This window comes from Enterobacter sp. IF2SW-B1 (genome assembly GCF_001743375.1).
Taxonomy (GTDB): domain Bacteria; phylum Pseudomonadota; class Gammaproteobacteria; order Enterobacterales; family Enterobacteriaceae; genus Enterobacter; species Enterobacter bugandensis.
In genome coordinates, this window is sequence record NZ_MJAA01000011.1 from 1 (window position 1) to 113,588 (window position 113,588).

At 57.4% G+C, this 113,588-nt stretch carries 110 protein-coding genes (1 of these 110 running past the window's edge); 53 read left to right on the forward strand and 57 right to left on the reverse strand.

Annotated features, from left to right (window positions below; all coding sequences use genetic code 11):
• The 9 genes from A6013_RS19680 to fkpA form a co-directional block, all read right to left on the reverse strand.
• Window positions 1–356, reverse strand: a 356-nt coding sequence (locus A6013_RS19680) for a GTP-binding protein (protein ID WP_040246689.1), incomplete at its 3' end; no start/stop codon positions are given.
• A 69-nt stretch (window positions 357–425) separates the two neighbouring features.
• Window positions 426–2,540, reverse strand: a complete 2,115-nt coding sequence (gene fusA / locus A6013_RS19685) for an elongation factor G (RefSeq protein WP_028014637.1) — start codon at window positions 2,538–2,540, stop codon at window positions 426–428.
• A gap of 96 nt (window positions 2,541–2,636) precedes the next feature.
• Entirely contained in the window at window positions 2,637–3,107 is a 471-nt protein-coding gene (rpsG, locus tag A6013_RS19690; protein WP_003861706.1) for a 30S ribosomal protein S7, read from the reverse strand.
• A gap of 96 nt (window positions 3,108–3,203) precedes the next feature.
• Window positions 3,204–3,578 (reverse strand): 30S ribosomal protein S12, encoded by a 375-nt coding sequence (rpsL, locus tag A6013_RS19695; protein WP_000246815.1) that lies wholly within the window; start codon window positions 3,576–3,578, stop codon window positions 3,204–3,206.
• A gap of 124 nt (window positions 3,579–3,702) precedes the next feature.
• Entirely contained in the window at window positions 3,703–3,990 is a 288-nt protein-coding gene (gene tusB / locus A6013_RS19700) for a sulfurtransferase complex subunit TusB (RefSeq protein WP_041911943.1), read from the reverse strand.
• Window positions 3,991–3,997: 7 nt separating this feature from the next.
• On the reverse strand, window positions 3,998–4,357 hold the full coding sequence (gene tusC, locus A6013_RS19705; protein WP_045630323.1) for a sulfurtransferase complex subunit TusC: 360 nt from the start codon (window positions 4,355–4,357) through the stop codon (window positions 3,998–4,000).
• Window positions 4,357–4,743: a sulfurtransferase complex subunit TusD gene (tusD, locus tag A6013_RS19710; RefSeq protein ID WP_028014640.1), complete on the reverse strand. Its 387-nt coding sequence runs from the start codon at window positions 4,741–4,743 to the stop codon at window positions 4,357–4,359. Before tusD ends, tusC begins: the two co-directional genes overlap by 1 nt.
• Complete coding sequence (locus A6013_RS19715) at window positions 4,743–5,465, reverse strand: transcriptional regulator (RefSeq protein WP_014885489.1); 723 nt, start codon at window positions 5,463–5,465, stop codon at window positions 4,743–4,745. The genes tusD and A6013_RS19715 overlap by 1 nt, the downstream gene beginning before the upstream one ends.
• A gap of 165 nt (window positions 5,466–5,630) precedes the next feature.
• A complete protein-coding gene (gene fkpA / locus A6013_RS19720) occupies window positions 5,631–6,452 on the reverse strand; it encodes an FKBP-type peptidyl-prolyl cis-trans isomerase (protein ID WP_023331457.1) in 822 nt (273 codons plus the stop codon).
• A gap of 238 nt (window positions 6,453–6,690) precedes the next feature.
• On the opposite strand from fkpA, the gene A6013_RS19725 reads away from it, so the two are divergent.
• Window positions 6,691–6,909 carry a protein SlyX gene (locus tag A6013_RS19725; RefSeq protein WP_028014642.1) on the forward strand — a complete coding sequence of 73 codons (219 nt, stop codon included), beginning with the start codon at window positions 6,691–6,693 and terminating at the stop codon, window positions 6,907–6,909.
• 51 nt (window positions 6,910–6,960) lie between these two features.
• On the opposite strand, the gene slyD is transcribed toward A6013_RS19725, so the two are convergent.
• From slyD to kefG, 4 genes are all read right to left on the reverse strand, one after another.
• Complete coding sequence (gene slyD / locus A6013_RS19730) at window positions 6,961–7,551, reverse strand: peptidylprolyl isomerase (protein ID WP_003861691.1); 591 nt, start codon at window positions 7,549–7,551, stop codon at window positions 6,961–6,963.
• Between the two features lie 94 nt (window positions 7,552–7,645).
• Window positions 7,646–7,846, reverse strand: a complete 201-nt coding sequence (locus A6013_RS19735; protein WP_003861689.1) for a YheV family putative zinc ribbon protein — start codon at window positions 7,844–7,846, stop codon at window positions 7,646–7,648.
• A 13-nt stretch (window positions 7,847–7,859) separates the two neighbouring features.
• On the reverse strand, window positions 7,860–9,665 hold the full coding sequence (kefB, locus tag A6013_RS19740; protein ID WP_028014643.1) for a glutathione-regulated potassium-efflux system protein KefB: 1,806 nt from the start codon (window positions 9,663–9,665) through the stop codon (window positions 7,860–7,862).
• Window positions 9,665–10,216, reverse strand: a complete 552-nt coding sequence (gene kefG, locus A6013_RS19745) for a glutathione-regulated potassium-efflux system ancillary protein KefG (protein WP_006812200.1) — start codon at window positions 10,214–10,216, stop codon at window positions 9,665–9,667. The genes kefB and kefG overlap by 1 nt, the downstream gene beginning before the upstream one ends.
• A gap of 132 nt (window positions 10,217–10,348) precedes the next feature.
• Here kefG and A6013_RS19750 point away from each other — a divergent pair, with 132 nt between their 5' ends.
• From A6013_RS19750 to A6013_RS19765, 4 genes are all read left to right on the forward strand, one after another.
• On the forward strand, window positions 10,349–12,253 hold the full coding sequence (locus tag A6013_RS19750) for an ABC transporter ATP-binding protein (RefSeq protein ID WP_069733626.1): 1,905 nt from the start codon (window positions 10,349–10,351) through the stop codon (window positions 12,251–12,253).
• A gap of 111 nt (window positions 12,254–12,364) precedes the next feature.
• On the forward strand, window positions 12,365–13,387 hold the full coding sequence (locus A6013_RS19755) for a hydrolase (RefSeq protein ID WP_063155645.1): 1,023 nt from the start codon (window positions 12,365–12,367) through the stop codon (window positions 13,385–13,387).
• A complete protein-coding gene (locus A6013_RS19760) occupies window positions 13,384–13,602 on the forward strand; it encodes a YheU family protein (RefSeq protein WP_013099053.1) in 219 nt (72 codons plus the stop codon). The genes A6013_RS19755 and A6013_RS19760 overlap by 4 nt, the downstream gene beginning before the upstream one ends.
• A 30-nt stretch (window positions 13,603–13,632) precedes the next feature.
• Entirely contained in the window at window positions 13,633–14,502 is an 870-nt protein-coding gene (locus A6013_RS19765; RefSeq protein WP_028014646.1) for a phosphoribulokinase, read from the forward strand.
• A gap of 66 nt (window positions 14,503–14,568) precedes the next feature.
• Here A6013_RS19765 and A6013_RS19770 read toward each other — a convergent pair whose 3' ends face one another.
• Entirely contained in the window at window positions 14,569–14,973 is a 405-nt protein-coding gene (locus tag A6013_RS19770; RefSeq protein ID WP_008503018.1) for an OsmC family protein, read from the reverse strand.
• A 311-nt stretch (window positions 14,974–15,284) separates the two neighbouring features.
• On the opposite strand from A6013_RS19770, the gene crp reads away from it, so the two are divergent.
• Window positions 15,285–15,917 carry a cAMP-activated global transcriptional regulator CRP gene (gene crp / locus A6013_RS19775; protein WP_000242758.1) on the forward strand — a complete coding sequence of 211 codons (633 nt, stop codon included), beginning with the start codon at window positions 15,285–15,287 and terminating at the stop codon, window positions 15,915–15,917.
• A 57-nt stretch (window positions 15,918–15,974) separates the two neighbouring features.
• Window positions 15,975–18,062, forward strand: coding sequence for a YccS/YhfK family putative transporter (locus A6013_RS19780; protein ID WP_069733627.1), 2,088 nt, complete (start codon window positions 15,975–15,977; stop codon window positions 18,060–18,062).
• Here the strand turns inward: A6013_RS19780 and A6013_RS19785 are convergent.
• From A6013_RS19785 to ppiA, 4 genes are all read right to left on the reverse strand, one after another.
• The gene (locus tag A6013_RS19785; RefSeq protein ID WP_175437393.1) at window positions 18,059–19,279 is read right to left on the reverse strand and encodes an aspartate aminotransferase family protein; all 1,221 of its coding nucleotides are present in this window, start codon (window positions 19,277–19,279) and stop codon (window positions 18,059–18,061) included. The two genes, A6013_RS19780 and A6013_RS19785, sit on opposite strands and share 4 nt — an antisense overlap.
• An 86-nt stretch (window positions 19,280–19,365) precedes the next feature.
• Window positions 19,366–19,929 (reverse strand): aminodeoxychorismate synthase component 2, encoded by a 564-nt coding sequence (gene pabA, locus A6013_RS19790; RefSeq protein ID WP_028014649.1) that lies wholly within the window; start codon window positions 19,927–19,929, stop codon window positions 19,366–19,368.
• 30 nt (window positions 19,930–19,959) lie between these two features.
• Window positions 19,960–20,544, reverse strand: coding sequence for a putative adenosine monophosphate-protein transferase Fic (locus A6013_RS19795; protein WP_028014650.1), 585 nt, complete (start codon window positions 20,542–20,544; stop codon window positions 19,960–19,962).
• 107 nt (window positions 20,545–20,651) lie between these two features.
• On the reverse strand, window positions 20,652–21,224 hold the full coding sequence (ppiA, locus tag A6013_RS19800; RefSeq protein WP_032644556.1) for a peptidylprolyl isomerase A: 573 nt from the start codon (window positions 21,222–21,224) through the stop codon (window positions 20,652–20,654).
• A gap of 278 nt (window positions 21,225–21,502) precedes the next feature.
• Here ppiA and tsgA point away from each other — a divergent pair, with 278 nt between their 5' ends.
• The 5 genes from tsgA to A6013_RS19825 all read left to right on the forward strand — a co-directional run bounded on the left by tsgA (window position 21,503) and on the right by A6013_RS19825 (window position 27,637).
• Window positions 21,503–22,687 (forward strand): MFS transporter TsgA, encoded by a 1,185-nt coding sequence (tsgA, locus tag A6013_RS19805; RefSeq protein WP_045259345.1) that lies wholly within the window; start codon window positions 21,503–21,505, stop codon window positions 22,685–22,687.
• A gap of 259 nt (window positions 22,688–22,946) precedes the next feature.
• Window positions 22,947–25,490, forward strand: coding sequence for a nitrite reductase large subunit NirB (gene nirB, locus A6013_RS19810; RefSeq protein ID WP_069733629.1), 2,544 nt, complete (start codon window positions 22,947–22,949; stop codon window positions 25,488–25,490).
• On the forward strand, window positions 25,487–25,813 hold the full coding sequence (nirD, locus tag A6013_RS19815; RefSeq protein ID WP_028014654.1) for a nitrite reductase small subunit NirD: 327 nt from the start codon (window positions 25,487–25,489) through the stop codon (window positions 25,811–25,813). The genes nirB and nirD overlap by 4 nt, the downstream gene beginning before the upstream one ends.
• Window positions 25,814–25,948: 135 nt before the next feature.
• Window positions 25,949–27,322, forward strand: a complete 1,374-nt coding sequence (gene cysG / locus A6013_RS19820) for a siroheme synthase CysG (protein WP_069733630.1) — start codon at window positions 25,949–25,951, stop codon at window positions 27,320–27,322.
• Window positions 27,323–27,466: 144 nt separating this feature from the next.
• A complete protein-coding gene (locus A6013_RS19825) occupies window positions 27,467–27,637 on the forward strand; it encodes a YhfL family protein (protein WP_008503029.1) in 171 nt (56 codons plus the stop codon).
• A gap of 72 nt (window positions 27,638–27,709) precedes the next feature.
• Here the strand turns inward: A6013_RS19825 and trpS are convergent, their stop codons facing one another.
• The 12 genes from trpS to A6013_RS19885 all read right to left on the reverse strand — a co-directional run bounded on the left by trpS (window position 27,710) and on the right by A6013_RS19885 (window position 37,679).
• Window positions 27,710–28,714: a tryptophan--tRNA ligase gene (trpS, locus tag A6013_RS19830; RefSeq protein ID WP_028014657.1), complete on the reverse strand. Its 1,005-nt coding sequence runs from the start codon at window positions 28,712–28,714 to the stop codon at window positions 27,710–27,712.
• The gene (gph, locus tag A6013_RS19835) at window positions 28,707–29,468 is read right to left on the reverse strand and encodes a phosphoglycolate phosphatase (protein WP_028014658.1); all 762 of its coding nucleotides are present in this window, start codon (window positions 29,466–29,468) and stop codon (window positions 28,707–28,709) included. The genes trpS and gph overlap by 8 nt, the downstream gene beginning before the upstream one ends.
• Window positions 29,461–30,138: a ribulose-phosphate 3-epimerase gene (rpe, locus tag A6013_RS19840; protein ID WP_023333698.1), complete on the reverse strand. Its 678-nt coding sequence runs from the start codon at window positions 30,136–30,138 to the stop codon at window positions 29,461–29,463. Before rpe ends, gph begins: the two co-directional genes overlap by 8 nt.
• Before the next feature lie 41 nt (window positions 30,139–30,179).
• On the reverse strand, window positions 30,180–30,992 hold the full coding sequence (gene dam / locus A6013_RS19845; RefSeq protein ID WP_028014659.1) for an adenine-specific DNA-methyltransferase: 813 nt from the start codon (window positions 30,990–30,992) through the stop codon (window positions 30,180–30,182).
• Between the two features lie 67 nt (window positions 30,993–31,059).
• Window positions 31,060–32,361, reverse strand: a complete 1,302-nt coding sequence (damX, locus tag A6013_RS19850) for a cell division protein DamX (RefSeq protein WP_041911922.1) — start codon at window positions 32,359–32,361, stop codon at window positions 31,060–31,062.
• 92 nt (window positions 32,362–32,453) lie between these two features.
• Window positions 32,454–33,542, reverse strand: coding sequence for a 3-dehydroquinate synthase (aroB, locus tag A6013_RS19855; protein ID WP_041911921.1), 1,089 nt, complete (start codon window positions 33,540–33,542; stop codon window positions 32,454–32,456).
• 57 nt (window positions 33,543–33,599) lie between these two features.
• Window positions 33,600–34,121 (reverse strand): shikimate kinase AroK, encoded by a 522-nt coding sequence (gene aroK / locus A6013_RS19860; RefSeq protein ID WP_003861630.1) that lies wholly within the window; start codon window positions 34,119–34,121, stop codon window positions 33,600–33,602.
• A gap of 287 nt (window positions 34,122–34,408) precedes the next feature.
• The gene (hofQ, locus tag A6013_RS19865) at window positions 34,409–35,647 is read right to left on the reverse strand and encodes a DNA uptake porin HofQ (RefSeq protein WP_069733631.1); all 1,239 of its coding nucleotides are present in this window, start codon (window positions 35,645–35,647) and stop codon (window positions 34,409–34,411) included.
• Complete coding sequence (locus A6013_RS19870) at window positions 35,559–35,963, reverse strand: HofP DNA utilization family protein (RefSeq protein WP_069733632.1); 405 nt, start codon at window positions 35,961–35,963, stop codon at window positions 35,559–35,561. Before A6013_RS19870 ends, hofQ begins: the two co-directional genes overlap by 89 nt.
• A complete protein-coding gene (locus A6013_RS27325; RefSeq protein ID WP_069733633.1) occupies window positions 35,953–36,408 on the reverse strand; it encodes a HofO in 456 nt (151 codons plus the stop codon). Before A6013_RS27325 ends, A6013_RS19870 begins: the two co-directional genes overlap by 11 nt.
• A 3-nt stretch (window positions 36,409–36,411) precedes the next feature.
• Window positions 36,412–36,906, reverse strand: a complete 495-nt coding sequence (locus A6013_RS19880; protein ID WP_063944159.1) for a PilN domain-containing protein — start codon at window positions 36,904–36,906, stop codon at window positions 36,412–36,414.
• Window positions 36,903–37,679 carry a DNA utilization protein HofM gene (locus tag A6013_RS19885; protein WP_069733634.1) on the reverse strand — a complete coding sequence of 259 codons (777 nt, stop codon included), beginning with the start codon at window positions 37,677–37,679 and terminating at the stop codon, window positions 36,903–36,905. Before A6013_RS19885 ends, A6013_RS19880 begins: the two co-directional genes overlap by 4 nt.
• Window positions 37,680–37,799: 120 nt before the next feature.
• Between A6013_RS19885 and mrcA the strand changes: the two genes are divergently transcribed.
• The gene (gene mrcA, locus A6013_RS19890; protein WP_028014665.1) at window positions 37,800–40,352 is read left to right on the forward strand and encodes a peptidoglycan glycosyltransferase/peptidoglycan DD-transpeptidase MrcA; all 2,553 of its coding nucleotides are present in this window, start codon (window positions 37,800–37,802) and stop codon (window positions 40,350–40,352) included.
• 79 nt (window positions 40,353–40,431) lie between these two features.
• Here mrcA and nudE read toward each other — a convergent pair whose 3' ends face one another.
• Window positions 40,432–40,992, reverse strand: a complete 561-nt coding sequence (gene nudE, locus A6013_RS19895; protein WP_028014666.1) for an ADP compounds hydrolase NudE — start codon at window positions 40,990–40,992, stop codon at window positions 40,432–40,434.
• A 322-nt stretch (window positions 40,993–41,314) separates the two neighbouring features.
• Between nudE and A6013_RS19900 the strand changes: the two genes are divergently transcribed.
• From A6013_RS19900 to pckA, 5 genes are all read left to right on the forward strand, one after another.
• Window positions 41,315–43,450, forward strand: coding sequence for an intracellular growth attenuator family protein (locus A6013_RS19900; RefSeq protein WP_028014667.1), 2,136 nt, complete (start codon window positions 41,315–41,317; stop codon window positions 43,448–43,450).
• 67 nt (window positions 43,451–43,517) lie between these two features.
• Window positions 43,518–44,201: a GMP/IMP nucleotidase gene (gene yrfG / locus A6013_RS19905; RefSeq protein WP_069733635.1), complete on the forward strand. Its 684-nt coding sequence runs from the start codon at window positions 43,518–43,520 to the stop codon at window positions 44,199–44,201.
• Entirely contained in the window at window positions 44,198–44,599 is a 402-nt protein-coding gene (gene hslR, locus A6013_RS19910) for a ribosome-associated heat shock protein Hsp15 (protein WP_028014669.1), read from the forward strand. The genes yrfG and hslR overlap by 4 nt, the downstream gene beginning before the upstream one ends.
• 18 nt (window positions 44,600–44,617) lie before the next feature.
• On the forward strand, window positions 44,618–45,502 hold the full coding sequence (hslO, locus tag A6013_RS19915) for an Hsp33 family molecular chaperone HslO (RefSeq protein WP_161495995.1): 885 nt from the start codon (window positions 44,618–44,620) through the stop codon (window positions 45,500–45,502).
• A gap of 356 nt (window positions 45,503–45,858) precedes the next feature.
• A complete protein-coding gene (pckA, locus tag A6013_RS19920; protein ID WP_041911911.1) occupies window positions 45,859–47,478 on the forward strand; it encodes a phosphoenolpyruvate carboxykinase (ATP) in 1,620 nt (539 codons plus the stop codon).
• A gap of 90 nt (window positions 47,479–47,568) precedes the next feature.
• On the opposite strand, the gene envZ is transcribed toward pckA, so the two are convergent.
• Together envZ and ompR are read right to left on the reverse strand one after the other, a co-directional pair.
• Window positions 47,569–48,915: a two-component system sensor histidine kinase EnvZ gene (gene envZ, locus A6013_RS19925; protein WP_028014672.1), complete on the reverse strand. Its 1,347-nt coding sequence runs from the start codon at window positions 48,913–48,915 to the stop codon at window positions 47,569–47,571.
• Entirely contained in the window at window positions 48,912–49,631 is a 720-nt protein-coding gene (ompR, locus tag A6013_RS19930; protein WP_001157751.1) for a two-component system response regulator OmpR, read from the reverse strand. Before ompR ends, envZ begins: the two co-directional genes overlap by 4 nt.
• A gap of 228 nt (window positions 49,632–49,859) precedes the next feature.
• On the opposite strand from ompR, the gene greB reads away from it, so the two are divergent.
• From greB to feoC, 5 genes are all read left to right on the forward strand, one after another.
• The gene (gene greB / locus A6013_RS19935) at window positions 49,860–50,333 is read left to right on the forward strand and encodes a transcription elongation factor GreB (RefSeq protein ID WP_014885539.1); all 474 of its coding nucleotides are present in this window, start codon (window positions 49,860–49,862) and stop codon (window positions 50,331–50,333) included.
• Window positions 50,334–50,419: 86 nt separating this feature from the next.
• The gene (locus A6013_RS19940) at window positions 50,420–52,750 is read left to right on the forward strand and encodes a Tex family protein (RefSeq protein WP_059357240.1); all 2,331 of its coding nucleotides are present in this window, start codon (window positions 50,420–50,422) and stop codon (window positions 52,748–52,750) included.
• Window positions 52,751–53,051: 301 nt separating this feature from the next.
• Window positions 53,052–53,279 (forward strand): ferrous iron transporter A, encoded by a 228-nt coding sequence (gene feoA / locus A6013_RS19945; RefSeq protein WP_006177893.1) that lies wholly within the window; start codon window positions 53,052–53,054, stop codon window positions 53,277–53,279.
• A 30-nt stretch (window positions 53,280–53,309) separates the two neighbouring features.
• Window positions 53,310–55,628: a Fe(2+) transporter permease subunit FeoB gene (gene feoB / locus A6013_RS19950; RefSeq protein WP_069733636.1), complete on the forward strand. Its 2,319-nt coding sequence runs from the start codon at window positions 53,310–53,312 to the stop codon at window positions 55,626–55,628.
• Between the two features lie 12 nt (window positions 55,629–55,640).
• Complete coding sequence (gene feoC / locus A6013_RS19955; RefSeq protein WP_048960506.1) at window positions 55,641–55,877, forward strand: [Fe-S]-dependent transcriptional repressor FeoC; 237 nt, start codon at window positions 55,641–55,643, stop codon at window positions 55,875–55,877.
• A gap of 33 nt (window positions 55,878–55,910) precedes the next feature.
• On the opposite strand, the gene A6013_RS19960 is transcribed toward feoC, so the two are convergent.
• Window positions 55,911–56,180, reverse strand: coding sequence for a YdgH/BhsA/McbA-like domain containing protein (locus A6013_RS19960; protein WP_028014676.1), 270 nt, complete (start codon window positions 56,178–56,180; stop codon window positions 55,911–55,913).
• A gap of 111 nt (window positions 56,181–56,291) precedes the next feature.
• Window positions 56,292–57,065: a pimeloyl-ACP methyl ester esterase BioH gene (gene bioH, locus A6013_RS19965; protein WP_028014677.1), complete on the reverse strand. Its 774-nt coding sequence runs from the start codon at window positions 57,063–57,065 to the stop codon at window positions 56,292–56,294.
• Between the two features lie 36 nt (window positions 57,066–57,101).
• Between bioH and gntX the strand changes: the two genes are divergently transcribed.
• From gntX to gntT, 3 genes are all read left to right on the forward strand, one after another.
• The gene (gene gntX / locus A6013_RS19970; RefSeq protein WP_069733637.1) at window positions 57,102–57,785 is read left to right on the forward strand and encodes a DNA utilization protein GntX; all 684 of its coding nucleotides are present in this window, start codon (window positions 57,102–57,104) and stop codon (window positions 57,783–57,785) included.
• A gap of 61 nt (window positions 57,786–57,846) precedes the next feature.
• Window positions 57,847–58,422: a Fe-S biogenesis protein NfuA gene (gene nfuA, locus A6013_RS19975; protein ID WP_003861601.1), complete on the forward strand. Its 576-nt coding sequence runs from the start codon at window positions 57,847–57,849 to the stop codon at window positions 58,420–58,422.
• Window positions 58,423–58,728: 306 nt separating this feature from the next.
• Complete coding sequence (gene gntT / locus A6013_RS19980; RefSeq protein ID WP_028014680.1) at window positions 58,729–60,045, forward strand: gluconate transporter; 1,317 nt, start codon at window positions 58,729–58,731, stop codon at window positions 60,043–60,045.
• Between the two features lie 59 nt (window positions 60,046–60,104).
• On the opposite strand, the gene malQ is transcribed toward gntT, so the two are convergent.
• Together malQ and malP are read right to left on the reverse strand one after the other, a co-directional pair.
• Window positions 60,105–62,186: a 4-alpha-glucanotransferase gene (gene malQ / locus A6013_RS19985; protein ID WP_069733638.1), complete on the reverse strand. Its 2,082-nt coding sequence runs from the start codon at window positions 62,184–62,186 to the stop codon at window positions 60,105–60,107.
• 9 nt (window positions 62,187–62,195) lie between these two features.
• Window positions 62,196–64,589 carry a maltodextrin phosphorylase gene (gene malP / locus A6013_RS19990; RefSeq protein ID WP_069733639.1) on the reverse strand — a complete coding sequence of 798 codons (2,394 nt, stop codon included), beginning with the start codon at window positions 64,587–64,589 and terminating at the stop codon, window positions 62,196–62,198.
• A gap of 585 nt (window positions 64,590–65,174) precedes the next feature.
• On the opposite strand from malP, the gene malT reads away from it, so the two are divergent.
• The gene (gene malT, locus A6013_RS19995; protein ID WP_047367202.1) at window positions 65,175–67,880 is read left to right on the forward strand and encodes an HTH-type transcriptional regulator MalT; all 2,706 of its coding nucleotides are present in this window, start codon (window positions 65,175–65,177) and stop codon (window positions 67,878–67,880) included.
• Window positions 67,881–67,941: 61 nt separating this feature from the next.
• Here malT and A6013_RS20000 read toward each other — a convergent pair whose 3' ends face one another.
• From A6013_RS20000 to glpE, 3 genes are read right to left on the reverse strand one after another with little or no spacing between them, the layout of a single operon-like run.
• Complete coding sequence (locus A6013_RS20000; RefSeq protein ID WP_028014684.1) at window positions 67,942–68,700, reverse strand: DeoR/GlpR family transcriptional regulator; 759 nt, start codon at window positions 68,698–68,700, stop codon at window positions 67,942–67,944.
• Window positions 68,701–68,716: 16 nt separating this feature from the next.
• A complete protein-coding gene (glpG, locus tag A6013_RS20005) occupies window positions 68,717–69,547 on the reverse strand; it encodes a rhomboid family intramembrane serine protease GlpG (RefSeq protein WP_069733640.1) in 831 nt (276 codons plus the stop codon).
• Between the two features lie 47 nt (window positions 69,548–69,594).
• On the reverse strand, window positions 69,595–69,927 hold the full coding sequence (gene glpE / locus A6013_RS20010; RefSeq protein ID WP_028014686.1) for a thiosulfate sulfurtransferase GlpE: 333 nt from the start codon (window positions 69,925–69,927) through the stop codon (window positions 69,595–69,597).
• Window positions 69,928–70,115: 188 nt separating this feature from the next.
• On the opposite strand from glpE, the gene glpD reads away from it, so the two are divergent.
• Window positions 70,116–71,624, forward strand: coding sequence for a glycerol-3-phosphate dehydrogenase (gene glpD / locus A6013_RS20020; protein WP_069733641.1), 1,509 nt, complete (start codon window positions 70,116–70,118; stop codon window positions 71,622–71,624).
• A 42-nt stretch (window positions 71,625–71,666) separates the two neighbouring features.
• Here glpD and glgP read toward each other — a convergent pair whose 3' ends face one another.
• The 6 genes from glgP to asd all read right to left on the reverse strand — a co-directional run bounded on the left by glgP (window position 71,667) and on the right by asd (window position 82,378).
• Complete coding sequence (glgP, locus tag A6013_RS20025; protein ID WP_069733642.1) at window positions 71,667–74,114, reverse strand: glycogen phosphorylase; 2,448 nt, start codon at window positions 74,112–74,114, stop codon at window positions 71,667–71,669.
• A gap of 18 nt (window positions 74,115–74,132) precedes the next feature.
• Complete coding sequence (gene glgA / locus A6013_RS20030) at window positions 74,133–75,566, reverse strand: glycogen synthase GlgA (protein WP_041911898.1); 1,434 nt, start codon at window positions 75,564–75,566, stop codon at window positions 74,133–74,135.
• Window positions 75,566–76,861, reverse strand: a complete 1,296-nt coding sequence (gene glgC, locus A6013_RS20035) for a glucose-1-phosphate adenylyltransferase (RefSeq protein WP_028014690.1) — start codon at window positions 76,859–76,861, stop codon at window positions 75,566–75,568. The genes glgA and glgC overlap by 1 nt, the downstream gene beginning before the upstream one ends.
• A gap of 17 nt (window positions 76,862–76,878) precedes the next feature.
• A complete protein-coding gene (gene glgX / locus A6013_RS20040) occupies window positions 76,879–78,852 on the reverse strand; it encodes a glycogen debranching protein GlgX (protein WP_069733643.1) in 1,974 nt (657 codons plus the stop codon).
• Window positions 78,849–81,035 carry a 1,4-alpha-glucan branching enzyme gene (glgB, locus tag A6013_RS20045; RefSeq protein WP_045259374.1) on the reverse strand — a complete coding sequence of 729 codons (2,187 nt, stop codon included), beginning with the start codon at window positions 81,033–81,035 and terminating at the stop codon, window positions 78,849–78,851. The genes glgX and glgB overlap by 4 nt, the downstream gene beginning before the upstream one ends.
• 239 nt (window positions 81,036–81,274) lie before the next feature.
• A complete protein-coding gene (asd, locus tag A6013_RS20050) occupies window positions 81,275–82,378 on the reverse strand; it encodes an aspartate-semialdehyde dehydrogenase (RefSeq protein WP_022649649.1) in 1,104 nt (367 codons plus the stop codon).
• A gap of 177 nt (window positions 82,379–82,555) precedes the next feature.
• Between asd and yhgN the strand changes: the two genes are divergently transcribed.
• Window positions 82,556–83,149 carry an NAAT family transporter YhgN gene (gene yhgN, locus A6013_RS20060; RefSeq protein WP_003861574.1) on the forward strand — a complete coding sequence of 198 codons (594 nt, stop codon included), beginning with the start codon at window positions 82,556–82,558 and terminating at the stop codon, window positions 83,147–83,149.
• A 64-nt stretch (window positions 83,150–83,213) separates the two neighbouring features.
• Here yhgN and tusA read toward each other — a convergent pair whose 3' ends face one another.
• Window positions 83,214–83,456, reverse strand: coding sequence for a sulfurtransferase TusA (gene tusA / locus A6013_RS20065; RefSeq protein ID WP_032653764.1), 243 nt, complete (start codon window positions 83,454–83,456; stop codon window positions 83,214–83,216).
• 167 nt (window positions 83,457–83,623) lie between these two features.
• Here tusA and A6013_RS20070 point away from each other — a divergent pair, with 167 nt between their 5' ends.
• Complete coding sequence (locus A6013_RS20070) at window positions 83,624–84,289, forward strand: 7-cyano-7-deazaguanine/7-aminomethyl-7-deazaguanine transporter (RefSeq protein ID WP_028014693.1); 666 nt, start codon at window positions 83,624–83,626, stop codon at window positions 84,287–84,289.
• A 72-nt stretch (window positions 84,290–84,361) separates the two neighbouring features.
• Entirely contained in the window at window positions 84,362–84,919 is a 558-nt protein-coding gene (locus tag A6013_RS20075) for a DcrB family lipoprotein (RefSeq protein WP_028014694.1), read from the forward strand.
• Window positions 84,920–84,923: 4 nt separating this feature from the next.
• Here A6013_RS20075 and A6013_RS20080 read toward each other — a convergent pair whose 3' ends face one another.
• Window positions 84,924–86,141, reverse strand: coding sequence for an MFS transporter (locus A6013_RS20080; RefSeq protein WP_069733644.1), 1,218 nt, complete (start codon window positions 86,139–86,141; stop codon window positions 84,924–84,926).
• A gap of 145 nt (window positions 86,142–86,286) precedes the next feature.
• Between A6013_RS20080 and A6013_RS20085 the strand changes: the two genes are divergently transcribed.
• The 20 genes from A6013_RS20085 (at window position 86,287) to acpT (ending at window position 103,334) form a co-directional block, all read left to right on the forward strand.
• Entirely contained in the window at window positions 86,287–87,336 is a 1,050-nt protein-coding gene (locus tag A6013_RS20085; protein WP_041911893.1) for an AI-2E family transporter, read from the forward strand.
• A 321-nt stretch (window positions 87,337–87,657) separates the two neighbouring features.
• Complete coding sequence (locus A6013_RS20090) at window positions 87,658–88,047, forward strand: hypothetical protein (RefSeq protein WP_028014697.1); 390 nt, start codon at window positions 87,658–87,660, stop codon at window positions 88,045–88,047.
• 68 nt (window positions 88,048–88,115) lie between these two features.
• On the forward strand, window positions 88,116–89,180 hold the full coding sequence (locus A6013_RS20095; RefSeq protein ID WP_041911892.1) for a class I SAM-dependent methyltransferase: 1,065 nt from the start codon (window positions 88,116–88,118) through the stop codon (window positions 89,178–89,180).
• 47 nt (window positions 89,181–89,227) lie between these two features.
• Complete coding sequence (locus A6013_RS20100) at window positions 89,228–89,950, forward strand: beta-ketoacyl synthase chain length factor (protein WP_048960817.1); 723 nt, start codon at window positions 89,228–89,230, stop codon at window positions 89,948–89,950.
• Window positions 89,947–90,762, forward strand: a complete 816-nt coding sequence (locus A6013_RS20105) for a 1-acyl-sn-glycerol-3-phosphate acyltransferase (RefSeq protein ID WP_048960820.1) — start codon at window positions 89,947–89,949, stop codon at window positions 90,760–90,762. The genes A6013_RS20100 and A6013_RS20105 overlap by 4 nt, the downstream gene beginning before the upstream one ends.
• The gene (locus A6013_RS20110) at window positions 90,743–91,000 is read left to right on the forward strand and encodes a phosphopantetheine-binding protein (RefSeq protein ID WP_028014701.1); all 258 of its coding nucleotides are present in this window, start codon (window positions 90,743–90,745) and stop codon (window positions 90,998–91,000) included. Before A6013_RS20105 ends, A6013_RS20110 begins: the two co-directional genes overlap by 20 nt.
• 10 nt (window positions 91,001–91,010) lie before the next feature.
• Window positions 91,011–91,262, forward strand: coding sequence for an acyl carrier protein (locus A6013_RS20115; protein WP_024908875.1), 252 nt, complete (start codon window positions 91,011–91,013; stop codon window positions 91,260–91,262).
• Between the two features lie 6 nt (window positions 91,263–91,268).
• Window positions 91,269–91,856 carry a hypothetical protein gene (locus tag A6013_RS20120; protein WP_045259379.1) on the forward strand — a complete coding sequence of 196 codons (588 nt, stop codon included), beginning with the start codon at window positions 91,269–91,271 and terminating at the stop codon, window positions 91,854–91,856.
• Window positions 91,849–93,210 (forward strand): acyl-CoA synthetase, encoded by a 1,362-nt coding sequence (locus A6013_RS20125; protein WP_069733645.1) that lies wholly within the window; start codon window positions 91,849–91,851, stop codon window positions 93,208–93,210. Before A6013_RS20120 ends, A6013_RS20125 begins: the two co-directional genes overlap by 8 nt.
• Window positions 93,197–93,550 carry a hydroxymyristoyl-ACP dehydratase gene (locus A6013_RS20130; protein ID WP_028014704.1) on the forward strand — a complete coding sequence of 118 codons (354 nt, stop codon included), beginning with the start codon at window positions 93,197–93,199 and terminating at the stop codon, window positions 93,548–93,550. The genes A6013_RS20125 and A6013_RS20130 overlap by 14 nt, the downstream gene beginning before the upstream one ends.
• A complete protein-coding gene (locus A6013_RS20135) occupies window positions 93,541–95,232 on the forward strand; it encodes a glycosyltransferase (protein ID WP_069733646.1) in 1,692 nt (563 codons plus the stop codon). The genes A6013_RS20130 and A6013_RS20135 overlap by 10 nt, the downstream gene beginning before the upstream one ends.
• Window positions 95,233–95,235: 3 nt before the next feature.
• The gene (locus A6013_RS20140; RefSeq protein ID WP_045259382.1) at window positions 95,236–95,658 is read left to right on the forward strand and encodes a thioesterase family protein; all 423 of its coding nucleotides are present in this window, start codon (window positions 95,236–95,238) and stop codon (window positions 95,656–95,658) included.
• Window positions 95,655–96,260 carry an outer membrane lipoprotein carrier protein LolA gene (locus A6013_RS20145; protein ID WP_069733647.1) on the forward strand — a complete coding sequence of 202 codons (606 nt, stop codon included), beginning with the start codon at window positions 95,655–95,657 and terminating at the stop codon, window positions 96,258–96,260. The genes A6013_RS20140 and A6013_RS20145 overlap by 4 nt, the downstream gene beginning before the upstream one ends.
• Window positions 96,229–98,553 carry an MMPL family transporter gene (locus A6013_RS20150; protein WP_069733648.1) on the forward strand — a complete coding sequence of 775 codons (2,325 nt, stop codon included), beginning with the start codon at window positions 96,229–96,231 and terminating at the stop codon, window positions 98,551–98,553. Before A6013_RS20145 ends, A6013_RS20150 begins: the two co-directional genes overlap by 32 nt.
• Window positions 98,550–99,128 (forward strand): DUF3261 domain-containing protein, encoded by a 579-nt coding sequence (locus A6013_RS20155; RefSeq protein WP_028014709.1) that lies wholly within the window; start codon window positions 98,550–98,552, stop codon window positions 99,126–99,128. The genes A6013_RS20150 and A6013_RS20155 overlap by 4 nt, the downstream gene beginning before the upstream one ends.
• 1 nt (window position 99,129) lies before the next feature.
• Window positions 99,130–100,299: a beta-ketoacyl-[acyl-carrier-protein] synthase family protein gene (locus tag A6013_RS20160; RefSeq protein WP_048960811.1), complete on the forward strand. Its 1,170-nt coding sequence runs from the start codon at window positions 99,130–99,132 to the stop codon at window positions 100,297–100,299.
• Entirely contained in the window at window positions 100,296–100,769 is a 474-nt protein-coding gene (locus A6013_RS20165; RefSeq protein WP_045259387.1) for a 3-hydroxy-fatty acyl-ACP dehydratase, read from the forward strand. The genes A6013_RS20160 and A6013_RS20165 overlap by 4 nt, the downstream gene beginning before the upstream one ends.
• Window positions 100,766–101,497, forward strand: a complete 732-nt coding sequence (locus A6013_RS20170; RefSeq protein WP_028014712.1) for a 3-ketoacyl-ACP reductase FabG2 — start codon at window positions 100,766–100,768, stop codon at window positions 101,495–101,497. The genes A6013_RS20165 and A6013_RS20170 overlap by 4 nt, the downstream gene beginning before the upstream one ends.
• Entirely contained in the window at window positions 101,494–102,723 is a 1,230-nt protein-coding gene (locus A6013_RS20175; protein WP_028014713.1) for a beta-ketoacyl-ACP synthase, read from the forward strand. Before A6013_RS20170 ends, A6013_RS20175 begins: the two co-directional genes overlap by 4 nt.
• Window positions 102,724–102,725: 2 nt before the next feature.
• Window positions 102,726–103,334 carry a 4'-phosphopantetheinyl transferase AcpT gene (gene acpT / locus A6013_RS20180; RefSeq protein WP_028014714.1) on the forward strand — a complete coding sequence of 203 codons (609 nt, stop codon included), beginning with the start codon at window positions 102,726–102,728 and terminating at the stop codon, window positions 103,332–103,334.
• On the opposite strand, the gene arnF is transcribed toward acpT, so the two are convergent.
• The 8 genes from arnF to A6013_RS20220 all read right to left on the reverse strand — a co-directional run bounded on the left by arnF (window position 103,291) and on the right by A6013_RS20220 (window position 111,487).
• Window positions 103,291–103,671, reverse strand: a complete 381-nt coding sequence (gene arnF / locus A6013_RS20185; RefSeq protein WP_028014715.1) for a 4-amino-4-deoxy-L-arabinose-phosphoundecaprenol flippase subunit ArnF — start codon at window positions 103,669–103,671, stop codon at window positions 103,291–103,293. The genes acpT and arnF overlap by 44 nt on opposite strands.
• Window positions 103,668–104,003 carry a 4-amino-4-deoxy-L-arabinose-phosphoundecaprenol flippase subunit ArnE gene (gene arnE, locus A6013_RS20190; protein ID WP_069733649.1) on the reverse strand — a complete coding sequence of 112 codons (336 nt, stop codon included), beginning with the start codon at window positions 104,001–104,003 and terminating at the stop codon, window positions 103,668–103,670. Before arnE ends, arnF begins: the two co-directional genes overlap by 4 nt.
• The gene (gene arnT, locus A6013_RS20195) at window positions 104,003–105,658 is read right to left on the reverse strand and encodes a lipid IV(A) 4-amino-4-deoxy-L-arabinosyltransferase (protein WP_069733650.1); all 1,656 of its coding nucleotides are present in this window, start codon (window positions 105,656–105,658) and stop codon (window positions 104,003–104,005) included. Before arnT ends, arnE begins: the two co-directional genes overlap by 1 nt.
• Window positions 105,655–106,557, reverse strand: coding sequence for a 4-deoxy-4-formamido-L-arabinose-phosphoundecaprenol deformylase (arnD, locus tag A6013_RS20200; RefSeq protein WP_069733651.1), 903 nt, complete (start codon window positions 106,555–106,557; stop codon window positions 105,655–105,657). The genes arnT and arnD overlap by 4 nt, the downstream gene beginning before the upstream one ends.
• A complete protein-coding gene (arnA, locus tag A6013_RS20205) occupies window positions 106,554–108,536 on the reverse strand; it encodes a bifunctional UDP-4-amino-4-deoxy-L-arabinose formyltransferase/UDP-glucuronic acid oxidase ArnA (RefSeq protein ID WP_069733652.1) in 1,983 nt (660 codons plus the stop codon). The genes arnD and arnA overlap by 4 nt, the downstream gene beginning before the upstream one ends.
• On the reverse strand, window positions 108,533–109,516 hold the full coding sequence (gene arnC / locus A6013_RS20210) for an undecaprenyl-phosphate 4-deoxy-4-formamido-L-arabinose transferase (RefSeq protein WP_041911876.1): 984 nt from the start codon (window positions 109,514–109,516) through the stop codon (window positions 108,533–108,535). Before arnC ends, arnA begins: the two co-directional genes overlap by 4 nt.
• Window position 109,517: 1 nt before the next feature.
• Window positions 109,518–110,657: a UDP-4-amino-4-deoxy-L-arabinose aminotransferase gene (arnB, locus tag A6013_RS20215; protein WP_069733653.1), complete on the reverse strand. Its 1,140-nt coding sequence runs from the start codon at window positions 110,655–110,657 to the stop codon at window positions 109,518–109,520.
• A 323-nt stretch (window positions 110,658–110,980) separates the two neighbouring features.
• Window positions 110,981–111,487 (reverse strand): phenolic acid decarboxylase, encoded by a 507-nt coding sequence (locus tag A6013_RS20220; RefSeq protein ID WP_059357264.1) that lies wholly within the window; start codon window positions 111,485–111,487, stop codon window positions 110,981–110,983.
• A gap of 99 nt (window positions 111,488–111,586) precedes the next feature.
• Between A6013_RS20220 and A6013_RS20225 the strand changes: the two genes are divergently transcribed.
• Together A6013_RS20225 and A6013_RS20230 are read left to right on the forward strand one after the other, a co-directional pair.
• Window positions 111,587–112,468, forward strand: a complete 882-nt coding sequence (locus tag A6013_RS20225) for a LysR family transcriptional regulator (RefSeq protein ID WP_069733654.1) — start codon at window positions 111,587–111,589, stop codon at window positions 112,466–112,468.
• Window positions 112,469–112,500: 32 nt separating this feature from the next.
• Window positions 112,501–113,295, forward strand: coding sequence for an SDR family NAD(P)-dependent oxidoreductase (locus A6013_RS20230; protein ID WP_028014724.1), 795 nt, complete (start codon window positions 112,501–112,503; stop codon window positions 113,293–113,295).
• A 5-nt stretch (window positions 113,296–113,300) separates the two neighbouring features.
• On the opposite strand, the gene A6013_RS20235 is transcribed toward A6013_RS20230, so the two are convergent.
• A protein-coding gene (locus A6013_RS20235) for an NlpC/P60 family protein (protein ID WP_028014725.1) crosses the window boundary here: on the reverse strand, window positions 113,301–113,588 show its 3' portion. The gene runs 240 nt beyond the window's last position; 288 of the gene's 528 nt are visible here — the last part of the coding sequence; its start codon lies beyond the right edge, outside the window; its stop codon occupies window positions 113,301–113,303.

The window sequence follows — 113,588 nt, forward strand, 5'->3', positions numbered from 1 at the left end:
TGCTCACGAGTCTGAGGCATTGGGCCGTCAGTCGCAGCAACAACCAGGATCGCGCCGTCCATCTGCGCAGCACCGGTGATCATGTTTTTAACATAGTCGGCGTGGCCTGGGCAGTCTACGTGTGCGTAGTGGCGAGTCGGGGTGTCGTATTCAACGTGAGAGGTGTTGATGGTGATACCACGAGCTTTTTCTTCTGGCGCGTTATCGATCTGGTCGAATGCACGAGCAGAACCACCGTAGGTTTTAGCCAGAACGGTAGTGATTGCAGCGGTCAGGGTAGTTTTACCATGGTCAACGTGGCCGATAGTACCAACGTTGACGTGCGGTTTTGTACGTTCAAATTTTTCTTTAGACACGGCTATATTCCTTACTATAGTGCTCTCCCCTCTGGAGAGAGCACGGGACTTAGGTTTTAATCCTGTGGATTACTTACCACGGGCTTCAATAACGGCCTGAGCAACGTTGTTAGGCGCATCATCATACTTCAGGAATTCCATGGTGTATGATGCACGACCTTTGGTCAGAGAACGCAGCTGAGTTGCATATCCGAACATTTCAGACAGCGGAACTTCAGCGTGGATCTTAACGCCAGTTACTTCGGATTCCTGACCACGCAGCATACCGCGACGACGGCTCAAGTCACCGATAACGTCACCGGTGTTCTCTTCAGGAGTTTCTACTTCAACCTTCATGATTGGCTCAAGCAGAACTGGTTTTGCTTTCTTAAAGCCTTCTTTAAAGGCAATAGACGCAGCCAGTTTAAACGCCAGTTCAGAGGAGTCAACGTCGTGGTAAGAACCGAAGTGCAGACGGATACCCATGTCAACAACCGGATAGCCAGCCAGAGGGCCCGCTTTCAGCTGTTCCTGGATGCCTTTATCAACGGCTGGGATGTATTCGCCAGGAATTACACCACCTTTGATGTCGTTGATGAACTCGTAACCTTTCGGGTTAGAGCCCGGCTCCAGTGGGTACATGTCGATCACAACGTGACCGTACTGACCGCGACCACCAGACTGCTTAGCGTGTTTACCTTCAACATCGGTAACTTTCGCGCGAATCGCTTCGCGGTAAGCAACCTGAGGTTTACCCACGTTCGCTTCAACGTTGAATTCACGCTTCATACGGTCAACGATGATGTCCAGGTGCAGTTCACCCATACCAGCGATGATGGTCTGGTTAGATTCTTCATCAGTCCATACGCGGAATGATGGGTCTTCTTTCGCCAGACGGCCCAGAGCCAGACCCATTTTTTCCTGGTCAGCTTTGGTTTTTGGTTCAACCGCGATGGAGATTACCGGCTCAGGGAATTCCATACGCTCCAGAATGATCGGGTGATCCGGGTCACACAGGGTGTCACCAGTGGTCACGTCTTTCAGACCGATAGCTGCAGCGATGTCGCCCGCACGAACTTCTTTGATCTCTTCACGTTTGTTAGCATGCATCTGTACGATACGGCCAAAACGTTCACGCGCCGCTTTCACGGAGTTCAGGATGGTGTCACCAGAGTTAACCACACCAGAGTAAACGCGGAAGAAGGTCAGGTTACCCACGAATGGGTCGGTAGCAATTTTGAACGCCAGTGCAGAGAACGGCTCGTCATCACTTGCGTGACGCTCAGCCGGAGTATCTTTACCGTCGTCCAGGATGCCGTTGATCGCAGGAACGTCAACCGGGGATGGCAGGTAGTCAACTACCGCATCCAGCATCGCCTGAACACCTTTGTTCTTGAACGCAGAACCACAGGTTACCAGGATGATTTCGTTGTTCAGAACGCGCTGACGCAGAGCTTTTTTGATCTCTTCTTCAGACAGTTCTTCACCACCCAGGTATTTCTCCATCAGCTCTTCAGAAGCTTCAGCAGCGGATTCGATCAGGTTCTGGTGCCATTCGTCAGCCAGGTCCTGCATCTCAGCCGGGATATCTTCGTATTCGAAGGTAACGCCCTGGTCTGCATCGTTCCAGTTGATGGCTTTCATTTTCACCAGGTCGATAACGCCGGTGAAGCCTTCTTCAGCACCAATTGCCAGCTGCAGCGGAACAGGGTTCGCGCCCAGACGGGTTTTGATCTGGCCAACAACTTTCAGGAAGTTAGCACCCATACGGTCCATTTTGTTAACGAACGCGATGCGTGGAACTTTATATTTGTTCGCCTGACGCCATACGGTTTCAGACTGTGGCTGAACACCACCAACTGCGCAATAAACCATTACCGCGCCGTCAAGAACACGCATGGAACGTTCTACTTCGATGGTGAAGTCAACGTGGCCCGGGGTGTCGATGATGTTTACGCGATGCGGTTCGTACTGCTTAGCCATACCTGACCAGAATGCAGTAGTCGCTGCGGAGGTGATGGTAATACCACGCTCCTGCTCCTGTTCCATCCAGTCCATGGTGGCTGCGCCGTCATGAACTTCACCGATTTTATGGTTTACACCGGTGTAGAACAGAATACGTTCGGTAGTAGTGGTCTTACCGGCGTCGATGTGCGCACTGATACCGATGTTACGGTAGCGTGCGATGGGTGTTGTACGAGCCATTTGATTCCTCGTTTGTTTCTTTAGGCGTTCAGTTAAGTTACCCAGAGCGGGCAGCTTCTCTGAAGCGCCCGCCTGGTGACTAATACTCCGAAGGGATTACCAACGGTAGTGTGCGAACGCCTTGTTGGCTTCTGCCATACGGTGAACGTCTTCACGTTTCTTAACTGCAGTACCTTTGTTTTCTGCAGCATCAGAAAGTTCGTTCGCCAGACGCAGAGCCATGGATTTATCACCGCGTTTACGAGCAGCTTCAACGATCCAACGCATTGCCAGGGCATTACGACGAACCGGACGAACTTCAACTGGAACCTGATAAGTAGAACCACCAACACGGCGGGACTTAACTTCTACAGTTGGGCGAACGTTGTCGAGAGCGACTTCGAAAGCTTCCAGTTCATTTTTACCAGAACGCTGAGCCAGGGTCTCCAGCGCGCTGTATACGATTGCTTCTGCAGTAGATTTTTTACCATCTACCATCAGGATATTTACAAATTTTGCCAGCAGTTCTGATCCGAACTTCGGATCTGGAAGAATTTTACGCTGACCAATGACGCGACGACGTGGCATGGGAATACTCCGTTGTTAATTCAGGATTGTCCAAAACTCTACGAGTTTAGTTTGACATTAAGATAAATCAGTTTGGCCTTACTTAACGGAGAACCATTAAGCCTTAGGACGCTTCACGCCGTACTTGGAGCGAGCCTGCTTACGGTCTTTAACACCTGAGCAGTCCAGCGCACCACGAACGGTGTGGTAACGAACACCCGGAAGGTCTTTAACACGACCGCCACGGATCAGGATCACGGAGTGCTCCTGCAGGTTGTGACCTTCACCACCGATGTAGGAAGTCACTTCGAAACCGTTAGTCAAACGCACACGGCATACTTTACGCAGTGCGGAGTTTGGTTTTTTAGGAGTGGTGGTATATACACGAGTACATACACCACGTTTCTGCGGGCAGGCTTCCAGCGCAGGCACGTTGCTTTTTGCAACTTTGCGTGCACGTGGTTTGCGTACCAGCTGGTTAACTGTTGCCATTAAATAGCTCCTGGTTTTAGCTTTTGCTTCGTAAACACGTAATAAAACGACCTCATACAATATGAGGACGCGAAATTTTAGGGCTACGTCGAAAAGGTGTCAAGAAATATACAGCGATCTCAAATCACCAGTTCATTTGACTGGCGTGCGTCACAGTAAGATTGACGAAATCAGTATAGCCAACCACGTCAATTTTGGCTGAAATTTGACCAGAAAGACCCCGCGCATCCAGATCGTCCTTCAGCGCAGAGACCGTTATGGGGGCGTTCGTGAGAATTTCAACGAAACGTCCACCTTCAAGTGCAGCGAGCACGCCATCCTGAATCAGCAGCAGATCGTCACCTTCGCGCAGCATGCTCAACAGCGTGTCGATATCACATTGCCATGGTGAATGGCTGAGAATATGTAGCATGGAAGCCTCAGAAAGTCAGAATGGTGTCGTAGTGGGATAGTTGTTCACGCAGTGCTGCGGCAGGTAAGGTCGTCACATCCAGCACAAAAGGCGTCTTATCGCTTAAACCGCGCGCCGTTAAAGAGTCGGCACAGACATAGCAGGTTTCGATATCGTAAAGCGGCAGCACTTTGAAGGTGGCGATGTAGTCGCGCGCCAGAATGGCCTGCGGCTGTTGGCCCGCCAGAAGCTGAAGCACGCCGTCCCCCAGAAAGAAGACACCGATATCTTCTGTTAACGCCGATGTCGCAAGCAGCGCATCCAGGCCTTCGCGGCCAGAGGTGCTGCCGTGCGGCGCAGAAGAAAAAACAAATGCCACACGCTTCATCAGAATTGCACCACTCTGTCGCAGGTTAACGCCGCCTGAGCCAATGCGCCCAGACCACTCAACGAAAAACCAGGCTGCAGGTTAGCGCCTGATAATCCCAGGCGCTCGGCTTCGGCTGCATCCGTCACGCCGCGACGCAGCGCCGCCGCCACGCAGATATGCAGCTCAACGCCCTGCTTTTCATTTAACGCCTGCCAGGCGCGGACCAGATCAAACTCGTCGCTCGCCGGCGACGTAAACTGGTTCGCGTTATACACCCCTTCCCGATAGAAGAAGACGCTCGCCAGTTCGTGTCCGGCCGCCAGCAGCGCATGCGCAAACTGCAGCGCGCTGCTGGCCTGTTGAGTTCCATACGCCGGGCCCGTCACCATTAATGCAAAACGCATTACTTATCCTGCCCCACGAAATCGCCGCTTTTGAACTGACGGATGTAGAGGTAAACCGTATGCTTGGAGATGTTCAGACGATCGGCCACCTGGTTGATGGCATCTTTAATGTCGAAAATCCCTTTCTCGTAGAGATTGAGTACGATCTGGCGATTCTTGGCGTTGTTCGATACGTTGCGGTCAGCATTGACCTCTTCAATGGTGAACTCAAGCGTCTGCGTGACGAGATCTTCAACGGAGGAGGCAAAGTTAACAGAAGAGCCAACGTCTGGCGTTTCTGGCGGAATAAAGGTGCTCATGATCTGCGAGAATGGCACATCAAGGTTCATGTTGATGCACAGCAGCCCAATCACACGATGCTCGCGATTTCGAATCGCGATGGTTTCTGATTTCATCAGCACGCCGCTTTTGGCGCGGGTGAAATAACATTTTGAGACGCTGCTGTCCGCGCCGGTCATGTCATGCAACATACGCAATGCAAGGTCGGTAATTGGCGAACCAATTTTACGGCCGGTATGCTCACCATTAGCAATGCGGATGGCGGAACACTTCAGATCTTGCAGGGAGTGCAATACGATTTCGCAGTGGGAACCAATGAGCATCGCTAACCCGTCCACTACCGCTTCATAGGATTTCAGAATATCGAAGTCGGTCTGGTCAAAAGGACGTTGATCCAGCAAATCAAGTTCACTGGTTTCGTTGGTTAAAAGCGACCTGGACATGAAAAAAACACTCCTTTTCAGGAGCCTGTCGTTAGGTTTTCAGGGCAGGCTCATTATCTACACGGACAACTAAATTAATACAGCGTGCCTAACGCTTTCCAGTGTTAATTATATCTGCCCCACAATAAAAAACCGCCGCCTTAAAAGGCGGCGGTTTGCATCACATTACTTCTTAGCGTCTGTCGCAGCTTTCTGATCTGCCTGCGCTTCCGGTTTCGCATCCGCTTTCGGCGCTGGTTTGATGTCCAGCAGCTCTACGTCGAAGACCAGCGTGGAGTTAGCCGGGATACCCGGGACGCCAGTTTTGCCATAGGCCAGATCCGGTGGGATAACCAGCTTGATTTTGCCGCCTTTTTTGATGTTTTTCAGGCCTTCAGTCCAGCCTGGGATCACACCGTCAAGACGGAAGGAAAGAGGTTCACCACGGGTGTAAGAGTTGTCGAACTCTTTACCGTCGATCAGCGTACCTTTGTAGTTCACCACAACGGTGTCGCTGTCTTTAGGCGCATCACCAGTACCTTCTTTCTCAACTTTGTACACCAGACCAGTAGAAGAGGTTTTCACACCCTTCTCTTTAGCAAAGGTGTCGCGGTAGGCTTTGCCTTTCGCTTCGTTGTCTTTAGCGTCCGCTTCCATCTTGGTCTGAGCGGCACCCTTAACGCGCGCTTCGAACGCCTGCAGAGTCTGTTCGATTTCCTGGTCAGACAGTTTGCTCTTATCAGCAAAAGCGTCCTGAACACCCGCGATCAGCTGGGCTTTGTCCAGTTTGATGCCCAGTTTCTCTTGTTCTTTCAGAGAGTTTTCCATGTAGCGGCCCAGAGATGCGCCCAGTGCGTAGGCGGATTTCTGGTCGTCATTTTTGAACGCCGCTTTGCTGTCTGCAGTGGCAGCAGGCTTCGCAGCAGTATCAGCAGCGAATGACAGCGGCGCGTTCAGTGCAACAGCCATCGTCGTCGCCAGCAGCGTTACTTTAAACAGTGATTTCATCCATATCTCCAGGGCCTGGGGACTCTCACCCCAGCGTTAAACGTAAATGAGTGACGTACTATAAAACGTTGCGGAAGAAATCTACAGACAGACACTTCCAATTCTCGCCACTTTTCAGACTATTTTTGTTTAAATAAGTTTCTTGCCAACGGGATAGAGACTGCACTTAAGGATAAACTCAGTTAAACTGCGCCGCCGCTGGGCCAATATGGCGTATCAGATATAAACGAGGTGAATGATGAAGGACACAATGATAGAAGCGAGAATGGCTGAGCTGGAAAGCCGCCTGGCTTTTCAGGACATCACCATCGAAGAGCTTAACCAGACCGTGACCGCGCACGAACTCGAAATGGCGAAACTGCGGGATCATATGCGCCTGCTAACGGAAAAGCTGAAGGCGACGCAGCCGTCAAATATTGCCTCTCAGTCGGAAGAGACGCCACCACCTCATTATTGAGGCGTAAAAAAAGCGGGATTATCCCGCTTTTTTATTTTCCGCATGACGGAATTAGTGGCAACCGCAGCCGCCGTTGCCGCAACCACCTTTACCGTGGCCGTGGTCATGACCATGGTCGTGGCCGTGACCACCGCAGCAGCCGTCGTGGCCGTGATCGTGATCATGGTCGTGACCATGAGCACCGTGAACGTGGCCATGGGCCAGCTCTTCTTCGGTCGCTTCACGGATCGCAACAACTTCTACGTTGAACTTCAGGTTCTGGCCAGCCAGCATGTGGTTGCCGTCAACCACAACGTGGTCGTCTTCAACTTCAGTGATTTCAACAGGAACCGGACCCTGGTCAGTTTCAGCCAGGAAGCGCATACCAACCTGCAGCTCGTCAACGCCCATGAACACGTCTTTAGGAACGCGCTGAACCAGGTTGTCGTCATACTGACCGTAAGCGTCGTTCGCGCCTACAGCAACGTCGAATTTATCGCCAACTTCATGACCTTCCAGCGCAGTTTCCAGGCCGGAAATCAGGGAACCGTGACCATGCAGGTAGTCCAGCGGCGCACTCACCGGAGACTCATCAACCAACACACCGTCTTCTGTACGTACCTGATAGGCCAGGCTGACCACCAGGTCTTTTGCTACTTTCATGATATCTCCTGAGCGTGGGAAAATTGCTGGCGCAGATTGTAGCGGAAATCTGCACCCGTGTACCCTTAAGCTTAAAAAAACTCAGAGCATATCGCTAGTCTGGATGAAAAATGCCGATCACTTGCTCTTCTTTGCGAACGTGATCGCGTGCTTCTTTGTCAGCCTCACGCATCTGGTGACCGCACTTAACGCACTCAACTATATCAATATTATTTTCGCGCCACATGGCCAGCGTATCTTGAGCCTGGCAAGACGGGCACTTTGCACCCGCGATAAAGCGTTTACGTACAGCCATCTTTCGTTACCTTTTATTCAAATTCATCCCAGCCGTCGAGCTGGCGTCGTTCCTGTTGCATCTCTCGCTGGAAGATCTCCTCCAGCTCGCGCCGCGCTTCCCGCACGCGGGAGATCTGCGCCGTATCGCTATGCACAGGCATTAATTCGCGCAGCATGCGCATATCCAGCCGGCGGAAGTGCATCTGGGCGCGCTGCGCCTGGTGAGGATGCATCCCCAGGGAGATTAACGCCTTGCGCCCCAGTTCCAGCGCACTGGAGAACGTCTCACGGGAGAAGTGTTTCACACCTGCCTGCAACAATTCGTGAGCTTCAACACGTCCCCGGGCACGCGCCAGAATATTCAGGTGCGGGAAATGCTGCTGACATAGCTCCACCAGCTTCATTGTATCTTCCGGATCGTTGCAGGTGATGACGATAGACTCCGCGGCTTCCGCCCCGGCCGAGCGCAGAAGCTCAAGCTGGGTGGCATCGCCGTAATAGACCTTGTAGCCATATTTGCGCATCAGGTTGACCGCGCTGATATCGCGCTCCAGCACCGTAATGCGCATTTTGTTCGCCATCAACAGGCGGCCAATCACCTGCCCGAAGCGGCCGAAGCCCACGACGATCACCTGCGGCTTATCGTCTTCTACCCACGGCGCTTCATCTTCATCGTCTGCCGGATTCAGGCGGCGCGACAGGAGTTTATCCACCATCTTCATCAGCAGAGGCGTGGTCATCATCGACAGCGTTACCGTCACCAGCAGCAGCGCCATCTGGTCATCTTTAAACAGCTTCTGGGAGGAGGCGGTGGAGAACAGCACAAACGCAAACTCGCCACCCTGGCTCAACACGCTGGCAAACTGCATGCGTTCCGAACTGCGCAACCCGTAGATACGCGCCATGACGTACAGCACCAGCATTTTCACCGCCACCAGGATCGCAACACTCACCGCAACCCAGAGCAAATGGGTATAAAGCACGCCAAGATTGAGCGCCATTCCCACCGAAATAAAGAACAGGCCTAACAGCAGCCCTTTGAAGGGATCGATGGCAATTTCCAGTTCGTGCCGATATTCACTCTCCGCCAGCAGCACGCCGGCAATAAAGGTGCCCAGCGCCATCGACAGCCCCAGCGCGTCCATAAACAGCGCCGAGCCGAGCACCAGCAGCAACGTCGCGGCGGTAAACACCTCGCGCACGCCCGAGGCGGCAATAAAGCGGAACACCGGACGTAACAGGAAACGTCCGCCAATCAGCATGCCCGCGAAGGCCAGCACCTTCATAGAAATTTTTGCCCAGTCGAAGTGATCGTCGCCCGAGCCCGCCAGCAGCGGCACCAGTGCCAGCGCCGGGATCACCGCTAAATCCTGGAACAGCAGCACCGAAAAGCCCAGCTGTCCGGCCTCATTGCGGTTCATCCCCTTGTCGCGCATCAGCTGCAGCGCCATCGCCGTCGACGACATTGCGAGACCAATCCCGCCAATCACCGCCGCCTGCCAGGAAAAGTTGGTCAGCATTAACAGGCCAGCCAGAATCGCGGCGCTAAACAGCACCTGCGCGGCGCCCACGCCAAAGATAGAGCGTCGAAGCTGCCACAGCTTCGAGGGGTTCAGTTCGAGGCCGATGATGAACATCAGGAACACCACGCCGAGCTCCGAGAAGTGGAGAATTTCATCCACGTCGCTGATGAAACCCAGTCCCCATGGGCCAATGGCGATCCCCGCGAGCAAATACCCCAGCACCGCCCCGATGCCGATACGGGCGGCAAGCGGCACCGCGACGACGGCGGCAAATAAAAACAGCACCCCGGCGAGGAGTAAATTCGATCCTTCCATTAACGACCTCCTGCCGGAATCGGTGATGCCAGCCATTCGCCGTAGGCTCTGGCGTGGCTTGCGAGCGCTTTCGGGTCCTGACGCCGCGCCCAGTAAACAATAATCGGGCTCATCCAGTGCATGCGGCACATGGCCGCCGTCAGCTCGAACGGCCTCAGGATGTCGCTCATGGGATAGCGGTTCAGCCCGTCGTGACGGTAAGCGCTTTCGGGTTCACCGGTGGTGATCACACTGCGCCAGTACTTTCCCGCCAGCTGGTTGCCCCCCACCCCACTGGAAAAGCCCCGGCTCAGCACGCGGTCCAGCCACTCTTTCAGCAGTGCCGGACAGCTGTAGGTATAGAGCGGATGCTGAAATACAATCACGTCATGCTGACGCAGCAGTTCCTGCTCGTAAGGAATATCGATAAAGAAATCAGGATAGTGCGCGTAGAGATCGTGCACCGTGACGTTACTGAGCTGTGTGGCCGGCTTAAGCAGCACCCGGTTCGCCACCGAGTCCTGAGATTCCGGATGGGCATACAGCAGCAGCACTTTCGCTGTCTGAGACATCACTCCCCTCCCGGTTCTGTTTTTGTGTATTGTTGTCGTTTTGGGCTACCATGGCGGCCCGGTGGGGAAAATGGCCCACACCTTACATTATCATAATGACAAATTAACATAGTCGGAACATACGGCGCTTCTATGATTGTTTTCTCCTCGTTACAAATTCGTCGCGGCGTGCGCGTCCTGCTGGATAACGCCACTGCTACCATCAACCCGGGCCAGAAAGTGGGTCTGGTCGGCAAAAACGGCTGCGGTAAATCCACCCTGCTGGCGCTGCTGAAAAACGAGATTAGCGCGGATGGTGGTAACTTTACCTTCCCGGGGAACTGGCAGCTCGCGTGGGTAAACCAGGAGACGCCAGCCCTGAGCGAACCGGCGCTCGACTATGTTATCGACGGAGATCGCGAGTACCGTAAGCTCGAAGCGGAACTCAACGCGGCCAACGAGCGCAACGACGGTCACGCCATCGCTACCGTTCACGGCAAGCTGGACGCCATCGACGCGTGGACCATTCGCTCCCGCGCCTCCAGCCTGCTGCACGGCCTGGGCTTTAGCAATGAACAGCTTGAACGCCCGGTAAGCGACTTCTCCGGCGGCTGGCGCATGCGCCTCAACCTGGCGCAGGCGCTGATCTGCCGCTCAGACCTGCTCCTGCTCGATGAACCGACCAACCACCTCGATCTCGATGCGGTTATTTGGCTCGAGAAGTGGCTCAAGAGCTATCAGGGCACTCTGATTCTCATCTCCCACGACCGCGACTTCCTCGACCCGGTGGTGGATAAAATCATTCATATCGAACAGCAAACCATGTTCGAGTACACCGGCAACTACAGCTCCTTTGAGCGCCAGCGCGCGACGCGCCTTGCTCAGCAGCAGTCGATGTATGAAAGCCAACAGCAGCGCGTGGCGCATCTGCAGAGCTTCGTGGATCGCTTCAAAGCTAAAGCGTCAAAAGCCAAGCAGGCCCAGAGCCGCATCAAGATGCTGGAACGCATGGAGATGATTGCCCCGGCACACGTGGATAACCCGTTCCACTTCAGCTTCCGCGCGCCGGAAAGCCTGCCGAACCCGCTGCTGAAGATGGAAAAAGTGAGCGCAGGCTATGGCGATCGCATCATCCTCGACTCTATCAAGCTTAACCTGGTGCCGGGTTCGCGCATTGGCCTGCTGGGGCGCAACGGCGCCGGTAAATCGACATTAATTAAGCTGCTCGCGGGCGAGCTTAACCCAACCAGCGGTGAAATCGGCCTGGCGAAGGGCATTAAGCTTGGCTATTTCGCCCAACATCAGCTGGAATTTTTACGCGCAGATGAATCGCCGATTCAGCATCTGGCGCGTCTTGCGCCGCAGGAAATGGAGCAGAAACTGCGCGACTACCTCGGCGGCTTCGGCTTCCAGGGCGATAAGGTGACCGAAAACACCGAGCGTTTCTCCGGCGGCGAAAAAGCCCGTCTGGTGCTGGCGCTGATCGTCTGGCAGAGACCCAACCTGCTGCTGCTCGATGAACCGACCAACCACCTGGATCTCGACATGCGTCAGGCGCTGACCGAAGCGCTGATTGAGTTCGAAGGCGCACTGGTTGTCGTGTCGCACGATCGCCACCTGATCCGATCCACCACCGACGATCTCTACCTGGTACACGGCGGCAAAGTCGAACCGTTCGACGGCGATCTGGAAGACTACCAGCAGTGGCTGACGGACGTACAAAAGCAGGAAAACCAGCCGGAAGAGTCAGCGAAAGACAACGTCAACAGCGCACAGTCGCGTAAAGACCAGAAGCGCCGCGAAGCGGAACTGCGCACCCAGACCCAGCCGCTGCGTAAAGAGATTGCCCGTCTTGAAAAAGAGATGGAAAAGCTCAACGCCACGCTTGCTGCCGTCGAAGAGAAGCTGGGCGACAGCGACCTGTACGATCAGAGCCGTAAAGTGGAGCTAACGGATTGTCTGCAAACGCAGGCGAAAGCAAAATCCAGCCTCGAAGAGTGCGAAATGGCATGGCTGGATGCCCAGGAACAGCTGGAAGCGATGCTGCAGGCAGACTGAATTTTTACCCCGTTGTGCGAACGGAATCTATCTCTGGTTCGGAAATCCAGGCTAAACGGGGTACAATTCGGAAAGTATAGTGAATTTCTGACAAGAATCAGCATCGTCCTTATGACCCAAATCATTCCATCAGACTTCGACATTACAGCCGAAGACAGCACCGAGTTCGTGCCCATGCGCGGCGTGGCCAACTGCCATTTGCAGACCATGCTGCCGCGGCTGATCCGCCGCAAGGTCCAGTTCACTCCGCACTGGCAACGGCTCGATCTGCCGGACGGTGATTTTCTGGATCTCGCCTGGAGCGAAGCGCCGGAACAGGCTCTTCATAAGCCGCGTCTGGTGGTTTTTCACGGTTTAGAAGGCAGCCTGCACAGTCCGTATGCGCATGGGTTAATTGAGGCCGCCAAAGCGCGCGGCTGGCTCGGCGTGGTGATGCATTTTCGCGGCTGTAGCGGCGAGCCGAATCGTCAGAAACGCATTTATCACTCGGGTGAAACCGAAGATGGCACGTGGTTTCTACACTGGCTGCGGGAAAATTATGGCGCCGCGCCAACGGCCGCCGTGGGCTACTCGCTGGGCGGTAATATGCTCGCCTGTCTGCTGGCCAAAGAGGGCGACAGCGTACCGCTGAATGCAGCAGTGATTGTCTCCGCACCGTTTATGCTGGAGCAGTGCAGCTACCACATGGAAAAAGGCTTTTCTCGCGTCTATCAGCGCTATCTGCTCAACCTGCTGAAAGCCAACGCGGCGCGAAAGCTGAAGGCCTATCCGGATACCCTGCCGGTAAGCCTGCGTCAGCTGAAAAAAGTACGCTGCATCCGCGAATTCGACGATCTGATCACCGCCAAAATTCACGGCTTCGCCGATGCTATCGACTATTACCGACAGTGCAGCGCCATGCCGCTGCTCAGCAAAATCACGCAGCCGACGCTGATTATTCACGCCAAAGATGACCCATTCATGGATCATCACTCTATTCCCGCGCAGGAATTCCTGCCTGACAACGTTCACTACCAGCTGACCGAACATGGTGGCCACGTGGGGTTCATCGGCGGCACGCTGCGCAGGCCGAAAATGTGGCTGGAAGCGCGCATTCCTGACTGGCTGACTCCTTATCTGGATGGTGCAAAATGATCATTCCCTGGCAGGATCTGGCTCCCGAAACGCTCGATAATCTGATTGAAAGCTTTGTATTACGCGAAGGCACCGATTATGGTGAACATGAGCGTTCGCTTGAGCAAAAGGTCAACGATGTAAAACGCCAGCTGAAAAGCGGCGACGTGGTGCTGGTGTGGTCAGAACTGCATGAGACGGTCAATATCATGCCCCGCAACGCGTTTCACGGCTGATCTTCCAACCTTTTCCGTCAGGGAGTTGCTATGTCTGCCAGACATCCCATTATTGCCGTTACGGGGTCGAGTGGTGCGGGAACCACCACCACCAGCCTCGCTTTTCGCAAGATTTTCGCCCAGCTGAATCTCCGTTCGGCGGAGGTCGAAGGCGACAGCTTTCACCGCTATACGCGGCCTGAGATGGACATGGCGATCCGCAAGGCACGCGATTTGGGTAAACACATCAGCTACTTTGGCCCGGAAGCCAATGATTTCGGCCTGCTGGAGCAAACCTTCCGCGAATACGGTCAGAGCGGTACCGGGCAGTCCCGTAAGTATCTGCACACCTACGACGAAGCCGTACCCTGGAACCAGGTGCCGGGCACCTTTACCCCCTGGCAACCGCTGCCGGAACCCACCGACGTGCTGTTTTATGAAGGATTGCACGGCGGCGTTGTCACACCTCAGCACGACGTGGCGCGCCATGTGGATCTGCTGGTCGGGGTGGTGCCGATCGTTAACCTGGAGTGGATCCAGAAGCTGACGCGCGACATGAGCGAGCGCGGCCATTCGCGCGAGGCGGTAATGGACTCGGTGGTGCGCTCCATGGAAGATTACATCAACTATCTCACGCCGCAGTTCTCCCGCACGCACATTAACTTCCAGCGCGTGCCGACGGTGGACACTTCCAATCCGTTCGCGGCGAAAAGCATCCCGTCGTTGGATGAGAGCTTTGTGGTGATCCACTTCCGCAATCTTGAAGGCATTGATTACCCCTGGCTGCTGGCGATGCTGCAGGGCTCGTTTATTTCCCACATGAATACGTTAGTGGTTCCCGGTGGAAAAATGGGGCTGGCAATGGAGCTGATCATGACGCCGCTGGTGGAGCGACTGATGGAAGGGAAGCAGATCGCGTGAACATGTTCCCTCTCCCCGTGGGAGAGGGTTAGGGTGAGGGCATCAACACGCACGATGCCCCAATAATTAAGCCTCGATCACTTCATACGAATGGGTGATTTTTACCGCTTTCTCCAGCATTAACGCCACAGAGCAGTATTTCTCCGCAGAGAGATCAACCGCGCGTGAGACCGCCGCGTCTTTCAGTTCTTTCCCGGTGACAACAAAGTGCAGATTAATGTGGGTGAACAGGCGTGGCGCCTCTTCGCGACGCTCTGAGGTGAGTTTAACCTCGCAATCCGTCACGTCATGACGGCCTTTTTGCAGAATCGACACCACGTCGATCGCGCTGCATCCGCCTGCCGCCATCAGCACCATTTCCATTGGGCTTGGAGCTTTATCGCCGGAGTTACCATCCATCAAAATCTGGTGTCCTGATGCGGACTCGCCCAGGAACGTTAAACCTTCAACCCACTTCACGCGCGCTTGCATATTCATTAACTCCAACGTTGCATTTTTGGTGACAGATTACGCGTGCGTTACATTTCTCGCAATGGAAGGCGACCTGCATCATGCTGAAGCGAGACACCAGGAGACACGCGGCAAAAGCTATGCTAAAACACTCAGGATGCTACAGTAATACATTGACGTTACACATGTATGCAGAGGACATCAAACTTTACTGGCTGCGAAACGTTACGACAGCCGACTTCCCAGGGTATGGGTAAGAATTCGATTGCAACCCCAGAGTCCGGATGCATCTGAAGACTCTGGTGACAGCTTATAACAGAGGATAACAGCGCATGGTGCTTGGCAAACCGCAAACAGACCCGACTCTCGAATGGTTCTTGTCTCATTGCCACATTCATAAGTACCCATCAAAGAGCACGCTGATTCACCAGGGTGAAAAAGCGGAAACGTTGTATTACATCGTCAAAGGCTCGGTGGCAGTGCTGATCAAAGATGAGGAAGGCAAAGAGATGATCCTTTCCTATCTGAACCAGGGCGATTTTATCGGTGAACTGGGCCTGTTTGAAGAAGGCCAGGAACGTAGCGCCTGGGTTCGTGCAAAGACAGCATGTGAAGTGGCTGAAATTTCTTATAAGAAATTCCGTCAGCTGATTCAGGTTAACCCTGACATCCTGATGCGTCTTTCTTCCCAGATGGCGCGCCGTCTGCAGGTGACGTCAGAGAAAGTGGGTAACCTCGCCTTCCTGGACGTGACTGGCCGTATTGCGCAGACTCTGCTGAACCTGGCGAAACAGCCAGACGCGATGACCCACCCGGACGGCATGCAAATTAAAATTACCCGTCAGGAAATCGGTCAGATCGTCGGTTGCTCCCGCGAAACGGTGGGCCGTATTCTGAAAATGCTGGAAGATCAAAACCTGATCTCCGCCCACGGTAAAACCATCGTGGTTTACGGAACCCGTTAATCCTGCCTAAACGGCGTGCCATCGCGAGGTGTCACGCCGTTTTTGTCTCTTTTCCCCATGTGGCGCAGGCTGATCTATCACCCGGAAGTTAACTACGCACTACGACAAACGCTGGTGCTGTGTCTTCCCGTGGCCGTGGGCCTGATCCTGGGACATCTTCAGCAGGGCCTGCTGTTTTCTCTCGTCCCCGCCTGCTGCAACATTGCCGGTCTGGACACGCCCCATAAACGCTTTTTCAAACGTCTGATAATTGGCGGCTCGCTGTTTGCTGGCTGTAGCCTCGCGGTGCAGCTTCTGCTGGCTCGCGATATTCCCCTGCCGCTGATCCTGACCGTGCTGGCGATGACCCTCGGCGTCACCGCCGAAATCAGCTCGCTCCATGCCCGGCTGCTTCCTGCGTCACTCATTGCGGCCATCTTCACCTTGAGCCTCGCCGGTAATATGCCCGTGTGGGAGCCGCTGCTGATCTACGCCCTCGGCACGCTGTGGTACGGGCTGTTTAACTGGTTCTGGTTCTGGCTGTGGCGGGAGCAGCCGCTGCGCGAATCTCTGAGCCTGCTCTACGTGCAGCTTGCGGATTACTGTGAAGCCAAATACACCCTGCTCACCCAGCATACGGATCCGGAAAAATCCTTACCGCCGCTGCTGACGCGCCAGCAAAAGGTGGTAGACCTGATAAGCCAATGCTATCAGCAGCTGCATATGCTCGCCGCCAACAAGAACCACGAGTACAAACGGCTGTTGCGCACCTTCCAGGTGGGGCTGGATCTTCAGGAGCATATCTCCGTTAGCCTTCACCACCCGCAGGAGGTGCAAAAGCTGGTTGAGCGCAGCCATGCCGAAGCGGTGATCCGCTGGAACGCGCAGACCGTCTCCGCGCGCCTGCGGGTGCTGGCCGATGATATTCTCTACCACCGCTACCCCACGCGCTTTAACATGGACAAACAGCTCGGCGCGCTGGAGAAAATCGCCCGTCAGCACCCGGATAACCCGGTCGGCCAGTTTGCCGCCTGGCACTTCAGCCGCATCGCCCGCGTGCTGCGCACCCAGCGCCCGCTTTATTCCCGTGACCTGATGGCGGATAAACAGAAACGTCTGCCGCTGCTGCCGGCGCTGAGAAGCTACCTGTCTCTGAAATCTTCCGCTCTGCGCAACGCTGCAAGGATTAGCGTCATGCTCAGTATCGCCAGCCTGATGGGCATGGCGCTGCATCTGCCGAAGCCCTACTGGATCTTAATGACCGTGCTGTTTGTTACCCAGAACGGCTATGGCGCCACGCGGGTGCGCATTCTGCACCGGGCAGGCGGCACGATGGCGGGGCTGATTATTGCGGGCATGACGCTGCATTTTCACGTGCCCGAAGGCTATACCCTGGCGGGCATGCTGGCGATCACCCTGGTAAGCTATCTAATCATTCGCAAAAACTACGGCTGGGCGATGGTGGGCTTTACGGTGACGGCGGTATATACCCTTCAGCTGCTGACGCTTAACGGCGAACAGTTCATCGTTGCCCGCCTGATCGACACGCTGATTGGCTGCCTGATCGCCTTTGGCGGCATGGTCTGGCTGTGGCCGCAGTGGCAGAGCGGGCTGCTGAGGCAGAACGCCCACGACGCGCTGGAGGCCGATCAGCAGGCCATTCGTCTGATCCTGAGCGACGACCCGCAGCCCTCCCCGCTGGCGTATCAGCGGATGAAGGTCAACCAGGCGCACAACGCCCTGTTTAACTCGCTCAACCAGGCGATGCAGGAGCCGGGCTTTAACTCACACTATCTGGCGGACATGAAGCTGTGGGTCACGCACAGCCAGTTTATCGTTGAGCACATCAATGCCATGACCACGCTGGCGCGCGAGCACACGATGCTGACTCCGGATCTGGCGCAGCGCTATTTGCAGTCCTGTGAAATTGCCCTGCAGCGCTGTCAGCAGCGTCTGGAGTATGACGCGCCGGGTGAGTCGGGGGATTCGAACATTCTGGAGGCACCGGAGACGCTGACCCACGGCCCGATGAGCACCCTGGAGCAGCATTTGCAGCGTATTCTCGGGCATCTGAACACCATGCATACCATTTCGTCGGTGGCATGGCGTCAGCGCCCGCATCACGGCATTTGGTTAACGCGGCGGTTAAAGCGAACCGAGTATTAGCCTTTTACGATCTTCTCGACCGCCGCGGCAAAGCGGGTTAACCCGTCTTCAATATCTTTCTCTTCCACCACCAGCGACGGCGCAAAGCGCATCACGTCAGGCCCGGCATTTAGCACCATCACCCCTTCGTGGGCGGCTGCGTGCAGGAAATCGCGCGCGCGGCCTTTGTACTGCGGCTTAAGCTCCGCACCAATCAGCAGCCCCATGCCGCGGATCTCGCTGAAGACGTCGTACTTATTGTTAATCTGCTGGAGATGCTGCACAAACAGCTCGCGCTTCGCGCTAACGCCGTTCAGCACCTCTGGCGTGTTGATGATGTCGAACGCGGCACCTGCCACGGCGCTCGCCAGCGGGTTACCGCCGTAGGTCGAGCCGTGAGACCCGACGTGGAACGCAGAGGCAATCTCCTGCGTCGTCAGTACCGCACTCACCGGAAAACCGCCGCCGAGCGCTTTCGCGCTGGTCAGAATATCCGGCGTCACGCCGTAGTGCATGTAGGCAAACAGCTCTCCGGTACGCCCCATCCCGCACTGCACTTCATCAAACACCAGTAGCGCCTGATGTTCGTCGCACAGTTCGCGCAGCCCTTTCAGGAATTCCGGGGTTGCCGCGGTCACGCCGCCTTCGCCCTGAATCGGCTCCACCACCACCGCGCAGGTGTGGTCGTCCATCACCGCTTTCACCGCGTGCAGATCGTTAAACGGCACGTGGATAATGTCGGCTGGTTTCGGACCGAAGCCGTCGGAATACTTCGGCTGGCCGCCAACGGAGACGGTAAAGAAAGAGCGTCCGTGGAAGGCGTTATGGAAGGCGATGATTTTAGTTTTGTACGGGCTATGGCGCGTGGTGGCGTAGTAGCGCGCCAGCTTAAAGGCGGTTTCGTTGGCTTCGGTGCCGGAGTTCATAAACAGCACGCGCTCGGCAAACGTGGCATCAATGATCTTGCGACCCAGGCGCAGCGCAGGTTCGTTGGTGAACACGTTGCTGGTGTGCCACAGGGTTTCGCCCTGGGTTTTCAGCGCGTCCACCAGCGCAGGATGGCAGTGGCCCAGCGCCGTGACCGCAATACCGCCCGCGAAATCCACATACTCCTTGCCCTGCTGATCCCAGACGCGGCTGCCTTTCCCCTTCACCGGGATAAACTCAGCCGGTGCATAAATCGGCAGAATCACTTCATCGAATGTCGCGCGGGTAATTGCTGGTTGTTCAGTTGCCATGTCATGCCCATCCATTTTATGTCACATTCATTGTGAAAATATAATCACAAAATATGCATAAAAACTCACAACAAGGCAACAAATATTCAGCGATTGAGGAAATTTGCCAGCAGTGCGTGCCCCTGCTCGCTGAGGATACTTTCAGGGTGGAACTGGACGCCTTCGAGATCCCACTCGCGGTGGCGAATCCCCATGATCTCCTGCGTATCGCTCCAGGCGGTCACGTCAAAGCAGTCGGGCAGCGTCGGTGGGTCAATCACCAGCGAATGGTAGCGCGTCACGGTTAACGGGTTATTGAGCCCTGTGAATACGCCCGTGCCGGTGTGGGTGACCGGCGAGGTTTTGCCGTGCATCACTTTCGCGGCACGCACGATGGTAGCCCCAAATGCCTGGGCAATCGCCTGATGACCGAGACAGACGCCCAGGATCGGCAGCCTGCCGGCATAGTGGTGAATAACCTCCAGAGAAATGCCCGATTCCGACGGCGTACACGGTCCCGGCGAAATGACGATTTTCTGCGGAGCCAGCGTCTCAATATCAGACAGGCTGAGTTCGTCGTTGCGGCGGACAACCACCTCTGCACCCAGTTCACAAAAATACTGGTAAAGGTTCCAGGTGAAGGAATCGTAGTTATCAATCAGCAGAATCATGGCGGCTCCCAAAAAAAATGCCGCCCTATTCTACTCAGATTCCCGCGCTTCGCTCACTACTTTGGCAAAGATAGCGCTCAGCGCGGTCAAATCTCCCGTGGCACCGCTTCGGTTCGCCGCCACCCACTGCTCGGGATCAATATCCCGCCAGTCCAGCGCGTAATTCGCGTGGATGGCCAGCTGCTCAAAGAAGACGCGCTGAGCTATGCCATTACCGCGCATAAAGGGATGCAGCATATTGATTTCACAGTAGTAATGGCTCACTTTTTCAACAAACGCCGCTTTTTCAAGACCCACAAGATACTTATCACTTTCCAGCGCTGCCATCAGTTCGTTACCCATCGTCTCGATGTACTCAAAATGGCAGAAGGGAATGTCACCCTTAAAAATATCGTCGGTACGGAATTCGCCTGCCTGCTTCATCTCTCTGTGATACAGATGGCGATGAATGAGGCACAGATGCGGTAGCCCGGGCGCTGAAGGCCCAAGCTCCAGCGTCTCAATGCCGGGCTCTGAAGGACCATTACCTTTTTCAAGGAGACAACTGGCCTGAAAATTGACGTTACGCTGTTGCTCCCAGAGACGGGATTTTTGCTTATCGGTGAGTTTTTTCACTTAACGCCTCCCTGAATAGTCCGTTTGCCACAAGTATAAGCAGCAAAACGCGCTTTCGCAGGGAGGGCTGAAAGACACGGGCAGGATATGCCCGTGTGGGAGAACGATTACGGCAGCACTTTCGCGGAGAGAATCACCACTGGCTTAGACGGCACATTCTGGTATGGACCGACATCGTGGGTCTGAACCTGAGAGATTTTGTCCGCCACGTCCATCCCTTTCACAATTTTACCGAAGACCGCATAGCCGAAGTCGCGCTGGCCGTGGTCGAGGAAAGCGTTATCCGCCACGTTGAGGAAGAACTGGCTGGTGGCGCTGTCTTTATCCGCCGTGCGCGCCATGGAGATGGTGCCGCGCTTGTTCAGCAGGCCGTTGTCCGCTTCGTTTTTGATGGGTGGGTTAGGCTGTTTCTGCTGCATCTGCTCGTTGAAGCCGCCGCCCTGAATCATGAAGCCAGGGATCACGCGGTGGAAGGTGGTGTTGTTATAGAAACCACTGTTCACATAGTCGAGGAAGTTTTTCACAGAAACCGGAGCTTTCTGGCTATTTAGTTCCAGCTCAATGTTCCCGGCAGAGGTGGTCAGCAGAACGTGAGGGTCCCCTTTGGCTGCCAGCGCAGCAGGGGAAACGGCAGAAAGAGCAAACACAGCTGCGACAGCCGCCAGTGTTGATTTGAGCATGAGAATTCCTTAACAAAGCGCAGTATAAAAAGCGAATGGCTTGATTCTAAAGAGCAGTATGAACCGAGACCAGCCTTTTACCTAATTTTACGAAATTGAAACAATTATTACTGCGCAAACGATTGGTTATACCGCCATTTAGTGTGACCTGGATCACACTAAAACCTGCAATGGCATATTCATTTCCCTTAAAAGATAGGAATAGATCACTTTAGCGACTAAAATCTGCCCGCTCTCAGCGCCCTTCCGGCGCTTTTCTTTTTCTGAACAGGCCAGACATGACTAACAGCAATCGCATCAAGCTCACATGGATAAGCTTCTTCTCCTACGCCCTGACCGGCGCGTTGGTGATCGTCACCGGGATGGTGATGGGAAATATCGCAGACTACTTCCAGCTGCCCGTTTCCAGCATGAGTAACACCTTCACCTTCCTCAACGCGGGGATCCTGATCTCAATTTTCCTGAATGCCTGGCTGATGGAAATCGTCCCGCTGAAAACCCAGCTGCGCTTCGGCTTCGTGCTGATGGTTGCCGCCGTGGCGGGCCTGATGTTGAGCCACAGCATCGCCCTGTTCTCCGCCGCCATGTTCGTGCTGGGCCTGGTCAGCGGGATCACGATGTCGATCGGTACGTTCCTTATTACGCACATGTATGAAGGCCGCCAGCGCGGCGCGCGCCTGCTGTTTACCGACTCCTTCTTCAGCATGGCCGGGATGATTTTCCCGATGGTCGCCGCGTATCTGCTCGCGCGCAGCATTGAATGGTACTGGGTATACGCCTGTATCGGTCTGGTCTATGTCGCGATCTTCATTCTGACCTTCGGCTGTGACTTCCCGGTGCTGGGCAAAAAAGCGCAGACCACCTCAGAGCCGGTGGCGAAGGAAAAATGGGGTATCGGCGTGCTGTTCCTCTCCATTGCCGCCCTGTGCTACATCCTCGGTCAGTTGGGCTTTATCTCGTGGGTACCTGAATACGCCAAAGGTCTGGGCATGAGCCTGAACGACGCGGGCAAACTGGTGAGCGATTTCTGGATGTCTTACATGTTCGGTATGTGGGCCTTTAGCTTCATCCTGCGCTTCTTCGACCTGCAACGTATTCTGACCGTCCTGGCGGGTCTGGCGACCGTGCTGATGTATCTGTTCATCAACGGTGCCCCGGAGCATATGCCATGGTTCATCCTGACCCTGGGCTTCTTCTCCAGCGCGATTTACACCTCAATCATCACCCTGGGCTCCCTGCAGACCAAAGTGGCTTCGCCAAAGCTGGTGAACTTCGTGCTGACCTGCGGCACCATCGGCACCATGCTGACCTTCGTGGTCACGGGCCCGATTGTGGCGCACAGCGGCCCGCTGGCCGCGCTGCACACCGCTAACGGTCTGTATGCCGTGGTGTTTATCATGTGTTTCATTCTGGGCTTCGTGACCCGTCACCGTCAGCACAATACGGCAACGGCTACCCACTAATCGTCAAAACCCCTTTGCGTTCTGCAAAGGGGTTTTACCCTGCTTACCCGCTCTGACTGCCGATTCGTAAAAACCCCGTCAAATTTGTGCGAAAAACAAGCAAGCACAAAAATCAAACAATATCCGTTACTTATAAAAAACCTGACAAATCATAGATATACCCACTAAGGGGTAGGTGAAGGCGTATTTGATTTGCATCAATAAGTGCCCCTGCTGAATCGTTAAGGTAGGCAGTAATAGAAAAGAAATCGAGGCAAAAATGAGCAAAGTCAGACTCGCTATCATCGGTAACGGCATGGTCGGCCACCGCTTTATTGAGGATCTTCTCGATAAAGCCGATGCTGACCAGTTCGATATTACCGTGTTCTGTGAAGAACCCCGCAAGGCGTACGACCGTGTGCACTTGTCTTCCTACTTCTCTCACCATACCGCCGAAGAGCTCTCTCTGGTGCGAGAAGGTTTCTACGAGAAGCATGGCGTAAAAGTGCTGGTGGGCGAACGCGCTATCACCATCAACCGTCAGGAGAAAGTGATCCACTCCAGCGCCGGGCGTACGGTTTTTTACGATAAGCTGATCATGGCGACTGGCTCGTATCCGTGGATCCCGCCGATTAAAGGGTCGGAAACCCAGGATTGCTTCGTTTACCGTACTATTGAAGACCTCAACGCCATTGAATCCTGCGCACGTCGAAGCAAACGCGGTGCGGTTGTTGGCGGTGGCCTGCTGGGCCTGGAAGCGGCAGGCGCGCTGAAAAACCTCGGCGTTGAAACCCACGTTATCGAATTTGCCCCGATGCTGATGGCGGAACAGCTGGACCACATGGGTGGCGACCAGCTGCGTCGTAAAATCGAAAGCATGGGTGTGAAGGTTCACACCAGCAAGAACACCAAAGAGATCGTGCAGGAAGGCACAGAGGCGCGTAAAACCATGCGCTTTGCCGACGGCAGCGAGCTGGAAGTGGACTTCATCGTCTTCTCCACCGGTATTCGTCCGCGCGACAAGCTCGCCACGCAGTGCGGCCTGGCGGTAGCGCAGCGCGGCGGGATCATGATTAACGATACCTGCCAGACCTCCGATCCGGATATCTACGCCATCGGCGAGTGCGCCAGCTGGAATAACCGGGTATACGGTCTGGTGGCGCCAGGATACAAAATGGCGCAGGTCGCCGTGGACCATATCCTCGGCAGCGAAAACGCCTTCACCGGCGCAGACATGAGCGCGAAGCTGAAGCTGCTGGGCGTGGATGTAGGCGGTATCGGCGATGCGCATGGCCGCACCCCGAACTCCCGCAGCTACGTCTATCTGGACGAAAGCAAAGAGGTCTACAAACGCCTTATCGTCAGCCAGGACAACAAAACCCTGCTCGGTGCGGTGCTGGTGGGCGATACCAGCGACTTCGGTAACCTGCTCCAGCTGGTGCTGAACGCCATTGAGCTGCCGGAAAACCCGGACGCGCTGATCCTGCCGGCGCACGCCTCCAGCGGTAAACCATCTATCGGCGTAGATAAACTGCCGGACAGCGCGCAGATTTGCTCCTGCTTCGACGTCACCAAAGGCATGCTGATCTCCGCCATCAACAAAGGCTGCCACACCGTTGCGGCGCTGAAGGCCGAAACCAAAGCCGGTACCGGCTGCGGCGGCTGTATTCCACTGGTGACTCAGGTGCTGAACGCTGAACTGGCGAAACAGGGCATCGAAGTGAACAACAACCTGTGCGAGCACTTCGCCTACTCTCGCCAGGAGCTGTACCATCTGATCCGCGTGGAAGGCATCAAGTCCTTCGACGAACTGCTGGAGAAACACGGCCAGGGTTACGGCTGTGAAGTGTGTAAGCCGACCGTCGGTTCTCTGCTCGCGTCCTGCTGGAATGAGTACGTGCTCAAACCAGAACACACGCCGCTGCAGGACACCAACGATAACTTCCTGGCGAACATCCAGAAAGACGGTACTTACTCCGTCATTCCGCGTTCCGCCGGTGGCGAAATCACCCCGGAAGGGCTGGTCGCCGTGGGCCGTATCGCCCGTGAGTTTAATCTGTACACCAAAATCACCGGTTCCCAGCGTATCGGCCTGTTTGGTGCGCAGAAAGACGATCTCCCGGAAATATGGCGTCAGCTGATTGAGGCGGGCTTCGAAACCGGTCACGCGTATGCCAAAGCGCTGCGCATGGCGAAAACCTGCGTGGGCAGCACCTGGTGCCGCTACGGCGTAGGCGACAGCGTGGGCTTCGGCGTCGAGCTGGAAAACCGCTACAAAGGCATCCGTACTCCGCACAAAATGAAGTTCGGCGTCTCCGGCTGTACCCGTGAATGTGCGGAAGCGCAGGGTAAAGACGTAGGGATCATCGCCACCGAGAAAGGCTGGAACCTGTACGTGTGCGGCAATGGCGGGATGAAACCACGCCACGCGGACCTGCTGGCGGCGGATCTCGATCGCGACACGCTGATCCAGTATCTCGACCGCTTCATGATGTTCTACATCCGTACCGCCGATAAGCTGACCCGTACCGCTTCCTGGCTGGATAATCTCGAAGGCGGTATCGACTACCTGAAGTCGGTCATCATTGATGACAAGCTGGGTCTGAACGAACAGCTGGAATCCGAGATGGCTCGCCTGCGCGAGGCGGTGATCTGCGAGTGGACCGAAACCGTCAACACCCCGGCGGCGCAGACGCGCTTCAAACACTTTATCAACAGCACCCAGCGCGACCCGAACGTGCAGGTAGTGCCGGAGCGCGAACAGCATCGTCCTGCAACCCCGTATGAACGCATTCCGGTGATGCAGGTGGAGGAAAACGCATGAGCCAGTGGGTAAACATCTGCAACATTAACGACATTCTGCCATCAACCGGCGTCTGTGCTTTGCTGGGTAACGAGCAGGTAGCTATTTTCCGCCCTCGCCACGATGAACAGGTCTTTGCCATCAGCAATATCGATCCGTTCTTTGAGGCCAGCGTGCTCTCCCGCGGTCTGATTGCTGAACACCAGGGTGAGCTGTGGGTCGCCAGCCCGCTGAAAAAGCAGCGTTTCCGCTTAACCGACGGGCACTGCATGGAAGATGAAAGCTTCTCCGTGAAGCACTACGACGCCCGCGTGAAGGACGGCAAGGTGCAGCTCAAAGCGTAACCCTCCGCTTTTCCAATAGGAAAGGCTTATGACCCCTTATGGGTAACGGCAGGAAAAACCGTATGTTCTGTACGATTCCTGCTGTTATCCTGACGTCAATTCTTACCCCCTCCTTGAATGCTGTGAGGTAACGTCGTGGACCACCTGCCGATTTTCTGTCAATTACGCCATCGCGACTGCCTGCTTGTGGGCGGCGGCGATGTGGCTGAACGCAAAGCGCGCCTGTTGCTGGAAGCCGGAGCCCGACTGACCGTCAATGCCCTCACCTTCGCTCCGCAGTTTGACGTCTGGGCTCAGGAAGGGATGCTCACGCTGGTGCAGGGGGAGTTTGATGAGTCCCTGCTGGATACCTGCTGGCTGACGATTGCCGCGACGGATGACGATGAAGTGAACCAGCGCGTCAGCGACGCCTGCGAAGCGCGCCGGATCTTCTGCAACGTGGTGGATGCGCCGAAAGAGGCCAGCTTTATCATGCCGTCGATTATCGATCGTTCACCGCTGATGATCGCGGTGTCTTCCGGCGGCCGCTCGCCCGTACTTGCCCGCCTGCTGCGGGAAAAACTGGAAGCTATTTTGCCGCAGCATCTCGGCCAGATAGCCCACTACGCCGGGCAGCTTCGCTCCCGCGTGAAGCAAACCTTCTCAACCGTGGGTGAGCGTCGTCGCTTCTGGGAGAAATTTTTCGTTAACGACAGGCTGGCGCAGTCGCTGGCGAATCAGGACGCGAAAGCTGTTGAAGAGACGACCGAGCAGCTGCTGAGCGAGCCGCTGGATCACCGAGGTGAAGTGGTGCTGGTCGGTGCTGGTCCGGGAGATGCGGGTTTACTGACCCTGAAAGGGCTCCAGCAGATCCAGCAGGCGGATATCGTGGTGTATGACCGCCTGGTCTCCGATGACATCATGAACCTGGTGCGCCGCGACGCCGACCGCGTCTTCGTCGGTAAACGGGCAGGCTACCACTGCGTGCCGCAGGAGGAGATTAATCAGATCCTGCTGAGTGAAGCGCAAAAGGGAAAACGCGTGGTGCGCCTTAAGGGCGGCGATCCGTTTATCTTTGGCCGCGGCGGCGAGGAGCTGGAAACCCTGTGCAATGCAGGCATTCCGTTCTCCGTGGTGCCGGGCATAACGGCGGCATCCGGCTGTTCAGCCTACTCTGGCATTCCGTTGACCCATCGCGACTACGCTCAAAGCGTGCGTCTGGTCACGGGCCACCTGAAAACCGGCAGCGAGCTGGACTGGCATAACCTGGCCGCTGAAAAGCAGACGCTGGTGTTCTACATGGGGCTGAACCAGGCCGCCACCATCCAGGCGAAACTGCTGGAACACGGTATGGAGGCTGATATGCCCGTTGCGCTGGTGGAAAACGGGACGTCAATCAAGCAGCGCGTGGTGAATGGCGCGCTGACGCAGCTCGGTGAGCTGGCGCAGCAGGTCGAAAGCCCGGCGCTGATTGTGGTGGGTCGCGTGGTTGAACTGCGCGATAAGCTGAACTGGTTCTCGAATCACTAACGCATATTCTCCCCCCTTCGAGTAGTCCTTAAGCGGACTACTCCCTTCATACCTCAGTCGATAACATACCGCTCGCATAGTGGAACTTTTCCATTTATTCCCTCGTGTTACATCCAATTTAAGATTTTTAGACAAGGAATGCGTATGTTCAAGCTGGCAAAGGCCGCCGTTCTGGTTGGCCTGTTATCGACTCTGACCGCCTGTACCGGTCACGTTCAAAATACTAAAAATAACTGCAGCTACGATTACCTGCTGCACCCGGCGATCTCCATTTCGAAGATCATCGGCGGTTGCGGCCCGGCGGCACAGCAGTAAGCGTTTTTCAGGCGTAAAAAAACCGGGGATTTCCCGGTTTTTTTATTGAGTCCGTATTTGTCGGGTGGCGGCTTAAGGTTTCGCCACAAACCCAATCGCCTCGTACACCGCTTTCAGGGTTTCGGACGCGCGCGCGCTGGCTTTTTCCGCGCCGTCTTTCATCACCTTCTGCAGGAAAGCTTCGTCGTTACGGTAGCGATTGTAGCGCTCCTGCAGCTCGGTCAGCATGCCGGAAACGGCCTCTGCCACTTCACCCTTCAGGTGGCCGTACATCTTGCCTTCGAAGTGTTTTTCCAGCTCGGGAATGCTCTGGCCGGTCACGCCGGAGAGAATGTCCAGCAGGTTGGAGACGCCCGCTTTGTTCTGCACGTCGTAGCGCACCACAGGCGGCTCGTCGGAGTCGGTGACCGCGCGCTTGAGCTTTTTCACCACCGATTTCGGATCCTCCAGCAGGCCGATAACGTTGTTGCGGTTATCGTCAGACTTGGACATCTTCTTGGTTGGCTCCAGCAGCGACATCACGCGCGCGCCGGATTTCGGAATAAACGGCTCTGGCACTTTGAATACGTCGCCGTAAAGCGCGTTAAAGCGCTGGGCGATATCGCGGCTCAGCTCCAGGTGCTGCTTCTGGTCTTCACCCACCGGCACCTGGTTGGTCTGGTACAGCAGGATGTCGGCCGCCATCAGCACCGGATAGTCGAACAGGCCAGCGTTGATGTTTTCAGAGTAGCGGGCAGACTTATCCTTGAACTGGGTCATGCGGCTCAGCTCGCCGAAATAGGTATAGCAGTTCAGCGCCCAGCCCAGCTGCGCATGCTCCGGCACGTGAGACTGAACGAAAATGGTGCTCTTTTCAGGATCGATACCGCAGGCCAGATAGAGGGCCAGGGTGTCCAGGGTGGCTTTGCGCAGCTTCTCAGGATCCTGACGCGCGGTGATAGCATGCAAATCTACGATGCAGTAAATGCAATGGTAGTCATCCTGCATGCTGACCCACTGACGCAACGCACCCATGTAGTTACCAATGGTCAATTCACCTGAAGGCTGTGCGCCACTAAAAACGATGGGCTTAGTCATTATTCAATTCCTGATGTTCACTGTGCGAAAGCCCGAGTGCGGGCAACAAATCTTTGAAGTGGTCGAACACAACATCCGGCTCACTCAGCGTAATGGCCTCACCGTAGTTGTAGCCATAGGTTAAACCGACGGAAGGACACCCAGCCGCTCGGGCAGCCAGAATATCATTACGCGAATCCCCGACAAAGAGCAGCTCCGCAGGCGTTAAGGATAATTTTCCTGCCACCAGCAATAGCGGCTCCGGATGCGGCTTTTTGTTCTGCACGTCATCCCCGCCTACAATCACGGAGAAATATTTCGCGATATTGAGCGCTTCCAGCAGCGGCGCAACAAACGGCGTCGGCTTGTTGGTCACCAGTCCCAGCGGGATGCCTTTCGCGTGCAGCGCGCTCAGGGTTTCCTGGACGTCCGGGAAAAGGAAGCTCCCCTCCTCGACGGTCTCTTCGTAGAAGCGATCGAACAGCTTGCGCAGAATACGCAGCTGCTCATCCTGCGGGATATCGGCGTGATCGACGCTTGGTTTCCCCTGCGCGGAACGCTGCGATGCGCGTTCCTGACGAGCCCACGTCAACGCGCGCTCCATCAGGACATCGGCACCGTTGCCAATCCATGTAATCACACGATCTTCGCCCGCAACGGGCAGTTCCAGTGCATACAGCGCCTGATCGACGGCGCTCGTTAAGCCCGGCGCGCTGTCCACCAGCGTGCCGTCGAGGTCGAATGCCACACCCCGAATTGCCTGCAATTTATCCATGACTTACCTTCGCCAGCTCGCGGCGCATTTCATCAATGACTTTTTTGTAATCCGGTTGGTCGAAAATTGCCGAACCTGCAACGAACATATCCGCGCCCGCTGCCGCAATTTCGCCAATATTATTCACTTTCACACCGCCGTCCACTTCCAGACGAATATCATAGCCAGACTCGTCAATGCGACGGCGCACTTCGCGCAGCTTATCCAGCGTGTGAGGGATGAACGACTGGCCGCCAAAGCCCGGGTTAACGGACATCAGCAAAATCACGTCCAGCTTGTCCATCACGTAATCGAGATAGCTCAACGGTGTTGCCGGGTTAAACACCAGCCCCGCCTTACAGCCGTTCTCTTTGATCAGCTGCAGCGTGCGGTCAACGTGCTCGGAGGCTTCCGGATGGAAAGTGATAATGCTGGCGCCCGCTGCGGCGAAGTCAGGCACGATGCGGTCGACAGGCTTCACCATCAGGTGAACGTCGATCGGTGCGGTAATACCGTAGTTACGCAGGGCCTTGAGCACCATCGGACCGATGGTCAGATTGGGAACGTAGTGGTTATCCATAACGTCGAAATGGACGACATCTGCGCCAGCTGCGAGAGCTTCCGCCGTGTCTTCACCCAGGCGGGCAAAATCGGCCGACAGAATTGAGGGGGCAATCAAAAACTGTTTCATCCGCATCTCCTTGAAATGTGTTTACCGGCGGGCAAAACGGCTCAGGGGCGATAAAGAGCCAGGAGTTCGTCCACCTTTTTACGTGTGCCGCCGTTGCTGCTAATGCTACGCCGCACCTTAACCTGAAAATGCTTCGCGGCTTTGTACCATTCGCGCGTATCAGGGGTATCGTGATTTGAAATTAACACCGGAATTCTTTTGCTGACCAGTTTTTCCGCCATCTCCGCCAGGCGGGCCTGTTCGGCCGGGCTGAAGCTATTGGTGTGGTAGGCGGTGAAGTTCGCCGTCGCAGACAGCGGCGCATAAGGCGGATCGCAGTAAACCACCGAGTTTACGCCTGCCAGTTCCATGCACTCTTCATAGGAGAGGCAGTGGAACTCTGCATTCTGCGCTTTCTTCGCAAAATGATACAGCTCGTCCTGCGGGAAGTACGGGCGCTTATAACGACCAAACGGCACGTTAAATTCGCCGCGCAGATTATACCGGCACAGGCCGTTGTAACCATGACGGTTGAGGTAAAGGAACAGCAGCGCGCGGCGGAACGGATCCTGGCTCTGATTAAATTCCGTGCGGAACTGATAGTAAACGTCAGGGCTGTTGTTCTCTGGCGTAAACAGCTTGCGCGCCTCTTCCACATACTCATCGGTACGCAGCTTAACGATGTTATAGAGGCTGATAAGGTCGCTGTTGATATCCGCCAGGATATAACGAGAAAAATCGGTGTTCAGGAACACCGATCCCGCACCCACGAAGGGCTCGATAAGACACTCGCCTTTTGGCAGGTGCTTTTTAATATCATCGAGCAGGGGGTATTTCCCCCCTGCCCATTTCAGAAAAGCGCGATTTTTTTTCATGCTGACTAACTGATTACACCTTCTCCGGCTGTGGAGAAAGCTCCGACAGCATCCTGCGCTTTAAACATTACTTCAGATCGGCCTGCACCTGATGAATCGGCTTCGCCCACGGGTTTTTCGCCTGAACGTCTGCTGGCAGTGTCGCCACGGCGCGCTTCGCTTCATCTTTAGAAGCATACACACCGCTCACCAGCACGTACCACGGCTGTCCGTTACGGGTTGTCTGATAAACCACGTAGTTTTTCAGATTCGATTTCTTCGCCCAGCCGTTGAGGTTGTCATAGTTAGACGAACTGCTCAACTGCAGCGTGTAGTTGCTGGACGGTGCAGATTTCAGCGAACCGACGTTGCCAGCTGTTTTACCTGCTGCAGCACTGGAAGCCGTCGCCGTTGCGGCAGGCGCAGCGGTGGCAGCAGGTGCCGTTGTGGTTGCCGTCGCTTTCGGCGCAGTCTGCGTGACTGGCGCTTTGGCCGGCTCGCTCACGGCAGCCGTTTCAGTGCGTTTCGGCTGTGCCGGTGCGGCTTTCACTTCAGGCGCTTTTACCACGGCCTGAGGCTTGGTTTCACGCTTCGGCTCAATGACCGCCTGCTTACGTTCAGGACGCGTCGCAGTTTGCGTCTGGCGCGGTTTAGTTTCCGTTGCTGCCGTCTGCGGCTGCGCGGTAGCACCGTGGATCGGCGCGACGGTTGCAGGTTCAGTTGGCAGCGTAGAGTTAACCACAACGTTATCAACCTGCTGCTGGTTTTGCGGCTGCATCAGCGCATTGTTCAGGTCTCCCTGAACTTCAACACGCTGCTGGCCTTCGGGCGTGACAGGTGCCTGGCCCTGAGCAGGCGTTGATGAAACGGGCGGCAGAGAAACATCCTGCGGCGTCGTTGTGTTGCTGGCAGTCTGCTCAGCGGAAGTGGTGCCCGGCGCTGGCTGTGCACCATTCGCCTGATCCGTCGCATCATTACCGGAGAGGTTGATGCTCTTCTCTGCGGAGGCGGTTTGTTCGGTTGAGTTGGTGGACGGTGCTTTCAGCGCGGAGCCAATGCCAACAATCAGCAGCACAAGCACCAGAACGCCAAGTCCCATCATGATGTACTGACGGGAGGCCGGTTTCTGCGCAGCGGCTTTTTTACGTTTACGCGGGCGACGCTCTACAGGCTGTTCGTCCATTGAATCTTCTTCGGACTCATAATCCTCTTCTTCTCGCTCATCACGCGCGTTGCGGCTGCGCGAAGGGCGACGATCGTCTGCATCCAGATCAACATCGTCAAAGTTGATCTGCGGCTCGTTATCACGTTCTGAAGATTGACGAGAACGACCAGTACGACGATCGCTGGGATCGGGTTTCAGCTCGTCTTCTGGTTTGAATTCATCCATTTAACACCCCACTCAAAGGCTTATGCCTACGTCTTTGCATTTCGCCTGAAGCTAAACGACCACCGATAACAGTGGCCTGACCTTTCTAGTTGTTACGCCTGCTGGCAATCAGCAATGGCGCCAAGAACGACATCGTGCGACACTCCGCCGCGCACTTCACTCTTCCCTATTGCAAGCGGGAGTACAAGACGCATCTCACCTGCCAATACTTTTTTATCGCGCATCATGTGGGGTAAATACGCCTGCGCCGACATCTCCTGCGGCCCGGTTACCGGCAAACCTGCACGTTCAAGTAGCGCAATGATACGTGCCGTCTCTTCCGGTTTAAACTGCCCAAGACGTTCAGAGGTGCGGGCTGCCATGACCATGCCAGCCGCGACGGCTTCACCGTGCAGCCAGTTGCCGTAACCCATTTCGGCTTCAATGGCGTGGCCAAACGTATGCCCAAGATTCAGTAAAGCACGTAAGCCGGTTTCACGCTCGTCTGCCGCGACAACTTCTGCTTTCAGCTCACAACAACGACGAATGCAGTATGCCAGTTTCGCCTCATCCAGGCGCAGCAGCGCATCCATATTCTCTTCAAGCCAGTTAAAGAACTCGCCATCCAGAATAATGCCGTATTTGATCACTTCAGCCAGGCCAGAGGCCAGCTCGCGTTTCGGCAGGGTTTTCAGGCAGTCGAGATCCACCACCACCGACGCAGGCTGGTAGAACGCGCCAATCATGTTTTTGCCGAGGGGATGGTTGACTGCCGTTTTGCCACCGACAGAGGAGTCGACCTGAGACAGCAACGTGGTCGGGATTTGAATAAAACGGACGCCACGCTGATAGCTTGCGGCCGCAAAGCCGGTCAGATCGCCCACAACACCGCCGCCCAGGGCAAGCAGTGTTGTATCGCGACCGTGCGGTTTTTGCAGCAATGCGGTAAAGACGGTATCGAGTACCGTCAGGCTTTTATACTGCTCGCCATCGGGCAAAATCACACTGTCGACTTTTACGCCTGCCTGCTCAAGCAGGTGGCGCACGCGGTCGAGATAAAGCGGAGCCAGCGTCTCATTGGTGACCAGCATCGCCTGATCACCCGCTTTTAGTGGTAAAAAGGAAGCTGGGTCGTTAAACAAACCAGCCGCGATGGTGATAGGGTAACTACGTTCCCCGAGAGTAACTGTAATCCTCTCCATGACGCGACATCCACCTTTAATGCTTTTACCCGCAGGCGAGTGTATATAAAGCCAGAATCAGTTGCTTTCCAGCATATGAATAATCTGGTTTGCAACCACTTTAGCGCTCTGATCGTCAGTACGAATGGTCACATCGGCAATCTCTTCATACAGCGGATTGCGTTCGTCGGCCAACGCTTCCAGAACTTCGCGTGGTGGCGTTTCAACCTGCAGCAGCGGGCGCTTTTTATCGCGCTGCGTACGTGCCAGCTGTTTCTCAATGGTCGTCTCAAGATAGACCACTACGCCACGGGCGGAGAGACGGTTGCGGGTTTCGCGAGATTTCACAGAGCCGCCGCCTGTTGCCAGTACGATGCCCTGTTTTTCCGTGAGTTCGTTGATCACTTTTTCTTCTCGGTCACGGAAACCTTCTTCGCCTTCTACATCGAAAACCCAGCCCACATCAGCTCCGGTTCGTTTCTCAATCTCTTGATCAGAATCGTAAAATTCCATATTGAGTTGTTGAGCTAACTGACGCCCAATAGTGCTTTTGCCGGCACCCATAGGCCCAACCAGAAAGATATTGCGTTTCTCTGCCATTTTATCGGTACTACTAAGACTATTCGTTAATGGTAATCCCCGCTTCGCAGACACCCGGCGTAGCAGGACATGAACTGAAACCTCATATGCAATAGAGCGAGAGTCAGACTAAAAATTATCTCAATACTCCGGCTTGTTTGGCAACTGATTAAATCACCGCGCCGGACGCATAAGGTAATAAGACGTAAGTCCAACTCAAATCGGTACTCCTTGTATGCTAATTCATGCCCCACGTCAAACATCTGCAACAAACTGAATGCAAAATCATTGCGGGGGATCGTTACCCGTTAGTGAATACCGACCAGACGTGGCGTAATAAACACCACTAACTCACGCCGCTCATTATCTTTTCCATCATGGCGAAAAAGCTGTCCCAGCCAGGGGATACTCCCAAGCCCGGGCACGCTGTCACTGCCGGTTTTGTTCTTTTGCGAGAAAATTCCCCCCAGCGCCAGCGTTTCCCCACTTTTTACCTCCACCTGGGTTTCTATCTCCTGCTTATCGATGGCAAGCGTTTCGCCATCGGCTTGCTGCAGCACCTGTCCCGGCATGTTTTCACTGATGTGTAGCTTCAGGCGCACGCGCCCACCGGGCAGTACTACCGGCGTGACCTCCATTCCGAGTACCGCCTCTTTGAACTCCACCGAGGTCGCCCCGCTTTCACCACTTGAAACCTGATACGGGATCTCACTCCCCTGCTTAATGCTGGCCGGTTGCATGTGCGAGGCCAGCAGCCGCGGGCTGGCAATGATATCGACCTGCTGTTTTTGCTCCAGCGCAGAGAGCTCCAGATCCAGCAGCCTGCCGTTAATTCGCCCGATGTTAAACCCCACATGCGTGGTAGCACTGGCCACGGAAAGATCGCTGCCAAGCGTCGTGAGCTGTCCAACCTTGCCCGCCTCGGCGGCCTCGGCAAGATTCCACTTCACCCCCAACTCTCGCAGGCTTTTTTCATTAATGGTGACAATGTGCGCCGCCAGTTCGACCTGCTCGACGGGAATATCCATCTGAGCCGCCCACTGCTGCAGCGCCTCCAGCACCGCCTGGTTATCCCTGATGAGCAGACGGTTGGTGCGTTTGTCGACAGATAAACTCCCCTTTGGGCTCAGGAGCTTTTCAGCCGCTTTTTGCAGTTCTCCGGCATCCGCATAAGTAAATGGGATGCTGTGCGAGACCAGCGGAGCATCAAGCTGTCGACGCGCTCGCTCCTGCTCTAAACGTTCCCGCTGTTCACGCTGCCAGGCCGCGGTATGGACATAATAAATACCGCCCTCCTCTCTTAAAACGAGTCCGGCGCTGGTGACTACCGTCTGTAACGCCTGCCGCCAGGGAACGCGCGTCAGGTTAAGCGAGAGCGTGCCGCCGACATCCGGCGATACCACCAGATTACGGTTCTCCTGCGCAACCAGCGCCTGTAGCACCTGAACCACCGGCACGTCATCCACCACCAGCGTGACCGGCTTTGGCGCGGCGGCCCACAGCGGGCGGCTGAACGCCAGCAGCAACAGCACTATCCTTAACTTCATTTTTATCCTTTCCTTCTCGTTGCCACGCCCATTCTTCGGGATCGCATGTGTCACCCACATCAACAACCAGTTCCGTTTCATTGATGGCCGTTATCCGCCAGCCCGCCGGGAAACGATCGTGCTCTTTCAGACGATGCCAGCGCCGTTGCCCATCCAGCAAAATACCAACGCGCTGCTGCCCTCCCACCATTCCGCGGTAGTGCCACTGTGCCAGTTCGGCTGTGGCGCAGGGGTCGTCCGGCGGGCGAAACGGATCGCGCATGCCGGTCAACAGCAGCGCCGAGCAAACCAGCAGGTATCTCGCGCTATTTCGCATGTTCCAGCTCCAGCTTCAGGCGTAACACCGTACTTTGTGGCGCAAGCGTAAAAGCAGCGACCCGCACATCCCGCTGCGCCAGCCGGGAAAAAAGAGGCGGGATCGCCTGCCACTGCGCCTCCAGCGCCAGTTCACCGCCGTTTTGCAACGGCTTCCAGTGAAGGAGCCTTGTACCCTCCCCCTGAAAATCGAGCGGTGAAAAGGGCTTTATCTCCAGTGCCGTCCGGGTTTGCGGGCTAAACGGCACCTGACTGGCGGTGGGCCACAGCGACGCGTTAGTCCGCGCCGCCTGGCTCAACTGCTGCCGCTGATCCGCACACTGCCTCTCTGCTGGCCGGAGCAATACACCCCATGCTGTCAGGCCCATCAGGAGGATACCCAGCCCCCCGCAGACCAGCCGACACCAGGGACGACTTTCACACCAGCGTTCTAGCAAGGTCTCCATGCATTACCCCTCGCTTTTCAGGTGCAGAGTGAACATCCAGCGCCCCTGGCTATCCTGCCGGAGTTCCCCCTCAGAACCGGGCGTAAAGCCGTCTATGTGCTCCAGCCCATTACGCAAGGCAGAAAGCGCCTGCAGGGTAGTGGCATAGCCGATCAACATCAGAGCAGGAGGCTGATAACGCAGCTCTGTCAGCCATACCTGCGCAGGCATGGCCTCAGAAAGTGACTCCAGCACCGGTTGCCATGCGCGGTGCTGCGGCGTGCCCGCAGGGTTCTGCACCTCTGCGGTGGGTCGCTGGCGAGACACAAGACCACGCTGCACGGACTGCGTGCCCGCCAGTTGAGCCTGCAGCGCGCGCAGCGTTACCAGATGATTCATCCTTACGCTAAAAACGGTCACCAGCATGAGCAGCAATGCGCCGACAAATACGCCGCCCCAGAAACGCAGGCATCGCGCGCGCCGCTGCTGACGCCAGGGCAGGAAGTTGGTCACGTTCATTCAGGCACCTCGCTCATGGCCAGCGCCAGCGCGACGGTATAGTCAGCCCCGCATTCGGGAAGAGGCGCATGCCAGCGCTGCAGCGTTTCCCATGGGGTTCGTTCGGCATCAAAGAACGCGATGTCATTCTGGTTAAGGGCCAGCAGCGCCGCCAGCTCAGTGACGTTTTCTGCTTCAGTGGTATAACGACGCCCCCACTGATGGCGCATAGCCCACAGCCAGTGATGCGCATCCCGCCAGGCGACGCACTGCGTCGGCGCTAACGCAGGCAGCAGGTTCGTCAGCGCGCTGGCATCCGGGGTGATGGTCGCCAGCCGCAAACGTAGCGTTTTCGCCAGATCAAGAAGCGTTTCAATCTCTTTGTTTTGTGCAGCAGTCACGTGAAACGTATTGCTGAAGGTGTCCTGGGTGTAGTCGAAACAGAGGGACTCTGTCGACATCTCCAGTTCGCGCGAAAGCGCCGCCCCCATCCACGAGAGCTGCTCGCTGTCGCGCAATGCAAGAGCCGGTCGGGGCAACGTTTTTTGCAGAGTCCGTGCAGCAGGAAAGGAGAGAAATACCCGGTGGTAGTGCGGGAGCGCTTTTCGCCAGTCGCGTAAGGCATCGGCCAGCGCTTCTGGCTGACAAATTTTGCCGTCACGAATGATGCCTTCGGCCAGAGAAATGGCCCACCAGCGGCGTAAGCACCAGCCGCCTCTCTCCCGGACCAGTGCCGTAATCAGGACCTTATCCTGTTGAATATGAACGCCCGTTTGCCATGTTTTGAAAGCCATGCTTCACGATCTCCTTATCGCCCGTCGCCTTGACGGCTATATCAATGAATCAGGCTTGCCTTTATACTACCGCGCGATTGTTTAGAAACTGCCCAAGTGAAACCAAATGGGAAATCTCCGGTGAAGTTCGTAAAGTATTTATTCATCCTTGCAGTCTGTTGCATTCTGCTGGGAGCAGGCTCGATTTACGGTTTGTACAAATATATTGAGCCACAGCTACCTGATGTCGCCACGCTCCGCGATGTGCGTCTCCAGATCCCAATGCAGGTCTATAGCGCCGATGGCGAGCTGATGGCGCAGTATGGCGAGAAGCGTCGTATCCCGCTGACCTTAAACCAAATTCCCCCCGTGATGGTGAAAGCTTTTATCGCCACGGAGGACAGCCGTTTCTACGAGCACCACGGTGTCGATCCGGTCGGGATTTTCCGTGCCGCAAGCATTGCGTTGTTCTCCGGTCACGCCTCCCAGGGGGCGAGCACCATTACGCAACAGCTGGCGCGAAACTTCTTCCTCAGCCCTGAAAAGACGCTGACGCGTAAGATCAAAGAGGTGTTCCTGGCGATCCGTATTGAGCAGCTGCTGAACAAGGACGAGATCCTTGAGCTGTACCTCAATAAAATCTATCTGGGCTACCGTGCCTATGGCGTGGGGGCAGCCGCGCAGGTGTACTTCGGTAAGCCTGTTGAACAGCTCACCCTAAGCGAAATGGCAACCATTGCCGGTCTGCCAAAAGCGCCGTCCACGTTTAACCCGCTTTACTCGCTCGATCGCGCTACCTCACGTCGTAATGTCGTCCTGTCACGTATGCTGAGCGAAGGCTATATCAGCCAGAGCGAGTACGACCAGGCGCGTAACGACGTCATTGACGCCAATTATCACGCCCCTGAGATCGCCTTCTCTGCCCCTTATCTGACCGAAATGGTGCGCCAGGAGATGGTGAGTCGTTATGGCGACAAGGCCTATGAAGATGGCTATCGCGTGTACACCACCGTTACCCGTAAAGTGCAGCAGGCGGCTCAGGACGCGGTGCGCAATAACGTGATGGACTACGATATGCGTCACGGCTATCGCGGACCGTCGAACGTGCTCTGGAAAGTGGGCGAAAGCGCATGGGACAGCAAAAAAATCACCAGCACGCTGAAAGCGCTGCCAACCTATGGTCCGCTCCTTCCAGCCGTAGTGACGCAGGCCGATCCTCAGGAAGCCGTTGCGACGCTGGCGGACGGCACGTCTGTCTCCCTGCGCATGGACGGTATTCGCTGGGCGCGTCCATACCGTTCGGACACCCTGCAGGGGCCAACGCCGCGCAAGGTGACCGACGTGGTACAGGCCGGGCAGCAGATTTGGGTGCGCAAGTCAGGCGATGCCTGGTGGCTGGCGCAGGTACCGGATGTGAACTCGGCTCTGGTCTCCATCAACCCACAGAACGGGGCGGTAATGGCGCTGGTCGGCGGGTTCGATTTCAACCAGAGCAAATTTAACCGCGCCACGCAGGCGCTGCGTCAGGTGGGTTCCAACATCAAGCCGTTCCTCTACACGGCAGCGATGGATAAGGGACTGACCCTTGCCAGCATCCTAAACGACGTGCCGATCTCCCGCTGGGATGCCGGTGCCGGTTCCGACTGGCAGCCGAAGAACTCTCCTGCGGAGTATGCCGGTCCTATTCGTCTTCGCCAGGGTCTGGGGCAGTCGAAAAACGTGGTGATGGTGCGTGCCATGCGCGCGATGGGCGTCGACTATGCGGCAGAGTACCTGCAGCGCTTCGGCTTCCCGGCGCAGAACATCGTTCGCACCGAGTCGCTGGCGCTGGGTTCAGCCTCCTTTACGCCGCTTCAGGTCGCCCGCGGATACTCGGTGATGGCCAACGGCGGCTTCCTGGTTGACCCGTACTTCATCAGCAAAATCGAGAACGACCAGGGCGGCGTGCTGTTTGAAGCGAAGCCGAAAATTGCCTGCCCTGAATGTGATATTCCGGTCATTTACGGCAATACGCCGAAATCCGAGGTGCTCGAAAACAAGGACATGGAAGACCCTGCCGTTTCTCAGGAGCAGCCAAATATCGTCTTGCCGCAGCCGCAGCTGGAGCAGGCTAACCAGTCGCTGGTGGCGCAGACCGGCGCGCAGGAGTACGCCCCGCATGTGATCAACACGCCGCTGGCGTTCCTGATCAAGAGCGCGCTGAACACCAACATCTTCGGTGAACCCGGCTGGCAGGGTACCGGCTGGCGAGCAGGGCGCGATCTGCAGCGCCATGATATCGGCGGTAAAACCGGGACAACTAACAGCTCGAAGGATGCGTGGTTCTCCGGTTATGGGCCGGGCGTGGTGACGTCAGTCTGGATCGGTTTCGACGATCATCGCCGTGATTTAGGCCGTACCACGGCATCCGGCGCGATTAAAGATCAGATTTCCGGCTACGAAGGCGGCGCCAAAAGCGCGCAGCCGGCCTGGGATGCCTACATGAAATCCGTTCTTGAAGGCGTGCCGGAGCAGCCGCTGACGCCGCCACCGGGCGTGGTGACGGTCAATATTGACCGCAGCACCGGCCAGCTCGCTAACGGCGGTAATAGCCGTGCCGAGTATTTCATCGAAGGTACGCAGCCAACCACACAGGCGGTGCATGAGGTGGGAACAGAGATTATTGATAACGGCGAGACGCACGAGCTGTTTTAAGCATAAAAATGCCCGGTAAAAACCGGGCAAAGAATTGCAGGCCGGGTAAGGCGAAGCCGCCACCCGGCTTTTTTATGGCCTACAGCCGCCCTTGCCCTTTCAGCCACTCGCGAACCAGGAACAGTGCGCTCACGTTGCGAGCCTCGTTAAAGTCAGGGTCTTCAAGCAGATCCATCAGATGCGCCAGCGGCCAGCGAACCTGCGGCAGCGGCTCTGGTTCATCTCCCTCCAGCGATTCAGGATAGAGATCTTCAGCCACCACAATGTTCATTTTGCTGGAAAAATAGGACGGCGCCATGCTCAGCTTTTTCAGGAACGACAGTTCGTTCGCGCCAAAACCCACCTCTTCTTTCAGCTCGCGGTTTGCTGCTTCAAAGACCGTTTCACCCGGATCGATGAGCCCTTTCGAGAACCCAAGCTCGTAAGATTCCGTCCCCACGGCGTATTCGCGGATCAAAATCAGATGATCGTCGACGATAGGGACAATCATCACCGCTTCGCGCGAAGAGGGGCGCATACGCTCATAAACACGACGCACACCGTTGCTGAACTCCAGATCCACACTCTCGACGTTAAACAGGCGCGATTTGGCGACAGTTTCAACGTGCAGAATGGTGGGTTTTTGTAGTGGTTTGCTCATCTTGATGGGGTCTTAGCAGTGTGAACTGGCGTTATTGTGCGATATGCCGCACGGTTTCGGCAATGTCAATTGTTCTTTATTTACATTTATGCAACGCAGCAGGGATCAATCCTCAATTCAAAACAAATGTCAAGAGGTTGAAATGTTTCCAGGAATTTGCTGATATCGCGCCATGACAGGCTTTGCTATCATCACCGGTCACTGGGATGCGCTTTAGAATGCTCAAGTTCGACTCCATACTTGCCGATAGCCAGCCACAGACTCTCATTCAATGTAAAGGTGCTACTGACTACACCTGTAAGATAAGTAAGATGGGGAAAGCATGAGCACCATTTTGATTGTTCTCGCTGCTATGCTGGTCAGCGCATTGATTGCAGGGTGGCTGTACAGGCGACGCATACAGCGCCGTTACCGGCTGCCCTTTTTAAATGCCTTCGCGGGTGCGACAACGCGTAAACTCACGCAAGACGAGCGCGATGCAGTTGAAAACTATCTCGAAACGCTGAACCGTTCTCAGTTAACGCCTGGGCCGACGGGAGCCACGACTGCACCTGTCGCGCTTAAGCTTAACGCGCAAAGTGACACCGTGCTCTGCGTGACGCGCTCCATCACGCGCTACGGCATTACGACTGACGACCCCAACAAGTGGCGCTACTACCTGGATTCGGTTGAGGTGCATCTGCCTCCGTCCTGGGAGCAGTACATTAACGACGAAAACAGCGTTGAGCTGATTCACACCGATTCGCTGCCGCTGGTAATCTCGCTCAACGGCCATACCCTGAATGACTATCTTCATGAAGCCCCGCGCTTTGCGCTGGAACGCGCGAGTTCAACGCAGGCCTCTATTCGTGGTGAAGAGACCGAGCAGATTGAGCTGCTGAATATTCGTCAGGAGACGCATGAAGAGTACGCCCTGAGCCGTCCGGACGGTATTCGTGAAGCCATCCTGATCGTTGCCGCTTTCCTGCTCTTTTTTGTCTGCCTGCTCACGCCGGACGTCTTTGTCCCATGGCTGGCGGGTGGCGCGGTGTTGCTTCTTGCGGCCGGGCTGTGGGGGCTCTTTGCCCCACCGGCCAAAACCTCGCTGCGGGAGATCCACTGCCTGCGCGGCACGCCAAAGCGCTGGGGCCTGTTCGGTGAGAACGATCAGGAGCATCTCAACAATATCTCACTCGGGATTATCGACCTGATCTACCCGCGCCACTGGCAACCGTGGATTGCGCAGGATTTAGGGCAGAAAACCGATATTGATATCTATCTTGACCGCCACGTTGTGCGACAGGGGCGCTTCCTGTCTCTGCATGATGAAGTGAAAAATTTCCCGCTTCAGCACTGGCTCCGCAGCACGGTCATCGCCGCCGGCGCCGGGCTGGTGTTTATCATGCTGCTGCTTTTCGTGCCGCTGGATATGCCCATCAAATTTACCCTGTCGTGGATCAAAGGCGCGCAGACCATCGAGGCGACCAGCGTCAACCAGCTCGATGAAGCGGGTGTACGGGTGGGCGATACGCTGCGCCTGAAAGGCACCGGAATGTGTAATATCCATACCCCGGGGGCGTGGAACACGCGCCAGAATTCACCGTTCACGCCGTTCGACTGTTCGCAAATTATCTGGAACGACGCCCCGCCGCTGCCGCTGCCGGAATCCGAAGTGGTGAATAAAGCCACGGCGCTGACCCAGACGGTCAACCGCCAGCTGCACCCGAAACCGGACGATGATTCACGCGTCAGCCCCGCGCTGCGTTCCGCCATCCAGAAATCAGGCATGATTCTGCTGGATGATTTTGGCGACATTGTCCTGAAAACCCAGGACTTATGCTCCTCGCAGGATGAGTGCATACGCCTCAAGAACGCGCTGGTTAACCTCGGGAACAGTAAAGACTGGGACTCGCTGGTGAAACGCGCCGAGGCGGGACGACTGGATGGCGTCAACGTGCTGCTGCGTCCGGTCAGCGCGGAATCGCTTGATAACCTGGTCGCCACCTCGACATCGCCGTTTATGATGCGCGAAACCACCCGGGCGGCTCAGGCGCTCAACAGTCCGGCACCGGGCGGCTTTGTGATTGCCAGCGATGAAGGCAGCGACCTGGTCGATCAGCCTTACCCGCAGGTAGCGCTTTATGACTACCCGGCCCAGGAGCAGTGGAGCCAGTTCCAGCGTCTGGCGCAGATGCTGATGCAAACGCCGTTCAGTGCCGAAGGGATTGTTACAAGCATCTACACCGACGCCAACGGCACGCGCCATATCGGCCTGCACCGGATGCCGGACAGCGCAGGATTGTGGCGTTACATTGGCACCTCTCTGCTGATGATCGCCATGCTGATCGCCATTTTCTGGAACGGTTTTATGGCCCTGCGCCGCTACCAGCGCTCCCGCACGCGTCTGGCGGAGATCCAGCAATATTACGAAAATTGCCTCAATCCTAAGCTGATCCCCTCTTCTGAGAGCCTGATCTGATAACGTCGTTGCGCGGCAAGATGTGCTACCCTGTCGCGCACGTTTCTTCTGGCTGGAGTTCCCCCCTATGCATCTTGATATCGACTGGCAGCAGGTCGACACCGTTCTGCTGGATATGGACGGCACGCTGCTCGATCTCGCCTTTGATAACTATTTCTGGCAAAAGCTGGTGCCGGAAACCTATGGTGAGCAGCAGGGTATCTCCCCGGAAGAAGCGCAGGCGTTCATTCGTTCGCAATATAGCGCAGTGCAACATACGCTAAACTGGTACTGTCTGGACTACTGGAGCGAGCGCCTCGGTTTGGATATTTGTGCCATGACCACTGCCCAGGGACCACGCGCCGTGCTGCGCGAAGATACGGTTCCCTTCCTGGACGCGCTGAAAGCAAGCGGCAAGCGCCGTATTTTGCTGACTAACGCGCATCCACATAACCTGGCCGTGAAGCTGGAGCATACGGGACTGGCGTCGCACCTTGATTTATTACTTTCCACCCACACATTTGGTTATCCGAAAGAGGATCAGCGGTTGTGGCATGCGGTGAAGGAAGAGACCGGCCTGCAGCCGGAGCGCACGCTGTTCATTGACGACAGCGAGCCTATTCTGGATTCTGCGGCAACGTTTGGCATTCGCTACTGTCTGGGTGTCACTAATCCTGACTCTGGTCTGGCTGAAAAAAGCTATCTGCGCCATCCGGGACTGAACGACTACCGCCAGATGATCCCCTCACTGACCGTGAAGGAGACGCCATGAAAGAAAAGCCCTCAGATGGGGTAAGACTGGATAAATGGCTGTGGGCAGCCCGTTTTTATAAAACGCGCGCCCTTGCCCGTGAAATGGTTGACGGCGGTAAAGTGCATTACAACGGCCAGCGCAGCAAGCCGAGCAAGCTGGTTGAGCTGAACGCCACCTTAACGCTGCGCCAGGGCAACGACGAACGTACGGTTGTGATTAAAGCCATTACCGAACAGCGGCGGCCCGCATCGGAAGCCGTACTGCTTTACGAAGAGACGGCTGAAAGCGTTGAAAAGCGCGAGAAGACCGCGCTGGCGCGCAAAATGAATGCGCTGACCATGCCCCACCCGGACCGGCGACCGGATAAAAAAGAGCGCCGCGATCTGATGAAATTTAAACACGGTGAGAGCGAGTAACCCTCACCCGCACGAGAGATGAAAATGGCCCAACACGACCAATTACACCGCTATCTGTTTGAACAATTCGCCGTGCGCGGCGAGCTGGTCACCGTATCCGAAACCTGGAAACAGATTCTGGAAAACCACAACTACCCGCTGCCGGTGAAGACCCTGTTGGGCGAACTGCTGGTTGCCACCAGCCTGCTGACCGCAACGCTGAAGTTTGCCGGTGATATCACCGTGCAGCTGCAGGGTGACGGCCCGATGACGCTGGCGGTGATCAACGGCAATAACCAGCAGCAGATGCGCGGCGTAGCGCGCGTTCAGGGCGACGTTCCTGAAAATGCTGATCTCAAAACGCTGGTGGGCAATGGCTACCTGGTGATCACCATCTCCCCGGAGGAAGGTGAACGCTATCAGGGCGTGGTCGGTCTGGAAGGCGATACCCTGGCAGCCTGCCTGGAAGATTACTTCATGCGCTCCGAACAGCTGCCGACGCGTCTGTTCATCCGTACCGGTGAAGTGGACGGCCAGCCTGCTGCGGGCGGCATGCTGCTGCAGGTTCTGCCAGCGCAGGACGCGCAGACCAATGACTTTGAGCATCTGGCGACGCTGACCGAAACCATCAAGGCGGAAGAACTGTTCAACCTGTCGGCGACCGACGTGCTGTGGCGTCTGTACCACGAAGAAGAAGTGACCGTGTACGATCCGCAGTCCGTGGAGTTTAAGTGCACCTGCTCGCGCGAGCGTTGCGCTGGCGCACTGAAAACTCTGCCGGATGAAGAGATCGACAGCATCATGGCTGAAGACGGCGAAATTGATATGCACTGTGACTACTGCGGTACGCACTACGTGTTCAATTCAATGGATATCGCTGAAATCCGCAATAATGCCTCTCCGGCAGATCCGCAGGTTCATTAATACGCTACCCCTCACCCTGCCCTTTCCCCTTTGCGGAGAGGGTTAGGGTGAGGGGCAAAAATCCCCCAAAAGCTGAATCGTTTTCCCTATGTAACTCTTACGTAATTTTCTTACATGTATGCGATTACATTCACATTCTCTCCGATAAAATCACCACCTCTTAACCTTTTCGGAACATTTTCCCCAACCAAAAAGCGATTCCTGCGATAATCCGCCTGCACTGTGACTGGAGTCGCAGCGTTTTCCGTTAGTAAGGGTTTTATCCAGATGCACAAATCTATGAGCCCCGTCGCGGTTAACATCCCCAGAAAAACCCTACAATTTCAGGCAGTACATATTGGCTAAGGAGCAGTGATATGCGTGTTACTGGTTTAACCCCGCAAGATCTCAAGGCTTATGGTATTCACGACGTCCAGGAAATCGTCTACAACCCCGATTACGATACGCTGTATCAGGAAGAGCTCAATCCAGCACTGGAAGGATACGAGCGCGGTGTGTTGACGAACCTTGGTGCTATCGCCGTCGATACCGGTATCTTTACCGGTCGTTCGCCGAAAGATAAGTATATCGTCCGAGACGAAACTACCCGCGATACGCTGTGGTGGGCTGACAAGGGCAAAGGGAAGAACGACAACAAACCGCTCTCCCCGGAAACCTGGCAGCATCTGAAAGGGCTCGTCACCCATCAACTTTCCGGTAAGCGTCTGTTCATTGTCGACGCTTTCTGCGGCGCTAACGCCGACACCCGCCTTTCCGTGCGTTTCATTACCGAAGTGGCCTGGCAGGCGCATTTCGTTAAGAATATGTTTATTCGTCCGACCGACGAAGAGCTGCAGGACTTCACACCTGACTTCATCGTGATGAACGGTGCGAAATGCACTAACCCACAGTGGAAAGAGCAGGGTCTGAACTCCGAAAACTTCATTGCCTTCAATTTGACCGAACGTATTCAGCTGATCGGCGGTACCTGGTATGGCGGCGAAATGAAGAAAGGGATGTTCTCGGTTATGAACTACCTGCTGCCGCTGCGCGGTATTGCCTCTATGCACTGCTCGGCGAACGTCGGCGAGAAAGGCGACGTAGCGGTGTTCTTCGGTCTTTCCGGCACCGGGAAAACCACGCTCTCCACCGATCCAAAACGCCGTCTGATTGGCGATGACGAACACGGCTGGGACGATGACGGGGTGTTTAACTTCGAAGGCGGTTGCTACGCGAAGACCATTCGCCTGTCTGAAGAGGCCGAGCCGGATATCTTCCACGCTATCCGTCGCGATGCGCTGCTGGAGAACGTCACCGTGCGTGCCGACGGCTCCATCGACTTTGACGATGCGTCGAAAACGGAAAACACCCGCGTCTCTTACCCGATCTACCACATCGACAACATCGTGAAGCCGGTGTCAAAAGCGGGCCATGCCACGAAGGTGATTTTCCTGACGGCGGATGCGTTCGGCGTGCTGCCACCGGTTTCCCGCCTGACCGCCAGCCAGACGCAGTACCACTTCCTCTCTGGCTTTACCGCCAAGCTGGCGGGTACCGAGCGTGGCGTCACGGAGCCAACCCCAACCTTCTCCGCCTGCTTCGGCGCGGCATTCCTGTCGCTGCACCCGACGCAATACGCTGAGGTGCTGGTGAAACGCATGCAGGCATCCGGCGCGCAGGCCTACCTGGTGAATACCGGCTGGAACGGTACCGGCAAGCGTATCTCCATCAAAGATACCCGCGCCATTATCGACGCCATTCTGGATGGTTCTCTGGATAACGCCGAAACCTTCACGCTGCCGATGTTCGATCTGGCCATTCCGACGGAACTGCCGGGTGTGGACACGCGTATCCTCGACCCGCGCAATACCTACGGATCGCCGGAACAGTGGCGCGAGAAGGCGGAATCGCTGGCGAAGCTGTTTATCGAGAACTTCGAGAAGTACACCGATACCCCGGCGGGTGCTGCGCTGGTGAGTGCGGGTCCGAAGCTGTAGGTAAAAGCAAAAAGGCAACGAAAGTTGCCTTTTTTAATGTTTTCTCCCTCTCCCCGTGGGAGAGGGTCGGGGTGAGGGCATCAGACCGCACTATCCCTCTTTCACCTGCCCCCGCGTCACCGGCACCGGCAACCAGGCGCGAATGCTCAACCCGCCCCGCTCGCTGGTACCAATCTCCAGCAATCCGTTATGGTTATCCACAATACGCTGCACAATCGCCAGGCCTAAGCCCGTACCGCTGGTGCTGCGCGCGCTATCGCCGCGCACAAATGGCTGGAACAGATGCTTACGCTGCTCGGGCTTAATGCCCGGGCCGTCGTCTTCCACCTGGAACCAGGCGCGGTTGAGTTCAGACCCGCTGCTAACCTTAATCCAGCCGTTACCGTAGCGCGCCGCGTTAACCACCATATTGGCCACCGCACGCTTAATGGAAAGCGGGTGCATACGAACCTGAATTTCACCGTCCTGAAGGTCAGTATCAATTTCACGCTCATAACCACTTTCTGCGGCCACCACTTCGCCCAGCACCGCGTTCAGATCGGCCATTTCCATCGGCATCTCCTGACCGGTGCGCAGGTAGTCGATGAACTGCTCGATGATGGCGTTACACTCTTCGATGTCCTTGTTAATAGACTCGGCGAGATAACCGTCCTCTTCACCCATCATCTCCGTCGCCAGACGAATACGCGTTAGCGGGGTGCGCAGGTCATGACTGACGCCGGCCATCAGCAGCGTACGGTCATCCGCCAGCTGCTTAACGCCTGCCGCCATGTGGTTAAACGCGCGCGTTACTGAACGCACTTCAGAGGCACCATATTCACGCAGTGGAGGAGGAATAATGCCTTTACCGACCTGCAGCGCCGCGTGCTCCAGGTCGACCAGCGGTCGGTTCTGGATACGGATAAACAGCCACGCGCCGCCTATCGCCAGCAGCATAATGGCAAGGGTGTAGCGGAACAGCGGCGAGAAATCGCCCTGATGGATTTCAGTCAGCGGAACGCGCACCCAGATGTTGGGTGACAGCCAGGTTTTCAGCCAGACGACGGGCGAGCTTTTGTTGACCTCAACGCGCACTTCCGTCGGGCCACCCAGCTGCTGCGCCATCTGCTGGCTGAGGAATTCATAGTGCTGCGCCCAGCGCAGGCCAGCATCTTCCGCCGCTTCATTGGAGTAAAGCGAAATGCCCAGTTCACGGTAGATTTCACGGCGAAATGCCGGGGGAACAACCAGCTGCGTGCCGTCCTCCAGCTGCAGCTTATCGGTCATCAGCATACGCACTTCGTAGGCCAGGACCTTATTAAACTGCTGGAGGCTCGGCAGAATCGCAAAGTTCAACACCACCAGGTAGGTCGTCACCAGGCTGACGAACAGCAGGGTGACGATCAGTAAGAGGGTGCGGGCAAACGAGCTTCGCGGCGAGAAGCGCATTCGCCTCATGCTTTAGAGCCGTCCGGAACGAACACGTAGCCCAGACCCCATACGGTCTGAATATAACGAGGATGCGCCGGATCTTCTTCCACCATGCGGCGCAGGCGGGAGATCTGCACGTCGATGGAGCGTTCCATTGCGGAGTATTCGCGACCGCGCGCCAGGTTCATCAGCTTGTCGCGGGAAAGCGGCTCGCGCGGATGGCTGACCAGCGCTTTCAGTACGGCAAACTCGCCGCTGGTGAGCGGCATTGGCTCATCTTCACGGAACATCTCGCGCGTGCCGAGGTTCAGCTTGAACTTGCCGAAGGCAATGACGGCTTCTTCCTGGGACGGCGCGCCCGGCAGTTCGTTCGCCTGACGGCGCAGCACGGCGCGAATGCGCGCCAGCAGTTCACGCGGGTTAAACGGTTTTGGAATGTAGTCGTCGGCGCCGATTTCGAGGCCCACGATACGGTCAACTTCTTCGCCCTTCGCCGTCACCATGATGATCGGCATCGGGTTGCTCTGGCTGCGCAGACGGCGGCAAATAGAAAGCCCGTCTTCACCCGGCAGCATCAGGTCGAGAACCATCAGATGGAAAGATTCGCGGGTCAGCAGACGGTCCATCTGCTCAGCGTTCGCGACGCTACGAACCTGGAAGCCCTGCTCGGTCAGATAACGCTCAAGCAGCGCGCGCAGGCGCATGTCGTCATCCACGACCAGAATTTTGTAGTTTTCTTGCATTGTGTGTACTCCCAAAGGTTCGGATAGTCTTTGTAACAGCGTATTCTAAAAAAGTGCACGTATTCGACCAGTTAATTCTGGTATAAATTCTAGTCGAAATTGTTACAAAGCATATTTAACAGCAGCTTATCTGTTCATTTCATCACATAAATCATTATTAATCCTGTCTGTTACACTGTGTGGTACGTATTGTGCGCAAAACAGAGAACCGGCAGCAAAGGCAGCACCATGAAAACGCCCCTGATCACCCGCGAAGGGTACGAAAAGCTCAAAAAAGAGATGGATTACCTGTGGCGCGAAGAGCGTCCTGAAGTAACCAAAAAGGTGACCTGGGCGGCAAGCCTGGGCGATCGCAGCGAAAATGCTGATTATCAGTACAACAAGAAGCGGCTGCGTGAAATTGACCGCCGGGTACGCTATCTGACGAAGTGTCTTGAGAATCTAAAAATCGTCGATTACTCCCCGCAGCAGGAGGGCAAAGTGTTCTTCGGCGCGTGGGTGGAGATTGAAAACGACGATGGTGACACCCTGCGTTTTCGCATCGTCGGTTACGATGAAATTTTTGGTCGTAAAGATTACATTTCTATCGACTCCCCGATGGCCCGCGCGCTGCTGAAAAAGGAAGTGGGCGATTTAGCCGTCGTTCAGACCCCAGCCGGTGAAGCCAGCTGGTACGTCAATGAGATCGTCTACGTAAAATAGTCCGAGAGCGGCCTCCCCGGCTGGCATTTTGCCGTGTCAGCCCGTATAACTATCCCCTGATTTTTGACCCACAAGATGATTAAGCCATGATGAAAGATTCGCTCTGCCGCATTATTGCGGGTGAACTTCAGGCCAGAGCCGAACAGGTAGAAGCTGCCGTTCGCCTGCTTGATGAAGGGAACACCGTGCCGTTTATTGCACGTTATCGTAAGGAAGTCACAGGCGGTCTGGATGACACGCAGCTGCGTAACCTGGAGACCCGCCTGGGCTATCTGCGCGAGCTGGAAGAACGTCGTCAGGCGATCCTCAAATCCATCGGCGAACAGGGCAAGCTGACCAGCGAGCTGGAAAGCGCCATTAACGGCACCCTGAGCAAAACCGAACTCGAAGATCTCTATCTGCCGTACAAACCGAAGCGCCGTACCCGCGGGCAGATTGCGATTGAGGCGGGCCTTGAGCCGCTGGCAGAGCTGCTGTGGAATGAGCCATCTCACGACCCGGAAACCGAAGCGGCGAAATTCGTCGACGCCGACAAAGGTGTCGCTGACACCAAGGCCGCTCTGGACGGCGCGCGCTACATCCTGATGGAGCGCTTCGCAGAAGACGCCGCCCTGCTGGCCAAAGTGCGTGATTATCTGTGGAAGAACGCGCATATCGTTTCCACCGTGGTGACCGGCAAAGAGGAAGAAGGCGCGAAGTTCCGCGACTACTTCGATCACCACGAACCGATTTCGACCACCCCGTCTCACCGCGCGCTGGCGATGTTCCGCGGCCGCAACGAAGGCGTGCTCCAGCTCTCCCTGAACGCCGACCCGCAGTTTGACGAGCCGCCGAAAGAGAGCCACTGCGAGCAGATTATCATCGACCATCTCGGCCTGCGCCTGAACAACGCCCCGGCGGACAGCTGGCGCAAAGGCGTGGTGAGCTGGACCTGGCGCATCAAGGTGCTGATGCACCTGGAAACCGAGCTGATGGGCACCGTGCGCGAGCGCGCGGAAGACGAAGCGATCAACGTCTTCGCCCGTAACCTGCATGACCTGCTGATGGCCGCTCCTGCGGGCCTGCGCGCCACCATGGGGCTCGATCCGGGCCTGCGTACCGGCGTGAAGGTGGCGGTCGTTGACGGCACCGGCAAGCTGGTCGCCACCGATACCATTTACCCGCACACCGGCCAGGCAGCTAAAGCCGCCGTCGTGGTGGCGGCGCTGTGCGAGAAGTACAACGTGGAGCTGGTTGCCATCGGTAACGGCACCGCATCACGCGAAACCGAGCGTTTCTACCTCGACGTGCAGAAGCAGTTCCCGAAAGTGACGGCACAGAAAGTGATCGTCAGCGAAGCGGGCGCATCGGTCTATTCCGCCTCTGAGCTGGCGGCGCAGGAATTCCCTGACCTGGACGTTTCCCTGCGCGGCGCGGTCTCCATCGCCCGTCGTCTGCAGGATCCGCTGGCGGAGCTGGTGAAGATCGATCCGAAATCCATCGGCGTGGGCCAGTATCAGCACGACGTGAGCCAGACGCAGCTGGCGCGCAAGCTGGACGCGGTCGTGGAAGACTGCGTAAACGCCGTCGGCGTGGACCTGAACACCGCTTCCGTTCCTCTGCTGACCCGTGTAGCGGGCTTAACCCGCATGATGGCACAGAACATCGTCGCCTGGCGCGATGAGAACGGCCAGTTCCAGAACCGTCAGCAGCTGCTGAAAGTGAGCCGTCTGGGGCCGAAAGCGTTTGAGCAGTGCGCGGGCTTCCTGCGCATCAACCACGGCGATAACCCGTTGGATGCCTCTACCGTTCACCCGGAAGCGTATCCAGTGGTGGAACGCATCCTGGCCGCCACCCAGCAGGCGCTGAAGGATCTCATGGGCGACAGCAGTGCTCTGCGTAACCTGAAAGCCGTTGATTTCACCGACGACAAATTTGGTGTACCAACTGTCACCGATATCATCAAAGAGCTGGAAAAACCGGGCCGCGATCCGCGTCCTGAGTTCAAAACGGCGACCTTTGCTGACGGCATCGAGACCATGAACGATCTCCTGCCGGGCATGGTGCTGGAAGGCGCGGTGACCAACGTCACCAACTTCGGCGCGTTTGTGGATATCGGCGTGCACCAGGACGGTCTGGTGCATATCTCTTCCCTTGCCGACAAGTTCGTTGAAGACCCGCACACCGTGGTCAAAGCGGGCGACATCGTGAAGGTGAAAGTGCTGGAGGTGGATCTGCAGCGCAAGCGTATCGCCCTGACCATGCGTCTGGATGAGCAGCCGGGCGACACCAGCGCGCGCCGTGGCGGCAACGGCGGAGGCCGCGAGCAGCAGCGTCCGGCCACGAAAGCCACAAAACCGCGCGGGCGTGACGCGCAGCCTGCGGGCAACAGCGCGATGATGGACGCGCTGGCGGCGGCGATGGGTAAGAAACGCTAAGGTACCCCCCCTCACCCTAACCCTCTCCCCAAAGGGGAGAGGGCCGGGGTGAGGGGAATAAAATCCTCTCGAAATATATGAAACCGATTGCACACCCATATTTAAACCGCTATTTATCACTCCATTAACAAATACGCTTTTTATTCCTTCCCGGGTAATTCTGCAAATATTGAGCAAGGTCAATCAGACCGCAAATTAATACGATTAACAACATCCCGTCACATTTTTATTATTGCTGATAAAAACTATTCTCATTATCATCGCAGTGTAGATTATTTAACCTCTCGTGGAATCAGGCATTATGCAATTCACTCCAGACAGTGCATGGAAAATTACCGGTTTTACCCGCGAAATTAGCCCGGCCTATCGGCAGAAGCTGCTGTCACTTGGCATGCTGCCCGGCTCATCATTCCAGGTCGTGCGTGTGGCGCCGTTGGGCGATCCTGTTCATATCGAAACCCGGCGCGTAAATCTGGTTCTGCGCAAAAAAGACCTCGCATTAATAGAAGTTGAATCTTTATCCCGTTAACAAGCCAGCGGTTTCGGTGGGTCTAATACAATGAAAAAATTAACTATTGGCTTAATTGGCAATCCTAATTCCGGCAAGACAACCTTATTTAATCAGTTAACCGGCGCGCGCCAGCGCGTGGGAAATTGGGCAGGCGTAACGGTTGAACGTAAAGAAGGCCAGTTCACGACAACGGACAATCAGGTCACCCTGGTTGACCTTCCCGGCACCTACTCCTTAACCACGATTTCATCCCAGACTTCGCTCGATGAGCAAATTGCCTGCCACTACATTCTTGGCGGCGACGCGGATCTGCTGATCAACGTGGTCGACGCTTCGAACCTCGAGCGAAACCTTTACCTGACGCTACAGCTGCTGGAGCTGGGGATCCCCTGCATCGTGGCGCTCAACATGCTCGACATTGCGGAAAAACAAAAGCTGCGCATCGACGTCGATGCGCTCTCCGCGCGCCTGGGCTGTCCGGTGGTTCCGCTGGTCTCGACCCGCGCTCGCGGTATCGACGCCCTGAAGCTGGCGATTGACCGCCACGCGGGAAACCGCGACGTTGAGCTGGTGCACTACGCCCAGCCGCTGCTGCGCGAAGCCGAACTGCTGGCGCAGGAGATGGACAGCAGCATGCCTGCAAAACAGCGCCTGTGGCTCGGCCTGCAGATGCTGGAAGGGGATATCTACAGCCGCGCCTATGCCGGACATGTGGCGGATAAGCTGGACGTGGCTCTCGCCCGTCTCAGCGACGAGCTGGACGATCCGGCGCTGCACATCGCCGATGCGCGTTATCAGGCCATTGCGTCAATTTGCGACGTGGTCAGCAACGCCCTTACCGCAGAGCCCAGCCGCTTTACGGCGGCGGTGGATAAGATTGTGCTCAACCGCTTCCTCGGTTTGCCCATCTTCCTGCTGGTGATGTACGTGATGTTCCTGCTCGCGATTAACATCGGTGGCGCGCTGCAGCCGATTTTTGACGCCGGTTCTGTCGCGGTCTTCGTACACGGTATTCAGTGGGTAGGTTACACCCTGCACTTCCCGGAATGGCTGACCATCTTCCTTGCCCAGGGGATTGGCGGCGGTATCAACACCGTGCTGCCGCTGGTACCGCAGATCGGCATGATGTATCTGTTCCTCTCGTTCCTCGAAGATTCCGGCTACATGGCGCGCGCCGCCTTCGTGATGGACCGCCTGATGCAGGCGCTGGGCCTGCCGGGCAAATCGTTCGTCCCGCTGATCGTCGGCTTCGGCTGTAACGTGCCGTCGGTAATGGGCGCGCGCACCCTGGATGCACCGCGTGAACGACTGATGACCATTATGATGGCGCCGTTTATGTCCTGCGGCGCGCGTCTGGCAATCTTTGCCGTCTTCGCGGCAGCCTTCTTTGGCCAGCAGGGCGCGCTGGCGGTCTTCTCGCTGTACGTGCTGGGCATCGTGATGGCGATCCTGACCGGCTTAATGCTCAAGCACACCATCATGCGCGGTGAAGCGTCACCGTTTGTAATGGAGCTTCCGGTCTATCACGTCCCGCACCTGAAAAGCCTGGCGATCCAGACCTGGCAGCGCCTGAAAGGCTTTGTGCTGCGCGCCGGTAAGGTGATTGTTATTGTCAGTATTTTCCTGAGCGCGCTGAACAGCTTCACCCTCACCGGTCAGGCGGCAGATAACATCAACGACTCTGCCCTCGCCTCCGTCAGCCGCGTCATCACGCCGGTCTTCAAACCGATTGGCGTGCAGGAGGATAACTGGCAGGCGACCGTGGGCCTGTTCACCGGTGCGATGGCGAAAGAGGTGGTCGTCGGGACCCTGAACACGCTCTATACCGCAGAGAACATTCAGGAGCAGGAATTTAACCCGGCGGAGTTTCACCTCGGTGACGAACTGCTGGCTGCCGTAGAGGAGACCTGGCAGAGCCTGAAAGACACCTTCAGCCTGAGCGTGCTGGCTAACCCGATTGAGGCCAGCAAAGGCGACGGCGAAATGGCGACCGGTGCCATGGGCGTGATGGGCGAGAAGTTTGGCAGCGCGTCCGCAGCCTACAGCTACCTGATCTTCGTTCTGCTCTATATTCCGTGCATCTCGGTGATGGGGGCGATTGCCCGTGAGTCCAGCCGCGGCTGGATGGGCTTCTCCATTCTGTGGGGGCTGAATATCGCCTACTCGCTGGCGACGCTGTTTTACCAGACCGTTAACTTCAGCCAGCATCCGCGCTACAGCCTGGTCAGCATCCTGGCGGTCATCCTGTTTAACGTGATTGTGATTGGCCTGCTGCGCCGGGCGCGAAGCCGCGTTGATATCAACCTGCTGGCGACGCGTAAAACCCCGGCCACCTGCTGCAACAGCCCGGCTGGCGACTGTCACTAAGGGGAAAAACAGATGGCATCGTTGATTCAGGTTCGTGACTTACTGGCATTGCAGGGACGCATGGAGGCAAAACAGCTCAGCCTTAGCCTGCATACCCCGCAGCCGATGATCGATGCCATGCTGGAGCGCCTGGAAGCCATGGGTAAAGCCGTGCGGATTCAGGACGAAGCGGAGGGTTGCCTCTCCGGCAGTTGTAAAAGCTGTCCGGAAGGAAAGGCCTGTCTCAGGGAGTGGTGGGCACTGCGCTAATAAAGCCGGGCATTGCTGCCCGGTTTTATCGTATTACTTATAGACGTCCGCAGTAGCGCGTACGTTTTTGGTCTGTTTTTCTGCGCTGGTGACGACGAAGTATGTCCCGCCCAGCTCATCCGCTTTCTTCGACAGCTCTTTTCTTGCATCCATCGGTGCGGTGGTGTCAGACGTAGAAATCTCACCAATTTTCGTCAAATTCATCCCGGCAACTTTATCTTTTTCCAGCTCTTTTGCCGCAAAAACGCCAAATGACAGTGACCCAATAACCAGAGAAGTGACAATACCTGTAACAAGTTTCATAGCCTGACTCTCCATAGGATTGTTGTTTTGATCATCGTAGGCAGAACAACCGCAACGACATCTGGAGTATGGTTGCGGTGTGTAACTTTTTCCAGGCTGGATAGAAAATAATCAGTCTAAACGTTGACTTAACGCAACCAAGGCTGAACAAAATTCCGTCGGATGAGAGATAAACGGCGCATGCGCGGCTTTTGCTATGACCTGTGATTCGCTGTCCGGCCAGAGGGAATCCAGAAGTGGGACCACTTTGCGCGGCACCAGCCCGTCGAGATAGCCATAGATGCGCAGGTGCGGCATGCTCAGCCCGGCCAGCGGCTCGCGCAGATCGGCCGTTTTCAGGATCTCCAGACCGCCGTTAAGCACCTCAACGTCCGGCATCGGCAGGGAGAGCACCACCTGCTTTAACGCTCTGGCATCCTGACGCGCGGTTTCGGTGCCCATCGTCTGCAAGGCGAGGAATCGCTCAACGGTCCGCTGGAAATCGTCGCTCAGCTGCTGCTGGAAGCCCGCCAGAACGTCAGGTTTGATGCCGGGCCACGCCTCTTGCGCGCTAAAGCATGGCGACGAGGCCACGGTGACTAGCGCCCTAACGCGCTCGGGCCAGGAGAGCGCAATCTGGCTTGCCACCAGCCCGCCCAGACTCCAGCCCAGCCAGATGGCATTTTGCGGCGCGGCGTCTACAACGTGCTGCGCCATTTCATCAAGCGACATCGCGCCAAAGCCACGGCTGCGACCATAGCCCGGCAGATCAACCAGATGTAACGTAAATTGCGAGGCAAGTTCCTCGCTTATGCAATGCCACACTTCCGCATTCAGGCCCCATCCGTGCAGCAGCACAAGATGGCAATTTCCTGTCCCTACGGTCTGCCACCACAGCGTCTTCATCAGTTACTGTTCTCTTTTTTCACATGGAGGTTGCACATGCTAACAGTGCCTGGCTTGTGCTGGCTATGCAAAATGCCGCTTGCCCTCAGCGCGTGGGGCGTCTGTTCCGTCTGCACGCGTTCGCTGGAAAGGCATATCACAACCTGCCCGCAATGTGGTTTACCGGCGGCGAACCGCGATTTGCCCTGCGGCCGCTGCCTGAAAAAATCCCCGCCGTGGAGCGCGCTGGTGGCCGTGGATGATTATGTTCCGCCGCTGAGCGGGCTTATTCACGCCCTGAAGTTTTCCGGCCAGAGTTCGCTGGCGCAGCCCCTTGCCCGCCTGCTTTTGCTGGCCGTTTTACAGGCGCGACGAACCCGCGCTTTGCCGAAAATCGACATGGTGGTGAATGTCCCCTTATACCGACGCCGGCACTGGCGGCGCGGCTATAATCAAAGCGACCTGCTCTGCCGCCCGCTCGCCCGGTGGCTGGGTTGTCGCTACGATGCCAGCGCGCTTACCCGCGTTCATGCCACCGCCATCCAGCATCAGCTCAACGCCCGGCTTCGCAAAAGGAACCTGAAAAACGCCTTTCGCCTTGAATTGCCGGTCCACGGCCTCCATATCGCCATCGTGGATGACGTCGTCACCACAGGCAGTACCGTTGCTGAACTTTCTCGACTGCTTTTGCAAAGCGGCGCCGCGTCGGTTCAGGTATGGTGTCTGTGCCGTACCTTGTAGCCCTTCTTCAATGGGCGTATGATTATACCCAGGTAATTTAGTCAACTATTAGGCCAAAGCTATGATCCGTATTTCCGATTCTGCACAAGCGCACTTTGCCAAACTGCTGGCAAATCAGGAAGAAGGGACGCAGATCCGCGTGTTTGTGATCAATCCAGGCACTCCGAATGCAGAATGTGGTGTCTCTTATTGTCCTCCGGACGCTGTGGAAGCAACTGACACTGCCCTTAAATTTGAACAGCTCACCGCTTACGTCGATGAACTGAGCGCGCCGTATCTTGAAGATGCGGAAATCGACTTTGTCACCGACCAGCTGGGTTCTCAGCTGACCCTGAAAGCGCCAAACGCCAAAATGCGTAAAGTCTCTGACGATGCGCCACTGATGGAGCGCGTTGAGTATCTGCTGCAGTCCCAGATCAACCCACAACTGGCCGGCCACGGCGGTCGCGTTTCCCTGATGGAAATCACGGAAGACGGCCTGGCGATCCTGCAGTTCGGCGGCGGCTGTAACGGTTGCTCCATGGTCGACGTGACCCTGAAAGAAGGGATCGAGAAGCAGCTGCTGAACGAATTCCCGGAACTGAAAGGCGTGCGTGACCTGACCGAGCACCAGCGCGGCGAGCACTCTTACTACTAATTCAGTACCCGTCTGTATTGCCCGGTGGCGCTGCGCTTACCGGGCCTGACTCCCTTGCCTTCCCCCTCTATATGTTGACCTGCGTCTCATAATTCAAATTTTGCCTCACCGGGTGATTCTCAACCACGATATGTTACCCGTATCATTCTCGTGGGCACTCAACACCCTTATAACAGCCGACTAAACTTAACTGTTTCGCAGGCATCAGTATGAGTGCCGTTAACCACTCTGTTCCCAGTTGGGACAACCGGAATTTGTCGTTGAAACAATGACGTTACCCATAACAATTCAAAGGCCAGGTAAATCATGCCATTAGTCATCGTTGCTATCGGTGTTGTGTTATTACTGCTCTTGATGATCCGCTTCAAAATGAACGGATTTATCGCTCTGGTTCTGGTGGCACTTGCAGTCGGTCTGATGCAGGGGATGCCGCTGGTTAAAGTTATCAGCTCTATCAAAGCCGGTGTCGGCGGCACGCTCGGCAGCCTGGCGCTGATCATGGGCTTCGGCGCCATGCTCGGTAAAATGCTGGCGGACTGCGGGGGCGCGCAGCGTATTGCCACCACGCTTATCGAAAAGTTTGGTAAGAAGAACATCCAGTGGGCGGTGGTGTTAACCGGTTTTACCGTCGGTTTCGCGCTGTTCTATGAAGTGGGCTTCGTGCTGATGCTGCCGCTGGTGTTCACCATCGCCGCCGCGGCCAACATCCCGCTGCTGTTCGTGGGTGTGCCAATGGCTGCTGCGCTGTCCGTGACCCACGGCTTCCTGCCGCCGCACCCGGGTCCAACCGCCATCGCCACCATCTTCCACGCCGATATGGGTAAAACCCTGCTGTTCGGTACGATTCTGGCGATCCCGACCGTAATTCTGGCAGGCCCGGTATATGCCCGTTTCCTGAAAGGCATTGATAAGCCTATTCCGGAAGGTCTGTACAGCGCCAAAACCTTCACTGAAGAAGAGATGCCAGGCTTTGGCGTCAGCGTCTGGACCTCGCTGGTACCGGTGATCCTGATGGCAATGCGCGCCGTGGCGGAGATGATCCTGCCGAAAGGCCACGCTTTCCTGGCCGTTGCCGAGTTCCTCGGCGACCCGGTGATGGCAACGCTGATTGCGGTATTGATTGCGATGTTCACCTTCGGCCTGAACCGTGGCCGCTCCATGGATCAGATCAACGACACGCTGACCTCGTCCATCAAAATCATTGCCATGATGCTGCTGATTATCGGCGGTGGCGGTGCGTTCAAGCAGGTGCTGGTCGACAGCGGCGTGGACAAATACATCGCTTCCATGATGCATGAAACCAATATCTCTCCAATCCTGATGGCGTGGTCTATTGCTGCCGTGCTGCGTATCGCGCTGGGTTCTGCAACCGTTGCGGCGATTACAGCGGGCGGTATCGTTGCGCCGCTGATTGCCACCACGGGCGTCAGCCCTGAGCTGATGGTTATTGCGGTAGGCTCCGGCAGCGTGATTTTCTCTCACGTGAACGATCCGGGCTTCTGGCTGTTCAAGGAGTACTTCAACCTGACCATCGGTGAGACCATCAAGTCCTGGTCAATGCTGGAAACCATTATTTCGGTCTGCGGCCTGGTAGGGTGTCTGCTGTTGAATATGGCTCTCTGAATCTCCTGCTCGATCGCTTCCCTCTCCCCTTTGGGGAGAGGGCTAGGGTGAGGGGCAAATTACGACTTCTTACCCACCGCCCTTCTGCGCTTATCCAAATCTTTAATCAGCCTGTTAACCCCGTCATCGGCAAACATCGTCTCAAGTGTTGTGGACAGCTTGCGGCGCCAGTTCTTGTACTGATAGCTGGTGCCCGGAACGTTCACCGGCTCCGCCATATCAATCCAGTCTTCCGGCTGCAGGCCGAGCAAAGCGCTGTTGCTGTCGGCAATATAGCGCTGCAGGCCACGGTTGAGCGTTGGGGTCATTGCCATCAGCGACGCCTTATGTCCGGCACGCTTCGGCAGACAGCCATGCTTGTGCAGCGCATCCAGCAGCCCCTGCTTCGCCAGCTCGCGGTCCTGATACAGCCCGCGCAGAACCTCTTCATCTGGATAGAGGCCCAGCGTTTTGCCGAGGGTCAGATCGCCGCTTTCCCAGTAGCCTCTGAGCGTAGGAAGATCATGCGTCGTCGCGACTGCCATTGACTGTTCAGGGTACGCTTTCGGCGCGCGGAAGGTTTTCTCATGGTCGTTTTCAAAATAGAGCACTTTGTAGGAATAAACCCCGCTGTCGCGGAGCTTGCTGACAATTTCCACCGGTACGGTACCGAGATCTTCACCGATCACCATGCACTGATGACGTTTACTCTCCAGCGCCAGGATCGACAGCAGATCGTCCACCGGATACTGCACGTACGCCCCGTGATCCGCCGTTTCACCGTACGGGATCCACCACAGGCGCAGCACGGACATCACGTGGTCGATGCGCAGCGCCCCGCAGTTCTGCATGTTCGCGCGCAGCAGGTCGATAAACGGCTCGTAGGCGCGCGCCGCCATCACGTGCGGATCCATCGGCGGCAGGCCCCAGTTCTGACCGAGCGGGCCGAGGATATCCGGCGGCGCGCCGACGGATGCTTTCAGGCAGTAAAGCTCACGGTCACACCAGGTTTCCGCGCCGCCTTCCGCCACGCCCACGGCCAGATCGCGATACAGGCCGATCGGCATCTTATAGCCCTGGCTCACCTGCCAGCAGGCGGCAAACTGGCTGTACGCCAGCCACTGCAGCCACAGGTAGAAGTCCACCTCGTCGGCATGATTTTTACAGAAGGCTTTGACTTCAGGGGTATCCACGGTCTGATACGCTTCCGGCCAGACCGGCCAGCCCCAGCGCATTTCGTCCTCTTTCACCTGATACGCGTGCAGCGCATCAAATGCCGCCTGCCAGTAGAGGCTTTCACCTTCCTGCATCACGAACTGGCGGAAGGCCGCCATCTGCTCGTCGTCGCGCTTCGCAAAGCCTTTCCACGCCAGGCGCAGAGCCGCCATTTTCAGCGCGGTCACGGAGGCATAATCTACCCAGTCCGCATCGCGGGCCTGCTTCAGCAGCTGCTGGGTGGTCTCAAGCTTCCACCACGCCTGTGCCTCTTTGCTGTTTTTGAAATCGTCTAACGCGTTAACGTCGATGTAAATCACGTTCAGCCAGCGTCGGGAAGACGGGCTGTACGGGCTGGCGCTCTCCGGGTTGGCCGGATAGAGCGCGTGGATGGGGTTGAGGCCGATAAACGCGCCGCCGCGCTCACCAACAGATGCCAGCATCTTTTTCAGATCGCCAAAATCGCCGATCCCCCAGTTGCTGTCGGAACGCAGCGTATAGAGCTGCACGCAGGCGCCCCACAGTTTTTTGCCTTCGAGCAATGCCTGCGGCTCATAGCAGCGTTTTGGCGCGACGATCACCCGGCAGTGAAAACGCTGTTCGTCCTGGGTGAGCGTCAGGCTGTGATAGCCCTCCGGCAGCTTTGCCGGAAGGTTTAACGTTTTGCCGCCGGTGGCGTGGCCTTTATGCTGATGCCCCTCTTCGGTGGTGAGCAGCCAGCTATACTCGCCGCGCCCCTCCACCGCCAGCGGCATCTTTTTGCCTGCGGTAAAGACCTTCACGTTTGGCACCGGAGCAGCCGACGCGTTCGCGTCGGTTTTGTGCATGGCATCCAGCAAACGTCTTTTGGTGTCCGCACCAATAGACTGCGGTTTGCCGTGCGCATTGATGTAACTGAGGCTAATTCCCGCCGCCTGCGCGGCACTGTCCAGACGTTTACTCTCCATCGCGCTTCCTTAGCGTTTTGCCTGCCAGATACGGGCCTGATAATCACGGATTGAGCGGTCAGAGCTGAACATGCCGCAGCGCGCGGTGTTCAGAATGCACGCCCGGGTCCACGCCTCCTGGTCGCGGTACAGCACGTCGACCTGTTTCTGCGCTTCAACGTAGGCCGTGAAGTCCGCCATCACCAGGTACGGGTCGCCGCCGTGTTTGTCCATGCTGTGCAGCATCTGGTCAAACGCGTGCTTGTCGCCGTCGCTGTATTTGCCGCTTTCCAGCTCCTTCAGCACCGCATCCAGCACTTTGTCTTTTTTACGCCATTTCACCGGGTCGTAGCCTTTGGCCTTGATGGCTTTCACTTCTTCAACAGTATGGCCGAAGATAAAGATGTTCTCTTCACCGACCTTCTCGGCGATTTCGACGTTCGCACCGTCCAGCGTGCCGACGGTCAGCGCGCCGTTCAGCGCCAGCTTCATGTTGCCAGTACCGGACGCTTCTTTCCCTGCGGTCGAGATCTGCTCGGAGATATCCGCCGCCGGGATCAGCATTTCCGCCGCCGAGACGCAGTAATCCGGCAGGAACACGACCTTCAGCTTGTCGCCTACTTTCGGATCGCTGTTGATCGCCGCCGCCACTTTATTGATGGCGAGGATAATGTTTTTCGCCAGGTAGTAGCCCGGCGCCGCCTTCGCACCGAACAGGAACACGCGCGGCACGCGGTCGGCCTGCGGGTTCTCGCGGATCTCTTTGTACAGCGCCAGAATGTGCAGCAGGTTCAGGTGCTGACGCTTGTACTCGTGCAGGCGTTTGATCTGGATATCGAAAATCGCGTTCGGGTTGATCTCAATCCCGGTACGCATTTTCACAAACTCCGCCAGGCGAACCTTGTTCTCCAGCTTGATCGCGCGGTACTGCTCGCGGAATTTCGCATCGTCGGCGTATTTTTCCAGGTTAATCAGCTGGTCCAGATCGTTGGCCCACTCTTTCTTCAGGGTCTTATCCAGCAGGCCGGCCAGCAGCGGATTGCACTGCTTGATCCAGCGACGCGGCGTAATGCCGTTGGTCACGTTGTGGAACTTGGTCGGCCACAGCTGGTGATATTCCGGGAACAGATCTTTCACCACCAGATCGGAGTGCAGCGCCGCCACGCCGTTAACGGCAAAGCCGCTCACCACGCACATGTTCGCCATACGCACCTGTTTGTCGTGCACCACCGCCAGCTTCGCCCAGACGGCTTTGTCGCCCGGCCAGGTTTTCTCCACCAGCGTTTTGAACTGGTCGTTAATCTTGTTGATGATCTGCATGTGGCGCGGCAGCAGCGTTTTCACCAGCTTCTCATCCCAGCACTCCAGCGCTTCCGGCATCAGGGTGTGGTTGGTATAGGCGAAGGTGCGGCTGGTGATGGCCCAGGCGTCGTCCCAGCTCAGCTGATGCTCATCAATCAGCACGCGCAGCAGTTCCGGGATGGCAATAGTCGGGTGCGTATCGTTAAGCTGAATGACTTCGAAGTCCGGCAGCTGCGCCAGCTTGCGGCCCGCCAGGTGATGGCGACGCAGAATATCCGCCACGGAGCAGGCGCACTGGAAGTACTGCTGCATCAGGCGCAGCTTTTTACCCGCCAGGTGGTTATCGTTCGGATAGAGGACTTTGGTCAGCTTCTCGGCGTCGATCCCCTGCTGCTCGGCGCGCAGGAAATCGCCGTCGTTGAATTTGGTCAGGTTGAACGGATGCGCGTGCTTCGCCTGCCACAGACGCAGCGGCTGCGCCACGCCGTTACGGTAGCCGAGCACCGGCAGATCCCAGGCTTCACCGGTAATAGTGAACGCCGGTTCCCAGAGCCCCTGCTTCGTCACTTTCCCGCCGATGCCGACCTGCACGTCCAGCTGCGCGTTGTGGCGGAACCACGGGTAGGTATTGCGATGCCAGTCGTCCGGCGCTTCCATCTGGTGGCCGTCGGCAAACGACTGACGGAACAGGCCGTACTGGTAGTTCAGGCCATAGCCAATCGCCGACTGGCCGACCGTTGCCATAGAGTCAAGGAAACAGGCCGCCAGACGCCCCAGTCCGCCGTTGCCCAGCGCCGGGTCGATCTCTTCTTCCAGCAGGTCGGTCAGGTTAATGTCGTGCTCTTTCAGCACATCACCCACCTCCTGATACCAGCCAAGGTTCAGCAGGTTGTTGCCGGTCAGGCGGCCAATCAGGAACTCCATCGAGATATAGTTAACGTGACGCTGGCCGTTGACGGGCTTCGCCACGGGCTGAGCATCCAGCTGCTCTGCGAGCGCCCCGCTTACCGCCTGCCACCACTGGTGAGGCGTCATCTCGTTTGCAGCATGAAGGCCAAAACGCTGCCACTGACGCGTCAGGGCAGCCTGGAATTGAGCTTTGTTGAAGGTAGGCTGTGACATAGGGGATCGGCATCCTTTAGAAAGAAAACACAAGTTGGCGCTAGTGTGCCTGGCTCATTTCACCTCTTCCTCCTCCCGTGGGGGATTAGACAGGGAGGAGTAGCGGGGATGAGCGTAAAAGTGTGATCGAGGCCACTCTGAGAGCATAGCTTGAGTGTGCCCGGAAGATAAAAAAGTAACCGGGGAGAATGTCAAAGAAATGAAATGCGGTTTTAGATGAAATTAATCCACGCGGAAATGATTGCTTACGGAGAATAATATTTCAGCAATCGGGTCCTGCCTAAGGAGATTATTAATCTCACTCAACTTTACCCGAAGTTTATTAAATTCGACGTCATTATACCTTTCTGAAACCAGTTTCAGCCCAGCCTAGCGACATCCATACAAGCCAGCATTGACGCGGCATCAAAGCCTTTTCAAAAAAGTTCCAGCACTGGCCGGAATGTTTTGTGACAGAGTGCAAATTCAGAGCCACAAAAGCCAGACATAACTTGCAATAGTTCTCTTTCTGACCGACCTTATAGCTATTAATTACGAAGCGCAAAAAAAATAAATTCTCTCGTTCCCCACAGTGAAGTGAAACCTATGTTGATTCCGTCAAAATTAAGTCGCCCGGTTCGTCTTGACCATACAGTGGTCCGCGAGCGTCTGCTGGCTAAACTTTCCGGCGCGCATAATTTCCGACTGGCGCTGGTTACGAGCCCTGCAGGTTATGGAAAAACAACGCTCATTTCACAATGGGCCGCAGGTAAGAGCGATCTTGGCTGGTACTCCCTCGACGAGGGCGATAACCAGCAAGAGCGTTTTGCCAGCTATCTGATTGCCGCTATTCAACAGGCAACCAACGGACACTGCGTCGCCAGCGAGGCAATGGTGCAAAAGCGCCAGTACGCCAGCCTGTCCTCCCTTTTCTCTCAGCTGTTTATCGAACTGGCCGAATGGCATCGCCCGCTGTACGTGGTGATTGATGACTATCATCTGATCACGAACCCGGTTATCCATGAGTCGATGCGCTTCTTCCTGCGCCACCAGCCGGAAAACCTGACCCTGGTCGTGCTGTCACGCAACCTGCCGCAGCTCGGTATTGCCAACCTGCGCGTGCGCGATCAGCTTCTGGAAGTGGGCAGCCAGCAGCTGGCCTTTACCCACCAGGAAGCGAAACAGTTCTTTGACTGCCGCCTGACCTCACCCATTGAGGCCTCCGAAAGCAGCCGCTTGTGTGATGATGTCGCAGGCTGGGCCACGGCGCTGCAGCTGATTGCCCTTTCTGCCCGGCAAAACAACAGCCCGACGCACCAGTCTGCGCGCCGTCTGGCCGGCATCAACGCCAGCCATCTTTCGGATTACCTGGTGGATGAGGTGCTGAACAGCGTCGATCCCTCCACCCGCAATTTCCTGCTGAAAAGCTCCCTGCTGCGCTCCATGAACGACGCGCTGATTGTGCGCGTAACAGGCTGTGAGAACGGTCAGCTGCAGCTGGAAGAGATTGAACGTCAGGGCCTGTTCCTGACGCGCATGGACGACCCCGGCGAGTGGTTCAGCTATCACCCGCTGTTTGGCAGCTTCCTGCGCCAGCGCTGCCAGTGGGAGCTGGCAACGGAATTGCCGGAAATCCACCGCGCCGCCGCCGAAAGCTGGATGGCGCAAGGCTTCCCGAGCGAGGCCATCCACCACGCGCTTGCCGCCGGTGACGCCAGCATGCTGCGCGATATCCTGCTTAACCACGCGTGGGGGCTGTTTAACCACAGCGAACTGACGCTGCTGGAAGAGTCGTTGAAAGCCTTGCCGTGGGAGAGCCTGCTGGAGAACCCGCGCCTGGTGCTGCTCCAGGCCTGGCTGATGCAGAGCCAGCACCGCTACAGCGAAGTGAATACCCTGCTGGCGCGCGCCGAGCAGGAGATGGAAAGCGAAATGGATATCACCCTGCACGGCGAATTTAACGCCCTGCGGGCGCAGGTCGCGATTAACGACGGCGATGCGGATGAAGCGGAACGGCTGGCGATGGTCGCGCTGGATGAACTGCCGCTGGCGAATTTCTACAGCCGGATTGTGGCTACCTCGGTGCACGGCGAAGTGCTGCACTGCAAGGGCGAACTGACGCGCTCCCTTTCGCTGATGCAGCAAACCGAGCAGATGGCGCGCCGCCATGATGTGTGGCACTACGCCCTGTGGAGCCTGATCCAGCAAAGCGAGATTTTATTCGCACAGGGGTTCCTGCAGGCCGCCTGGGAAAATCAGGAAAAAGCGTTCCAGCTGATTCGTGAACAGCACCTGGAACAGCTGCCGATGCACGAGTTCCTGTTGCGTATTCGCGCTCAACTGCTGTGGGCATGGTCGCGTCTGGATGAAGCAGAAAGCTGCGCCCGTCAGGGTGTGAACGTGCTCTCTGGCTTCCAGCCTCAGCAGCAATTGCAGTGTCTGGCCCTGCTGGTGCAGTGCTCGCTGGCGCGCGGCGATCTGGATAACGCCCGCAATCACCTTAACCGTCTGGAAAACCTGCTCGGCAACGGTCAGTACCACAGCGACTGGGTATCGAACGCCGACAAGGTTCGGGTGATTTACTGGCAGATGACGGGGGACAAAAAATCCGCCGCCAACTGGCTGCGCCAGACGCCTAAACCGGAATTTGCCAATAACCACTTCCTGCAAAGCCAGTGGCGTAACATCGCCCGCGTGCAGATCCTGCTGGGTGACTTTGAGCCTGCCGAAATTGTGCTGGAAGAGTTAAACGAAAACGCCCGCAGCCTGCGTTTGATGAGCGACCTGAACCGCAACCTGCTGCTGCTCAACCAGCTTTACTGGCAGGCGGGCCGCAAAAATGACGCCCAGCGCGTGCTGCTGGAAGCCTTGCAGCTGGCGAACCGCACCGGGTTTATTAGCCACTTCGTGATTGAAGGTGAAGTGATGGCGCAGCAGTTGCGCCAGCTGATTCAGCTCAACACGCTGCCGGAGCTGGATCAGCATCGCGCCCAGCGAATCCTGCGCGAGATTAATCAGCACCATCGCCACAAGTTTGCGCATTTCGACGAGAACTTTGTTGAACGCCTGCTGAACCACCCGGAAGTGCCGGAGCTTATTCGCACCAGCCCGCTCACCCAGCGCGAATGGCAGGTGCTGGGGCTGATCTATTCAGGCTATAGCAACGAGCAGATTGCCGGTGAGCTGGCGGTGGCGGCAACCACCATCAAAACGCACATTCGCAATCTGTATCAGAAGCTGGGCGTGGCGCACCGTCAGGATGCGGTGCAGCATGCGCAGCAGCTGTTGAAGATGATGGGGTACGGAGTTTAGTTTTGTGCGGCCTGATGCCCTCACCCCGGCCCTCTCCCACAGGGAGAGGGAGAACGGCTTTTCAACACAACTCTAACTGCAAATTATTATCCTTAATCACCTGCATCACGCCCGCTGGCGGCATCACGTCGGTATAGACCGCATCCACCATGCTGATGCTGCCCATGTTCACCATCGCGTTACGGCCAAACTTCGAGTGATCAACCACCAGCATTACGTGGCGCGAGTTCTCAATAATCGCGCGCTTGGTGCGCACCTCGTGGTAATCAAACTCCAGCAGTGAGCCGTCGGTGTCGATGCCGCTGATCCCCAGGATGCCGAAGTCGAGGCGGAACTGAGAGATAAAGTCGAGCGTCGCTTCGCCAATAATTCCGCCGTCGCGGCTGCGCAGTTCGCCGCCCGCGAGGATGATGCGGAAATCATCTTTCTGCATCAACGTGTTCGCGACGTTCAGGTTGTTGGTCACCACGCGCAGGTTCTCGTGATCCAGCAGCGCATGAGCAACCGCTTCTGGCGTGGTGCCGATGTCAATAAACAGCGTCGCACCGTTCGGGATTTGGCTCGCCACTTTACGCGCAATGCGCTCTTTTTCTGCCGTCTGCGTGGCTTTACGGTCGTGCCAGGAGGTGTTGACCGAGCTGGAAGGCAGCGCCGCGCCGCCGTGGTGGCGCAAAATACGGTTCTGATCGGCCAGATCGTTCAGGTCACGACGGATGGTTTGCGGGCTGACGGCAAACTGCTCGACCAGCTCTTCGGTGCTGACGTATCCCTGTTTTTTGACCAGTTCGATAATGGCGTCATGACGTTGTGTTTGTTTCATCAATTATCCCTGAGAATTATGTTCGTTTTCGCGCATGGAGCGTGTCGGCAAGCGCCATTGCAAGACCGACGGCGAGGCCGGTGACGTGCGCACCATTGGCGATAGACATACCAAACAGATCAAACCATCCGGCAATTAGCCATATTAACGCAAAGGCTATTAATCCGCGTTGTAAATAGATGCCGCTTTGCGGGTCGCGCTCCCCGCGAAGCCAGACGTAGCCCATCAAAGCGTAGACGACACCCGACAGCCCGCCGAACCACGGGCCGCTGAATTTATGCTGTACATAGCCGCTCAGCAGGGCGCTGATTACGGTGATGACAATCAGCTTGCCGCTGCCGAGCCGCTTCTCAACGATACCGCCGAGATACCACCACCACAGCAGGTTAAAGAGGATATGCATCACCGAGAAATGCATCAGCGCGTGGGTAAAGTAGCGCCAGACGTCAAAATCCAGCGACGGGTCATACGGCCACGCCAGCGCGATCATCACGCTCTGGTCGCCCACCACGTTCATAATAATGAAGACGATAATGCAGGCTGCCATCAGCAGCAGCGTAAACGGGCCTGCGCGCTCGCGTATCGTGGCAAGGAAGGGAAAGCGGCTGTAATGCAGTCCGCTGCCGGTCTGCCCGGATTGCCAGCTGGCCGCCAGATAACGCGGGTCGCCGGGGTTCTCAAGGAAACGCGCCAGCTCCTCGTTGACCCGCCCTGCCTGGCTCTCATCGGCCAGCCAGATGTCGGTCTGAGTATGTTGCTGAATGGTCAGAATAACGCCCTGCGTCGCCATATAGTCGACAAACGCCTGGGCGACGCGCGGGTTGGTAAAAGAGGTGATCATCAACATGGGCAGCGGTCGCTTATTTCCACACAAAAGGGGACAGTATAGCGGGATTAGCGCTCAAACGCGTATTCCACTTCTGCCGGGAAATGACGATGCCAGGCATCAAAGCCGCCGTCGACGCTGTATACCGCGTCATAGCCTTGCTGAATCAGATACTGCGCCGCGCCTTTGCTGCTATTGCCGTGGTAGCACATGACCATAACGGGCGTTTCGAAGTCGTTATCGCGCATAAACGCGCCCAGCGTGTCGTTGGTCAGATGAAACGCGCCCGGCGTGTGGCCCATAGCAAAACTCTGCGGGTCGCGGATGTCCACCAGCACCGCTTTTCCCTGGTGCATCTTCTGGTGGGCTTCTTCTACGTTAATACATTCAAACTGATCCATGGTGTTCTCTTTACAGTGGTCAACGACAAGATTTTACCCCGTAGTGTACGTCCTGGCGGCGGGTAAACGCCATTATGTTATCCATATCACTCTAAATTGTTTTTTTGATGTTACCAAAAGCGCGTTCCTTTGCTATTATGAGCGATATCGAACATTTTTGAGCTTTAACGAAAGTGCATGAGGGTGTTATGGAAACCAAAGATCTGATTGTGATAGGCGGTGGCATCAACGGTGCCGGTATTGCGGTTGATGCCGCAGGACGCGGTTTATCCGTGCTGATGCTGGAAGCTAACGATCTCGCCTGCGCGACGTCGTCCGCCAGCTCCAAGCTGATCCACGGTGGCCTGCGCTACCTGGAACACTACGAATTCCGCCTGGTCAGCGAAGCGCTGGCCGAACGCGAAGTGCTGCTGAAAATGGCCCCGCATCTGGCGATCCCGATGCGCTTCCGCCTGCCGCACCGTCCGCACCTGCGTCCGGCGTGGATGATCCGCATCGGCCTGTTTATGTACGATCATCTGGGCAAACGCACCAGCCTGCCGGGTTCGAACGGTTTGCGTTTTGGCTCAGAATCGGTCCTTAAGCCGGAAATCGTGCGCGGTTTCGAATATTCAGACTGCTGGGTGGACGATGCGCGTCTGGTTCTGGCGAATGCGCAGATGGTCGAGAAGAAAGGCGGCGAGGTGAAAACCCGCACCCACGCGACCGCCGCCCGTCGTGAAAACGGCCTGTGGATTGTGGAAGCGGAAGACGTGGATACCGGCGAGAAGTTTAGCTGGAAGGCGCGCGGCCTGGTGAACGCCACCGGCCCGTGGGTGAAGCAGTTCTTCGACGACGGCATGCACCTGCCTTCGCCGTACGGCATCCGCCTGATCAAAGGCAGCCACATTGTGGTGCCGCGCGTGCATACCCAGAAGCAGGCTTATATCCTGCAAAACGAAGATAAACGCATCGTGTTTGTGATCCCGTGGATGGACGAATTCTCCATCATCGGCACCACCGACGTGGAGTACAAGGGCGATCCGAAAAACGTCGAGATCGACGAGAGCGAAGTGAACTACCTGTTGAAAGTGTATAACGCACACTTTAAGAAACAGCTGTCGCGCGATGACGTGGTCTGGACCTACTCCGGCGTGCGTCCGCTGTGCGATGACGAGTCTGACTCACCGCAGGCCATCACCCGTGACTACACGCTTGATATCCACGACGTAGACGGTCAGGCACCGCTGCTGTCGGTGTTTGGCGGCAAGCTGACTACCTACCGCAAGCTGGCCGAGCACGCGCTGGAAAAACTGGCGCCGTACTACAAAGGTATTGGCCCGGCGTGGACCAAAGAGGCAGTGCTGCCCGGCGGAGATATTGGCGGAAACCGCGACGATTACGCCGCGAAGCTGCGCCGTCGCTTCCCGTTCATTACCGAAGGGATGGCGCGCCACTACGCCCGCACCTACGGCAGCAATACCGAGCTGTTCCTGGGCGACGCGAAATCGCTTGCCGATCTGGGTGAACATTTCGGCCACGAGCTGTACGAGGCCGAGCTGCGCTACCTGGTTGATCACGAGTGGGTTCGCCGCCTTGAAGATGCCATCTGGCGTCGTACCAAAGAAGGGATGTGGCTTAACGCCGAGCAGCAGTCTCGCGTGGCGCAGTGGCTGCAGCAGCATGCGGGGAAGCGTGAGCTTTCGCTGGCGTCGTGATGTAAAAAGCCCGGTGGCGTTACCGCTTACCGGGCTTTGTTTTTACAACCGCACCGGATCAATATGCCAGATGTTCTCGGCATACTCCTTGATGGTCCTGTCAGACGAGAAATACCCCATGTTGGCGATGTTGTGCATCGCCGCGCTGGTCCACTTCTCCTGCTGACGGTACAGCTCGTCCACTTTATCCTGGCAGTCCACGTAGCTGCGATAATCCGCCAGCACCTGATAGTGGTCGCCAAAGTTAATCAGCGAATCCACCAGATCGCGATAGCGGCCCGGCTCGTCGGGGCTGAACACACCGGTCGCAATCTGCGTCAGGACCTGACGTAGCTCTTCATCCCCTTCATAGAACTCACGCGGGGAGTAGCCTTTCCTGCGCAGCGCCTCCACTTCTTCGGTGGTATTGCCGAAGATAAAGATATTCTCTTCTCCTACGTGCTCCAGCATCTCGACGTTCGCCCCGTCCAGGGTGCCGATGGTCAGCGCGCCGTTGAGGGCAAACTTCATGTTGCTGGTGCCGGACGCTTCCGTTCCCGCCGTGGAGATCTGCTCGGAGAGATCTGCCGCCGGGATGATCAGCTGCGCCAGGCTGACGCTGTAGTTCGGGATGAATACCACCTTCAGCTTGTCGCCAATCTCCGGATCCTGGTTCACCACCTTCGCCACATCGTTGATCAGGTGAATAATGTGCTTCGCCATGTAGTAGGCGGAAGCCGCCTTACCGGCGAAGATCTTCACGCGCGGCACCCACTCTGCGGTTGGATCGGCCTTAATGCGGTTGTAGTGAGTGATCACGTGCAGCACGTTCATCAGCTGACGCTTGTACTCGTGGATGCGCTTGATCTGCACGTCAAACAGCGCTTTCGGGTTTGCGACCACGTTGAGGTGCATCGCCAGCCAGACCGCCAGACGTTTCTTGTTCAGCAGCTTGGCTTCCCGCACGGCCTTGTTCACCATCGGGAAATCAATATGCTGCTTAAGCTCGCTCAGCTGGCTCAAATCGGTGCGCCAGGTGCGGCCGATATTCTCATCCAGCACGTCAGAGAGCGGCTGGTTGGCCAGCGCCAGCCAGCGGCGCGGCGTAACGCCGTTGGTGACGTTGCAGAAGCGCGTCGGGAAGATCTTTGCGAAGTCCGCAAACAGGGACTGCACCATCAGGTTCGAGTGCAGCTCGGAAACGCCGTTGACCTTGTGGCTGATGACAACCGCCAGCCAGGCCATGCGCACGCGACGACCGTTGGATTCATCAATGATCGAGGCACGGCTCAGCAGCCCGGTATCGTTCGGGTACTGCTCCTGCAGCGTCTTGAGGAAGTAGTCGTTGATCTCGAAGATGATTTGCAGGTGGCGCGGCAGAATTTTGCCGAGCATGTCCACCGGCCAGGTCTCCAGCGCTTCGCTCATCAGGGTGTGGTTGGTGTAGGAGAACACCTGGCACGTCACCTCAAACGCGTCGTCCCAGCTGAACTTGTGCTCGTCGATCAGCAGGCGCATCAGCTCGGGAATGGAGAGCACTGGATGGGTGTCGTTAAGGTGAATCGCGGTTTTCTCCGCCAGGTTGGCGTAGGTTTTGTGCAGCTGATGGTGGCGGCTGAGGATGTCCTGAATCGTCGCGGAGACGAGGAAATACTCCTGACGCAGGCGCAGCTCGCGCCCGGAGTAGGTTGAGTCATCCGGGTACAGCACGCGGGAGACGTTCTCGGAGTGGTTTTTATCTTCCACCGCGGCAAAGTAGTCGCCCTGGTTAAATTTACCGAGGTTGATTTCGCTACTCGCCTGGGCGTTCCACAGGCGCAGCGTATTGGTCGCATCGGTGTCATAGCCGGGGATGATCTGATCATAGGCCACGGCGAGGATCTCTTCGGTTTCCACCCAGCGGGACTTTTTCCCTTCCTGCTGAATGCGTCCGCCAAAGCGCACCTTGTAGCGCGTGTTGTGGCGTTTGAACTCCCACGGGTTGCCGTATTCCAGCCAGTAGTCCGGGGACTCTTTCTGCCGGCCATCAACGATGTTCTGCTTGAACATGCCGTAGTCGTAGCGAATACCGTAGCCGCGCCCCGGCAGCGCCAGCGTTGCCAGCGAGTCAAGGAAGCAGGCGGCAAGACGCCCGAGACCACCGTTACCCAGCCCCGGGTCGTTCTCTTCGTCAATCAGTTCTTCTAAATCCAGCCCCATCTCTTCCAGCGCGGTTTTGACGTCGTCGTAGATACCGAGCGACAGCAGCGCGTTGGAGAGGGTGCGGCCAATCAAAAATTCCATCGACAGGTAGTAAACCTGCCGCGTCTCCTGCGAAAGCTGGGCGCGGTTAGAGCGCAGCCAGCGTTCGACCATGCGGTCACGCACCGCAAACAGGGTGGCGTTCAGCCACTCGTGCTTGTTGGCGATGACCGGATCTTTCCCGATGGTAAACATCAGCTTGTAGGCGATGGAGTGCTTTAACGCCTCAACGCTGAGCGTGGGGGAAGAGTAGCTAAATGGAGCGTTCATATCAGTAACTTCGCCTCGTTACATCAAGCGTTGATAAAGGTCGCGGTACGACTGCGCCGCAACGTGCCAGCTAAAGTCCATGGACATCGCCTGACGCTGAACGTAACGCCACAGGGATGGACGGGACCACAAGACGAACGCACGCCGAATCGCCCGAAGCAGCGACCAGGCATTACTGTCTTCAAAGACAAACCCGCTGGCGATACCGTCCGCCAGGTTTTCCAGAGAGCTATCAGAAACCGTATCCGCCAGCCCGCCCGTGCGGCGCACCAGCGGCAGCGTGCCGTATTTCAGGCCGTAGAGCTGCGTCAGCCCGCAGGGTTCGAAACGGCTCGGCACCAGAATCACGTCCGCGCCGCCCATAATGCGGTGCGAGAACGCTTCGTGATAGCCAATCTGCACGCCCACCTGCCCCGGATGTTCCGCGGCGGCGGCGAGGAAACCTTCCTGCAGCACCGGGTCGCCCGCGCCGAGCAGCGCCAGCTGTCCGCCCTGCTCCAGTAAACCGGGCAGCGCCTCCAGCACCAGATCCAGCCCTTTCTGGCTGGTCAGGCGGCTGACCACCGCAAACAGCGGCACCTTGTCGTTGACCTTCAGCCCCATCGCAATTTGCAGCTGGCGTTTGTTTTCGGCTTTATCTTCCACCGAGTCGCGGCCATAGCGCGCGGCCAGCAGGAGATCGGTTTCAGGGCTCCAGATCTGCTCATCCACGCCATTCAGAATGCCCGACAGGCGGCCTTCACGATGGCGCTGCTGCAGCAGCCCTTCCAGACCGTAGCCAAACTCCGGTTGGGTAATTTCACGCGCGTAGGTGGGGCTCACCGCCGTGATGTGGTCGGCGTAGTACAGCCCGGCCTTCAGGAACGAAATTTGCCCGTTGAACTCCAGCCCGTGCATGTTATAGAACGACCATGGCAGATCGATGTCATTCATATGATGCGCATAGTACATGCCCTGATACGCCAGGTTGTGCACCGTAAACACCGATTTTGCCGGATGCCCTTTTGCCGCCAGATACGCTGGCGTCAGCCCGGCGTGCCAGTCGTGCGCGTGGACCACATCCGGACGCCAGAATGGATCCAGCCCGACGGCCATCTCCGCCCCCACCCAGCCGAGCAGCGCAAAGCGCAGCACGTTGTCGGTATAGGCGAACAGGTTGGTATCGTGATACGGGCTGCCCGGACGGTCGTACAGATGCGGCGCGTCGATCAGGTAGATCCCTACGCCGTTGTAGTGCCCAAACAGCAGGGTGATGCGTCCGGCAAACGTTTCACGGCGGGTCACCACCTTTGCATCAGGTATGCCGCGCCGGATATCCGGGAAGGCGGGCAGCAGGACGCGGGTATCGACTCCACCGGCGATTTGCGCCGCCGGTAATGCACCAAGAACATCCGCCAGGCCGCCCGTTTTTAACAACGGGAACATCTCAGAACATACGTGTAAAACCTGCATCATCGCTCCTGTTTGATCTGCAGCTTCCGCAACATTTCCCGTGTGACTAACACGATCCCCTCTTCAGAACGGTAGAAGCGACGCGCATCTTCTTCCGCGTTTTCACCAATCACCATTCCCTCAGGAATGACGCAGGCGCGGTCGATCACGCAGCGACGCAGACGACACGAACGCCCTACCCAGACATCCGGCAGCAGAACCGCCGAATCGATATTACAGAATGAGTTTATACGCACGCGCGGGAACAGCACGGACTGCACCACCACCGAACCGGAGATGATGCACCCGCCGGAGACCAGCGAGTTCAGGGTCATGCCGTGGCTGCCGGAGCGGTCCTGCACGAACTTCGCCGGCGGCAGGGATTCCATGTGGGTACGAATCGGCCAGTTCTGGTCGTACATATCCAGCTCAGGCGTCACGGACGCCAGATCGAGGTTGGCTTTCCAGTACGCTTCCAGGGTTCCCACATCACGCCAGTAAGGCTCCGCATTCGGGTCGGACTGCACGCAGGACAATGGGAAGGGATGTGCATAGGCCATGCCAGCTTTGGTAATTTTCGGGATGATGTCTTTACCGAAGTCGTGGCTGGAGCTTTCGTCTTTGTCGTCTTCTTCGAGCAGCTCATAAAGATAATCTGCATCAAAGACATAGATCCCCATGCTGGCGAGCGATTTGGTGTCATCGCCCGGCATGGTTGGCGGGTTCGCCGGTTTTTCAACGAAGTCGATAATCTTGTCGTCCGCATCCACGTGCATCACGCCAAACGCCGTCGCCTCGGCAACGGGCACCGGCAGACACGCCACGGTGCAGCGCGCTCCTTTTTCGACGTGATCGATCAGCATGTGCGAGTAATCCTGCTTGTAGATGTGGTCACCCGCGAGGATCACGATGTATTCCGCGCTGTAGCGGCGAATAATGTCGAGGTTTTGGGTCACCGCATCCGCCGTGCCGCGGTACCAGTTTTCCCCGTGTACGCGCTGCTGCGCCGGGAGCAGATCGACAAACTCGTTCATCTCTTCGCTGAAGAATGACCAGCCGCGCTGAATGTGCTGCACCAGGGTGTGCGACTGATACTGAGTAATGACGCCAATGCGGCGAATGCCCGAGTTCAGGCAGTTTGAGAGCGCAAAGTCGATAATGCGGAACTTACCACCAAAGTGAACGGCCGGCTTGGCGCGCTTGATGGTCAAATCTTTCAGACGGGTACCACGCCCGCCCGCAAGTATCAGGGCAACGGTTTTTAATGGTAGCTGGCGCGCCAACATTAACGGATCGTTCTTCTCTAATCTAACCATGACTAACTCCTTTTTTATCATCTTTGGAATACGCACACTCCGTGCGCAGGCCCGTGCCAGACAGCCATTACTACCGGATTATCCGCTCCGGCAAAGGGGGGAACAGCTCGCCACTCCCCGTCAGGTAAAACAATCTCTGCGACGTCGTCCGTCGCGTTCAGCGTCACCAGCCACTTATCCGAAAGCAGGATTTGCAGGCAGGTGATGCCGTGTTGCCACTCTTGCGCGCTCAACGGCTGCGCGTCTTTATTCAGCCAGCTAACGTTGCCGTCGCCCTCTTCCCACCAGCTGTCGGCGGTAAGGGCGGGGATCTGCTGGCGAAGGTGGATCAGCGCCGCGGTGAAATGGGTCAACCCGCTGTTCGCCTCCCCCCAGTCGAGCCAGGTTAAGGTATTGTCCTGGCAATAGGCGTTGTTATTGCCGTGCTGGCTGTGGCCGTGCTCGTCGCCCGCCAGCAGCATCGGCGTGCCCTGAGACAGCAAAAGCGTCGTCAGCAGCGCATGAACGCTGGCGCGTCGCCGCTCGATCACATCCAGACTTCCGCCTAACCCTTCTATACCATGATTAAAGCTATGGTTATTGTTAGTGCCATCGCGATTCTCTTCGCCGTTGGCCTCATTGTGTTTCTGATTGAAACAAACGCAGTCGCGCAGCGTAAAACCGTCATGCGCCGTCACCAGGTTGATGGTGGCCGACGGACGTTTTCCGTCGCGCTTAAAGAGATCGCTGGAGCCGGCAAAGCGTCCGGCGAACTCGCCCAGCGACAAATCGCGCGCCAGCCAGAAGCGGCGGATGGCATCGCGGTAGTGGTCGTTCCACTCGGCAAACAGCGGCGGGAAGTTCCCCACCTGATAACCGCCTTCACCAATGTCCCAGGGTTCCGCAATCAGCTTCACCGTTGAGAGCACCGGGCAGTTTTTTATCGCCTCAAACAGCGGCGCCTGCTGGCTAAATGCTGGAGTGCGCCCCATCACCGGCGCCAGGTCGAAACGAAAACCGTCCACGTGGAACGTCTCTACCCAGTATTTCAGGCATTCGTACGCGTAATGCGTAACGGCCGGATGGCTGAGGTTGAGGGTGTTACCGCACCCGGTCCAGTTCTCGTAATCGCCATCTTCCCTGATCCAATAATAGCTACGGTTATCGATTCCGCGCTGTGAGAGCGTCGGGCCGTCAAGATCGCTTTCCGCACTGTGGTTCAGAACCACGTCCAGGATGACCTCAATGCCCGCGGCGTGGAGTGCCTTCACCGCGTCGCGAAACTCGTCCCGCGCTTTCTCCGGATGCACCGCGTAACGCGGGTCGAGAGCGAACATCGCCAGCGGGTTGTAGCCCCAGTAGTTGCTTAACCCAAGACGCTGAAGACGCGGCTCGCTGGCGAAATGCGCCACCGGAAGCAGCTCCAGCGCGGTGATGCCCAAATGCTTCAGGTAAGCGACCATGGTCGGATGCCCCAGCGCTTTGTAGGTGCCGCGCATCTCTTTAGGGATCGACGGATGCAGGTAGGTCAGCCCTTTGACGTGCGCTTCATAGATGACGGTGCTACCCCACGGCGTGCGCGGCGGGGCATCGTCTTCCCAGTCGTAGAGATCGTGCACCACCGCGCTTTTCGGCGCGACGGGCGCGCTGTCGCGGTGGTCCGGTTCGCCGTAGCCGACGTGGAACAGCGGGTCGTCTTTAAACTCGCCGTCCACGCGGCGCGCGCACGGGTCAATCAGCAGCTTCGCCGGGTTAAACCAGTGCCCCTGAGAAGGCTCCCACGGGCCGTGTACGCGAAAACCGTAGTGCATTCCCGGACGCCCGCCGGACAGGTAACCGTGCCAGATGTCTCCCGTGCGGGACGGTAAATCGTAACGGTGCTCGTTACCCTCCCCGTCAAACACGCAGAGCTCCACCCGCTCCGCGTGAGCAGAAAAGAGCGTGAAGTTCACCCCCTTTCCATCAAAACTCGCGCCGAGCGGTTCGGGTTTACCTGCCGTAAGCTGCGTCATTCTCCCTCCCGCATCAGCCAGATGGTGCCAAGCGGCGGCAGCGTCAGGCTCAGGGAGTTTGGACGCCCGTGGCTTTCAATCGCATCGCTCTGCACCAGCCCGCCGTTACCGGCGTTACTGCCGTGGTAATGCATGGAATCGGTATTCAGGATCTCGCGCCATTTGCCCGGCTGGTTAATGCCGAAGCGGTAGTGTTCGCGCGGCACCGGCGTAAAGTTGCTGGCGACGATAATCTCGTTGCCCGCTTTATCGCGACGTACAAAGACAAACACCGAGCGCTCGTGGTCGTCCACCACCAGCCACTCAAAGCCGTACGGATCAAAGTCCAGCTCGTGTAGCGCTTTGTGGTGGCGGTAGGTCAGGTTCAGGTCGCGCACCAGACGCTGTACGCCGTGGTGCCAGTTGTCGCCGCCCTCCAGCAGATGCCAGTCGAGGCTGGTGTCGTGGTTCCACTCGCGACCCTGGGCGAACTCATTGCCCATAAACAGCAGCTTTTTGCCCGGGAAGGCAAACATCCAGCCGTAGTAGGCGCGCAGGTTGGCAAACTTCTGCCACGCGTCGCCCGGCATGCGGTCGAGAATGGATTTTTTGCCGTGCACCACTTCATCATGCGACAGCGGCAGCATGAAGTTTTCGGTGTAGTTGTAGAGCAGCCCGAAGGTGAGCTTATCGTGGTGATACTGACGATAAACCGGGTCGAGCTTCATGTAATCGAGCGTGTCGTGCATCCAGCCCAGGTTCCACTTGTACCAGAACCCCAGGCCGCCTGATGACGGAGGGCGGGAGACGCCCGCAAAGTCCGTCGACTCTTCCGCCATGGTCACGGCGCCTTCCACCTGCTCGCCGATGATGCGGTTGGTGTTGCGCAGAAATTCAATCGCTTCGAGGTTTTCACGGCCGCCATACTCGTTCGGGATCCACTCCCCCTCTTTGCGGCTGTAGTCGCGGTAGATCATCGAGGCCACCGCATCCACGCGCAGGGCATCAATGCCGAAGCGTTCGATCCAGTACAGCGCATTCCCCACCAGGTAATTCGACACTTCACGGCGACCGTAGTTGTAGATCAGCGTGTTCCAGTCCTGGTGATAGCCTTCGCGCGGGTCGCTGTGCTCGTACAGCTTCGTGCCGTCGAACTCTGCCAGCGCAAAATCGTCCGACGGGAAATGGCCCGGGACCCAGTCGAGGATCACGTTCAGCCCGGCGGCGTGCGCGGCATCAATGAAATAGCGGAAATCATCGCGCGTGCCGAAGCGCCGCGTCGGCGCATACAGCCCGGTGGGCTGATAGCCCCAGCTGCCGTCGAACGGGTGCTCGTTAACCGGCAGCAGTTCGAGGTGGGTAAAGCCCATCCATTTGGCGTACGGCACCAGCTGGTCGGCGAGCTCCCGGTAGCTGAGCCAGAAGTTGTTGTCCGTGTGGCGGCGCCATGAGCCGAGATGCACTTCGTAAACGGAGATCGGCGCATCAAAGCGGTTGGCCTGCTTGCGCTCCTCGGTCTGGACGACCTTCTCCGGCAGGCCGCAGATCAGCGATGCGGTATCCGGGCGCATCTGCGCCTCGAAGGCGTACGGGTCGGCTTTAATGCGCAGCTTGCCGTGCGCGTCGATCATCTCAAATTTGTAGAGCTGGCCGTTATGCGCCCCGGGGATAAACAGCTCCCAGATGCCCGTCTCACGGCGCAGGCGCATCGGGTGGCGGCGACCGTCCCAGTAGTTGAACTGCCCGACAACGGAGACGCGCTGGGCGTTTGGCGCCCATACGGCAAAGCGCGTGCCGGTGATACCGTCCATGGTATCCGCGTGGGCACCCAGCGTTTCGTAGGGGCGTAAATGGGTCCCTTCGGACAGCAGCCAGGCGTCCATCTCTTTTAAGAGCGGCCCAAAGCTGTAGGGATCGTCAATCAGGTTTTGCTGGCCGTGCCAGATAACGGCGAGCTGATAGCGAAAGGGGTTTTTACGGCGGGGCATGACGCCCGAAAAGAAGCCGCGCGAGTCGAGGCATTCCAGATTACCCACCTTGCGGCCGGTTTTGGGTTCGATAACCCACACTTCTGTCGCATCCGGCAACAGCGCCCGAACTTCCAGTCCGGCCTCTGTACGGTGCATCCCTAGCACAGAAAAGGGGTCGGCAAAATGACCCGCAATAAGCGCATTAATCACGTCTCTCGAAATACGATCGGACATGGTATTCATCCTGTTTTTTTATGTCGCCCTTTTTACGCGCTCCGGGACGACTTTTAATGTGACCTAAACGGTGCAGTTGATCCTCTCTGCTCCGCCCTACCCTCAGGTGAGAAATAAATCTTCCTTAAAGCATAGCCAACGTCGTGGTTCCTCCTGATAAAAAATAAGACATCTGCGTTTTACTCCATGTAGTACGCAAAAAAAGGGGGTGACAATCACCCCCTGTGTTTAACAAATTATTACGCCAGCTGGCGCAGCATGCGGCGCAGCGGCTCGGCGGCCCCCCACAGGAGCTGGTCGCCGACGGTGAACGCGGAGAGATACTCCGGCCCCATGTTCAGCTTGCGCAGGCGGCCAACCGGCGTGGTCAGCGTGCCGGTAACGGCAGCCGGGGTCAGTTCACGCATGGTGATATCGCGATCGTTTGGTACCACTTTCGCCCACGGGTTGTGCGCGGCCAGCAGCTCTTCCACGGTCGGAATAGACACATCTTTTTTTAGTTTAATGGTGAAGGCCTGGCTGTGGCAGCGCAGCGCGCCGATACGCACGCACAGACCGTCAACCGGAATGGTATTCGCGGTGGCGAGAATTTTGTTGGTCTCCGCCTGGCCCTTCCACTCTTCGCGGGTCTGACCGTTATCCAGCTGTTTGTCGATCCACGGGATCAGACCGCCGGCCAGCGGTACGCCGAAGTTATCCACCGGCAGCTCGCCGCTGCGGGTCAGCTGAGTGACTTTGCGCTCGATGTCGAGGATGGCGGACGCCGGGTTTGCCAGCTCGGTCGCGACGCTTTGGTGCAGCTGGCCCATCTGGGTCAGCAGCTCGCGCATGTGGCGCGCGCCGCCGCCGGACGCGGCCTGGTAGGTCGCCACGGAGACCCACTCCACCAGGTCCTGCGCGAACAGGCCGCCGAGGGACATCAGCATCAGGCTGACGGTGCAGTTACCGCCAACAAAGGTTTTCACGCCGTTGTTCAGGCCGTCGGTGATGACGTCCTGGTTAACCGGGTCGAGAATAATGATGGCATCGTCTTTCATGCGCAGTGAAGAGGCCGCGTCAATCCAGTAGCCCTGCCAGCCGCTTTCACGCAGCTTTGGATAGATTTCGTTGGTATAATCGCCGCCCTGGCAGGTCACAATAATGTCGAGTGCCTTCAGCGCTTCCAGATCGTAAGCGTCCTGCAACGTGCCTGTGGTACCACCAAAGGACGGAGCAGCCTGGCCGAGCTGGGAAGTGGAGAAGAAGACCGGGCGGATAGCGTCGAAATCGCGCTCTTCAACCATGCGTTGCATGAGTACAGAGCCGACCATACCGCGCCAGCCGATGAAACCAACGTTTTTCATAGCATTTTTTTCCTGCTGAGGGTGTGTGCTGATTGTGCAAGCCAGTATTGAACTGGGATATGCTTCACATTACAAAATGCTGCCAAAGTCGCAAGCGAAATTAATCGATGATTGCCCGGCAATCAGAAATACAGCTAATTATCATAATAACCATAGAGAGTTTCAGGGATAATTTACATGAGTGAAATCATTTCAGCAGCGGTTTTATTGATCCTGATAATGGATCCACTGGGCAACCTGCCCATCTTCATGTCGGTGCTGAAGCACACCGAGCCGAAGCGCCGCCGGGCGATCATGATCCGCGAGCTGCTTATTGCCCTGCTGGTGATGTTTATCTTCCTGTTTGCCGGTGAAAAAATCCTCGCGTTCCTGAACCTGCGCGCCGAAACGGTCTCCATTTCCGGCGGGATTATTCTGTTCCTGATTGCCATTAAGATGATCTTCCCGAGCGCCGAAGGCAGCAGCAGCGGCCTGCCCGCGGGCGAAGAGCCGTTTATCGTGCCGCTGGCGATTCCCCTCGTCGCGGGGCCAACCATTCTGGCGACGCTGATGCTGCTGTCGCATCAGTATCCGAATCAGATGAGCCATCTGGTGATTGCCCTGCTGATTGCCTGGGGCGGAACATTTATTATTCTGCTGCAGTCGTCGCTGTTCCTGCGCCTGCTGGGTGAGAAAGGGGTGAACGCGCTGGAGCGTCTGATGGGGCTGATTCTGGTAATGATGGCGACGCAGATGTTCCTGGACGGGATCAGGGCGTGGATGAAAGGATGACTTTCTCCCTCTCCCCGTGGGAGAGGGCCGGGGTGAGGGCATCAGGCCGCAGAGGACAGCCCACCTACCCCTTACGAATCAAATACCGGTACGGCAGCGTTTCCGTCTGCTGCGCCACCAGCTCATGCTCCATAAAGGTACAAAAACCGGGAATATCGCGCGTGGTGGCCGGATCGTCGGCAATAATCAGCAGCGTTTCACCGGTCTGCATGTTACGCACGGTCTTACGTACCATCATTACCGGCTCCGGGCAGCGAAGGCCCTGGGCATCAAGGGTGTGGTCTGGGCTGGAAAACAGGTCGGTCATGATCTTCTCGGTCAGATAAAAACGGCTGTAGTTTACGCCCCGGCGCGGGCAATGCAAACCAGGTTAACGATTGCGCAAAAACTAACCATTGCAATGTCCAGCCAAAGCAGTATCATGCTGCGGTTTTTATTGGGTTCCCTCACCCCAACGTATAAAAAGGTCACAATATGACGCAGTTCTCTGAATCACAGCGCGTAAAAGCGTTGTTCTGGCTTTCGCTTTTCCATTTGCTGGTGATCACCTCCAGCAACTACCTGGTGCAGCTCCCGATCTCCATTTTTGGTTTTCATACCACCTGGGGCGCGTTCAGCTTTCCGTTTATTTTCCTCGCCACCGATCTGACCGTGCGTATCTTCGGCGCACCGCTGGCGCGCCGCATTATCTTTGCGGTCATGCTTCCGGCGCTGTTCATCTCGTACGTGATCTCCTCCCTGTTTTACATGGGAAGCTGGCAAGGCTTTGAGGCGCTGACACACTTCAACCTGTTTGTCGCCCGTATCGCCGCTGCAAGCTTTATGGCCTACGCGCTGGGGCAGATCCTCGACGTGCACGTGTTTAACCGCCTGCGTCAGAATCACCGCTGGTGGATGGCACCGACCGCGTCCACGCTGTTCGGCAACGTGAGCGATACGCTGGCCTTCTTCTTCATCGCCTTCTGGCGCAGCCCGGATGCCTTTATGGCCGAGCACTGGATGGAGATCGCGCTGGTGGACTACTGCTTCAAGGTGCTCATCAGCATTGTTTTCTTCCTGCCGATGTACGGCGTGCTGCTGAATATGCTGCTGAAAAGGCTGGCAGATAAATCTGAAATCACGGCATTGCAGGCTGGTTAAGGGTTCGCTTTATCAGTTGTGATAAGATGGGTGAATGAGCCGCTATGGCCGTTTATCGAAAGGAAGAAGTCAATGCGCAATCTGGTTAAATATGTCGGGATTGGCCTGCTGGTTGTGGGTCTTGCAGCCTGTGATAACAGCGACACGAAAACGCCTGCTCAGGGCGCATCCGCAGAAAGCAACGCGACCGGTCAGCCGGTGAATCTGATGGATGGTAAACTCAGTTTCTCTCTGCCAGCCGATATGACTGACCAGAGCGGCAAGCTGGGCACCCAGGCGAATAACATGCACGTTTACTCCGACGCAACCGGCCAGAAAGCGGTCATTGTGATTGTGGGCGACGACACCAGCGAAGACCTGGCCGTCCTGTCCAAACGTCTGGAAGATCAGCAGCGCGGCCGCGACCCGCAGCTGCAGGTGGTTACCAATAAATCCATCGAGCTGAAAGGCCATAAGCTGCAGCAACTGGACAGCATCATCTCCGCAAAAGGCCAGACCGCCTGGTCTTCTGTGGTGCTGGGCAAGGTTGATAACAAACTGCTGACCCTGCAGATCACCCTGCCAGCGGAAGATCAGCAGAAAGCGCAGACGGCTGCTGAAAACATCATTAACACCATCGTGATCCAGTAACCCTTCACGACGATGACGTGGCCTCCGGTGCCTGCACCGGGGGCCATTTTTTTAGCCGCCACGTCAGCAGCAGGGCAATTATCACCAGACCCGCCGCGGCAAGATAGATCACCGGTACCCCCGCCCAGGCCATCACCAGCCCCGCCAGCGGCCCGGTAATGCCTAAAGACATATCCATAAATACCGTATAGGTCGCCAGCGCCGCCCCCTGGTTCTGCTGCGGCACCGCTTTAACCGCCACCACGCCCAGCGCCGGGAAGACCAGCGAGAAACCGGCTCCCGCCAGGAAGACGCCAATTTTCGCCATCCAGGGCGCGCTGGCGATGCCGGTTAACAGCAGCCCGACAATCTCTACCGCAAAGCAGATCATCGCTACGTTCAGCCCGCCCAGACGGTTGATACCGTTCGGGAAAAGCAGGCGTGCGCCAACAAACGCACCGCTGAAGAGGGTTAACGCAAAGGCCGCGCCCTCCCAGCCTTTGGCGTCATAAAACAGGGTAATGAAGGTCGCAATGACGCCGAAGCCGGTGGTCGCCAGGGCCAGCGCCATGCCGTACGGCCAGACGCGCCCCAGCACGGCCCGAAACGGCAGCGGCTTGCCCTTGCTGGCCTTCACCTTCGGGCGCGGCAGCGCAAACAGTATCGCCACAAGCGCGACCGCTATAATGGTCAGCGACAGTCCATACAGACCGCCAAAGGCGTAACAGGCCACGCCAAGCGGCGCGCCGAGCGCCATCGCCCCGTAGGTGACGATCCCGTTCCACGAGATAACCCGGCCAATGTGTGATGCACCGACAACCCCCACACCCCATAGCGTCGAGCCGGTTCCTGCCAGGCTTTGCCCAATCCCGAGAATGACGCGGCCCAGGCAAAGCAGCGCCAGGCTGACCAGCGGCCAGTGGCTGGTAGCGGCAGCCAGCAGGTAGCTCAGACCACTGAGGAAACAGCCGCACAATCCCAATACCACAATGCTTTTGGGACCGAACAGGTCGGCGTAGCGCCCGGCGTGCGGGCGGCTAAGGAGCGTGGCGAAATACTGCAGGCTGATGACCAGCCCCGCCCAGAACGCGCTAAAACCCATCACGTCATGGACGTAGCCCGGCAGAACCGCCAGCGGCAGGCCGATCGTTAAATAGCTGGCAAAGTTGAAGATAACGACGGAAACAATGCGCAGATTGAGGCGCAATCCGCTCAGCGCCGGTTCGGCGGCAGGTTCTGGCATGGGGTTCTACCTGAATTTTTTGCAACAGTGTTTCACTATTACCACGGAGCAATAAGAAAATCAGCCCCGACTTTCAGATTATCGGTGCCAGACGAAGCGGCCCTAAGGCACTACACTTATCGGGTCATCTTACTAAGGAACACGCATGTTAGCTCCCCAGCCTGATAAAGCAGGACTCCATATCTTATTAAAACTCGCCTGTCTGGTGGTTATCCTTGCGGGTATACATGCTGCCGCTGACATTATCGTCCAGCTCCTGCTGGCGCTCTTTTTTGCCATTGTCCTCAATCCGCTGGTGACCTGGTTTTTACGCCGGGGCGTGAGCCGCCCGGTGGCCATCACCATCGTGGTTATCGTGATGCTGATTGGCCTGACGGCGCTCTTCGGCGTACTGGCGGCATCGCTGAGCGAATTCTCCACCATGTTGCCGCAGTACAATAAAGAGCTGACGCGTAAAATCGTCGCGCTGCAGGAGATGATGCCCTTTCTTAACCTGCATATTTCACCAGAGCGGATGCTGCGCAGGATGGATTCCGAGAAGGTCATGACCTACGCCACCACGCTGATGACCGGTCTTTCCGGCGCGATGGCCAGCATACTGCTGCTGGTCATGACGGTGGTGTTTATGCTGTTCGAAGTGCGCCATGTTCCGTATAAGCTGCGCTTTGCTTTAAATAACCCGCAAATACACATTGCCGGCCTACACCGCGCCTTAAAGGGCGTCTCCAAATATCTGGCGCTGAAAACGCTGCTGAGCGTCTGGACCGGGATTATTGTCTGGCTGGGGCTGATGCTGATGGATGTTCAGTTCGCGCTGATGTGGGGGGTGCTGGCGTTTCTGCTGAACTACGTGCCGAATATTGGCGCGGTGCTTTCCGCCGTGCCGCCGATGATTCAGGCGTTTCTGTTTAACGGTTTCTACGAATGTATGCTGGTCGGAGCGCTGTTCCTCGTCGTGCATATGGTGCTGGGCAACATTCTTGAACCGCGCATGATGGGGCACCGGCTGGGCATGTCGACGCTGGTGGTGTTTTTATCCTTGCTGATTTGGGGATGGCTGCTGGGCCCTGTCGGCATGCTGCTGTCGGTCCCGCTGACCAGCGTATGTAAAATCTGGATGGAAACCACCAAAGGGGGCAGCAAGCTGGCGATCCTGCTTGGGCCGGGGCGGCCGAAAAGCCGGTTGCCGGGGTAATGTATCTGTCTGTGTAAACGGGTTTATACCGTCAAATACCGCGACGCTCACCGTCGCGGTATTTTTATTTGCGTTAAGGCTTATTCCTTACGTTTTTTATCAACTCACCCAGATTTCGCTTAAATGCAACACCCCCCTTAAAGCAAATTAAAAAAAACGGAATGATTAATTATTTTGCGTGATATTATACCCCGCCTTAGCGACGACGTAATGTAAACATTAATATTGATTAAAAACACACCTGACTTAATCCCTAAGCCTGGTGATGCTTATTTGTAAAAAACACTACCTTTAATTGTTATTATTGATATGGAGTTGTTGATGAAAAAGCTCGTTAAATGGTGCACTGCCGCCGTATTCGTTGGCGCACTGGCTGGCTGTGCGCGTACCGCCCCTATTGCTCAGGTTCACTCTGTCGTGAGCGCCGGTCATACTGCCGATCAGGTGAAAACAGCCATTTTGAAAGCAGGCCAGAAGCGTGACTGGATCATGACGGAAGCGGGCCCGGGCGTGATTAAGGGCCGTCTACAGGCACGCGATCACTCGGTCCAGGTGCGTATTCCCTACTCTGCGACAAGTTATTCAATTAATTACGAAAGCAGCCTGAACCTGAAAGCGGCAGACGGTAAAATTCACAAAAATTATAACCGCTGGGTGAACAACCTCGACCATGATATTCAGCTGAACCTTTCTGCGGGTGCCGCGCTGTAATATTTTTCTAAAGTCGGGCCGGACATGGCCCGATAACCTCATTTCTTACCCTGAAAGGTTACGCAACAATGTACGAAAAGGACACGCTCAGCGCGCTGGATGCCATTACCGAAGCGCAACGCATCGCTTTTGCGCCGATGTTATTTCAGACCGCGCTTTGTCTGCGTAACTCGGGCGTTCTCGCCTGGCTCGATAAACAGGGTAATAAGGGGGCGAGCCTCGACGAAATAACCGAAAACAGTACCCTGAGCAGTTATGCCGTCAGCGTATTGTTAGACATGGGATTAAGCGGGCGGATAATTACTTATAAAGAAGGTCGTTATTTCCTGGCGAAAGTGGGCCATTTCTTACTCCACGATACCATGACCCGCGTTAATATGGATTTCACGCAGGACGTCTGTTACCAGGGGTTATTTCATCTGGCCGATGCCCTGCAGAAAGAAAAACCGGCTGGATTATCCGTGTTTGGCGACTGGCCAACCATCTATCCGGCTTTATCCCAGCTTCCTGCCCCGGCAAAAGAGAGCTGGTTTGCCTTCGATCATTACTATTCCGACGCCGCTTTTGACGCTGCGTTGCCATATATATTCGCAAGCTCGCCGACAAAATTGTACGATGTGGGCGGAAATACAGGTAAATGGTCGTTACGCTGCTGCCGCTATGACGACAATGTTGCCGTGACGATCCTCGATCTCCCGCAGCAGATAGCGCTGGCGCAGGAAAACATCGAAAAAGCAGGTTTTTCTCATCGTATTGGATTCCATGCTGTCGATATGCTTAGTCCGTCGGCATTGCCGGGAGATGCCGACGTCTGGTGGATGAGCCAGTTCCTCGACTGTTTCTCTCCGGATCAGATTGTCGCCATGCTGACGCGCGTCGCAGAGGTCATGAAGCCTGGCGCACGGTTGTGCATCATGGAGCTTTTCTGGGATGCCCAGAAATATGAAGCGGCGGCTTTCAGCCTGAATGCCACCTCGCTCTATTTCACCTGTATGGCGAATGGCAATAGCCGGTTTTACAGCGTAGAGAAGTTTTATCACTACCTGGAAAGGGCGGGCTTCAGCATAGCACAGCGGCTGGATAACCTTGGGGTAGGTCATACCCTGTTAATTTGCACCAAACGTGAACAATAGCGCAGCCTGGCTGCCCTTTGAATACGGTATTCCGCGGACGCGCGTAGATGAAATTTTCACTGAACATTATTGACTGGCAGGCAAGAGCGCCAGGACTAAGCGATGCCGCAGAGTGGCAGGCGTGGTCGCGCCTGCAGTCGACCATCGACCCGACGGCTCCTCTACCCCGCCTGACCGCGTTACCCATGATGACCGCGCGCCGCCTTAACTCAGGCAGTAAGCTGGCGGTGGATATTGGTCTTGCCATGCTGCAAGGCCACGCCATAGACGCCGTCGTCTATTCCAGCCGCCACGGCGAGCTGGAGCGCAATTACCGTATTCTGCATACGCTGGCGACCGGGCAGGCCGTCTCGCCTACCGACTTCGCCATGTCCGTGCACAATTCCGCGGTGGGCAATCTCACGATCGCCGCTCGCCAGCCTGTTGTCTCATCATCCATTTCCGCCGGGCTGGACACCTTTCAGCAGGCCCTGTGTGAAGTGCTGAGCCTGCTGCATGCGGGCTACTCCCGCGTCCTGCTGGTGGATTTTGACGGCGCGCTGCCGGAATTTTACCATCCGGCGTTACCGCCGCAGATGCCTACCTGGCCGTACGCGGTGGCGCTGGTGATTGAAGCCGGCAGCGAATGGCAGTGCGAAACCCGCAGCGGCAGCACGGGCGAGGAAGCCGCCCTGCCGCAAAGCCTGATGTTCCTGCAACGCTATCTCCGTGAGGAACGGCAGTTTGTGGTGCCCGGCGAACGTTTGCTGTGGCAGTGGGCGCGCCAATGAACCGCCTGACCGCCCGGATCAACTGGCTATGGCGTCTGGTCATGACCGGATTCTGCTTCGTGCTGTTTGGCGCGGGCGGGCTGCTGTTGTCGCTGGTCTGGTTCAACCTGCTGCTGATTGCCCAGCGCGATCGCGCCAAACGCCGTCGCCTGGCGCGCCGCAGCATCGCGGCCAGCTTCCGCTTCTTCTTAACCGTTGCCCGCGGCACCGGGGTGCTGGACTATCGCATCCACAATCTTGATGCTCTGCGCGGCGATCGGGGCTGCCTGGTGGTGGCTAACCACCCTACGTTAATTGACTACGTGATTCTGGCGTCGGTAATGCCCGAAACCGACTGTCTGGTGAAAAGCGCGTTACTGCGCAATCCGTTTGTCAGCGGCGTTATCCGCGCGGCGGATTATCTGATTAACAGCGAGGCCGAGCCCCTGCTCGCCGCCAGCCAGCAGCGTCTGGCCCAGGGCGACACGCTGTTAATCTTCCCGGAAGGGACGCGTACCCGCCCAGGTGAGGCGATGTCCCTCCAGCGTGGCGCGGCAAATATCGCCGTGCGCTGCGGCAGCGATCTGCGGATCGTACTCATCCACTGCAGCGAGCACCTGCTGGATAAAAAAAGCCGCTGGTATGATGTACCGCCCGCAAAACCTGTCTTTACCGTCGATGTGCGCGATCGCGTGAACATCGACGAATTTTACGATGCAAGGCAACAAGAACCGGCACTGGCGGCAAGGCAGTTAAACCGGCACCTGCAGCATCGATTAACATCAGGCCTTCAATCTTTGTCAGGAATTAATGATGCAAGCGCTTTATCTTGAAATTAAGAATCTCATTATCACCACGCTGAATCTGGACGAGCTTACCGCAGAGGATATTGATACCGATGCCGCGCTGTTTGGCGACGGGCTGGGTCTCGACTCTATCGACGCGCTGGAGCTGGGTCTGGCGGTGAAAAACCAGTATGGCGTGGTGCTTTCTGCCGAAAGCGAAGAGATGCGCCAGCACTTCTTTTCCGTCGCCACCCTGGCGTCCTTTATCCACGCCCAACGCGCCTGAGATGTGAACTATGACCGAACAAGAAACCATTTATCAGGAAGTCTGCGGCCTTCTGACCAAACTCTTTGAAATCGACCCGCAGGACATTACGCCCGAAGCCCGTCTTTACGAAGACCTGGAGCTGGACAGCATTGACGCGGTGGACATGATTGTCCATCTGCAGAAGAAAACCGGTAAGAAAATCAAGCCGGAAACCTTCAAATCGGTTCGTACCGTTCAGGATGTGGTAGACGCCGTCGAACAGCTGCTGCGCGAAGAGTAAGACACCGTGCGTGGTGGACGGACGTTCCCGGTCATCCCACTTCTGACGGGGCTGATGCTGCTGGCGTGGCCCTTCCTGATTGGATTTGGGCTGACGCATAACAGCCTGCCGTGGCTGCTGCCGGTGATGGCGCTGCTGTTGCTGCTGCGGCTGCGTCAGGCGCGGCGTAACACCGGCCCGATGCGGTATGTGGTGCAGTGCGTGGCGCTGGCGGGGATCGCGCTCTGCGCGGCAAGCTACCTGCTGAAAACCCACCAGTGGCTGCTGTTTTACCCTGTGGTCGTTAATCTTGTGATGCTCGCCGTGTTCGGCGGTTCGCTCTGGACAGCGATGCCGCTGGTCGAACGCCTGGCGCGCTTACGTGAGCCAAATTTGCCGCCGGAGGGCGTGCGCTATACCCGCAGGGTGACCCTCGTCTGGTGCGGATTTTTCATCGGCAACGGGGCGATGGCGCTGTATACCGTCCTGCACGGCGACATGCATCTGTGGACGCTGTGGAACGGTATGGTGGCTTACATCCTGATGGGGACGCTGATGGCGGCAGAGTGGCTGGTGCGCCAGCGGGTGATAAAAAAAGAGATGCACAATGAATAACCCCCTTCCGCTGGGCCAGTGGTTAAACGCGCCCCGCCCTGACGACACGCCCGTCGCCTGGCTCGACGATCGTACCTGGACGCTGGGCCAGCTGCGCCACGACGTGACGTTACTGGTCGACACCCTGCGTCAGCAGGAAGGCGAGCGCTGGGCGCTGTGCTTTGAAAACAGCTACCTGTTTATCGTTGCGCTGCTGGCCTCGCTGCATGCCGGTAAAACGCCGGTCATTCCCGGCCATAGCCGCGTTTCGCTGCTTGAGGAGCAGCAGCCGCTGTTTAACGGCGTCCTGAGCGATCGGTCCCTCGATATCGACGGGCAGCTGATTGTGGTAGCCTCCCGCCACCAGACGATCGCCCGCTGGGTACCCCTGCCGGAGATTAACGAAAACCGCTTCGTCGAGCTGTTCACCTCCGGCTCCACGGGAACGCCGCGCCGGGTGGTTAAGCACATCGTCAGCCTGGATCGCGAAGCCCGCCTGCTGGCTGACCGCTTCGGCGAACGCCTGGCTGGCTGTAGCGTTGTGGCCTCCGTCGTCCCGCAACATCTCTACGGCCTGACATTTCGCATCGTACTGCCGATGGCGATGGGCCTGCCGCTGCATGCCGCGATGCTCTACTACGCAGAGCAGTTGGCCGCCCTTCCTCATGACCGGCATTACCTGTTCATCAGCAGTCCGGCGTTCCTGAAGCGCCTGGATACCGAGCTGGCCGCGCCGCCCGTCAGGATGCTGATTTCCGCGGGCGGAATGCTGCCCTGGCGTGACGTCTCCACCACGGTTGGCTGGCTTAACATCTGGCCGGACGAAATTTATGGCAGCACCGAAACCGGGATCCTCGCCTGGCGCCATCGCGTGGAAGATAACCTGCCGTGGCTACCCTTCCCCGGCGTAAACTTCCATCAGGAAGATGACGCCTGCCGCGTCACTTCGCCACTTATCCATGAGGCTGAAGGACTCCAGCTGGACGATATCCTCCACTTCGACAGTGAGGGGCTGTTTAGCATCGCCGGTCGTCGCGGGCGGGTGGTCAAAATTGAAGAAAAGCGCATCTCGCTTAACGAGATTGAGCGCCGCCTGCTGAAGCTCGACGGCGTTTGCGAGGCGGCTGCGCTGCCGGTTACGCGCGGGGGCCGTCAGGGGATTGGCGTCCTGCTGGTGCTGGATGAGGCGGTTCGTCAGCGCTGGCATCTGCAGGATAAAAAAGCGCAGGAGTTCGCCTGGCGACGCGCCCTGCTGCCGTGGCTTGAGCCGGTCGCCGTTCCACGCTACTGGCGCATTGTCGATGAGATGCCGGTAAACAGTATGAACAAGCGTGTCTATGCGCAGTTAGAGGAGTTATTTCATGAAAATTCATGAAATCGAGCGCCATCAGGCACAACCGGAGAAGCTGGAGATCGTGTTGCATCTCGATGCCTCTCTGTTCTGGTTTCAGGGCCATTTTGCCGTACAGCCGCTGCTGCCCGGCGTTGCGCAGCTTGACTGGGTGATGCACTACGCAACGACTTTACTGGCACCGGGCTACCGCTTTCACAGCATTCAAAACGTGAAGTTCCAGGCGCCTCTGCTGCCGGAAACCACGGTGACGCTGGTGCTTGAGTGGCATGCCGGGCGCAAACTGCTGACCTTCAGCTACCTGCGTCATGACGGGGCTGAACGCCATACCGCCAGCAGCGGGAAAATTCGTCTATGTCAGTAACCTTCCGCCCCTGCGTGCTGATCCCGTGCTACAACCACGGCGCCACGATGGCCAGCGTGCTGTCGCGCCTCTCGCCGTTTGGCCTGCCGTGCCTGGTAGTGGATGACGGCAGCGAAGCCGCCACCCGCCAGGAGCTTGAGCGGCTGGCGGCGGAGCAGCCGCAGATGACGCTGGTCCGTCTGGCGCAAAACGCCGGCAAAGGTGCCGCGGTCATCAGGGGGCTGGAGGAGTGCGCGCGTGCGGGCTATACCCACGCCCTGCAGGTGGACGCGGACGGCCAGCACGCCATCGAAGATATTCCCAAAATGCTGGCGCTGGCGGAGCGCCACCCGGACGCGCTGATTTCCGGCCAGCCCGTTTACGATGACTCCATCCCGCGCTCGCGGCTCTACGGTCGCTGGGTCACCCACGTCTGGGTATGGATTGAGACCTTATCCCTGCAGCTTAAAGACAGCATGTGCGGCTTTCGGGTCTACCCGGTCTCGCCCACGCTGCGGCTCGCCGCGCGTGAAACGCTCGGTAAACGGATGGACTTTGACACCGAAGTGATGGTCCGTCTCTACTGGCAGGGCAACACCAGCGTCTTTCTGCCCACCCGCGTGACCTATCCGCAGGACGGGTTGTCCCACTTCGACGCGTTGAAGGATAACGTGCGGATCTCCCTGATGCATACCCGGCTGTTCTTCGGCATGCTGCCCCGCATTCCCGGCCTGCTCTTCCGTCGACGCGGCCAGCACTGGGCGCAGCAGGACGAGGTTAAAGGCCTGTGGGGCATGCGCCTGATGCTGCGCGTCTGGCAGTTGCTGGGGCGGCGGGCGTTTACCGTGCTGCTGTGGCCGGTTATCGGCGTCTACTGGCTGATCGCGCGTCCGGCGCGGCAGGCTTCGCGGCAGTGGATTGCACGCGTGAAGCAGGTGCTGATGCAGCGGAACATGCCTGTTCCAGCACATCTCAACAGCTTTTTCCATTTCATGCGCTTCGGCAACGCGATGCTGGACAAAGTCGCCAGCTGGCGCGGCGAGCTGAAGTTTAAGCGCGACGTGGTCTTTGCTCCCGGCGCGAGCGAAACGCTTAATATCGCGGCGCCGCAGGGCAAGCTGCTGCTGGCCTCGCATCTTGGCGACGTAGAAGCCTGCCGGGCGCTGGCCCAGCTGGACGGCAGCAAAACCATCAACGCCCTGGTCTTCAGCGAGAACGCCCGGCGTTTTAAGCAAATTATGAGCGAAATGGCGCCCCAGGCCGGCGTGAATTTGATGTCGGTCACCGACATCGGCCCGGACACCGCCATTGCCATCAAAGAGAAGCTTGAGCGCGGAGAATGGGTCGCGATCGTGGGCGACCGCATCGCCGTCAACCCGCAGCGTGGCGGCGAGTGGCGGGTGATCTGGAGCCCGTTCATGGGCCAGCCCGCACCGTTCCCTCAGGGGCCGTTTATCCTGGCCTCCATCCTGCGCTGTCCGGTGGTGTTGATTTTCGCCCTGCGCCAGCAGGGGAAGCTCGTCCTGCACAGCGAGCCGTTTGCCGACCCGCTGATCCTGCCGCGCGGGGAACGCCAGCAGGCGCTGCAGGCTACCGTCGATCGCTACGCGCAGCGGCTGGAGCATTACGCCCTGATGTCGCCGCTCGACTGGTTTAATTTTTTCGATTTCTGGCATCTGCCAGAGTCCAGAGAGAAGGAGTAAAGGGTGCTGACCGATCCCCGCTTTACGACTGAAGTTGAGATCACCGTTCCGTTCCACGACGTCGATATGATGGGCGTGGTCTGGCACGGCAACTATTTCCGCTACTTTGAGATCGCCCGCGAGGCGCTGCTCAATCAGTTTGACTATGGCTATCGCCAGATGAAAGCCTCCGGCTACGTCTGGCCCGTTGTCGACACGCGGGTGAAATACCGCGATGCGGTGACCTTTGAGCAGCGCATTCGCGTTCGCGCGCAGATTGAAGAGTATGAAAACCGCCTGCGCATTGCCTATCAAATTTTCGATGCGCAAAGCGGCAAACGCACCACCACCGGCTACACCATCCAGGTGGCGGTGGAAGAAGCCACCCGCGAAATGTGCTTTGTCAGTCCGGCAGTACTGTTTGAACGTATGGGAGTCACGCCATGAAATGGTTGCCTTTGCTGGCGCTGATCGTCAGCCCGCTGGTCAGCGCCGTGACGCTGGATGAACTGCAGCAGCGTTTCACCGAGCAGCCCGTGGTGCGCGCGCACTTCGAACAGGTCCGCACGATAAAAGATATGCCGCAGCCGCTGCGCTCGCAGGGCGAGATGCTGATCGCCCGCGACAGCGGCCTGCTGTGGGATCAAAAAGCGCCGTTTCCGATGACGCTGCTGCTGGACGACAAGCGGATGGTTCAGGCGATCAACGGCCAGCCGCCGCAGACCATCACCGCCGAAAATAATCCGCAGATGTTCCAGTTCAACCACCTGCTGCGGGCCCTGTTCCAGGCCGACCGCAAGGTGCTGGAAGAGAACTTCCGCATCGATTTTAAAGACCTGGGCGCGGGCCGCTGGTCGCTGGTACTTACCCCAAAAACGACGCCGCTGGACAAGATTTTCGCCACCCTCGATCTGGGCGGCGCGACCTATCTTGAGACGATCCGCCTGAACGACAGGCAGGGCGACCGTACCGATATCGCCCTTTCAAACCACCAATTGACGCCCGCCAGCCTGACCGATGACGAACGCCAACGCTTTGCCGCACCGTAAATCCCTGCGCCCGGCGCTGCTGTGGGCCACGGTATGTCTGGTTATGCTGGGCGTGCTGCTGTCGCTGCTGCCCGGCGCGCGGCTGAACAGCAGCGTGCTGGCCATGCTGCCGAAGCAGACGCTGGGGGCGATCCCTCCGGCGCTCAACGACGGGTTTATGCAGCGTCTCGACCGCCAGCTGGTCTGGCTGGTCAGCCCCGGCAAAGAACCCGATCCGCGCGTGGCGCAGCAGTGGCTTGAACTGCTGCACAGCAGCGACGCGCTCCGCGAGGTCAAAGGCCCGATGGACGCCGCCGGGCAAAAGGCCTGGGGAGAGTTCTTCTGGCAGCACCGCAACGGGCTGATTGATCCGGCCACCCGCGCCCGCCTGCAAAACGGCGGAGAAGCGCAGGCGCAGTGGATTTTATCCCAGCTCTACTCCGCCTTCTCCGGCGTCAGCGGTAAAGAGCTGCAAAACGATCCGCTGATGCTGATGCGCGGCTCGCAGCTCGCCCTGGCGCAAAACGGCCAGAAGCTGCGGCTGATGGACGGCTGGCTGGTCACGCAAGATGAAGCGGGAAACTACTGGTATCTGCTGCACGGCGAACTGGCGGGCTCGTCATTTGATATGCAGCAGACCCACCGGCTCGTGACGACGCTTAATGCGCTGCAACAGACGCTGAAAGCGCGTTACCCGCAGGCGCAGCTGCTTTCGCGCGGGACGGTGTTCTACAGCGATTATGCCAGCCAGCAGGCTAAACGCGACGTCTCAACGCTGGGCATCGCCACCCTGCTTGGGGTGTTCCTGCTGATCGTGGCGGTGTTCCGCTCTCTGCGCCCGCTGCTGCTGAGCGTGCTCTCCATTGCCATCGGCGCGCTGGCGGGCACGGTGGTGACGCTGCTGCTCTTTGGCGAACTGCACCTGATGACGCTGGTGATGAGCATGAGCATCATCGGTATTTCGGCCGACTATACGCTTTACTACCTGACCGAACGGATGGTGCACGGCGCGGATCACTCCCCCTGGCAAAGCCTGGCCAAAGTGCGCAATGCGCTGCTGCTGGCGCTGCTGACGACCGTCGCCGCCTACCTGATTATGATGCTGGCCCCCTTCCCCGGGATCCGCCAGATGGCGGTATTTGCCGCGACGGGGCTGAGCGCCTCCTGCCTGACGGTGATTTTCTGGCATCCGTGGCTGTGCCGGGGTTTGCCGGTGCGCCCGGTTCCCTTTATGGTCCTGATGTTGCGCTGGCTGGCCGCCTGGCGACGCAGTAAAAAACTGTCCGTTGGTCTGCCCGTCGCGCTGGCGCTGCTCTCCGCCGTGGGAATGAGCACCCTGAAGGTGGACGACGACATCGCCCAGCTGCAGGCGCTGCCGAAAGATATTCTGGCGCAGGAGAAAACCATTACCGCCCTGACCGGCCAAAGCGTCGATCAGAAATGGTTTGTGGTGCATGGCGCTTCGCCCCAGCAAACGCTGGAGCGGCTGGAAGCCTTTACTCCCGCGCTGGCCGAGGCGCAAAAGGCGGGGGATCTCACCCGCTGGCGCACCCTGCCGCTGAACTCGCTGGCCCGCCAGAAAAGCGACCTTGCGCTACTGCGGAACGCCGCGCCTGCGGTGACGAACGTGCTGAAAAGCGCAGGGCTCAACGCCGTTTCCCCCAATCTGGACGCCATGCCGGTCAGCGTGGACGCGTGGCTTGAAAGTCCGGCCAGCGAGGGCTGGCGTCTGCTCTGGCTGACCCTGCCGGGCGGGGAAAGCGGCGTGCTCGTGCCGGTGGACGGCGCAAAAAACAGCGCGGCGCTCGGTGAGCTGGCCGCGCGCCATGACGGCGTCGTCTGGGTGGACCGCAAGGCCAGCTTTGACAGCCTGTTTGCCCTCTACCGCACGCTGCTGACGGGGCTACTGTTTGCGGCGCTGGCGGTGATTGCCTGCGGGGCGATGCTGCGCCTCGGCTGGCGCAAAGGGTTGATAAGCCTGGTGCCGTCCGTACTGTCGCTGAGCTGCGGGCTGGCGGTCCTGGCCGCAACGGGCCACCCGGTAAATCTGTTTTCACTGCTGGCGCTGGTACTGGTGCTCGGCATTGGCATTAATTACACGCTGTTCTTCAGCAACCCGCGCGGTACGCCGCTGACTTCGATGCTGGCGATTACCCTGGCCATGATGACCACCCTGCTGACGCTGGGCATGCTCGTCTTCAGCGCCACCCAGGCCATCAGCAGCTTTGGTATTGTGCTGGTGAGCGGTATTTTCACCGCCTTCCTGCTGGCACCGCTGGCGATGCCGGATAAGAAAGAGAGAAAACGTAAATGAACGCTGTTTATCGCGCCGTCGCGCTGGCCGCGGCGCTGCTGCTGGCAGGCTGCAGCCATTCGACCGATACCAAAGAGACGCGGCCTCAGGCCTGGCTTCAGCCTGGCACCAAAGTCACTCTGCCGCCGCCCGGCATCAGCCCGGCGGTAAGCTCCCAGCAGCTGCTGACCGGCAGCTTTAACGGGCAAACGCAGTCCCTGCTGGTGATGCTCAACGCGGATGCGCATAAGGTCACGCTGGCCGGCCTCTCTTCCGTGGGCATTCGCCTGTTCCTGGCAACGTACGACGAGAGCGGTATTCATACCGAGCAGTCGATCGTCGTGCCGCAGCTGCCGCCCGCCAGCCAGGTGCTGGCCGACGTGATGCTCAGCCACTGGCCGATTAGCGCCTGGCAGCCGCAGTTGCCGAAGGGCTGGACGTTAACGGACAATGGCGATCGGCGCGAGCTGCGTAACGCCAGCGGCAAGCTGGTGACGGAGATTGTCTACCTCCAGCGCAAAGGCAAGCGCGAGCCGATCAGCATCGAGCAACACGTATTCAAATACCACATCACCATTCAATATCTGGGTGACTGAGATGATTTATATATCCGCTGTTGGCATGGTCAACGCGCTGGGCAACTCGCCTGATGAAATTGCCGCCAACCTGGCTGCGGGCGTGGCGCCGGGCATGCACGCCCGGACCGGCTGGCTGCAGGGAATGCCCGAAGCGGTACTGGGCGGGGTGGAAGGCGAACTGCCGCTCATCCCGGACACCTTCTCTGCACACCGCACCCGCAACAACCAGCTGCTGTTGGCCGCGCTGGCGCAGATTCAGCCCGCCGTCGACGAGGCCATCGCCCGCGTTGGTCGCGACCGCGTGGCCGTGGTGCTGGGAACCAGCACCTCCGGGCTGGATGAAGGCGATGAGCACGTGCGTCTCATGACCGACGGCGAGACCAGCACGCGCTGGCAGTATCCGCAGCAGGAGCTGGGCGATCCGTCCCGCTTTCTCGCCAACTGGCTGCAGCTTGAAGGCCCGGCCTATACGATCTCCACCGCCTGCTCCTCCAGCGCGCGGGCGATGATCGGCGGCAAACGCCTTATCGAAGCCGGGCTGGTGGATATCGCCATTGTCGGCGGAGCAGACACCCTGAGCCGGATGCCCGTGAACGGCTTTAACAGTCTTGAATCCTTCTCCCCCACGCTCTGCGAGCCGTTTGGCCGGGACCGCCGGGGGATCACCATCGGTGAAGCGGCGGCGCTGATGGTATTAAGCCGGGAACCCGCGGACGTGGCGCTGCTCGGCACGGGCGAATCCAGCGATGCGTACCATATTTCCGCCCCGCATCCGCAGGGCGACGGGGCGATAAGGGCTATCACTCAGGCGCTCAGCGAAGCGGGCATGCAGCCGGACGACATCGGCTACATCAACCTGCACGGCACGGCCACGCCGCTCAACGATCAGATTGAATCACAGGTGGTTCACGATCTCTTCGGAGAAAGCGTGCCGTGCAGTTCAACCAAACACCTTACCGGCCACACGCTGGGCGCTGCCGGCATTACCGAAGCGGCTTTGAGCTGGCTTATCCTGACGCGCGATCTGCCCTTGCCGCCGCAGGATTTTTCCCGCTACGCTCCGGACGAGACGCTGGCGCCGTGCGGCCTGCTGCACCAGCGCACCGCCCTGAAAAAGCCGGTGATTTTGTCTAACTCGTTCGCGTTTGGCGGCAATAACGCCAGCATTCTGCTGGGGAGAACGTCATGAGCTATCTATCACCCGAAGCCTATTTGCCGCACGATGCGCCCATGATGCTGCTGGGGTCCGTTGAAAATGTGACGGATGACATGGCGGTCTGCCGCGTGGCGGTTGACAGGCAAAGCGTGCTGGCGCCGTTTCTCAATGCCGATGGCGACCTGCCGGGCTGGTACGCGCTCGAGCTAATGGCACAGACCGTTGGCGTCTGGTCGGGCTGGCATCGTCAGCAGCAGGGGCAGGAACATATCGCGCTGGGCATGGTGCTCGGCGCGCGCGAGCTGGTCTGCGCCAGCGGGCGTTTCGCCAAAGGCTTAACGCTGGACATTACCGTTAAGCTGCTGATGCAGGACGAACGCTTCGGCAGTTTTGAATGCACGATTTGCGCAGGTGAAGAGACGCTGGCCACGGGCCGGGTCAATACCTTCCAGCCGACTGCAGAAGAATTAACATCGCTTTTTAATCAGGGATCCCACGCATGAGTCGTTCCGTACTGGTCACAGGGGCCAGCAAAGGCATTGGTCGCGCCATCGCCCGCCAGCTTGCCGCTGACGGGTTCACCGTCGGCGTGCATTACCATCGTGATGCCGCAGGCGCGCAGGAGACGCTGGACGCCATCACGCAGGCGGGCGGCAGCGGCCGTTTACTCTCGTTTGACGTAGGCAACCGCGAGCAGTGCCGTGAAGTGCTTGAACAGGAAATTGATGCCCATGGCGCATGGTATGGCGTGGTCAGCAACGCCGGAATTACCCGCGATGGCGCTTTTCCGGCACTGAGTGAAGACGACTGGGACAGCGTGATCCACACCAATCTCGACAGTTTTTATAACGTCATACACCCCTGCATTATGCCCATGATCGGCACCCGTCAAGGCGGGCGCATTATTACCTTATCCTCCGTCTCCGGCGTGATGGGCAACCGCGGCCAGGTGAACTACAGCGCGGCCAAAGCGGGCATTATCGGTGCCACCAAAGCGCTGGCGATCGAGCTGGCAAAACGCAAAATCACCGTGAACTGCATTGCGCCAGGGCTGATTGATACCGGCATGATTGAAATGGAGGAGGCCGCGCTGAAGGAAGCGATGTCCATCATCCCAATGAAACGTATGGGCCAGGCTGAGGAGGTCGCCGGGCTGGCAAGCTATCTGATGTCGGATATCGCGGGCTACGTCACCCGCCAGGTCATTTCGATTAACGGAGGAATGCTATGACGCGTCGCGTGGTGATTACGGGCATGGGCGGCGTCACCGCCTTTGGCGAGAACTGGCAGTCCGTTTCCAGCCGGCTGCTGGCGTATGAAAACGCCGTGCGTAAAATGCCGGAATGGCAGGTTTATGATGGCCTGCACACCCTGCTGGGCGCGCCGATCGACGATTTCGCGCTGCCGGAACACTATACCCGCAAGCGTATTCGCGCCATGGGCCGCGTGTCGCTGATGTCGACCCGCGCCACCGAGCTGGCGCTGGAGCAGGCGGGGCTGATTGGCGAAGCGGTGCTCACCAACGGGCAAACCGGCATCGCCTACGGTTCTTCGACAGGCAGTACCGGCCCGGTCAGCGAATTCGCGACCATGCTTACCGAAAAGCACACCAATAACATCACCGGGACAACCTACGTCCAGATGATGCCGCACACCACCGCGGTGAATACCGGCCTGTTCTTTGGACTACGTGGCCGCGTGATCCCAACGTCGAGCGCCTGTACCTCCGGCAGCCAGGCGATTGGCTACGCCTGGGAGGCAATTCGCCACGGGTATCAGACCGTGATGGTCGCGGGGGGCGCGGAAGAGCTTTGTCCGTCTGAAGCGGCGGTGTTTGACACGCTGTTTGCCACCAGCCAGCGCAACGACGAACCCAAAACCACCCCCTCGCCGTTCGATACGCAGCGCGATGGTCTGGTGATTGGGGAAGGCGCAGGCACCCTGATTCTGGAGGAGCTGGAGCACGCCAGAGCGCGCGGGGCCACCATCTACGGTGAGATCGTGGGCTTTGCCACCAACTGTGACGCGGCCCATATCACCCAGCCGCAGCGTGACACCATGCAGATATGCATGGAGCAGTCGCTGGCGATGGCGGGGTTAAGCGCCCGGGATATGGGGTATATCTCCGCGCACGGTACCGCCACCGACCGCGGCGATATCGCCGAAAGCCAGGCCACGGCCGCCATCTACGGTGACAGCGTGCCGGTTTCTTCGCTGAAGAGCTATTTTGGCCACACGCTGGGGGCCTGCGGCGCGCTGGAAGCGTGGATGAGCCTGCAGATGATGCGCGAAGGCTGGTTTGCCCCGACGCTCAATTTAACGCAGCCGGATGAGCAATGCGGGGCTTTAGATTATATTATGGGAGAAGCCCGTCAGATTGACTGCGAGTATCTGCAGAGCAATAACTTCGCGTTTGGCGGCATCAATACCTCGATTATCATTAAACGCTGGGCGTAACTATGTACCGGTTTGTACTGGGAAAAATTTCCACCCTTTGCGCGGACCCGCTGGCGTCAACGCTTGCAGATAAGGCACCTCAGGGTGCACGACAGGCCTCCTGGCTGGCAGGCCGGACGCTGCTCGCCAGAACATTATCCCCTCACCCGCTCCCCGACATCATTTACGGCGAGCAGGGGAAGCCGGCTTTTGCGAAGGGGGATCCGCTGTGGTTCAACCTGAGCCATAGCGGTGATGATATCGCCCTGCTGATGAGCGATGAAGGCGAAGTGGGCTGCGATATCGAAGTGATTCGCCCCCGCAAGAACTGGCAGGCGCTGGCCAACGCCGTTTTCAGCCTGACAGAGCATGACGAGCTGGAGCGTGAAGCGCCCGAGGAACAGCTTTCTGCCTTCTGGCGTATCTGGACGCGCAAAGAAGCGATTGTGAAACAGCGCGGCGGCAGCGCCTGGCAGATTGTCAGCATCGACAGCACGGCGCAGTCGCACTCGGTCAGCCAGCTGCAGCTCGGTTCTCTGAGCCTTGCCGTCTGTACCTCGACCCCTTACACCCTGACCACCGAGTCGATTATTCACGTCGGGGCAGGAAAATCACCAGTACACCCAGCATAATCAACGCGACGCCCAGCAGCCCATGCCAGGAGAAGTGCTCCCCCCAGCCGGGCAGCAGGATTGCCGCGCCCCACACCAGGATATAGCTGAGGCTCAGCAAGGCATACGCTTTGCTGAGCGCCATGCGATGCAGCGCCAGATACCAGCAGCCCATGGAGGCAACGTATCCCGTTAACCCCAGCAGCAGCGCGCCCGTGCCGGACGAAACGTGCCACAGCGCGGAGATAAACGTCAGAAAATCGCTGACCGGCGGCAGAGCCTGCATGGCATCGCGCAGCAACAGCTGTGCGGCGCTGACTAACAGCACGCTGCATAACGCCCAGAACGCGCCTTTCACAGGCTTCCTCCCAGCACGATAATCCCCATGATAATGAACCCGACCCCCAGCCAGTGGTGCATAGCAACGTGCTCGCGCCAGAAGACCTTCGCCGCCAGCGTCACCCAGACAAAATTGAGGCTCAGCATAGGGTAAGCTACGCCGACGGGCAGGCTCTGCAGCACCGCCAGCCAGACCAGCATTCCGCAGCCCAGTGCCAGCATCGCCAGGCCAAGCCACAGCATGATGTGCGCGCCGCGCCGTCCGCCTTTCGCCGGACGGGTAGCCTGTTTCTGGCACAGCTGTCCCGCGCAGCTCAGCAGGCTTGCCAGTATGAGCCAGGTCCAGGTCATCACTTCGGCAGATACTCCAGCAGGGCCAGACGCCCCTGGATATAGAGATTGTCCGGCTGCGGTAAATTCGCCTCTGCAATATCGTCACGTTTAGACAGCAGCATCACCAGCGACACGCTTCCCTGCTTACGATGCGTTGCCAGCCACTGCGCGAAGTCGTCTTCACTGACAAAGCGATCTTTCGCATCGGGATAATCCAGCCCGTAGCGCAGCTCGCCGCTCTGAGCAAACAGCGTGATGTCACTGCGCTTCAGCTCCCACGCCAGGCCCGCAGCCACGCCAACGTTATTGGTCAGCACAAAGCGGCTGCCCTGAAGCGGCTCGCGCACAGTATCCACCATCGACTGCGGCTGTTTGGAATCCACCACCAGGTTCGGAATGGCAAAACCAATCAACAACGCCAGACCCGCAGGACACAGCGCCGCCAGCCACCAGCGCCGCTGGCTCTGCCGCAGCGTAAACCAGCCTACCGCGCCCCAGATGAGGAACGCCACCACCGCGCAGAAGACTTTATACAGTTCGACCGATGTCCAGACCGGATGCTTAGCCAGCCCCCACGGCGAGACCGCCAGCGCCGCCACCACGCCGATAGCGCCAAACGCCAGGTTAATGCCGCCGTTAATGCGCAACGCTCTGGCCCCTTTTTCCGCCGCGAGGCAGGCATAGCGCGCCATCAGGATAGCCAGCGGGGCAAAACAGGGCAGGATATAGGTCGGCAGCTTGCCTTTAGCGATGCTGAAAAACAGCAGCGGCATCACCACCCACCCCAGCAGGTAGAACCCGCCGCCCGCGTTTTGTCTGTCATTCCAGCCAAGACGCAGCGCGCCTGGCAGCAGCGCCAGCCACGGCAGGCTGCCCGCGAGCAGGAACGGCAGGTAATACCAGAACGGAGCTTTATGCTGCGCGTCGCTCTGGGCAAAACGCTGAATATGCTCAACCCAGAAGAAGTAGCGCCAGAAATCAGGCTCGCGGTGCGCAATGGCCAGCCCCCACGGCAGAACAATCAGCACGCAGCTCAGGACCGCGAGCCAGCCAAAAATCAGCACCTCTTTCCAGCGCTTTTGGGCAATCACCCACGGCAGCACGCCGATCACCGGTACCGCCAGCGCCAGGAAGCCTTTGGTCATCACCCCCATGCCGCAGGCCAGCCCAAGCAGCACATAGCCGCCCGCTTTTCCGGCCACGGTGCGCGCCTGTGAGGCGAGCCAGAAGCTGCACATCGCCGCCACCAGCCACAGGGTGACGATGGGGTCCAGCACCGCATAGGTGCCGATGCCATACACCAGGAACAGGGTCAGGAAGATCAGGCCGGAGAAAATGGCCGTACGCTTATCCCGCCAGAGACGCCAGGCCATCCAGATCACCAGCAGCGCCGCGAGCCCGGTGGAGAAGATCGACCCGGCGCGTACGGCAAAGTTCGTGTGCCCGAACAGCCATTGTCCGATAGTGTTGATCCAGTAGCCGGCAATCGGCTTTTCAAAGTAGCGCAGCCCGAGGAAATGCGGGACAACCCAGTCACCCGATGCCAGCATTTCGCGGCTGATTTCCGCATAGCGCGTTTCATCAGGCTGCCAAAGCAGGCGAATATCGACCGGAATGAAGTAATAAACGATAAACAGTGCGAAAAGCGCTACGCCATAACGGGCTGTTTTCATGGGACCGGACTCACGGTTTGTTGATAGCCAAGCCAGCCTTCCCGGCCAGCCAGTTCATTACGGACGACTTTACCCACGGGCAGGGTGCTGAGGTCGTCCGGCAGCAGCTCGCTCATCGGACAGAACGCAATGCCTTCCTGAGCGGCCATCGTCAGCAGTTCATCGAAATCATGCTGATACGCAATCCCTTCCACTTCGGCATGGATGGTATAGACCGGCGTTCCGGCGTCACGATGGATGCGGTCCAGAATGTAGCGATTAAATGCTTCCGCCTTCACCTCGCGCCCCACCACCTCATCCCACGTGGGAAGCGTGACCGGAATTTGCACCGTACCGTAGCGATTTTCGCCCAACAGCGGCAAAAACGGCCCGGTTCCACGACAGTCGCTATTGTAGCGAAACGCGAAATGCTCTTTGGCTTTGACCACCCGCTGGTCGGCACGCCATCCCGCCACGGCGGAGCAGCGCACGGGCTGACCGATGATGGCCTCAAGCGCCAGCATTCCACGCTCGACCTCACGGGACAGGCGCGGGATATCCCAGACGCCCGCCCACGCCTGCCAGGCGTGATGATCCCAGGCATGCAGGCCGACCTCGTGTTGCTGCGCCGCCGCGCGGATAACCGCTTCATTACCCGCGCCGATGCGTCTGCCGGGCCAGGCGGTGCCGGCCAGCAAAATATCCCAGCCGTAGAGGGATGCCGCGCGCGAGCGCAGCATTTTGAACAGAAATGCCGGTTTAACCAGACGCCATAAATGGCGTCCCATGTTGTCAGGCCCCACGCTGAAGAAAATGCTGGCACGCACGCCGTGCCTGTTCAGCAGTTCCAGCAGTCTGGGCACGCCGTCACGCGTTCCCCTGAAGGTGTCGACATCAATGCGTAAACCGACTTTTTTCATGAGGCCTGTTCCGATAGCTCCACGGTGCGCAGGAAGAAGTCGAGCGTTTCATCAATGGTCTGCTCCATCTTCACCGTCGGCGTCCAGTTCAGGCAGCGCTTCGCGTTGCGGATGCTTGGCTTACGGTGCTCGACGTCCTGGTAGCCCTTTCCGTAGTAGCTGCTGCTTTCCACTTCGCGGAAACCGGCAAACGGCGGGAAGCGATCGCGCAGCGGGTGGCGCTCAAAGCTTGCCAGCAGCATCTCTGCCAGCTCGCGAATGCTCGCCTCGTTTTCCGGGTTACCGATGTTAATGATCTCACCGTTGCAGCGGTTATCTTTGTTCTCAATGATGCGGAACAGGGCTTCGATACCGTCGCTGATGTCCGTAAAGCAGCGTTTCTGACTCCCGCCTTCAATCAGCTTGATAGGCGAGCCTTCGACCAGGTTCAGGATCAGCTGAGTGATCGCACGGGAGCTGCCGATTCGCGCCGCGTTCAGGTTATCCAGACGCGGGCCCATCCAGTTAAACGGACGGAACAGGGTAAAGCGCAGACCCTCTTTCTCGCCGTAGGCCCAAATTACGCGGTCCAGCAGCTGCTTGGAGACAGAGTAGATCCAGCGCTGCTTGTTGATCGGCCCGACCACCAGGCTGGAGGCATCCTCATCGAAGTTTTTGTCGGTACACATGCCGTACACTTCAGAGGTGGACGGGAAGATGATGCGCTTGTCGTATTTCACGCAGTCGCGGATGATCTTCAGGTTCTCTTCGAAATCCAGCTCGAACACGCGCAGCGGGTTACGGGTGTACTCGATTGGCGTGGCGATGGCGACCAGCGGCAGCACCACGTCGCATTTTTTAATGTGATATTCGATCCACTCGGAGTGAATGCTGATATCCCCTTCCACAAAGTGGAAACGCGGGTTGTTGAGGAAACGGCTGATGGCGTCAGAGCCGATATCCAGACCGTAAATCTCGTAGTTATCGTCTTTGAGCAGACGTTCGGTCAGGTGGTTCCCGATAAAGCCGTTCACGCCGAGGATCAGCACGCGCGTGCGGCGCTTGATGGCAACCACTGGCGCGCTGGTGATCAGCGCCCCGGCCACCAGACCCAGAGACTGCGCCAGCTGCGTGCCCTGAACGTACAGGCCGTTGTCGGTCTGCCCGGTGACGATCTCCAGCGCCTGCTCGCCGCAGCTCACAATCAGCGGGGAGACGGAGACGACGGTGCCCGGCTTAGCCGCCGGGATATCGTCACGCACGCGGGATTTCCAGACGATAAATTTGCTTACGCCCGCAAAGCTGTACGCGCCCGGCCACGGGTCGGTCACGGCGCGCACCAGGTTGTGCAGCTGGCGGGCGGGTTTATTCCAGTCCAGGCGACCATCTTCCGGCGCGCGGCGGCCAAAGCAGCTGGCCTTGCTTTCGTCCTGCTCGGTCTCGCTGAAGGTGCCGTTGAGGATGGCTGGCAGCGCGTCACGCAGCAGGCTTTGCGCCGCGGTGCAGAGTTTATGATGCAGCTCAAGCGCGGTTTCATCCGCGTCGATTGCCACGCGCTGCTGGGCGACGATGGCCCCGGCATCTGCGCGGCGCACCATGCGGTGCAGCGTCACGCCCGTTTCCGTTTCGCCGTTGACCAGCACCCAGTTCAGCGGCGCGCGGCCACGGTAGGCGGGCAGCAGAGAGCCGTGAAGGTTAAACGCCCCTTTTGCGGCCAGGCCTAAGATCTCATCGCAGATCAGGTTGCGATAGTAGAACGAGAAGATGACATCAGGTGCGAGCGCGCGGATGCGATCCACCCACAGCGGGTGGTTGACGTCGTCTGGAGCATACACCGGAATAGCGCGCTCGGCGGCGATACGCGCCACGGAGCCGAAGAAGTGATTCTCTCCCGCCGCGTCCGGATGGGTAAAGATTGCAGCAATGTCATAGCCCGCTTCCAGCAGGGCCAGCGTGCCCGCGCACCCCATATCGTGATAGGCAAATACAACGGCTTTCATGGGTGGTTTTCCTCTTGAGATGCTTTGTGTTCCTGACGGACAACACGTTGAATAAAGTAGCGCGGACGTGCGCGAACATCGTTATAGATACGGCCTATGTATTCACCGAGCAGGCCCATTCCGACGAACTGGGCGCCGATGAACATAAACAGCACGGCAAAAAGCATGAAGACCCCTTCCGCCGCCCACTGCGGGCCAAAGACCAGCCGCAGCACCACCAGCAGGACGGACAGCGTAAAGCCGGCCAGGGCGATGATGCTGCCGAACACGCTCAGCAGGCGCAGCGGCGTGGTGGTCAGGCAGGTGACAAGGTCGTACATCAGGTTGATGAGACGCATAAAGCTGTACTTCGATTCCCCGTGCTCGCGCTCGGCGTGCAGGACCGGAATTTCCGTTGCCTTGCGGGCAAAGGTGTTGGCGAGGATCGGAATAAAGGTGCTGCGCTCATGGCAGTGCAGCATGGCGTCGACAATATGGCGGCGGTAGGCGCGCAGCATGCAGCCGTAATCGCCCATTGCTTTACCGGTGGTGCGCTGAATAAGACGGTTGATGGTGCGCGAGGCCAGCTTGCGGAACAGGCTGTCCTGGCGGTTCTGACGCACCGTGCCGACCACGTCATAGCCTTCATCGGCTTTCGCCACCAGGCGCGGGATCTCCTCCGGCGGATTTTGCAAATCCGCGTCCAGGGTGATAATCAGATCGCCCGTAACGTGGCTGAACCCGGCCATAATGGCGGAGTGCTGGCCATAGTTACGGTTGAGCAGCACGGCGACAATATGGCTGCCTTCGGCCTGGGCGGCTTCGGTCAGCATCAGCGCGGAATCATCACTGCTGCCGTCGTCCACCAGCAGAATTTCATAGGCTTTGCCCAGCGTATCGCAGGCTGCCGTGGTGCGGCGGATCAGCTCGGGCAGGCTCTCCTGCTCGTTATAAACAGGGATGACCACAGAAACTTTTTGTACAGGCGGTGCGCTGAACATATCAATGTCCTGCAAGCTGATGGAGCGCGGTAATGACGCGGGTTGTGTCGTCATGAGTCATGTCCGGGAAAAGAGGGAGAGAACAAATACGCGCGCTGTTCCATTCCGAATTCGGAAGCGATACATCAGGAAAACGCTCGCGGTAGTATTTTTGAGTGTGTGCCGCGCGGAAATGAAGGCCGGTGCCGATGCCTTGCTCCTTCAGCGCCGCCATCAGGTTGTCGCGTGAGATCCCGCAGCGCGCTTCATCAACGCGAATAATAAACAGGTGCCAGGCGTGAACGTGTGGCCATGACGGAATGCTCAGCGGCTGGAACGGCGTATCGGCAAGCTCGCGCAGGTAGCGTTGCGCGATTGCCTCGCGGCGTAGGTTGGCCTCTTTCAGCTTACCCAGCTGTACCAGCGCCAGCGCGGCGTTGATATCTGCGAGGTTGTACTTAAAGCCCGGGGAGATCACTTCGGCCTGCGGCGCGCGGCCGTGCGTCTGGCGGTCATAGGCATCCACGCCCAGGCCGTGGAATTTCAGGCTGCGGATCCGCGCGGCAAGCCGGGCGTTATCCGTGACAACTAAACCACCTTCTGCGCAGGTCATGTTTTTGATGGCGTGGAAGGAAAAAATCGCCGTGCCTTTCCAGCCCACGTGACGGTTCTTGTAGTACGTTCCGGCGGCATGGGCCGCGTCTTCAATCACCGTAATACCGTGACGCTCACCGACGGCATGAATGGCGTCGATATCACACGGCGCGCCGGCGTAATGCACGGGAATAATCGCTTTGGTACGCGGGGTAATGGCGGCTTCAACCGCTTCCGGTGTCACCATCAATGTCTCTTTGTCCACATCGATCATGACCGGCGTGGCGCCCAGCAGCACGATCATATTCAGCGTGGAGACCCAGGTTTGGGAGGGGGTAATGACCTCATCGCCCGGACCAATATCCAGCGCCATCAGCGTAACGTGCATGCCCGCCGTCGCCGAGCAGACGGCAATCGCGTGCTGGTTCCCCGTCAGCTGACAAAATGCCGCTTCAAGTTCCTGATTTTTAGGCCCTGTGGTGATCCAGCCGGAGGTTAAAACCTCCTGCAACGCCGCTAATTCCTCACTACCCATCGACGGGCGGGAAAAAGGCAAAAAATCACTCATCATTAATTTCCTTGCAATAAGAATGGCACGCGCTTGATATTAACCAATTACTTTTTCGTTTATTTCAACGAACCATAAACTCATATCAAGGTATCGTTCATTTCTTAGGGAAAAATTAAGATGCGTAATTAAGATGTAACTAAATCAATATTAATTCATTTATAAACAATAGTTTATGTAATTATGAATTATTTATTTCGTGATCAAACTCAATTTTTACAAAATGTGATTTTAAACCAAACATCAACAAACAAAAAAAATACCGGTTATTTCTGTAAAAGCAGAAATAACCGGGAACTTTTCTTTTTAGTTAATTGTCGCGCTTATTTTAAGTTATCGGGAAAGTTTTCTGGTAACTCGCTGGCCGCGCAGGCAATCACGCTTTCGTTGTTCGCACCGCAGTCGCGTACAAAGGTGATGGTGGCAAATTCGTCAATCACTTCTGTTGGATATGCCGGCCCCGCATCGCGATAGCTGTTCATCAGCGGAATATGGTCGTTCTGGAAGCAGACGGTTTTTTCCGGGTTGTTCATGACCCAACGCGGGAAGAAGATGGTGCCGTGAAACAGTTTGTCGCCCAGGTTCACAATCAGGCTAACGTCCGTACCGGTTGGCTCGGTCCAGGAGATTTTATAGATGCTCTCCCCTACCCGCACGATGTAAGCCTGCTGATCTTTAACCCAACGGTTCGCCACCAGACCGCTGTGAATACGGTAGTCGAGAGTAGTCTCGTTTTTGACGTAAATTTCGTAATTCCAGCCGTTGTCATAGGTATAAACCAGATGTTTGCCAACGAAGCCGCTTAAGTCGTGTTTGTCGAATGTGTTCATAAGATGTCTCCTTCGTTTTGATGAGACGATCTTAAGCCTTCAAAAAATGAATGAATAACGCTATTTTTTAATCAAATTCATCCAAATTTTAGATAAATTATGCACAAGACGACGCTGGAACAGTGGGCTTTACTGGAAAAAGTGGTGGATGCGGGCAGCTTTGCCAAAGCTGCGGAAGAAACCCACCGCAGTCAGTCCTCGGTGAGCTATAACCTGTCGCTGCTGCAGGAGCGGCTGGGCGTGGCGCTGCTGGCGCCGGAGGGGCGCAGGGCGGTGTTGACCCCGGCCGGTGAACTGCTTCTCGGCCAGGTGAAACCGCTGCTGAAAGCGTTTTCGTATGTCGAGACGCGCGCGGCGACCCTTCGTAACGGGATGCGCACGCGGCTGGACCTGGTGGTGGACTCGATTTTCCCACGCCGCCGCCTGTTCGCCATTCTGCGTCAGTTCCAGCAGCAGTATCCGCAAACTCAGGTCCGCCTCACGGAGGTGCTGGAAAATACCCGCGCCGATGCCATGAACAACGAGGCCGATGTGATGGTTTTAACCCGCCGCCAGGACATTACCGGGCTCGGCGAATGGCTGATGAACATTGACTTTGTCGCCGTGGCGCATCACCGGCATCCCCTCTTTAGCCTCGACGCGCCGCTGAATGATGAGATGCTGCGCCCGTGGCCGCTAATCCAGATTGCGGACAGCCAGAACGCCACGCGGGCTGCCGGCGAGTCGTGGACGTTCTCGACCATCGACGCTGCCATAGAGGCGGTCGTCTCGCAGGTCGGCTACGGCTGGCTGCCAGAGGAACGCATTCAGCCCCAGTTGGAGCAAGGCGTACTGAAACTCCTCCCGCTGAGCCACGGCGTTCGTCGGGCCACGCCGCTGCATCTGATCGTGAAGCGCACCCTCGCCCCGCTGGATGAGCAGGTTGAAACCCTGCTGCGCCTTTTTAGCCAGGAGCCGTCATCATCACCTGCTACGCTTTAAGGTCCGAACGTTAAAACGATAAGGAGCTGATGATGAAAATCGACTTTGCAGGGAAAGTGGCCCTGGTCACCGCCTCAACCGGCGGGATCGGGTTTGCCATTGCCAGAGGCCTGGCAGAAAGCGGCGCGGAAGTGATCGTTAATGGCCGCAGCACCGACTCGGTGAACAAAGGTATTCAGCAGCTGCAGCAGGTTGTGCCTGGCGTGCAGGTGCGTGCCGCCATTGCCGATCTCAGCACCGCGGAAGGGGTTGAATCGCTGCTGAAGGTCGCGAGCGACGTCGATATTCTGGTGAACAACGCCGGGATTTACGGCCCGCAGGATTTCTATGGCACCGACGATGAAACCTGGGAGCGCTACTGGCAGACCAACGTGATGTCCGGCGTGCGCCTCTCCCGCGCCCTGCTGCCGGGCATGGTGAAAAAAGGCTGGGGCCGCGTGGTGTTTATCTCCTCCGAGTCAGCCTGCAATATCCCGGCAGACATGATCCACTACGGGGTGACCAAAACGGCACAGCTTTCGCTGGCGCGCGGGCTGGCGAAGTTCGTGGCGGGAAGCGGCGTGACGGTGAACAGCGTGCTGCCGGGCCCGACGATGTCCGACGGTTTCGCTGAAATGATGAAAGATGAGATCGAGAAAACCGGTAAATCGCTGGAGCAGCTGGCAAAAGAATTTGTCATGACCAACCGCCCCAGCTCGGTTATCCAGCGCGCCGCCACCGTTGAAGAGGTGGCTAATATGGTGATTTATGTCTGTTCGACGCAGGCCTCCGCCACCTCAGGCGCGGCATTGCGCGTCGATGGTGGCGTGGTGGATGACATTATTTAATGTCGTCAGGCGGCGCTGCCCGCGACACGACGGGCGGTAATGTAACGATCCTGCCAGTAGTCATCAGTCAGGGTTGAGACCGTTACGCCCTGGCTGCTGGAGGCATGAATAAACTGGCTGTTACCGATATACACGCCAACGTGCCTGCGGTTCGGGCCCGTCTGGAAGAAGACCAAATCTCCCGCCTTCAGACGGTATTGCGCTACCTGTACACCGCGATGGATCTGCTCGCTCGTCGTGCGCGGCAGATAAAGATGCGCCGCATCGCTGAACAGATGCTGCATAAGCGCGGA

Excerpts from the sequence above, each read along its gene's own strand:
- glgC (WP_028014690.1), bottom strand. The coding sequence starts at position 76,861 with ATGGTTAGATTAGAGAAGAACGATCCGTTAATGTTGGCGCGCCAGCTA.
- A6013_RS20090 (WP_028014697.1), top strand. The coding sequence starts at position 87,658 with ATGAAAAAGCTCGTTAAATGGTGCACTGCCGCCGTATTCGTTGGCGCA.
- A6013_RS20145 (WP_069733647.1), top strand. The coding sequence starts at position 95,655 with ATGAAATGGTTGCCTTTGCTGGCGCTGATCGTCAGCCCGCTGGTCAGC.
- A6013_RS19750 (WP_069733626.1), top strand. The coding sequence starts at position 10,349 with ATGATTGTTTTCTCCTCGTTACAAATTCGTCGCGGCGTGCGCGTCCTG.
- arnB (WP_069733653.1), bottom strand. The coding sequence starts at position 110,657 with ATGAGTGATTTTTTGCCTTTTTCCCGCCCGTCGATGGGTAGTGAGGAA.
- A6013_RS20125 (WP_069733645.1), top strand. The coding sequence starts at position 91,849 with ATGAATAACCCCCTTCCGCTGGGCCAGTGGTTAAACGCGCCCCGCCCT.
- crp (WP_000242758.1), top strand. The coding sequence starts at position 15,285 with ATGGTGCTTGGCAAACCGCAAACAGACCCGACTCTCGAATGGTTCTTG.
- A6013_RS19870 (WP_069733632.1), bottom strand. The coding sequence starts at position 35,963 with ATGCGAAATAGCGCGAGATACCTGCTGGTTTGCTCGGCGCTGCTGTTG.
- A6013_RS20130 (WP_028014704.1), top strand. The coding sequence starts at position 93,197 with ATGAAAATTCATGAAATCGAGCGCCATCAGGCACAACCGGAGAAGCTG.
- A6013_RS20135 (WP_069733646.1), top strand. The coding sequence starts at position 93,541 with ATGTCAGTAACCTTCCGCCCCTGCGTGCTGATCCCGTGCTACAACCAC.
- arnC (WP_041911876.1), bottom strand. The coding sequence starts at position 109,516 with ATGTTCAGCGCACCGCCTGTACAAAAAGTTTCTGTGGTCATCCCTGTT.
- A6013_RS20225 (WP_069733654.1), top strand. The coding sequence starts at position 111,587 with ATGCACAAGACGACGCTGGAACAGTGGGCTTTACTGGAAAAAGTGGTG.
- A6013_RS20165 (WP_045259387.1), top strand. The coding sequence starts at position 100,296 with ATGAGCTATCTATCACCCGAAGCCTATTTGCCGCACGATGCGCCCATG.
- glgP (WP_069733642.1), bottom strand. The coding sequence starts at position 74,114 with ATGAACGCTCCATTTAGCTACTCTTCCCCCACGCTCAGCGTTGAGGCG.
- glgA (WP_041911898.1), bottom strand. The coding sequence starts at position 75,566 with ATGCAGGTTTTACACGTATGTTCTGAGATGTTCCCGTTGTTAAAAACG.
- A6013_RS20095 (WP_041911892.1), top strand. The coding sequence starts at position 88,116 with ATGTACGAAAAGGACACGCTCAGCGCGCTGGATGCCATTACCGAAGCG.
- greB (WP_014885539.1), top strand. The coding sequence starts at position 49,860 with ATGAAAACGCCCCTGATCACCCGCGAAGGGTACGAAAAGCTCAAAAAA.
- A6013_RS20220 (WP_059357264.1), bottom strand. The coding sequence starts at position 111,487 with ATGAACACATTCGACAAACACGACTTAAGCGGCTTCGTTGGCAAACAT.
- fusA (WP_028014637.1), bottom strand. The coding sequence starts at position 2,540 with ATGGCTCGTACAACACCCATCGCACGCTACCGTAACATCGGTATCAGT.
- kefG (WP_006812200.1), bottom strand. The coding sequence starts at position 10,216 with ATGTCTCAGACAGCGAAAGTGCTGCTGCTGTATGCCCATCCGGAATCT.
- A6013_RS19940 (WP_059357240.1), top strand. The coding sequence starts at position 50,420 with ATGATGAAAGATTCGCTCTGCCGCATTATTGCGGGTGAACTTCAGGCC.
- aroK (WP_003861630.1), bottom strand. The coding sequence starts at position 34,121 with ATGGCAGAGAAACGCAATATCTTTCTGGTTGGGCCTATGGGTGCCGGC.
- A6013_RS20155 (WP_028014709.1), top strand. The coding sequence starts at position 98,550 with ATGAACGCTGTTTATCGCGCCGTCGCGCTGGCCGCGGCGCTGCTGCTG.
- A6013_RS19755 (WP_063155645.1), top strand. The coding sequence starts at position 12,365 with ATGACCCAAATCATTCCATCAGACTTCGACATTACAGCCGAAGACAGC.
- A6013_RS19880 (WP_063944159.1), bottom strand. The coding sequence starts at position 36,906 with ATGAACGTGACCAACTTCCTGCCCTGGCGTCAGCAGCGGCGCGCGCGA.
- bioH (WP_028014677.1), bottom strand. The coding sequence starts at position 57,065 with ATGAAGACGCTGTGGTGGCAGACCGTAGGGACAGGAAATTGCCATCTT.
- A6013_RS20105 (WP_048960820.1), top strand. The coding sequence starts at position 89,947 with ATGAACCGCCTGACCGCCCGGATCAACTGGCTATGGCGTCTGGTCATG.
- A6013_RS20080 (WP_069733644.1), bottom strand. The coding sequence starts at position 86,141 with ATGCCAGAACCTGCCGCCGAACCGGCGCTGAGCGGATTGCGCCTCAAT.
- A6013_RS19780 (WP_069733627.1), top strand. The coding sequence starts at position 15,975 with ATGTGGCGCAGGCTGATCTATCACCCGGAAGTTAACTACGCACTACGA.
- fkpA (WP_023331457.1), bottom strand. The coding sequence starts at position 6,452 with ATGAAATCACTGTTTAAAGTAACGCTGCTGGCGACGACGATGGCTGTT.
- feoC (WP_048960506.1), top strand. The coding sequence starts at position 55,641 with ATGGCATCGTTGATTCAGGTTCGTGACTTACTGGCATTGCAGGGACGC.
- A6013_RS19885 (WP_069733634.1), bottom strand. The coding sequence starts at position 37,679 with ATGGCTTTCAAAACATGGCAAACGGGCGTTCATATTCAACAGGATAAG.
- A6013_RS19960 (WP_028014676.1), bottom strand. The coding sequence starts at position 56,180 with ATGAAACTTGTTACAGGTATTGTCACTTCTCTGGTTATTGGGTCACTG.
- yrfG (WP_069733635.1), top strand. The coding sequence starts at position 43,518 with ATGCATCTTGATATCGACTGGCAGCAGGTCGACACCGTTCTGCTGGAT.
- A6013_RS19715 (WP_014885489.1), bottom strand. The coding sequence starts at position 5,465 with ATGTCCAGGTCGCTTTTAACCAACGAAACCAGTGAACTTGATTTGCTG.
- envZ (WP_028014672.1), bottom strand. The coding sequence starts at position 48,915 with ATGAGGCGAATGCGCTTCTCGCCGCGAAGCTCGTTTGCCCGCACCCTC.
- nirB (WP_069733629.1), top strand. The coding sequence starts at position 22,947 with ATGAGCAAAGTCAGACTCGCTATCATCGGTAACGGCATGGTCGGCCAC.
- glpG (WP_069733640.1), bottom strand. The coding sequence starts at position 69,547 with ATGTTGATGATCACCTCTTTTACCAACCCGCGCGTCGCCCAGGCGTTT.
- A6013_RS19900 (WP_028014667.1), top strand. The coding sequence starts at position 41,315 with ATGAGCACCATTTTGATTGTTCTCGCTGCTATGCTGGTCAGCGCATTG.
- A6013_RS20160 (WP_048960811.1), top strand. The coding sequence starts at position 99,130 with ATGATTTATATATCCGCTGTTGGCATGGTCAACGCGCTGGGCAACTCG.
- A6013_RS19770 (WP_008503018.1), bottom strand. The coding sequence starts at position 14,973 with ATGCAAGCGCGCGTGAAGTGGGTTGAAGGTTTAACGTTCCTGGGCGAG.
- hofQ (WP_069733631.1), bottom strand. The coding sequence starts at position 35,647 with ATGAAGTTAAGGATAGTGCTGTTGCTGCTGGCGTTCAGCCGCCCGCTG.
- nudE (WP_028014666.1), bottom strand. The coding sequence starts at position 40,992 with ATGAGCAAACCACTACAAAAACCCACCATTCTGCACGTTGAAACTGTC.
- A6013_RS20100 (WP_048960817.1), top strand. The coding sequence starts at position 89,228 with ATGAAATTTTCACTGAACATTATTGACTGGCAGGCAAGAGCGCCAGGA.
- A6013_RS19785 (WP_175437393.1), bottom strand. The coding sequence starts at position 19,279 with ATGGCAACTGAACAACCAGCAATTACCCGCGCGACATTCGATGAAGTG.
- glgB (WP_045259374.1), bottom strand. The coding sequence starts at position 81,035 with ATGTCCGATCGTATTTCGAGAGACGTGATTAATGCGCTTATTGCGGGT.
- A6013_RS20085 (WP_041911893.1), top strand. The coding sequence starts at position 86,287 with ATGTTAGCTCCCCAGCCTGATAAAGCAGGACTCCATATCTTATTAAAA.
- pabA (WP_028014649.1), bottom strand. The coding sequence starts at position 19,929 with ATGATTCTGCTGATTGATAACTACGATTCCTTCACCTGGAACCTTTAC.
- ppiA (WP_032644556.1), bottom strand. The coding sequence starts at position 21,224 with ATGCTCAAATCAACACTGGCGGCTGTCGCAGCTGTGTTTGCTCTTTCT.
- A6013_RS20175 (WP_028014713.1), top strand. The coding sequence starts at position 101,494 with ATGACGCGTCGCGTGGTGATTACGGGCATGGGCGGCGTCACCGCCTTT.
- glpE (WP_028014686.1), bottom strand. The coding sequence starts at position 69,927 with ATGGATCAGTTTGAATGTATTAACGTAGAAGAAGCCCACCAGAAGATG.
- feoA (WP_006177893.1), top strand. The coding sequence starts at position 53,052 with ATGCAATTCACTCCAGACAGTGCATGGAAAATTACCGGTTTTACCCGC.
- dam (WP_028014659.1), bottom strand. The coding sequence starts at position 30,992 with ATGAAAAAAAATCGCGCTTTTCTGAAATGGGCAGGGGGGAAATACCCC.
- ompR (WP_001157751.1), bottom strand. The coding sequence starts at position 49,631 with ATGCAAGAAAACTACAAAATTCTGGTCGTGGATGACGACATGCGCCTG.
- hslR (WP_028014669.1), top strand. The coding sequence starts at position 44,198 with ATGAAAGAAAAGCCCTCAGATGGGGTAAGACTGGATAAATGGCTGTGG.
- A6013_RS19735 (WP_003861689.1), bottom strand. The coding sequence starts at position 7,846 with ATGGCTGTACGTAAACGCTTTATCGCGGGTGCAAAGTGCCCGTCTTGC.
- nfuA (WP_003861601.1), top strand. The coding sequence starts at position 57,847 with ATGATCCGTATTTCCGATTCTGCACAAGCGCACTTTGCCAAACTGCTG.
- A6013_RS20075 (WP_028014694.1), top strand. The coding sequence starts at position 84,362 with ATGCGCAATCTGGTTAAATATGTCGGGATTGGCCTGCTGGTTGTGGGT.
- malT (WP_047367202.1), top strand. The coding sequence starts at position 65,175 with ATGTTGATTCCGTCAAAATTAAGTCGCCCGGTTCGTCTTGACCATACA.
- aroB (WP_041911921.1), bottom strand. The coding sequence starts at position 33,542 with ATGGAGAGGATTACAGTTACTCTCGGGGAACGTAGTTACCCTATCACC.
- tusA (WP_032653764.1), bottom strand. The coding sequence starts at position 83,456 with ATGACCGACCTGTTTTCCAGCCCAGACCACACCCTTGATGCCCAGGGC.
- arnA (WP_069733652.1), bottom strand. The coding sequence starts at position 108,536 with ATGAAAGCCGTTGTATTTGCCTATCACGATATGGGGTGCGCGGGCACG.
- trpS (WP_028014657.1), bottom strand. The coding sequence starts at position 28,714 with ATGACTAAGCCCATCGTTTTTAGTGGCGCACAGCCTTCAGGTGAATTG.
- glpD (WP_069733641.1), top strand. The coding sequence starts at position 70,116 with ATGGAAACCAAAGATCTGATTGTGATAGGCGGTGGCATCAACGGTGCC.
- feoB (WP_069733636.1), top strand. The coding sequence starts at position 53,310 with ATGAAAAAATTAACTATTGGCTTAATTGGCAATCCTAATTCCGGCAAG.
- A6013_RS19765 (WP_028014646.1), top strand. The coding sequence starts at position 13,633 with ATGTCTGCCAGACATCCCATTATTGCCGTTACGGGGTCGAGTGGTGCG.
- gntT (WP_028014680.1), top strand. The coding sequence starts at position 58,729 with ATGCCATTAGTCATCGTTGCTATCGGTGTTGTGTTATTACTGCTCTTG.
- pckA (WP_041911911.1), top strand. The coding sequence starts at position 45,859 with ATGCGTGTTACTGGTTTAACCCCGCAAGATCTCAAGGCTTATGGTATT.
- kefB (WP_028014643.1), bottom strand. The coding sequence starts at position 9,665 with ATGGAAGGATCGAATTTACTCCTCGCCGGGGTGCTGTTTTTATTTGCC.
- arnE (WP_069733649.1), bottom strand. The coding sequence starts at position 104,003 with ATGACCTGGACCTGGCTCATACTGGCAAGCCTGCTGAGCTGCGCGGGA.
- A6013_RS19825 (WP_008503029.1), top strand. The coding sequence starts at position 27,467 with ATGTTCAAGCTGGCAAAGGCCGCCGTTCTGGTTGGCCTGTTATCGACT.
- gntX (WP_069733637.1), top strand. The coding sequence starts at position 57,102 with ATGCTAACAGTGCCTGGCTTGTGCTGGCTATGCAAAATGCCGCTTGCC.
- malP (WP_069733639.1), bottom strand. The coding sequence starts at position 64,589 with ATGTCACAGCCTACCTTCAACAAAGCTCAATTCCAGGCTGCCCTGACG.
- A6013_RS20000 (WP_028014684.1), bottom strand. The coding sequence starts at position 68,700 with ATGAAACAAACACAACGTCATGACGCCATTATCGAACTGGTCAAAAAA.
- gph (WP_028014658.1), bottom strand. The coding sequence starts at position 29,468 with ATGGATAAATTGCAGGCAATTCGGGGTGTGGCATTCGACCTCGACGGC.
- rpsL (WP_000246815.1), bottom strand. The coding sequence starts at position 3,578 with ATGGCAACAGTTAACCAGCTGGTACGCAAACCACGTGCACGCAAAGTT.
- tusD (WP_028014640.1), bottom strand. The coding sequence starts at position 4,743 with ATGCGTTTTGCATTAATGGTGACGGGCCCGGCGTATGGAACTCAACAG.
- A6013_RS20115 (WP_024908875.1), top strand. The coding sequence starts at position 91,011 with ATGACCGAACAAGAAACCATTTATCAGGAAGTCTGCGGCCTTCTGACC.
- A6013_RS27325 (WP_069733633.1), bottom strand. The coding sequence starts at position 36,408 with ATGGAGACCTTGCTAGAACGCTGGTGTGAAAGTCGTCCCTGGTGTCGG.
- slyD (WP_003861691.1), bottom strand. The coding sequence starts at position 7,551 with ATGAAAGTAGCAAAAGACCTGGTGGTCAGCCTGGCCTATCAGGTACGT.
- A6013_RS20070 (WP_028014693.1), top strand. The coding sequence starts at position 83,624 with ATGACGCAGTTCTCTGAATCACAGCGCGTAAAAGCGTTGTTCTGGCTT.
- tsgA (WP_045259345.1), top strand. The coding sequence starts at position 21,503 with ATGACTAACAGCAATCGCATCAAGCTCACATGGATAAGCTTCTTCTCC.
- nirD (WP_028014654.1), top strand. The coding sequence starts at position 25,487 with ATGAGCCAGTGGGTAAACATCTGCAACATTAACGACATTCTGCCATCA.
- tusB (WP_041911943.1), bottom strand. The coding sequence starts at position 3,990 with ATGCTACATATTCTCAGCCATTCACCATGGCAATGTGATATCGACACG.
- A6013_RS20230 (WP_028014724.1), top strand. The coding sequence starts at position 112,501 with ATGAAAATCGACTTTGCAGGGAAAGTGGCCCTGGTCACCGCCTCAACC.
- acpT (WP_028014714.1), top strand. The coding sequence starts at position 102,726 with ATGTACCGGTTTGTACTGGGAAAAATTTCCACCCTTTGCGCGGACCCG.
- A6013_RS19760 (WP_013099053.1), top strand. The coding sequence starts at position 13,384 with ATGATCATTCCCTGGCAGGATCTGGCTCCCGAAACGCTCGATAATCTG.
- tusC (WP_045630323.1), bottom strand. The coding sequence starts at position 4,357 with ATGAAGCGTGTGGCATTTGTTTTTTCTTCTGCGCCGCACGGCAGCACC.
- rpe (WP_023333698.1), bottom strand. The coding sequence starts at position 30,138 with ATGAAACAGTTTTTGATTGCCCCCTCAATTCTGTCGGCCGATTTTGCC.
- A6013_RS20170 (WP_028014712.1), top strand. The coding sequence starts at position 100,766 with ATGAGTCGTTCCGTACTGGTCACAGGGGCCAGCAAAGGCATTGGTCGC.
- glgX (WP_069733643.1), bottom strand. The coding sequence starts at position 78,852 with ATGACGCAGCTTACGGCAGGTAAACCCGAACCGCTCGGCGCGAGTTTT.
- A6013_RS20110 (WP_028014701.1), top strand. The coding sequence starts at position 90,743 with ATGCAAGCGCTTTATCTTGAAATTAAGAATCTCATTATCACCACGCTG.
- arnD (WP_069733651.1), bottom strand. The coding sequence starts at position 106,557 with ATGAAAAAAGTCGGTTTACGCATTGATGTCGACACCTTCAGGGGAACG.
- A6013_RS20150 (WP_069733648.1), top strand. The coding sequence starts at position 96,229 with ATGACGAACGCCAACGCTTTGCCGCACCGTAAATCCCTGCGCCCGGCG.
- arnT (WP_069733650.1), bottom strand. The coding sequence starts at position 105,658 with ATGAAAACAGCCCGTTATGGCGTAGCGCTTTTCGCACTGTTTATCGTT.
- A6013_RS19725 (WP_028014642.1), top strand. The coding sequence starts at position 6,691 with ATGAAGGACACAATGATAGAAGCGAGAATGGCTGAGCTGGAAAGCCGC.
- yhgN (WP_003861574.1), top strand. The coding sequence starts at position 82,556 with ATGAGTGAAATCATTTCAGCAGCGGTTTTATTGATCCTGATAATGGAT.
- rpsG (WP_003861706.1), bottom strand. The coding sequence starts at position 3,107 with ATGCCACGTCGTCGCGTCATTGGTCAGCGTAAAATTCTTCCAGATCCG.
- malQ (WP_069733638.1), bottom strand. The coding sequence starts at position 62,186 with ATGGAGAGTAAACGTCTGGACAGTGCCGCGCAGGCGGCGGGAATTAGC.
- damX (WP_041911922.1), bottom strand. The coding sequence starts at position 32,361 with ATGGATGAATTCAAACCAGAAGACGAGCTGAAACCCGATCCCAGCGAT.
- asd (WP_022649649.1), bottom strand. The coding sequence starts at position 82,378 with ATGAAAAACGTTGGTTTCATCGGCTGGCGCGGTATGGTCGGCTCTGTA.
- hslO (WP_161495995.1), top strand. The coding sequence starts at position 44,618 with ATGAAAATGGCCCAACACGACCAATTACACCGCTATCTGTTTGAACAA.